The 115,343-nt window shown below is 66.0% G+C and carries 84 protein-coding genes and 2 pseudogenes (2 of these 86 cut by a window edge); 58 read left to right on the forward strand and 28 right to left on the reverse strand.

What is annotated here, in order from left to right; all coding sequences use genetic code 11:
• Positions 1-13 carry the 5' portion of a hypothetical protein gene (locus ASE82_RS04335; RefSeq protein ID WP_056059280.1) on the reverse strand. The gene continues 200 nt to the left of window position 1, outside the view, so 13 of the gene's 213 nt are visible here — the first part of the coding sequence; the start codon lies at positions 11-13; its stop codon lies off the left edge, out of view.
• A 67-nt stretch (positions 14-80) separates the two neighbouring features.
• Between ASE82_RS04335 and ASE82_RS04340 the strand changes: the two genes are divergently transcribed.
• Positions 81-992, forward strand: coding sequence for an oxygenase MpaB family protein (locus tag ASE82_RS04340; protein ID WP_335337797.1), 912 nt, complete (start codon positions 81-83; stop codon positions 990-992).
• A gap of 66 nt (positions 993-1,058) precedes the next feature.
• Positions 1,059-1,448, forward strand: a complete 390-nt coding sequence (locus ASE82_RS04345) for a barstar family protein (RefSeq protein ID WP_056059284.1) — start codon at positions 1,059-1,061, stop codon at positions 1,446-1,448.
• 37 nt (positions 1,449-1,485) lie between these two features.
• On the opposite strand, the gene ASE82_RS19230 is transcribed toward ASE82_RS04345, so the two are convergent.
• Positions 1,486-1,662 (reverse strand): hypothetical protein, encoded by a 177-nt coding sequence (locus tag ASE82_RS19230; RefSeq protein ID WP_156348742.1) that lies wholly within the window; start codon positions 1,660-1,662, stop codon positions 1,486-1,488.
• 105 nt (positions 1,663-1,767) lie between these two features.
• Between ASE82_RS19230 and ASE82_RS04350 the strand changes: the two genes are divergently transcribed.
• Entirely contained in the window at positions 1,768-3,594 is a 1,827-nt protein-coding gene (locus ASE82_RS04350; protein WP_056059289.1) for a DUF885 domain-containing protein, read from the forward strand.
• A 52-nt stretch (positions 3,595-3,646) separates the two neighbouring features.
• Here the strand turns inward: ASE82_RS04350 and ASE82_RS04355 are convergent, their stop codons facing one another.
• From ASE82_RS04355 to ASE82_RS04370, 4 genes are all read right to left on the reverse strand, one after another.
• Positions 3,647-6,052 (reverse strand): ABC transporter permease, encoded by a 2,406-nt coding sequence (locus ASE82_RS04355; protein ID WP_056059292.1) that lies wholly within the window; start codon positions 6,050-6,052, stop codon positions 3,647-3,649.
• A gap of 10 nt (positions 6,053-6,062) precedes the next feature.
• Positions 6,063-8,480, reverse strand: coding sequence for an ABC transporter permease (locus ASE82_RS04360; RefSeq protein WP_056059295.1), 2,418 nt, complete (start codon positions 8,478-8,480; stop codon positions 6,063-6,065).
• Positions 8,481-8,606: 126 nt separating this feature from the next.
• Positions 8,607-9,287 carry an ABC transporter ATP-binding protein gene (locus ASE82_RS04365; RefSeq protein ID WP_056059299.1) on the reverse strand — a complete coding sequence of 227 codons (681 nt, stop codon included), beginning with the start codon at positions 9,285-9,287 and terminating at the stop codon, positions 8,607-8,609.
• 8 nt (positions 9,288-9,295) lie between these two features.
• Complete coding sequence (locus tag ASE82_RS04370; RefSeq protein WP_235524565.1) at positions 9,296-10,579, reverse strand: efflux RND transporter periplasmic adaptor subunit; 1,284 nt, start codon at positions 10,577-10,579, stop codon at positions 9,296-9,298.
• Positions 10,580-10,705: 126 nt separating this feature from the next.
• Between ASE82_RS04370 and ASE82_RS04375 the strand changes: the two genes are divergently transcribed.
• Together ASE82_RS04375 and ASE82_RS04380 are read left to right on the forward strand one after the other, a co-directional pair.
• Positions 10,706-11,938, forward strand: a complete 1,233-nt coding sequence (locus ASE82_RS04375) for a sigma-54-dependent transcriptional regulator (protein WP_056059677.1) — start codon at positions 10,706-10,708, stop codon at positions 11,936-11,938.
• Positions 11,928-13,124, forward strand: coding sequence for a sensor histidine kinase (locus tag ASE82_RS04380; RefSeq protein ID WP_056059306.1), 1,197 nt, complete (start codon positions 11,928-11,930; stop codon positions 13,122-13,124). Before ASE82_RS04375 ends, ASE82_RS04380 begins: the two co-directional genes overlap by 11 nt.
• Positions 13,125-13,212: 88 nt before the next feature.
• On the opposite strand, the gene ASE82_RS04385 is transcribed toward ASE82_RS04380, so the two are convergent.
• Positions 13,213-13,953, reverse strand: a complete 741-nt coding sequence (locus ASE82_RS04385; protein ID WP_082441118.1) for a siderophore-interacting protein — start codon at positions 13,951-13,953, stop codon at positions 13,213-13,215.
• Positions 13,950-14,642, reverse strand: a complete 693-nt coding sequence (locus ASE82_RS04390) for an O-methyltransferase (protein ID WP_056059313.1) — start codon at positions 14,640-14,642, stop codon at positions 13,950-13,952. Before ASE82_RS04390 ends, ASE82_RS04385 begins: the two co-directional genes overlap by 4 nt.
• A 146-nt stretch (positions 14,643-14,788) precedes the next feature.
• On the opposite strand from ASE82_RS04390, the gene ASE82_RS19785 reads away from it, so the two are divergent.
• Both ASE82_RS19785 and ASE82_RS04395 read left to right on the forward strand, forming a co-directional pair.
• Entirely contained in the window at positions 14,789-15,040 is a 252-nt protein-coding gene (locus tag ASE82_RS19785; protein ID WP_200910649.1) for a hypothetical protein, read from the forward strand.
• The gene (locus ASE82_RS04395; RefSeq protein WP_200910650.1) at positions 14,977-15,591 is read left to right on the forward strand and encodes an AraC family transcriptional regulator; all 615 of its coding nucleotides are present in this window, start codon (positions 14,977-14,979) and stop codon (positions 15,589-15,591) included. Before ASE82_RS19785 ends, ASE82_RS04395 begins: the two co-directional genes overlap by 64 nt.
• 36 nt (positions 15,592-15,627) lie before the next feature.
• On the opposite strand, the gene ASE82_RS04400 is transcribed toward ASE82_RS04395, so the two are convergent.
• Positions 15,628-17,127, reverse strand: a complete 1,500-nt coding sequence (locus ASE82_RS04400) for an MFS transporter (RefSeq protein ID WP_056059679.1) — start codon at positions 17,125-17,127, stop codon at positions 15,628-15,630.
• 136 nt (positions 17,128-17,263) lie between these two features.
• On the opposite strand from ASE82_RS04400, the gene ASE82_RS04405 reads away from it, so the two are divergent.
• Positions 17,264-17,944: a DUF6445 family protein gene (locus ASE82_RS04405; RefSeq protein ID WP_056059681.1), complete on the forward strand. Its 681-nt coding sequence runs from the start codon at positions 17,264-17,266 to the stop codon at positions 17,942-17,944.
• Between the two features lie 136 nt (positions 17,945-18,080).
• Here ASE82_RS04405 and ASE82_RS04410 read toward each other — a convergent pair whose 3' ends face one another.
• Positions 18,081-19,103 (reverse strand): LacI family DNA-binding transcriptional regulator, encoded by a 1,023-nt coding sequence (locus ASE82_RS04410; protein WP_200910651.1) that lies wholly within the window; start codon positions 19,101-19,103, stop codon positions 18,081-18,083.
• Positions 19,104-19,315: 212 nt separating this feature from the next.
• Here ASE82_RS04410 and ASE82_RS04415 point away from each other — a divergent pair, with 212 nt between their 5' ends.
• The 6 genes from ASE82_RS04415 (at position 19,316) to ASE82_RS04440 (ending at position 31,331) form a co-directional block, all read left to right on the forward strand.
• Positions 19,316-22,267, forward strand: a complete 2,952-nt coding sequence (locus ASE82_RS04415; RefSeq protein ID WP_235524567.1) for a TonB-dependent receptor — start codon at positions 19,316-19,318, stop codon at positions 22,265-22,267.
• Between the two features lie 83 nt (positions 22,268-22,350).
• Positions 22,351-23,865 carry a tryptophan halogenase family protein gene (locus ASE82_RS04420; protein ID WP_056059316.1) on the forward strand — a complete coding sequence of 505 codons (1,515 nt, stop codon included), beginning with the start codon at positions 22,351-22,353 and terminating at the stop codon, positions 23,863-23,865.
• Positions 23,862-25,664: an alpha-amylase family glycosyl hydrolase gene (locus tag ASE82_RS04425; protein ID WP_056059319.1), complete on the forward strand. Its 1,803-nt coding sequence runs from the start codon at positions 23,862-23,864 to the stop codon at positions 25,662-25,664. Before ASE82_RS04420 ends, ASE82_RS04425 begins: the two co-directional genes overlap by 4 nt.
• Positions 25,665-25,675: 11 nt before the next feature.
• Positions 25,676-27,277, forward strand: a complete 1,602-nt coding sequence (locus tag ASE82_RS04430) for an alpha-amylase family glycosyl hydrolase (protein WP_056059322.1) — start codon at positions 25,676-25,678, stop codon at positions 27,275-27,277.
• Positions 27,274-28,806, forward strand: coding sequence for a tryptophan halogenase family protein (locus tag ASE82_RS04435; RefSeq protein WP_235524568.1), 1,533 nt, complete (start codon positions 27,274-27,276; stop codon positions 28,804-28,806). Before ASE82_RS04430 ends, ASE82_RS04435 begins: the two co-directional genes overlap by 4 nt.
• Positions 28,803-31,331: a glycoside hydrolase family 31 protein gene (locus ASE82_RS04440; RefSeq protein ID WP_082441121.1), complete on the forward strand. Its 2,529-nt coding sequence runs from the start codon at positions 28,803-28,805 to the stop codon at positions 31,329-31,331. The genes ASE82_RS04435 and ASE82_RS04440 overlap by 4 nt, the downstream gene beginning before the upstream one ends.
• A 453-nt stretch (positions 31,332-31,784) precedes the next feature.
• Here ASE82_RS04440 and ASE82_RS04445 read toward each other — a convergent pair whose 3' ends face one another.
• The 3 genes from ASE82_RS04445 to ASE82_RS04455 all read right to left on the reverse strand — a co-directional run bounded on the left by ASE82_RS04445 (position 31,785) and on the right by ASE82_RS04455 (position 35,978).
• Positions 31,785-33,521, reverse strand: coding sequence for a flotillin family protein (locus tag ASE82_RS04445; protein ID WP_056059324.1), 1,737 nt, complete (start codon positions 33,519-33,521; stop codon positions 31,785-31,787).
• A 24-nt stretch (positions 33,522-33,545) separates the two neighbouring features.
• Complete coding sequence (locus ASE82_RS04450) at positions 33,546-34,166, reverse strand: OB-fold-containig protein (RefSeq protein WP_056059325.1); 621 nt, start codon at positions 34,164-34,166, stop codon at positions 33,546-33,548.
• Positions 34,167-34,547: 381 nt separating this feature from the next.
• Positions 34,548-35,978: a glycosyltransferase family 2 protein gene (locus ASE82_RS04455; protein WP_056059326.1), complete on the reverse strand. Its 1,431-nt coding sequence runs from the start codon at positions 35,976-35,978 to the stop codon at positions 34,548-34,550.
• Positions 35,979-36,072: 94 nt separating this feature from the next.
• Here ASE82_RS04455 and ASE82_RS04460 point away from each other — a divergent pair, with 94 nt between their 5' ends.
• The 8 genes and pseudogenes from ASE82_RS04460 (at position 36,073) to ASE82_RS04490 (ending at position 43,656) form a co-directional block, all read left to right on the forward strand.
• On the forward strand, positions 36,073-36,642 hold the full coding sequence (locus ASE82_RS04460) for a cytochrome b (RefSeq protein ID WP_056059327.1): 570 nt from the start codon (positions 36,073-36,075) through the stop codon (positions 36,640-36,642).
• A 211-nt stretch (positions 36,643-36,853) separates the two neighbouring features.
• Positions 36,854-37,192 carry a hypothetical protein gene (locus ASE82_RS19945; RefSeq protein ID WP_235524569.1) on the forward strand — a complete coding sequence of 113 codons (339 nt, stop codon included), beginning with the start codon at positions 36,854-36,856 and terminating at the stop codon, positions 37,190-37,192.
• Positions 37,193-37,213: 21 nt separating this feature from the next.
• Positions 37,214-37,951, forward strand: a pseudogene (locus tag ASE82_RS19950) (ATP-binding protein); the annotation flags it as partial.
• Between the two features lie 153 nt (positions 37,952-38,104).
• Entirely contained in the window at positions 38,105-39,073 is a 969-nt protein-coding gene (locus ASE82_RS04470) for a cytochrome c oxidase subunit II (RefSeq protein WP_056059690.1), read from the forward strand.
• On the forward strand, positions 39,070-41,616 hold the full coding sequence (gene ctaD / locus ASE82_RS04475; protein WP_056059328.1) for a cytochrome c oxidase subunit I: 2,547 nt from the start codon (positions 39,070-39,072) through the stop codon (positions 41,614-41,616). Before ASE82_RS04470 ends, ctaD begins: the two co-directional genes overlap by 4 nt.
• Positions 41,613-42,014 (forward strand): hypothetical protein, encoded by a 402-nt coding sequence (locus tag ASE82_RS04480; RefSeq protein ID WP_056059329.1) that lies wholly within the window; start codon positions 41,613-41,615, stop codon positions 42,012-42,014. Before ctaD ends, ASE82_RS04480 begins: the two co-directional genes overlap by 4 nt.
• Entirely contained in the window at positions 42,011-42,631 is a 621-nt protein-coding gene (locus ASE82_RS04485; protein ID WP_056059332.1) for a cytochrome c oxidase assembly protein, read from the forward strand. The genes ASE82_RS04480 and ASE82_RS04485 overlap by 4 nt, the downstream gene beginning before the upstream one ends.
• Positions 42,628-43,656 (forward strand): c-type cytochrome, encoded by a 1,029-nt coding sequence (locus ASE82_RS04490; RefSeq protein ID WP_056059334.1) that lies wholly within the window; start codon positions 42,628-42,630, stop codon positions 43,654-43,656. The genes ASE82_RS04485 and ASE82_RS04490 overlap by 4 nt, the downstream gene beginning before the upstream one ends.
• A gap of 168 nt (positions 43,657-43,824) precedes the next feature.
• Here the strand turns inward: ASE82_RS04490 and ASE82_RS04495 are convergent, their stop codons facing one another.
• Genes ASE82_RS04495 through ASE82_RS04505 form a run of 3 tightly spaced genes read right to left on the reverse strand, consistent with a single transcriptional unit; the run spans position 43,825 to position 48,817 of the window.
• Positions 43,825-45,039 (reverse strand): histidine-type phosphatase, encoded by a 1,215-nt coding sequence (locus tag ASE82_RS04495; RefSeq protein WP_200910652.1) that lies wholly within the window; start codon positions 45,037-45,039, stop codon positions 43,825-43,827.
• A gap of 8 nt (positions 45,040-45,047) precedes the next feature.
• Complete coding sequence (locus ASE82_RS04500) at positions 45,048-46,139, reverse strand: Ca2+-dependent phosphoinositide-specific phospholipase C (protein WP_056059336.1); 1,092 nt, start codon at positions 46,137-46,139, stop codon at positions 45,048-45,050.
• A complete protein-coding gene (locus ASE82_RS04505) occupies positions 46,139-48,817 on the reverse strand; it encodes a TonB-dependent receptor (protein WP_056059338.1) in 2,679 nt (892 codons plus the stop codon). Before ASE82_RS04505 ends, ASE82_RS04500 begins: the two co-directional genes overlap by 1 nt.
• Positions 48,818-49,400: 583 nt before the next feature.
• Between ASE82_RS04505 and ASE82_RS04510 the strand changes: the two genes are divergently transcribed.
• From ASE82_RS04510 to ASE82_RS04540, 7 genes are all read left to right on the forward strand, one after another.
• Positions 49,401-49,694, forward strand: coding sequence for a hypothetical protein (locus tag ASE82_RS04510; RefSeq protein ID WP_056059341.1), 294 nt, complete (start codon positions 49,401-49,403; stop codon positions 49,692-49,694).
• Positions 49,694-50,410, forward strand: coding sequence for a cellulose synthase operon protein YhjQ/BcsQ (locus ASE82_RS04515; protein WP_056059344.1), 717 nt, complete (start codon positions 49,694-49,696; stop codon positions 50,408-50,410). The genes ASE82_RS04510 and ASE82_RS04515 overlap by 1 nt, the downstream gene beginning before the upstream one ends.
• Positions 50,407-54,759, forward strand: coding sequence for a UDP-forming cellulose synthase catalytic subunit (bcsA, locus tag ASE82_RS04520; protein ID WP_082441123.1), 4,353 nt, complete (start codon positions 50,407-50,409; stop codon positions 54,757-54,759). Before ASE82_RS04515 ends, bcsA begins: the two co-directional genes overlap by 4 nt.
• The gene (locus ASE82_RS04525) at positions 54,756-58,115 is read left to right on the forward strand and encodes a cellulose biosynthesis protein BcsC (protein WP_056059346.1); all 3,360 of its coding nucleotides are present in this window, start codon (positions 54,756-54,758) and stop codon (positions 58,113-58,115) included. Before bcsA ends, ASE82_RS04525 begins: the two co-directional genes overlap by 4 nt.
• A 5-nt stretch (positions 58,116-58,120) precedes the next feature.
• Complete coding sequence (bcsD, locus tag ASE82_RS04530; RefSeq protein ID WP_156348744.1) at positions 58,121-58,567, forward strand: cellulose biosynthesis protein BcsD; 447 nt, start codon at positions 58,121-58,123, stop codon at positions 58,565-58,567.
• Between the two features lie 13 nt (positions 58,568-58,580).
• Positions 58,581-59,618, forward strand: coding sequence for a glycosyl hydrolase family 8 (locus tag ASE82_RS04535; protein WP_235524570.1), 1,038 nt, complete (start codon positions 58,581-58,583; stop codon positions 59,616-59,618).
• A gap of 110 nt (positions 59,619-59,728) precedes the next feature.
• The gene (locus ASE82_RS04540) at positions 59,729-60,574 is read left to right on the forward strand and encodes a sensor histidine kinase (protein ID WP_056059352.1); all 846 of its coding nucleotides are present in this window, start codon (positions 59,729-59,731) and stop codon (positions 60,572-60,574) included.
• Positions 60,575-60,971: 397 nt separating this feature from the next.
• Here the strand turns inward: ASE82_RS04540 and ASE82_RS04545 are convergent, their stop codons facing one another.
• Entirely contained in the window at positions 60,972-62,090 is a 1,119-nt protein-coding gene (locus ASE82_RS04545; RefSeq protein ID WP_056059354.1) for an ROK family transcriptional regulator, read from the reverse strand.
• 115 nt (positions 62,091-62,205) lie between these two features.
• On the opposite strand from ASE82_RS04545, the gene ASE82_RS04550 reads away from it, so the two are divergent.
• From ASE82_RS04550 to ASE82_RS04570, 5 genes are all read left to right on the forward strand, one after another.
• Positions 62,206-64,734, forward strand: coding sequence for a TonB-dependent receptor (locus tag ASE82_RS04550; RefSeq protein WP_056059356.1), 2,529 nt, complete (start codon positions 62,206-62,208; stop codon positions 64,732-64,734).
• A complete protein-coding gene (locus tag ASE82_RS04555; protein WP_235524571.1) occupies positions 64,731-65,882 on the forward strand; it encodes a YdcF family protein in 1,152 nt (383 codons plus the stop codon). Before ASE82_RS04550 ends, ASE82_RS04555 begins: the two co-directional genes overlap by 4 nt.
• Positions 65,879-68,152: a glycoside hydrolase domain-containing protein gene (locus ASE82_RS04560; protein ID WP_082441125.1), complete on the forward strand. Its 2,274-nt coding sequence runs from the start codon at positions 65,879-65,881 to the stop codon at positions 68,150-68,152. The genes ASE82_RS04555 and ASE82_RS04560 overlap by 4 nt, the downstream gene beginning before the upstream one ends.
• Before the next feature lie 46 nt (positions 68,153-68,198).
• The gene (locus ASE82_RS04565) at positions 68,199-69,476 is read left to right on the forward strand and encodes an MFS transporter (RefSeq protein ID WP_162236682.1); all 1,278 of its coding nucleotides are present in this window, start codon (positions 68,199-68,201) and stop codon (positions 69,474-69,476) included.
• A gap of 129 nt (positions 69,477-69,605) precedes the next feature.
• The gene (locus ASE82_RS04570; protein ID WP_235524572.1) at positions 69,606-70,109 is read left to right on the forward strand and encodes a peptide-methionine (S)-S-oxide reductase; all 504 of its coding nucleotides are present in this window, start codon (positions 69,606-69,608) and stop codon (positions 70,107-70,109) included.
• Between the two features lie 41 nt (positions 70,110-70,150).
• Here the strand turns inward: ASE82_RS04570 and ASE82_RS04575 are convergent, their stop codons facing one another.
• Entirely contained in the window at positions 70,151-70,717 is a 567-nt protein-coding gene (locus tag ASE82_RS04575) for a TetR/AcrR family transcriptional regulator (protein WP_056059363.1), read from the reverse strand.
• A gap of 102 nt (positions 70,718-70,819) precedes the next feature.
• Between ASE82_RS04575 and ASE82_RS04580 the strand changes: the two genes are divergently transcribed.
• The gene (locus ASE82_RS04580; protein ID WP_056059364.1) at positions 70,820-71,539 is read left to right on the forward strand and encodes a glutathione S-transferase family protein; all 720 of its coding nucleotides are present in this window, start codon (positions 70,820-70,822) and stop codon (positions 71,537-71,539) included.
• 61 nt (positions 71,540-71,600) lie between these two features.
• Here ASE82_RS04580 and ASE82_RS04585 read toward each other — a convergent pair.
• Positions 71,601-71,930, reverse strand: a pseudogene (locus tag ASE82_RS04585) (ankyrin repeat domain-containing protein); the annotation flags it as partial.
• A gap of 486 nt (positions 71,931-72,416) precedes the next feature.
• Here ASE82_RS04585 and ASE82_RS04590 point away from each other — a divergent pair.
• The 9 genes from ASE82_RS04590 to ASE82_RS04630 are packed head-to-tail and all read left to right on the forward strand — an operon-like array spanning position 72,417 to position 85,276.
• Positions 72,417-75,812, forward strand: a complete 3,396-nt coding sequence (locus ASE82_RS04590) for a M10 family metallopeptidase C-terminal domain-containing protein (protein WP_056059366.1) — start codon at positions 72,417-72,419, stop codon at positions 75,810-75,812.
• A gap of 24 nt (positions 75,813-75,836) precedes the next feature.
• The gene (pelG, locus tag ASE82_RS04595) at positions 75,837-77,234 is read left to right on the forward strand and encodes an exopolysaccharide Pel transporter PelG (RefSeq protein ID WP_056059368.1); all 1,398 of its coding nucleotides are present in this window, start codon (positions 75,837-75,839) and stop codon (positions 77,232-77,234) included.
• Between the two features lie 14 nt (positions 77,235-77,248).
• Complete coding sequence (locus ASE82_RS04600) at positions 77,249-78,124, forward strand: endo alpha-1,4 polygalactosaminidase (RefSeq protein WP_056059371.1); 876 nt, start codon at positions 77,249-77,251, stop codon at positions 78,122-78,124.
• Positions 78,124-79,842, forward strand: coding sequence for a hypothetical protein (locus tag ASE82_RS04605; protein ID WP_056059372.1), 1,719 nt, complete (start codon positions 78,124-78,126; stop codon positions 79,840-79,842). The genes ASE82_RS04600 and ASE82_RS04605 overlap by 1 nt, the downstream gene beginning before the upstream one ends.
• Positions 79,839-81,314, forward strand: a complete 1,476-nt coding sequence (locus ASE82_RS04610) for a hypothetical protein (protein ID WP_056059374.1) — start codon at positions 79,839-79,841, stop codon at positions 81,312-81,314. Before ASE82_RS04605 ends, ASE82_RS04610 begins: the two co-directional genes overlap by 4 nt.
• Positions 81,311-82,279 (forward strand): hypothetical protein, encoded by a 969-nt coding sequence (locus tag ASE82_RS04615; protein ID WP_056059376.1) that lies wholly within the window; start codon positions 81,311-81,313, stop codon positions 82,277-82,279. The genes ASE82_RS04610 and ASE82_RS04615 overlap by 4 nt, the downstream gene beginning before the upstream one ends.
• The gene (locus ASE82_RS04620) at positions 82,276-83,190 is read left to right on the forward strand and encodes a hypothetical protein (protein WP_056059378.1); all 915 of its coding nucleotides are present in this window, start codon (positions 82,276-82,278) and stop codon (positions 83,188-83,190) included. The genes ASE82_RS04615 and ASE82_RS04620 overlap by 4 nt, the downstream gene beginning before the upstream one ends.
• Complete coding sequence (gene pelF / locus ASE82_RS04625) at positions 83,187-84,698, forward strand: GT4 family glycosyltransferase PelF (RefSeq protein WP_056059380.1); 1,512 nt, start codon at positions 83,187-83,189, stop codon at positions 84,696-84,698. The genes ASE82_RS04620 and pelF overlap by 4 nt, the downstream gene beginning before the upstream one ends.
• A 50-nt stretch (positions 84,699-84,748) precedes the next feature.
• Complete coding sequence (locus tag ASE82_RS04630; RefSeq protein ID WP_056059382.1) at positions 84,749-85,276, forward strand: AAA family ATPase; 528 nt, start codon at positions 84,749-84,751, stop codon at positions 85,274-85,276.
• Positions 85,277-85,321: 45 nt separating this feature from the next.
• Here ASE82_RS04630 and ASE82_RS04635 read toward each other — a convergent pair whose 3' ends face one another.
• Genes ASE82_RS04635 through ASE82_RS04645 form a run of 3 tightly spaced genes read right to left on the reverse strand, consistent with a single transcriptional unit; the run spans position 85,322 to position 90,040 of the window.
• Positions 85,322-86,923: a TolC family protein gene (locus ASE82_RS04635; protein ID WP_056059384.1), complete on the reverse strand. Its 1,602-nt coding sequence runs from the start codon at positions 86,921-86,923 to the stop codon at positions 85,322-85,324.
• Positions 86,913-88,286 carry an HlyD family type I secretion periplasmic adaptor subunit gene (locus ASE82_RS04640; protein ID WP_056059387.1) on the reverse strand — a complete coding sequence of 458 codons (1,374 nt, stop codon included), beginning with the start codon at positions 88,284-88,286 and terminating at the stop codon, positions 86,913-86,915. The genes ASE82_RS04635 and ASE82_RS04640 overlap by 11 nt, the downstream gene beginning before the upstream one ends.
• Complete coding sequence (locus tag ASE82_RS04645) at positions 88,283-90,040, reverse strand: type I secretion system permease/ATPase (RefSeq protein ID WP_056059389.1); 1,758 nt, start codon at positions 90,038-90,040, stop codon at positions 88,283-88,285. The genes ASE82_RS04640 and ASE82_RS04645 overlap by 4 nt, the downstream gene beginning before the upstream one ends.
• Before the next feature lie 942 nt (positions 90,041-90,982).
• On the opposite strand from ASE82_RS04645, the gene ASE82_RS20340 reads away from it, so the two are divergent.
• From ASE82_RS20340 to cobA, 10 genes are all read left to right on the forward strand, one after another.
• On the forward strand, positions 90,983-93,289 hold the full coding sequence (locus tag ASE82_RS20340; RefSeq protein ID WP_443025065.1) for a TonB-dependent receptor plug domain-containing protein: 2,307 nt from the start codon (positions 90,983-90,985) through the stop codon (positions 93,287-93,289).
• A gap of 280 nt (positions 93,290-93,569) precedes the next feature.
• Positions 93,570-94,220, forward strand: coding sequence for an HD domain-containing protein (locus tag ASE82_RS04655; protein ID WP_200910653.1), 651 nt, complete (start codon positions 93,570-93,572; stop codon positions 94,218-94,220).
• A 43-nt stretch (positions 94,221-94,263) separates the two neighbouring features.
• Positions 94,264-94,833, forward strand: a complete 570-nt coding sequence (locus tag ASE82_RS18725; protein WP_200910654.1) for an alcohol dehydrogenase catalytic domain-containing protein — start codon at positions 94,264-94,266, stop codon at positions 94,831-94,833.
• Positions 94,834-94,946: 113 nt separating this feature from the next.
• Complete coding sequence (locus ASE82_RS04665) at positions 94,947-95,525, forward strand: ANTAR domain-containing response regulator (protein ID WP_056059392.1); 579 nt, start codon at positions 94,947-94,949, stop codon at positions 95,523-95,525.
• Positions 95,525-96,739, forward strand: coding sequence for a CmpA/NrtA family ABC transporter substrate-binding protein (locus ASE82_RS04670; RefSeq protein ID WP_056059394.1), 1,215 nt, complete (start codon positions 95,525-95,527; stop codon positions 96,737-96,739). Before ASE82_RS04665 ends, ASE82_RS04670 begins: the two co-directional genes overlap by 1 nt.
• 376 nt (positions 96,740-97,115) lie before the next feature.
• Positions 97,116-98,498, forward strand: coding sequence for an MFS transporter (locus tag ASE82_RS04675; RefSeq protein ID WP_056059396.1), 1,383 nt, complete (start codon positions 97,116-97,118; stop codon positions 98,496-98,498).
• 38 nt (positions 98,499-98,536) lie between these two features.
• On the forward strand, positions 98,537-101,038 hold the full coding sequence (nirB, locus tag ASE82_RS04680; RefSeq protein ID WP_056059398.1) for a nitrite reductase large subunit NirB: 2,502 nt from the start codon (positions 98,537-98,539) through the stop codon (positions 101,036-101,038).
• On the forward strand, positions 101,035-101,373 hold the full coding sequence (gene nirD / locus ASE82_RS04685) for a nitrite reductase small subunit NirD (RefSeq protein WP_200910655.1): 339 nt from the start codon (positions 101,035-101,037) through the stop codon (positions 101,371-101,373). The genes nirB and nirD overlap by 4 nt, the downstream gene beginning before the upstream one ends.
• A gap of 115 nt (positions 101,374-101,488) precedes the next feature.
• Positions 101,489-104,083, forward strand: a complete 2,595-nt coding sequence (locus ASE82_RS04690; protein ID WP_056059400.1) for a nitrate reductase — start codon at positions 101,489-101,491, stop codon at positions 104,081-104,083.
• Positions 104,073-104,891: a uroporphyrinogen-III C-methyltransferase gene (gene cobA, locus ASE82_RS04695; protein ID WP_082441130.1), complete on the forward strand. Its 819-nt coding sequence runs from the start codon at positions 104,073-104,075 to the stop codon at positions 104,889-104,891. Before ASE82_RS04690 ends, cobA begins: the two co-directional genes overlap by 11 nt.
• A gap of 238 nt (positions 104,892-105,129) precedes the next feature.
• Here cobA and ASE82_RS04700 read toward each other — a convergent pair whose 3' ends face one another.
• The 6 genes from ASE82_RS04700 to ASE82_RS04725 form a co-directional block, all read right to left on the reverse strand.
• The gene (locus tag ASE82_RS04700) at positions 105,130-107,508 is read right to left on the reverse strand and encodes a TonB-dependent receptor (RefSeq protein ID WP_056059403.1); all 2,379 of its coding nucleotides are present in this window, start codon (positions 107,506-107,508) and stop codon (positions 105,130-105,132) included.
• Positions 107,411-108,379 carry a FecR family protein gene (locus ASE82_RS04705; protein WP_056059405.1) on the reverse strand — a complete coding sequence of 323 codons (969 nt, stop codon included), beginning with the start codon at positions 108,377-108,379 and terminating at the stop codon, positions 107,411-107,413. The genes ASE82_RS04700 and ASE82_RS04705 overlap by 98 nt, the downstream gene beginning before the upstream one ends.
• Positions 108,380-108,448: 69 nt before the next feature.
• A complete protein-coding gene (locus ASE82_RS04710) occupies positions 108,449-109,015 on the reverse strand; it encodes an RNA polymerase sigma factor (protein WP_056059407.1) in 567 nt (188 codons plus the stop codon).
• Between the two features lie 305 nt (positions 109,016-109,320).
• Positions 109,321-109,821, reverse strand: coding sequence for a hypothetical protein (locus ASE82_RS04715; RefSeq protein WP_200910656.1), 501 nt, complete (start codon positions 109,819-109,821; stop codon positions 109,321-109,323).
• Positions 109,822-109,861: 40 nt separating this feature from the next.
• Positions 109,862-110,554: a VIT1/CCC1 transporter family protein gene (locus tag ASE82_RS04720; RefSeq protein WP_056059408.1), complete on the reverse strand. Its 693-nt coding sequence runs from the start codon at positions 110,552-110,554 to the stop codon at positions 109,862-109,864.
• A complete protein-coding gene (locus ASE82_RS04725) occupies positions 110,551-111,120 on the reverse strand; it encodes a DUF3833 family protein (RefSeq protein WP_162236685.1) in 570 nt (189 codons plus the stop codon). Before ASE82_RS04725 ends, ASE82_RS04720 begins: the two co-directional genes overlap by 4 nt.
• A gap of 278 nt (positions 111,121-111,398) precedes the next feature.
• On the opposite strand from ASE82_RS04725, the gene ASE82_RS04730 reads away from it, so the two are divergent.
• The 4 genes in view from ASE82_RS04730 to ASE82_RS04745 are tightly spaced (each overlapping or abutting the next) and all read left to right on the forward strand, a layout consistent with a single transcriptional unit that may run on beyond the window.
• Positions 111,399-111,929, forward strand: a complete 531-nt coding sequence (locus ASE82_RS04730; protein WP_082441134.1) for a thermostable hemolysin — start codon at positions 111,399-111,401, stop codon at positions 111,927-111,929.
• On the forward strand, positions 111,926-114,031 hold the full coding sequence (locus ASE82_RS04735; RefSeq protein ID WP_056059413.1) for an AMP-binding protein: 2,106 nt from the start codon (positions 111,926-111,928) through the stop codon (positions 114,029-114,031). The genes ASE82_RS04730 and ASE82_RS04735 overlap by 4 nt, the downstream gene beginning before the upstream one ends.
• A complete protein-coding gene (locus tag ASE82_RS04740) occupies positions 114,018-114,797 on the forward strand; it encodes an SDR family NAD(P)-dependent oxidoreductase (RefSeq protein ID WP_056059415.1) in 780 nt (259 codons plus the stop codon). Before ASE82_RS04735 ends, ASE82_RS04740 begins: the two co-directional genes overlap by 14 nt.
• Positions 114,794-115,343, forward strand: the 5' portion of a protein-coding gene (locus tag ASE82_RS04745) for a tetratricopeptide repeat protein (protein WP_056059417.1). Its footprint extends 110 nt past the window's final position; 550 of the gene's 660 nt are visible here — the first part of the coding sequence; its start codon is at positions 114,794-114,796; its stop codon lies beyond the right edge, outside the window. Before ASE82_RS04740 ends, ASE82_RS04745 begins: the two co-directional genes overlap by 4 nt.

Below are 115,343 nucleotides of genomic sequence, written 5' to 3' on the forward strand. Positions count from 1 at the left end.
TGCTCTTTGTCATGGGCAACGCGATGGTCTCAGATGGCAGGGGCCGTCAATATAGGACGGCATCTATGACAGGTCTCAGCATGTCGATGACCGATCCGCCGTTGCTAAATACGGGCTCGGGCGTTCGTGACGGCATGAACGACAGCCTGCTATCGATCCGCGACCAGACCAAGACCGGCATCGTGCGGCAGGTGCGGACTCTGTTCAATGACCAGACTCGTGGCGAGGAGCCGGTAAAGAGGAGCGATACTGCACTGTTTCCGCCCGACTCCATGATCTGGCGTGTGCATGGTGACGTTGTCAGCATGATGGTGGGCGGCGTGTCCGCGTTGCTGCTCCAGATGCTGCATCCAGCCGTTCTAGCCGGGGTTTGGGACCATTCGAACTTCCGAACCGATATGCTCGGCAGGCTGAGGCGCACTGCCCGATTCATCGCTGCGACTACCTATGGCGAGCGCGCGGAGGCAGAGGCGGCAATAGCGCGAGTCCGCGCGGTCCATTCGCACATCGGTGGCACGCTTCCCGACGGTACGCCCTACCGTGCCGACGACCCCAGTTTATTGGCGTGGGTCCATGTATCCGAGGCGTGGTCCTTCCTGGCTGCCTGGCAACACTACGGCGATCGTCGACTGACGCTCGCGCAGGAGGATCTCTACTACGCCGAGTTCGCGAGCATCGGTTCGGCACTGGGTGCCGACGCCCTCCCGCGGAACCGTGCGGGCACGAATCAGGCGCTTCGCAATATGCAGCCGGCATTGATCGCAGACGGTCGCACGCGCGAGGTCGCGCGATTGGTGCTCAATCAGAAACCGGGCAACCCACTGGCAATACCGCTTCAACGAACCATCACCCAGGCGGCGGTAGACCTTCTCCCGAACTGGGCACGTCGGATGCATGGCCTGCGAGCGTCGCCGGTATTCATGAAACCCGTCGTTCGGTCGGGTACGCGACAGGTGGCGAAAACGTTGCGCTGGGCCTTCGACGGCAACTAAAGCGGGAGGCGCAGAACTGGCGAAGCTCGTTGCTACCCATCGACGGTATGGTCCGGGAGTAATTTGTTGAAGACGTTGACCATCATCGGCCGGAATATTAGCGATATCCCGACCTTCTACGCCGAGATAAACCGGGTGTTTATGGCCAAGGAAGAGTGGCAATTAGGCGAAAGCCTCGATGCGCTGAACGACCTGCTCTATGGTGGCTACGGCGCGATCGAGGGGCGGCAAAAGGTTCGTATCGTCTGGCAGGACGTTGCGGCCAGCAGGGCGGCGCTCGGTGTCGAGACGACCCGAGCGTTCCTCGCCAGAAAGTTGCAGCGACCGGCCGGCTTCGACGTTAATGTGATTGGTCGCCAGTTGGACGCGCTCGACCGTGGCACCGGGCAAACCTATTTCGAGATCGTCGTGGAGATCATCAGCGATCATCGGAACATCGAGCTTGTTTTGGCTTGATGCGCAGCGATCGACTTCGGTTGGCGAGCAGGCTGCCTTAATGCGCGGCGCCGGCGATCACCATCCCGTCCTGCCATACGCCGATGATGATAACGTCTTCCGCATCTGTCCGCGCGCTAAGCCTGCGTTGCCGTTGACGGAGCAACTCGATAGCCAGCAGCAAGGCAATTGCTGACCACGCGAAGAACCACGATCGATATTGGCCCAGCAGCACGTTCCGTGAAGCTACACTGGCTAGCCGACCCGGTGCAGTAGGGTTGCACGGCTGCCCTACTGTCGCCTAGCGTGGCGCGATAAGCTTCACAGTCAGGAAATCGGCATGGATCGTCGCGCCTTCATCACGTCCAGTGCCGCTGCCGCCGCGTTGAGCACGCTACCCACACGATCCGCGTTTGCGCAGACTTCGGCAGGAACAGCAGCGGCACCATCGCCGGGCGACGCCCGGCTGAACGCGGCCTTCGATCAGGTCCTGCGCGAAACCGTTCGCCAATCGCCGGAATTCGCCACCTCGCTTGGGCTCGACACCGGCAAGGATGCCGATCTGCGCCACATGCTGGGTGACAACAGCTACGCCGCCATCGCGAAGGATCTGGCACGAAACCGCAAGGCAAAGGCGCTCGTCACCGCGGTCGACCCCGCCTCGCTGTCGCCGCAGGCCCGCATCGATCGCGAAGTCGTCCTGTACAGCATTCAGTCGAACATGGTCGGCCCGGAGAAGTTCGGCCTCTCCTCGCCGCAGGGGCCCTATCCGATCACGCAGCAGGACGGCGTCTATTTCTCCATGCCGGACTTCCTGGCCTCGACCCACCCGGTCAAGACCGCGGATGATGCAGAAGCCTATCTGGATCGATTGGCGATGATGGGCCGGCAGCTGGATAACGAAACCGAGGTTCAGCGTCGCGAGGCCGCCAAGGGCCGGCTGGCGCCCGACTTCTCCCTTGATCTCGCGCTAGGCCAAATGGCAAACCTGCGGTCACCCAGCCCGGCCGACAACCAGCTCGTCCAGGCGCTGACCAGCCGCACTGGCCCCGCGAAGATCGCCGGGGATTGGCAGGCACGCGCTGCCCGGATCGTCGCGACCCAGGTCTATCCGGCGCTCGATCGCCAGATCGCTTTGCTGCGCTCGCTGCGGCCCTCGGCGCGCAGTGCCGCCGGCATCTGGGCGATCCCCAACGGCGATGCGATCTACGCCGCCGCGCTGGCGCAGGCGACCACCACCAGCTTGTCGCCCGACGAAGTCCATCGCATGGGCCTGCAACAGGTCGCAGAACTCACCGCACAGCTCGATCCGATCCTGCGAGGGCAAGGCCTCACGCAGGGCAGTATCGGTGCCCGCCTCGACCAGCTCAACCGCCTGCCCGCGCAATTGTTCGCGAACACGGATGCCGGCCGTGCCGAGCTGCTCGCCAGCCTCAACGCAGGCGTCCAGGCGATGCAGGCACGGCTGCCCAAGGCATTCACCAACCCGCCCAACGCGGCGCTCGAGATCCGCCGCGTCGCGCCCGAGATTCAGGACGGAGCACCTAACGGCTATTACTTCCGCGCACCGCTCGATGGCTCGCGCGCCGCGATCTACTGGATCAACCTCAAGAGCGTGCACGACTGGCCGAAATACACGCTGCCGAGCCTCACCTATCACGAAGGCGTTCCGGGGCATCATCTCCAGATATCGACCGCGCAGCGTGCACCCACCCATCCGCTGCGCAAGATCGCCTTCTTCAACGCCTATCTGGAAGGCTGGGCGCTCTATGCGGAACAACTCGCCGACGAACTCGGGGGCTATGCCTCGCCCGTGGAACGCGCCGGCTATCTGCAGTCGTTCCTGTTCCGCGCGGCACGATTGGTCGTGGATACCGGCATTCATACCAAGCGGTGGACTCACGATCAGGCGACGAAGTATCTCGTCGATACGGTCGGCTTCGCCCCCGGGCGCTCGCAGCGCGAGGTCGAGCGCTATTGCGTCTCGCCAGGTCAGGCATGCAGTTACAAGATCGGTCATGCGGCCTGGCTGCGAGCGCGCGAAAAGGCCAAGGCGATCGCCGGTGATCGCTTCGACCTGAAGCATTTCCACGACGTGCTGGAAGCCGGTGCGATGCCATTGTCGATGCTGGAGCGGATCGTCGGGGAACGCGCGCGCGCTGTCTGACGGCTGGTCGAGGGCAGGCCTCCTCGACCTGAAACACACATGCTTCAATCTCCTAGAACTGTCTAAGCGCACGCGCGGGTTCGGCCCGTGCGACGCGCCATGCCTGACTGGCAACCGTCGCCGCCGCGATGACGAGCGCCAGCACGCTGGCACCCACGAAATAGCCGGGCGACAACCCGATCCGGTCGTCGAACCCGCTCAACCAATGTGACATCGCGAACCACGCGATCGGCCACGCGATCACGTTCGCCAGGAGGACCGGCTTGAGGAACTGGACCAGCAGCAGCTGCATCACGTCGCTGGTCGAGGCCCCCAGCACCTTGCGGATACCGATCTCCTTGACCCGCCGCATCGTATCGAACGCTGCCAAGCCATAGAGCCCGAGGCACCCGATCGCGACTGCCAGCACCGCGCCGGCCGTAAACAACCGCGACCGCTGCACGTCCTGGCGATAATAGGAGTCGTACAGTTTCTGGTCGACCGTCGTGGCTGCTGGCGGAACCGCTGGCGCGATGCGGCGCCACCTCGTTTCCAGCCGTCCCAGGACGGTTGCGGGATCGGCCGAGGTGCGGATCACCACGATGGCGCGATAGCCACCGCCAGGCCGATAGCTATAGGCGAACGCCTCGACCGGCTCGCGCGGCGTCCCGAAGCGCATATCGGCGATCACACCGACGATCCTCACCGCCGCGCCATCGACCGAAACGATCTGGCCGATCGCGTCGTTGGCTTGCTCGAACCCCAAGCGCTCGGCGGCAGTACGGTTGAGCACGATGTTCGCTACCCTGCCCGAAACGGCCTTGCTCGCGGTGCCGCTGTTGCCAACGTCCAGCGCGAACCGATCCGCATCGAAGATCCGGCCAGCCAGCAGACGGGCTCGGTACGTGTCGAAGAACTGCTCGCCGACCGTGGCCTGGACGATCATCGGCGGCTCGCCGATCGCCCCGGCGCGTTTCATCTTGGCGATTGCAAACGTGCCGCCGCCGGGTACGACGCCGCTCGTCGTGATACCCGCAACCCCGCGGGTCTTGCGCATCGCGTCGACTAGCCGGGCACGTTGCCCCGAATCCAGCGCGGCGTCGCCGTAACCGCTCAGCATGATCAGGCCGTCTCGCCCAAAGCCGATATCCGCCTGCTGGACATGCCGCGTCTGGGCGAACAGAACCGCAGTCCCAATCATCAGCGCGACCGCGATGCCGAACTGCGTCACCACCAGTGCCTTGCGTAGTCCTGCGCCCGCGCGATCGCCGCCAGGGGTCCGGGCCGCAGCGAGCACGCCCGCAGGCAGGAACCGGGATATCACGAACGCCGGATAGAACCCTGCCAGCAACGTCACCAGAGCGGTCGTCGCCAGGAGCGGTGGCAGGATAGACCCCGCCCCCCAATACGCGATCGACAAGTCGGTGCCGCCGATCGCGTTGACGAACGGCAGCGCAATCTCGGCAAGCGCCAGCCCGATCAACGCCGCCAGCGTCACGGCGGCTAGTGCCTCGCCGAGCAATTGCCCGATCAGCATCCGTCGGGTCGCACCGGCGACCTTGCGCATCGCGATCTCCCGCGCCCTCAGCCCTGCACGCGCTGTCGCCAGATTGACGTAATTGACCACCGCCAGCAGCAACGCGACGATCCCCACTCCGCCCAGCACGGCAACGACCGTGCCGACCCCGTTGCCGGCAAGGTGGCGCCCGGCGAGCGGCACGATGCTTTCCTTCAGGAACTGACGCGCATCGGGATTGAACGCGGGATCGGGATGGCGCCGCATGAATGCACCGATCCGGTCCGCAGTCTCGGCGTTCGGGAGTGCCAGGAACGTCACGACACCATTGCTGGTAGATCGGGAATCGTCGGTGAGTTCGGCCGGGATCGCCGCAAACAGGACACTGGCGTATGTCTGGTTCTGCGGCAGGTCGGCGATCACCGCCCCGACCCGGTAGGTGCGCGCCTTTCCATCGATCGCAACCGTAAGCGTCCGTCCAAGGGCGCTTGCTTTGCCAAAATACGCCTCCGCAACGCTTTGGGTGACGACAATACCATCCGGGCGGGCGATCGCACTCGCGGTATCGCCCTCGACGACGGGAAACGGAAAAATCCGAAAGTAATCGCGGTCGACCAATGCCAGTTTGCGCGTGGTACTCGTGTTCCCGGTCAGCACCGTCGCGGTGTCATAGGGCGTCATCCGCGCCACGACGAGATCGGGGAACGTCGCGGCCAATTGCCCGGAGAGTGTAGGCGAGGACGGAATCTGCACCTCAGGGTTGCCGGGGAACTGGATCGTGCGCGCGATCGTCCAGACCCGTTCCCATCCCGGCAGCACGCGGTCGTAGTTCGTCTCGAACCGGACGAACAGCATCAGTATCAGGAACACCGCTATGCCGAGCGCAAGCCCGCCGATGTTGAGGATGGCGTATAGCCGATGGCGGGTGAGCGAACGGTACAGTGTCAGGGACGCGGAGGACATCGACCGGCCCCTATTCGTGGCGTAGCGCGCGCGCGGGCTCGGCGCGGGCAACGCGCCAGGCCTGCCCGAAGACGGTCGCGCTCGCGATCAGCACCGCGGCGAGCGAGGCGCCGACAAAGAATAGCGGCGACAGCGCGATCCGGTCGTCGAACCCGCCTAGCCAGCGCTGCATCGCGACATAGGCGAGCGGCCACGCGACGAGGTTGGCGAGGATCACGGGGCGCAGGAACTGCCCGATCAACAGCCGCAACACCTCGGCGGTCGAGGCGCCGAGCGTCTTGCGGATGCCGATCTCCTTCACCCGCCGCGCGGTGTCGAACGCCGCCAGGCCGTAAAGCCCGATGCAGCCGATCAGGACCGCCAGCACCGCGCCGATCGTGAACAGTCGAGAGCGTTGCGCATCCGCCTTGTAATAGCGCTGGTACAGATTGTCCTCGACCGAGCGCGCCTCGAACGGAACGCCGGGAACGACGCGCTTCCACGCCGCCTCGAGTGCCGCCATCATCGTCTTCGCATCGCGGCCGGCATAGCGTACCGCCGCGAACGGCGAGAGGATATCGACGGTGTTGTAGGTGTAGGCGACCGGCGTGACGGCATCGCGCGGGCTCCTGAAGCGCAGATCGTCGACTATGCCGATAATGGTCGAGTCCCGCTCGCCGTCGTTGATCGCCTGCCCCAGCGCCGCCGTTGGCGATGCGAAGCCCAGCGCGGTCACCGCGGTCCGGTTGATCACCACGTTGGGCCCGGCCCGCTTGCGTTCGGCAGTCGTCAACAGGCCGCGGTCGTCGGCATGCGCGGCGTCGAACAGGCGCCCCGCGACAAGCCGTGCGCCGTACACGCGAAAATAGTCGCGACCGGTGCCTACATCCATCAACGATATCTTGCTGCCGGACGCTCCTGCGCGACTATATCCCGAGAAATTGGTCGTGCTCTGGTCGCCCGGCGCGTTGTTGGCGACCGTCACGCCGGTGACGCCGGGTGCCGCCGCCAGGCTGCGCAGGATCGCCGCGCGCTGTGGTGAATCGATCCCGCCTGTCATCAGCGAGCGGACGATCATCAAGCCGTCGCGACGAAACCCGAGATCGGCGTCACGGATATGCTCGGTCTGTTTGAGCATGACCCCGGTGGCGATGGCGAATGCGATCGCGATCGCGAACTGCACGACGACGAGCGCGCTTCGCAGCCTCGTGCCGCTACGCCCACCACCGGGCGCGCGCGTCGAGGCGAGCACCGCGGCGGGGCGAAACCCCGATAGTACGAACGCGGGATACAGCCCCGCGACCAGTGCTATGCCCAGGACCAGCAGGACCAGCGGCAGGACGACGCCGTCCCAACCGACATAGCGGATCGCCAGCGACGTTCCACCAAGCGCGTTGACGAACGGCAGCGCGATCTCGGCCAGCGCGAGCCCGATCAGCGCCGCCACAGCAACCGTCGCCAGCGCCTCGCCCAGGAACTGGCGGATGAGCGACCGCCGCGTGCCGCCCAGCACCTTGCGCATCGCCACTTCGCGCGCACGCAACCCGGCACGCGCGGTGGCCAGATTGACGTAGTTCACGATCGCGATCAGCAGCGTCAGCAGCCCGACCGCCCCCAAGGTCGTGACGATCGCGCGATCGCCCGGACTATACAGATGCATCGCGGTCAGCGGCCGCAGCGACTGGAAATACTCGCCTTTCTTCAGATTTCCCCCGGCATAGGCGTGGCGATCGAGAAAGGCAGGCAATTGCGCCTCGAACGCCCGCGCTGCCACCGCATCGGGAAACCGCAGGAACGTGGTCAGCGACGCGCTGCCCCAATGCTCCCACCATTCGTTGCCGAAGCGAGTCCGTGAGATTTGCGCGAACATCTCGCTCTTGAACGTGACGTCGTCGGGCATGTCGCGCAGCACCGCCCCGACCTTGTAGGGATAGGTCGTCCCATCGATCGACAGTTGCAGCGTCCGGCCGATCGCCGACTGGCTCCCGAAATATTTTCGCGCGGTTTTCTGCGTGACCACCAGGCCGTTCGGATCGGCGAGCGTCGCCGCTGGATTCCCCTCGACCGCGGGAAAGCGCATGAGATCGAAGAAGTTCGGGTCGACCGTGCCCAAATCCTCGGCGGTCGCCTGCCCACCCTGCTGCACCGTCGCCGCCATGTTCATGTAGCGCGTGCCGACCAGCTGCGGGTAATCCGCCTGCAGGATCTTGAGTTCGCTGCCCATCGTGTTCGGATTGGTGTCCGCCGGATAGCCCGGCATCACATAGCGCTCCTCCATTACCCACAACCGGTCTTGCTGCGGCAGCACCCGGTCGTACCCGGTCTCGAACCGAACGAAGAGGAACAGGACGAGGAACGTCGCGATCCCCAGTGCGAGACCGCCGATGTTGAGCAGGGCGAACAGGCGGTGATGCGCGAGCGAACGATAGAGGCTGGTGAGTGCGGACATGGCGGCTCCTTCAGGCGTCGCTTGCGGTATCGGGGCCGGGCTTGGAGCCGGGCTTGGTCGCTGCGAGGTGGCGGACGAGGACCACCACGAGCAGCATCAGCACGATCATCTGCAGCGAGCGGCGCATCAGGCGGCGCGCCGCGCCGACGACAGGATCCGGCCGTCGAGCATGTGCACCGTCCGCTTGGCGATGTCGGCGTGCGAGGGGCTGTGCGTGACCATCACGATTGTCGCGCCCTCCGCGTTCAGCTGGCCAAGGATGTCCATCACCTGCGCGCCGTTCTCGGTATCCAGATTGCCGGTCGGCTCGTCGGCGAGGATCAACCGCGGCTCGCCGACGATCGCGCGGGCGATCGCGGCGCGCTGTTGCTGGCCGCCCGACAATTGGTGCGGGTGATGACGCTGGCGGTGGGCGATGCCGACGCGGTCCATCGCTGCCGCCACGCGCTCCTTCTTCTCGCGCGCGGGCATCGTCCGATAGGCGAGACCCAGCGCGACGTTCTCGGCGATCGTCAGTTCGTCGATCAGGTTGAAACTCTGGAACACGAAGCCCAGTCGATCGCGCCGCAGTTTGGCGAGTTCGGCTTCGGGCGCGCGCGCGATATCGGCCCCTTCGAACAGATACCGTCCGTCCGTCGGCCGGTCGATCGTGCCGATGATGTTGAGCAGCGTCGATTTGCCGCAGCCCGACGGCCCCATGATCGCGACGAATTCACCCGCCTCGACGGCGAGGTCGATACCGCCGAGCGCAGTCGTCTCGACCTCGTCCGAGGCATAGGTGCGGCTGAGGTCCTGTAACTGGATCATATCGAATCCTATCGGATGAGGAGGGTCTGGAAGGGGGTGTAGGTGCCGAGCGCGGTGGTCACGATCCGCTCGCCGGGCGCGAGGCCGGAGACGATCTCGACCTGATCGGGATTGCGTCGGCCGGTGACGATCGCCCGCCGGACGGCCTTCGCGTTCCCGTCGAGAACGAACGCGGTGGTGCCGCCCGCATCGAGCCAGCCGCCCGAGGGCGCGATCACCGCGGGCCGGTCCGCGCCGAGCACGAGGCGGACGTCGAGCGTCTGGCCGCGGTTCAGCCCCGTGGGTGCCGCACCGCGAAAACCGAGCTCGACGCGAAACCGGCCTTCGGTCACCTGCGGCAGGATTTTGATGACCGACATCGCATAGCTCCGACCGTCGATATCGGCGACTGCGGCGAGCCCCACGCGGACGCGCCCGAGATAGAATTGATCGACATCGGCGGTCAGTTTCCACTGTCCCTCGGAGTCGATCTGGCCGACCGGATCGCCGGCCTTGAGCGTCTGGCCCGGCTGTAGCGTAAAGGCGGTCAGCCGTCCCGCGACCGGCGCGCGCAAAACCAGTGCGGAGAGGCTCGCGCGGACCATCGCGAGGCTCTCGCGCAACTGCCGCGCGGTCGCGGCGATGCCGGAGGACTGATCCGCCAGCGTAGCGCCGGCTTCGGCGGTCCCGCGATCGAGCGCAGCAACCCGCGCCTGCTGATAGCCGACATCCTCGCGCACCGGATCGATCGCGGCGCGCGTGATTATGCCCTTGTCGAACAGAACCTGCTTCTGTGCGAGCAACGTCCGCGCCTTGGACAGCGCATTGCGTGCCTCGGCCAGATCGCGTGCGCCGTCCTGCCGCGTGTTCTGGACCGACAGCCGCTGGCCGCTGATCGCGCTCAACTGCCCGACGATCTCCGCCGAGCGGCTGGCCACGTCGAGTTCGAGCGACGGATTGGACAAACGTGCGAGCGGCGTGCCGGCGGCGACCATCGCGCCGTCGCTGGTGGCGAGGTCGGCGACCTGCCCGCCGGAGATCGCGGTCACGAATACAGTGCGCAACGGCGCCACCTCGGCGCGGAGCGGCACGAAATCGCGGAACGGCGCGCGCACGACATCGCCGGTACGGATCGCGGCGGCGTCGACGGTCAGCGCATTGGCGCCGGGCATCAGCAGCCACAGCAGCACCGCCGCAGCCACCACCGTGAGCGCAAGCGCACCGCGAACGATCCGCTTGCGCCGCTTGGCGTGCGGCCGCTCGATACGCCGGTCCATCGCGGCACCAGTTCCAGGCAGGGTCGTCTCCGTCATGCGGACAGTGTACTTGACGAAGCGACCAGATCCTAAGCTACTGCCAACGCTGCATAATTCCGCGCTCCGCAGCTGAAGCGCACACTCGACTGTACCAACTGTCCGTTTCCGGACACTATGACGGCCATGTCAACCGAATCGCACATCCTGGTGATCGACGACGATCCCGACATCGCCAAGGCAGCGCGACTGCTGCTCGAACGGCACGGCATGCGCGTCTCGATCGCAGCGAACCCCGAGGCGGCCTGGGTGCTGCTCGCGGGCGAACCGATCGACGTCATCCTGCTCGACCTCAACTTCGCGCGCGGACGGACCACCGGCGAGGAGGGGTTCGCGATGCTCGACCGGCTGATCGCAGCAGATGCGCGCGCCGTCGTCATCGTCGTCACCGGGCATAGCGGGATCGCGGTCGCCGTCCGGGCGATGCGCAGCGGCGCGACCGACTTCGTGATCAAGCCCTGGAACAACGAGCGCCTGCTGACCACGGTGGAGCGCGGGCTGGCGTTGCGCCGCGCGAAGCTGGAGACAGCGGCGACACCGCCCGTCCATGACGGCATCCTGCTCGGCGAAAGCGCCGGGATCACGCGCGCGCGCGACCTGGTCGCCCGCGTCGCGCCGACCGCGGCCCCGATCCTGATCCACGGCGCTGCGGGTACCGGCAAGACGCTGATCGCCCGACTTGTTCATCAGGCTTCACCAAACGCCAGCCTGCCGCTCATCATGCTGGACGCCGAGGCCGCGGACGCCGCCGTCATCGCCCATCAAACGGCGGCGGCCGCTGGCGGGTTGCTGGTGATCGACCATATCGACCGCCTGCCTCGTGCGCTCAACGGCGTTCTCCTGTCAGCGCTCGACGGCATCCGCGTCATCGCGACCACGCGACTGGATCGCACCGGCGTTCGGGGGGCAATCGGCGAAGACCTGCTCGACCGGGTCGGAACGATCGAAATCACCCTCCCGCCGCTCGTCGATCGCGCGGGCGATGCGGTGCTGCTCGCACGTCATTTCCTTGCGCTGTTCGCCTACCGTCACGGCAAGCCCCTCGGACCACTCGATGCGGACGCGGTGCAGGCGATCGCGGCGGATCGCTGGCCCGACAACGTCCGCGGCCTGCGCCAGACGATGGAACGCGCGGTTCTGCTCGGCAATGGCGAGACTTACGCGGTCGGCGACCTACTGCTTTCGCCCGGCACGGCCGAGCCGCTATCGCTCGCCCCCGATCTGTCACTCGCGCGCAACGAGGAAACGCTGATCACCGCAGCACTCGAGCGTCACGCCTTCAACGTCAGCCGCGCCGCTGCTCAGCTCGGACTGACCCGCGCGGCGCTCTATCGCCGGATGGCGCGCTATGGCCTCTGACCGGACGCGCGCGGTGGTACGCGCGCTGGTGATAGCTGCGGCCGGCGCCGGTGGTGCGGTTGCGGCCACACGCGGTCTGTACGCCACCGCACTGCTCGCGGCGATGATCGCGATTTGGATCGCCGCACTCGACTTGGTCGACGCTGGTCAGCGCTCGCCGATGCCGGCGCCACCAATCCCGGCCCCGTCTGCCGGAGAAGAGGAACGACGCCGTCTGAACGCCTATCTCGATCTGTCGCCTGCACCCTTGGTCGCGCTCGAGGACGGCCGGTTGCGCGCCGTCAACCGTGCCGCGCGGCGATTGCTCGGCGCAGGCGATCTGGTCGCCGATCCGCCCGAGGGACTCGTTTCCGCGCTCGCCGACACCCGCCCCGGCCGCACCGCCACGATCGAGATCGGATACGACACCGACATCCGGAGCTTCGCGCTGGCCACCGGCGACCTTGCGCTGGCAGGGCGGATGACGCGGATCGGCGCGCTGATCGACATCGACGCCGAACTGAAGGCCGCCGAGGCCGCGGCGTTGCGGGAACTCGTCCAGGTCCTTAGCCACGAGATCGTCAACGCCCTCACCCCGATCGCCTCGCTCGCCGAGACCGCGGTGGCGATGCTCGACGATCCGAACCCGATGCTGCCCAAGGTACGCGACGCGGTCGAGACCGTCGCGCGCCGCGCCGCCAGCCTGCACCGTTTTGGCGAAAGCTACCGGGCGCTCGCGAGGCTGCCGGCCCCCTCGACCGAGCGGGTCCCTCTCGCTGGGTTCGTCGGCGATCTGGCGGCATTGTTTACGACGAGATGGTCGACGATTGCCTTTACGACCGACCTCCTCAACGCACCGGCCCATCTGCTGGCCGACCCGGATCAACTGACCGCAGCGCTTTGGGCCGTATTGCAAAACGCAGCCGAGGCGTTGCACGATTCGCCCAATGCACGGGTCACGCTCACTGTCACCGCCTTAGTCAGCCAAACGCAGTTCACGTTGACGGACACCGGCCCGGGTATTCCCGTCGCAAACCAGGGCGACGTCTTCCGCCCCTTCTTCACCACCAAGACCGAGGGCACGGGCGTGGGTCTGGCGCTCGCCCGGCAAATCTTCCGGGGGCACGACGGCGATCTCAGCCTCGCCCATTCTCTCCCCGGCAACACGCGGTTCGAGGGCACCGTTCCTTCCGTTCCGACTAGCTGAACAATCAATCGCCCTGAACCTTGCTCGAACGGTGAAGCTTGGATTTTGCGATCATACCTTGCAGGCTTCGGAAGGCAGCTCTGCAAGCTCAGTCCAGGCCTGTTTTACCAGGCGCCCAATACGCCTTGGCAACGAGCCGCGTCGTCGGAACCGATCTTCGTCGCAAGCCCTGCCGAAGCACTTGGATCGTTGCGGCCTTTCCCGTGAGCACGAAGGTGGATCCGACCGCGACTGCGTCGGAGAGCGATGCTTCGAGCTCAGCGACGTGCCCACCATCTAGGCGCGGTGTGATCAGCGTAACGCGCTCAAGATCCAGACTGGCCATCACCTGCCGAGCACCAACGTCGTCTGCGACTTCGAAACATGCTGTTACATGCCGCGTCGGGTCTTGAAAGGTAGCCGCATAAGCAAGTCCGATCGAGGTTTCGTCCCCAAGGATGACAAGCGCCCCCGACAGACCGCCAATGTCCAGCGACGCGCGCGGACCGAAGACGTCGCATACTTCGCCCGGCGCCGCGGTGCGGACCCAATTGCTCCCAGGTCCGTCGCCATGGGCATAGCCCAGAATGCACATACGCCCGGCTGACGCATTCCATTCGATCGGCGTGTACGTCCGGGTTACGAATGCCGAGCCCATCGCGATCTGCACCTTCTGTCCCGGCCGCCACGTCACGGTCCTGAGCGCATCGCCCTCCAGAGTGATCAGATGAAAGCGATCCGCCAATCGTTCGTTGGCGACGACGGTCGCGGGCTTCATCCACAGCCGCGTCACCGCTCTGCTCAACCGGCCTGGTTCTTTCGTCCGCTCGGTAGCCTGCGTTTCCATCATGACAATTTCACGGAAAATTCGTTGCCGCGACCTTCGTCTGGCAAGGCCAGCGACATGTAGCCGTTGGCGGGATTGCGGACATACGCCAGATATTCCGGCTCGAACGCGTTTTCCCCCAGGACCACGGCGCTAGGCTTCAGCCACGGCTCGATCGTCTTCAGCACCGAAAGATACAGCGAGAACGCGCCGTCCACCAACATGAGATCGACCGTACCGCCCACATCCTTCAGCGTCTCCAGGGCATCGCCAGCGCGGATATCGACAAGGTCGGCGAGGCCGGCCGCTTGCAGATTGGCACGAGCCCGCGCCACCTTGCTGACCTCCATCTCGCTGCCGATCAGATGGCCGCCGCCATTGTCGCGCAGCGCGGCAGCAAGATAGAGCGTCGAAATTCCCATAGACGTCCCGAACTCGACGATCCGGGTCGCTCTGCAGGACCGCGCGATCGCGTAGAGGAACCGACCATACTCCGGCGACACGGCAAGGAAATTGTCCGCGCGGTCGCGATAGGTCGCGCGATAGTCCGCACGCTCATCCGCCAGAAGGTCCATCGCCAGCGCCTCGATCGATGCGCCCGGTGCCGCGATTTTCGCCTGCATCGCCTCGACGTGTTCGCGGTCGGCCGCGTCGGCTTCGCCGTGCAGTCTTTCCAGAAGGTCGGTGAGGCGGGGGCTGCTCAGCGTGTTCATGACGATCCTTGCCGATGCCCAAAGCCGGAATGGCTCGACGGGGCGATGGCGATCGGATAGCCGGGCGCGACTTTGGCGTCATTACGAAGGACCGACATAATGTTGTGTGATATCGCCAGTACGGATCTTTTCCAGGATCGTCGCCTATGCCAATCCTGAACGCGTTGCAGGATTTCGAATGGGTCGATCCGGATGTCGTGCCGCGCCCGATCGTCGCGTTCGGTGTTGAGATGTCTGATGTTGGCGGGTTCGAGCTAGAAGATCATAGTCACGCCAAGGGACAGATGCTGCTGGTCCAGCGCGGCGCGCTCAGTTGCGAAGTGGAAGGGGGGTTGTGGGTCGTGCCGCCGCCAGCGCCATCTGGATCCCCGGCGGTGCGCTGCACGCGATCAAGGTGACCGGCGCACTCGAAGGGTATAACGCGTTCGTCGATCCCGCAGTGGACGCGCGATTGCCGAAGACCTGCTGTGCAGTGTCGGTGACCCCCTTGCTGCGCGAGCTGCTGACCCGCGCCGCGCATCTCCCCTATTTCTATGAGGAAGGCAGTGCGAACACGCGGCTGGTGGCGGTGCTGCTCGACGAACTCGCCGCGGCTCGGGTCGAGAATCTCCATCTGCCGATGCCGATCGATCCACGGCTGCGCAGCATTGCGGACGCGATGATAGCCTCCCCGGCGAACCGTGGAACGTTGGAGATCTGGGCGCGACATGCTGGTCTGAGCGAACGTACGCTGTTGCGGCTGATCAAGCGGGAGACGGGAATGAGCTTTGGCCGGTGGCGCCAACAGCTCGGGGTCGTACTCGCCGTGAAGTGGTTGGCCGGCGGCGCCTCGATCCAGCAAGTGACCAGCGACCTGGGCTATGAAAGCGTGCCCAGCTTCGTGACGATGTTCCGCAAGGCGCTTGGTACCTCGCCTGGACGCTACATGGCAGAACGTCACTCGGGCTGACGCCTGAGCGACAGCGCTAGTTTGCTGCTTCTCGCCTCAGGCAAACTTGTCGGGAACCTCAGGGACGCGCAGCATCGCAAGGGCTGCGAGAATCATCACGATGGCGGCGAATGCCATCGTCCAGATCGGTTCGGTCGGGAAGAACGCCTTCAGCACCGACCCCATCAGCGTCGCGACCAGCAACTGCGGGAGCACAATGAAGATGTTGAACAACCCCATGTAGATGCCGAGCTTGGCTTGCGGCAGGTTGGAGGCGAGGATCGCGTAGGGCATGGCGAGGATCGACGCCCAGGCGATGCCGACGCCGACTTCGCTGACGATCAGCAACGTTGGATCGCGCACCATGAGGAAGCTCGCAAACCCCGCGGCGCCGCACAGCAGGCAGGCTATATGCGTTTTGACCCGGCCGATCCGTCTGGCCAACCGCGGCAGTATCAGTAACGCGACCAGCGCGGCGACGGCGTTGTAGACTGCGAACAGCACGCCGACCCAATCGCTGCCCGCATTGTAGGCGGCGCTCGTCGCGTCGCTCGATCCGTACATATATTGCGCCACGACGGGCGTGGTGAAGATCCACATGATGAACAGCGCGGACCAGCTGAAGAACTGGACGAGTGCGAGGCGCTTCATGACGCTGGGCATCGCGGCGAAGTCACGGACGATCTGGCTCAGCGCATTGTCGACATTGCCGCCGCGCGCGAGGACGATGGCCGCGAGGCTGGCGCCGCCATAGGCGACGAGCAGGCCGCCGAGCAGGTACACTTCCTTCTGCAACGCCAGTTCGGGCACCGCGACGACGACCGCGATCCCGGCGACGATCCAGGCGATGCTGGTCGCGAAGCCGCGGCTGGCAAGCGCGCGTACCGGAGCGGTGTGTGCTTCATCGCGGTCGGAATCGGCGAAAGATGCCATCTGTTCGGGGCTGTATTCGCGCGTGTTGCCGACCGTCCAGAGCACCGCGAGCAGCAGTGCCGCGCCGCCGAACCAGAAGCTGTAGCACACGGTGTCGGGAACGCCCGCGAGCGCATCGCCCGACACGCCGAGATGCGCGAGCGCGAACGGAAAGATCGAGCCGACCACTGCGCCCGCACCGATGAAGGCGGTCTGGAGCGCGTAGCCTGCGGTATGTTGATCCTTGCGCAGCATGTCGCCGACGAACGCGCGAAACGGCTCCATCGAGACGTTGATCGAGGCGTCGAGTACCCAGAGCGTCAGCGCGGCAAGCCATAGCAATTTCGCTTCGGGCATCACGAACAGCGCGAGCGCGGCGAGTACCGCGCCAGCGAAGAAATAGGGACGGCGGCGGCCGAACCGCGTCCAGGTGCGATCGCTATAATGACCGATGATTGGCTGAACGAGCATTCCGGTCAACGGCGCCGCGATCCAAAGATAGGAGAGGTCGTCGAGCGATCCGCCGAGCGTCTGGAAGATCCGGCTCATATTGGCGTTCTGCAACGCGAAGCCGATCTGGATCCCGAAAAAGCCGAAGCTGATGTTCCACAGGCCGGCAAAGCCCTGGACTGGTTTCTCGGTCAAAACGCGGCTCTCCTGATCGGTCGCCACTTGTGTGCGTGGCGATCTGACGGACCGGCTTGACCCCAAGCGACCGGCAAAACAACTATGCATACGAATACCTTGCCCCGCCGTGCCGCCCGGCCGCATGAAGGCCTGCATGACCCAACCGCCGAAAACCACGCTTCACTTTCAGGGCGAGGAGCAGCGCCCGCTGATCGCGATCGACGATTTCTGGCCCGATCCGGATGCGCTGCGCGAGGATGCGGCAAGCCTGCGGATGGCGCCGATCGGCCCGCATTATCCCGGCGTTCGCGCCGAGGTGCCGCCGCGCCTCGCCGAGACGATGCGACGCCGGATCGCGCCATTGTTGGCGGAGCATTTCGGGCTCGATCCGGCGCCGGCAGTATCAGAGGCCTATTATTCGCTCGTCACCACGGCGCCTGGCGATCTCGCGCCGATCCAGCGGTTACCGCATTTCGACGGCGTCGAGCGGGGGCGAATCGCGGTGCTCCTGTTCCTGGGGCGCGGCGAACAGGGTGGCACTGCGTTCTACCGCCAGCGATCCACGGCGTTCGAGACTGTCGATGCGTCGCGCCTTGGTCGGTTCAGGGCGGAACTGGAAGCGGGCGTGCAGGCGCACGGCATGCCCGAGGCGTCCTACATCGCCGGCGACACGGCATTGTACGAACGCATCGCGGTCCAGCCGGCACGTTTCAACCGGGCGCTCGTCTATGCTGGGAATACGCTGCACTGTGCGTATCTGCCGCCTGCGGTGGTACTGAGTTCGGACCCGCTAGCCGGGCGGCTGACGCTCAATCTGTTCCTGTTCGACGACTGAGCGGCCGTTCTTACACGCCAGGGGGGGGCGCCGCAGGAGGCGGAGGGGCAGGTTGGACAACAGCGGTTGCTTATGCCGCCCCCTCCGTCAGGCTGACGCCTGCCACCTCCCCCTGGCGGGGGAGGATCGTGTTGGGCTATGCCCCGCTGCTCGCGCGGATCACCAGGCGGGTCGGCAAGGGCAGGTCGTCGGAGACTTCGCCGCGCAGTTTCGCCAGCAATGTTCGAACCAGCGCCTCCCCTGCCCGGCGCGCGTCCTGCGTCACGGTCGTCAGTGGCGGGTTGGTGAGTTGCGCCGAGGCGATATCGTCGAAGCCGACGATCGCGACGTCGTCCGGGATCGATCGCCCCGCAGCCGCCAGCGCGCGCATCGCACCGATTGCGATGCTGTCGCTCGCTGCAAAGATCGCGTCATAGTCGGCGCCGCGTCGCGCGAGTTCGCCGATCGCGTCCCGTCCGGCGTCTTCGGTGGTGATCGCATCGATCTGCAATGCGTCGTCTGCCGTCAGCCCCGCAGCCGCCAACGCGTCGAGATATCCCCGATACCGGTCCTCCAGTTCGGGATACCGCCCGTCCGCCGCGCCCAGGAACGCGATCCGCCGCCGGCCGCGCGCGATCAAGTGCGCGGTCGCCGCCTCGCCGCCGCCGCGATTGTCCGACCCGACCGTGATCCCGGCAGGCCCCGTACCGACTGCTCCCCAGCGCACCACCTTGGTTCCTTGTTCGGTGAGGTGATCGAGGCGCGCGCGATAGGCCTCGTAATCGCCGTAACCGAGCAGGATGATACCGTCCGCCTTGCGGCTGTCCTGGTAATCGACGTGCCAGTCGCCCGACAATTGCTGGAACGAGATCAGCAAATCGTAGCCGGCGCGGGCACAAGCGTGCGTGATCGAGCCCAGCATCGACAGGAAGAACGGGTTGATCGTCGACTCGTCCTCGGCGGGTTCCTCGAAGAACAGCAGCGCCAGCGTGTTCGCCGACTGACTGCGCAGCGACGAGGCATGCTTGTCGACCGCGTAATGCAGGCTGCGCGCGATCGCTTCGATCCGCTGGCGGGTCTGCGCGTTGACCGACTTCGATCCGCGCAACGCCCGCGACACGGTCGGCTGCGACACGCCGGCCAATTGCGCGATGTCGAACGATGTCGGACGCCGACCCATCGTCAGCGCCCTTGCCGACGCCACTGTGGGCGGCCGTGGTCCTGAAGAGACACGGTTTGCATGAAACAGTGAATACGTATGCCCGTCCCTTTTGCAACGCCCCCACCCGAAATATAGCCGTGTTGCGACACCCGACGCGTCAGCACGACGTCGGGGATACCAAAACAAGCAATTGAGGATGCGCGGGATTATTCTCGCCTGAAGGGGATTTCATGAGCCAGTCTATTCCGTGCCGCCTGCGCGTCGCGTCCGGCATTTCCGCGCATGGCCGCCTGGCGCTGCACGTCAGCGCGACCGCGCTTGCCGCTGCCCTGATGCTGCCGGGCCAGGCTGCGTTCGCGCAAGCGACGCCCGGTACCGCGAATGCCAATCCGACCGCACCCGCGCAGATCGACGCGGTGCCGACCGTCGCCGCGCCGACGCCGCAACCCGCCGATGCCGTGCCACCCACAGCCCAGGCCGATGCCGCTGGCGGTGACGAGATCGTCGTCACCGGTATCCGCGCCGGCCTGGAATCCTCCGCCAAGATCAAGCGCCAGTCGGTCCTGATCGTCGACTCGATCTCGGCCGAAGACGTCGGCAAGCTGCCCGACGTGTCGATCGCCGACTCGCTCGCTCGCCTGCCCGGTGTCACCGCACAGCGCCTCGAAGGTCGCGACCAACGCCTGTCGATCCGCGGCCTCGGTCCCGATTTCTCGACCACGCTGCTCAACGGCCGCGAACAGGTGACGACCGGCGACAACCGCGGCGTCGAGTTCGACCAGTATCCGTCAGAATTCTTCAAGACCGTCAACGTCTACAAGTCGGCTGATGCCTCGCTGATTGCCGCGGGCGTCGCCGGTACGGTCGACCTGCGTATGCTGCGACCGCTCGACCAGGCGCACCGCATCATCGCGGTCAGCGCGCGCGCGCAGATGAACGGCATCGACAAGCTCAACCCGGATGGCGATCGCTACGGCTATCGCGCGTCGGCGACCTATGTCGACAAGTTCGCCAACGACACGCTCGGCATCGCGATCGGCGTGTCGGCGACTCAGACGCCGTCGCAGGATGAGCGCTACAACGCGTGGGGCTATAGCGGCGCCGGCACCGCGGCCAGCCCGTTCCTGCTCAACGGCGCCAAGCCCTATGTCCAGTCGAACGAGTTGAAGCGCTATGGCGGCGTCGCGACGATCGAGTGGCAGCCGTCGGACAGCTTCCATTCGACGTTCGACGCGCTGTATTCGCATTTCCAGGAAACGCAGATCCTGCGCGGCATCGAATTCCCGCTCGCAGGGCAGCTCGCGAGCGCCGGTACGGCTGGCGGCACGACCGCGACCGGGGTGACCGTCGCCGACGGCTTCGCGACCAGCGCGACGTTCGGCAACGTCTTCGCGGTGCAGCGCAACGACTATAACCAGCGCAAGGCGGACAATTTCTCGCTCGGCTGGAACAACGATCTCAAGCTGACCGAGTCGGTTCACCTGAACGTCGACGCGAGCTGGAGCCGTGCGAAGCGCACCGACTTCCTGCTGGAGACCAACACTGGCACCGGCTTCGCCAAGAGCGGCGTCGCCGACACCGTCACCGTCAAGCAGAACGGCAACGGCACCTACACCTTCTCGCCGACGCTCGATTACACCAACACCAACATCTTCAAGCTGACCGATCCGCAAGGGTGGGGCAACAACGGCACGCAGCAGGTCGTCCAGTCGGGCTTCCTCAACCGGCCGAGCTTCAAGGACGATCTGAAGTCGCTCCGCGCGAGCCTGAACGGCGAGTTCTCGGACAGCGTCGTCAAGGGCTGGGAAGCGGGCGGCAACTACAGCCAGCGCAAGAAGACCAGCGCGTACACGTCCTATTTCCTCTGCCCGACCGGCGGCGGCACGAACTGCACCGTGGCGAGCGGTTCGCCGCTGAGCGGCAACGTGCCGAGCGAAGCGCTTCTCGGGTCGAACGTGGCACTGGATTACCTCGGCATCCCGCAGATGCTGACGCTCGATCCGCTGTATCTCTACAATAATTCGCTCAATGCGGCGTTCGATGGTCGTCCCTCCGCGCTGGTGCGCGACAATGTCGTGCTCGAGAAGGTGTGGACCGGCTATGCCAAGGTCACGATCGACGGCCTGGTCGGCGACAAGCCGCTCAAGGGCTCGATCGGCGCGCAGGTGGTGCATTCGGACCAGAGCTCGACCGGCCAGATCGCCAGCGTCGTCGGCGGCGCGGTGACGATCGCACCGGTGAAGCAGTCGCTGAAATACACCAACTTCCTGCCCTCGGCGACGATGTCGGTCGAACTGATCCCGCTGGGCTTCGTCAAGGTCGGCGCCTCGCAGACGATGGTCCGTCCGCGTCTCGACCAGGAGCGCGTCACGCAGGACGTCGCGATCAACCTGACCAATATCGGCCAGACGCCAGCCGGGCTGTTCCCGGTGTTCACGTCGACCGGTGGCAACGTCAATCTGAAGCCGTACCAGTCGACCAACATCGATCTGTCGTTCGAGAAGTATTTCAACGGGGGCGGCTATGTCGCGCTGTCGGGGTATTTCAAGCACCTGACCGACTTCGTCGATCCGAACAACTCGCTGCCGTACGACTTCTCGGCGTTGCTGCCGGCGCTGACCGCGGCGCAGCAGGCACAGGTGATCGCGGCGGGCCAGACGATCGGCAACGTGTCGTCGCCCGCCAATACCGGTCGCGGCGAAGTGCTGGGCGTCGAGGGTACGGTGTCGCTGCCGTTCAAGGCGATCACGTCCGCGCTCGACGGCTTCGGCATTTTCGCGAGCGGCAACTACACGCAGTCGACGATCAAGTATGGCAGCAACCCGACCGAGGCGATCACCCTGCCCGGCCTGTCCAAGTGGACCGGCAGCGGCACGATCTACTTCGAGAAATGGGGCTTCCAGGCGCGCGCGAACTATCGCTACCGCTCCAGTTTCCTCGCCGAAGTCGCCGGCCTGTCCGCCAACCCGACCTATCGCACGGCGCGATCGGAGGGCATTCTGGATGCGCAGATCGGGTATGAGTTCCAGAGCGGTCCGCTCGCGAACTTCGCGATCCTGGCGCAGGCGAAGAACCTGACCGACCGGCCATTCGTAACCTACCAGAACGACGATCCGCGCCAGGTGATCGACTATCAGCGCTATGGCCGCGATTACTATGTCGGCATCACCTATAAGTTCTGATGTCGATGGCGGGGCGGTTGACGCCGCCCCGCATTTGCCCCGCAGTGGCGGCACCTGACGGTTTCGAAGCGGGGACGCGGACAATGGCCAATCACCCTTTGCGTATCGTGATCGCCGGTGGCGGTACAGCCGGCTGGATGGCAGCGGCGACCTTCGCTCGGTTCCTGGAGACGGGATACGAGATCGACCTGATCGAGTCCGACGATATCGGCACGGTCGGGGTGGGCGAGGCGACGATCCCGCAGATTCATTTGTTCAACGACGCACTCGGTCTCGACGAGGACGCGTTCCTCCGCGCGACCGGCGGCACGTTCAAGCTCGGCATCGAGTTCGTCGACTGGTTCAAACCGGGCCATCGCTACATGCATGCGTTCGGCGATGTCGGTCGCGACGTCGGCCTGTTACCGTTTCACCAATATTGGCTGCGCGCGCGGTCGCTCGGGCTGGCCGGCGATCTCGGCGCCTATTCGCTCAACACGCATGCGGCGCTTGCCGAGCGGATGCAGCGTGGCCCTGCCCGTACCGCGCGCACGCTGCCGTCGATGCCGTACGCCTATCATTTTGATGCGGCGCTCTATGCGCGCTACCTGCGGCGCTATTCCGAGACGCGCGGCGTCAACCGGATCGAGGGCAAGATCGTCCGCGTGACGCGCGACGGCGAAAGCGGGGATGTCGCCGGGCTCGTACTGGAGAACGGCACGACCGTCGCCGCCGACCTCTATATTGATTGTACCGGGTTTCGCGGGCTGCTGATCGAGGAGGCGCTCGGCACCGGGTACGAGGACTGGACGCACTGGCTGCCATGCGACCGCGCGATCTCGGTGCCGTCGGCGCGCAGCGAAAAGTTCACGCCGTACACGCGCTCGACCGCACATGCCGCCGGCTGGCAGTGGCGGATCCCGTTGCAGCATCGTACCGGCAATGGCGTTGTCTTCAGCAGCGCGCACATGAGCGAGGACGAGGCGACCGCGACGCTGCTCGCCGGGCTCGACACGCCGGCGATGGCCCATCCGCGGACGATCGCGTTCCGCACCGGCCGTCGCAAGCGGATGTGGAACCGCAACGTCGTCGCGCTCGGACTCGCCGCCGGGTTCATGGAACCGCTCGAGTCGACCAGCATCCACCTGATCCAGTCGGCGATCTCGCGGTTGCTCAAGCTGCTGCCGGGCCGCGTCATCGCCGACGCCGACCGCACCGAGTTCAACCGGCAGAGCGACTTCGAATACGAACGCATCCGCGACTTCATCATCCTCCACTACAAGGCGACGGCGCGCGACGACACGCCGTTCTGGCGCCAGTGCCGCGACATGGCCATCCCCGACACCCTCGCCGCGAAGATCGACCTGTGGCGCGGCAACGGACACATCGTCCGCGAGCATGAGGAGCTGTTCACCGAAGTCGGCTGGCTTCAGGTGCTGGCAGGACAAGGCATCATGCCGGCGGGCCACCACCCGCTGGCCGACGCGATATCGACGAGCGACCTGGGGGAATTCATGGACACGATCGACAAGCTGAACGCGCGCGAAGCGGGCCAGATGCAGGACCACGCGGCGTTCGTCGCGCAGCATTGTGCGTCACCGGCAGGGCTCGGCGCATGAGCATCACCGCCGCCATCCTGCTCGCGCTATCGGGCGCGGCGGCCGTGCCGCCCGCCGACTACCGCGCGCGCGCGCCACAGGACGAGGTCATCTATTTCGTCCTGCCCGACCGGTTCGAGAATGCCGACCCGAGCAACGATCGCGGCGGGATTGCCGGCGATCGATTGAAGACCGGCTATGATCCGACCGCGAAGGGCTTCTATCACGGCGGCGACCTGAAGGGCCTGACCAAGCGGCTCGACTATATCCAGCATCTCGGCGCGACCGCGATCTGGCTCGGGCCGATCTTCAAGAACAAGGCGGTGCAGGGTTCGCCTGGCCACGAGTCCGCGGGCTATCACGGATACTGGATCACCGACTTCACGCAGGTCGACCCGCATCTCGGCACCAACGCCGACATGACCGCCTTCGTCGACGCCGCCCACAAGCGCGGGATGAAGGTGTATATGGACATTATCATCAACCACACCGCCGACGTGATCCAGTACCGCGAATGCGCGGTCGGCCTGCCCTGCCCGTACCGCGACCGCGCGACGTATCCGTACCAGCGCAAGGGCGGTGTCGGCGGCAAGGCGATCAATCCGGGGTTCGTCGGTGACGGCGTGCAGACCGCGGCGAACTTCGCCAAGCTGACCGACACGACCTATGCGTACACGCCTTACGTGCCGGCGGCCGAGCGCAATGTGAAGGTGCCGGCGTGGCTCAACGACCCGATCTATTACCATAATCGCGGCGACACCACGTTCATGAACGAGAGCTCGACGATGGGCGATTTCTCGGGGCTCGACGACGTGATGACGGAGAACCCGCGCGTCGTGTCGGGCATGATCGACATCTTCGGTTCGTGGATCGACCGGTTCAAAGTCGACGGCTTCCGCATCGATACCGCGCGCCACGTGAACCCGGAATTCTGGGCGCAGTTCGTGCCGGCGATGCTGACGCGGGCGCAGGCGAACGGCATCCCGAACTTCCACATCTTCGGCGAAGTCTCCGATCACGAGGTCCGCCCCGCGGTGCTCGCGCAGCACACGATCGTCGACAAGCTGCCCGCGGTGCTCGACTTCGCGTTCCGCCAGGCGGTGGTCGAGACGGTCGCGGGCACACGCGGCACCGATGCGTTCGAGGCGCTGTTCGACGGCGACGTGCTGTATGCGAAGGGCGCCGACACCGCGGCGATCCTGCCGACCTTTACCGGCAATCACGACGACGGCCGCTTCGCCACCTACGTGCGGAAGGCATTCCCGCAGGCGTCCGACGATGAGGTGCTGAAGCGCGTCCTGCTGTCGAACGCGATGCTGCTGACCTTGCGCGGCGTGCCGACGATCTATTCGGGCGACGAACAGGGCTTCGTCGGCGACGGCAACGACCAGGACGCGCGCGAGGACATGTTTGCGTCGAAGGTCGCGATCTACAACGACAACCGCCTGCTCGGCACGACCAAGACGACCGCCACCGAAAGCTTCGGCGAGACCAATCCGCTGTTCCGCGAGATCGCCGTGCTGGCGAAGGTTCGCGTTGGGCATCCAGCTCTCACGCGGGGTCGAACGGTCATCCGCAGCCGAAGCGAGACACCGGGCCTGCTCGCGGTTTCACGCTTCGATCCGACGACGGGTGCGGAAACCCTGCTCGCGTTCAACACCTCGGACAAGCCGATCACCCAGGCGGTGCAGGTAGAGACCGGCTCCACCCGCTTCACTACGCTCGCCGGCACATGCGCGCCTCGCGCTGCTGCCCCCGGCAGTGTCACACTAACCCTGCCCGCGTTCGGCTATGCCGTCTGCGCCGCGGAGACCCGTTGATGCCTGTACGAATGCCTGACGCTGCCGCCGACCGCCCATGGTGGAAAGGTGCGACGATCTACCAGATCTACCCACGCAGTTTCGCGGACTCGAACGACGACGGGATCGGCGACCTGCCGGGTATCACCGCGCACCTGGATTATGTCGCCAGCCTGGGCGTCGATGCGGTTTGGCTGTCGCCGTTCTTCACCTCGCCGATGGCAGATTTCGGCTATGACGTGTCGGATTACCGCGACGTCGATCCGATCTTCGGCACGCTCGCCGATTTCGACGCGCTGATCGCGCGCGCGCATGCGCTCGGCCTCAAGATCATCATCGATCAGGTCTATTCGCACACCTCGGAGGAACATGACTGGTTCCGCCAGAGCCGCGCCTCGCGCAGCGGCGACAAGGCCGACTGGTATGTCTGGGCGGATGCCAAGTCCGATGGCACACCGCCGTCGAACTGGCAGTCGGTGTTCGGTGGCCCCGCCTGGACCTGGGATGCCAGGCGCGGGCAATATTACATGCACAATTTCCTGAAGGACCAGCCGCAGCTCAACGGGCATAACCCCGCGGTGCAGGACGAGCTGATCGCGACCGCGCGGTTCTGGCTCGATCGCGGCGTCGACGGCTTCCGTTTAGATGCGATCAACTTCGCGATGCACGACCCGGCGCTCACCGACAATCCGCCTGCACCCGCGACCAATCGCGCGCGCACCCGGTCGTTCGATTTCCAGCAGAAGCTGCACAACCAGAGCCATCCGGACATCGTCGGGTTCATCGAGCGGATCCGCGCGCTGCTCGACGAATATGGCGCCGGGTTCACCGTCGCCGAAGTCGGCGGCGACGACAGCGACCGCGAGATGAAGCTGTTCACCGGCGGAAATGGCCGGCTCAACAGCGCGTACGGCTTCGACTTCCTGTACGCGGACCGGCTCACGCCCGAGCTGATCGTCGATGCGGTCGGCAACTGGCCCGATACGCCTGGCCTCGGCTGGCCGAGCTGGGCGTTCGAGAACCACGACGCGCCGCGCGCGGTGTCGCGCTGGACCACGTCCGACCAGCGCGAGGCGTTTGCGCGGATGAAGATCCTGCTGCTCGTCGCGTTGCGCGGTAACATCTTCCTGTACCAAGGCGAGGAGCTAGGCCTGACGCAGGTCGACATCGCGTTCGACGACCTGCTCGACCCGGAAGCGATCGCGAACTGGCCGCTGACGCTGTCCCGAGACGGCGCGCGTACGCCGATGCCGTGGATCGGCGCGGCGCCCGATCTCGGGTTCGGCAGCACCGAGCCTTGGCTGCCGTTCGGTGAGGATCACCGCGCGATCGCGGTCGACGCGCAGGAGGCGGACGCGACGTCGCTGCTGCATTGGACGCGGGCGCTGATCGCTGCGCGTAAGGCGCATCCGGCGTTACGGCTGGGGAGCCTGCGGATCGTGCACAGCGACGATGCGGTGATCGCGTTCGAGCGGGAGTCCGGCGACGAGACGCTGCTCTGCGTGTTCAATCTCGGCGACGACGCACGTGATTGGCCTACCGGCATCGCCACCGATGGCGACATGCTGTTCGCGACCGATGGCGCCGACACGACGACGCTGCCGCCGCTGTCCGGGCTGGTGCTGCAGCGGTGATCGACGGGCTCGACCACCACATCGTCATCCTCGGCGGGGGCACCGCCGGGTGGATGACTGCGTGCCTGATCGCGCATCGCTGGCGGGATCGCAGCGTCCGCGTGACGTTGGTCGAAAGCCCGGAGATCGGCATCGTTGGCGTCGGTGAAGGATCGACACCGCAGTTGAAACACTTCTTCGACACGCTCGGCATTGCCGAAGCCCACTGGATGCCGGCGTGCGACGCGACCTACAAGCTCGGGATCGGCTTCGAAGGCTGGTCCGACCGCGCCGGGTACGAACGCTATTTCCACCCCTTCCCCACCGCGCTCGACGGCCACACCGCACCGCAATTCTTCTACAACACGCGGGCACGCCGCACCGGTCGCGATGTCGACGCGCACCCCGACCAGTTCCTGCTCCCCGCCCGGCTCGCCGCTACGAACTGCGCTCCGCAGCCCGCCGCAAACTTCCCGTTCGAGGTCAGCTACGGCTATCACTTCGACGCGTACAAGGTCGGTGCGTTCCTCGCCACGCATGCGACCGAGATGCTAGGCGTCGTCCATCTCCAGCGCCGGATCGCCAGCGTCGAGCGTGCCTCGACCGGCGAAATCACCGCACTGATCGATACCGATGGCGAGCGTATCGCCGGCGACTTCTTCATCGACGCTAGCGGGTTCCGGAGCACGATCTTCAGTGCGCTGGACGTGCCGTTCGTCAGCTATGCCGACGCACTGTTCAATGACCGCGCGGTAGTGATGCCGACCGCGCGTACCCCCGGCACGCCGATCCCCAGCCAGACGCGCGCGACCGCGTTGTCGGCTGGCTGGGCGTGGCACATCCCGCTGACCAGCCGAAACGGCAACGGCTACGTCTACTCCAGTCGCCACCTGACCGAAGCACAGGCCGAAGCGGAGTTGCACACAAACATCAGCGCCGAGGCCGGCGAAGCGCGCCACCTCAAGATGCGCGTCGGCCGCGTTCGCGACAGCTGGTCGCACAACGCACTCGCGGTCGGGCTGTCACAAGGCTTCCTCGAGCCGCTCGAAGCGACCGCACTGCATCTCGTCATTGCCACCGTTGAAGCGTTCCTCGACGGGATTGACGGAGGCGGCGCGACCGACGCCGTCCGCACCGCGTTCAACACGCGCATCGCAGCGCGCTACGACGGCGTCCGCGACTACATCGTCGCGCACTACCGGCTGAACCAGCGCCACGACGATCCGACCGGCTATTGGGCGGAAGCGCGCGGCGTGGACGCCCTGTCCGGTGATCTCAAGATGCTGATGTCGACTTGGTTCACCGGCGCGGACATGGTCGCGGCGATCGATCGCGCCGGGCTCGGTCGCTATTATTCGGCGATCAGCTGGCACTGCCTGTTCGCTGGCTACGGCACTTTTCCCGACGCCGCGCGGCTGATCCCGCCCGGCGCCGATATCGATCCCATCGACCTGCCGAAGATCGACAATTTCCTGACCCGTTGCGCATCGAACTTCGGGTCGCACGCCTCTCGCCTCCGCGCCGCCGCGGACCACAAGGATCAAATATGAAACGCATCGCCCTCCTGCTCGCCGCCACCGCTGGCCTGTGCCGCGTGCCCGTCCAGGCGCAGACGACCACGCTCGCCGCCCCCACGCTCACCCCGCGCAATGATGGCGTCGAGGTTCGTGCGGGCGCGACGACCATGCGGATCACCGCGATAACCGACGGCCTCGTCCGCGTGCGCGTCGCCAAGAACGGCGCGTTCGCCGAGGATGCGAGCTGGGCGGTGACGGCGGCGACCCGCAAGCAAACCGCCAAGGTGAACGCAGCCCCCGACGGCTTCACTACCGCCAGCGTCCGCGTCCGCATCGGGGCCGGCGGCGCGATCACCTTCGAGACGCTCGACGGCAAGATCATCTCTGCCGATGCCGCCCCCGTCACGACCGACGGCAAGGCGTTCACGATCTCGAAGACGCTGCCGATCAGCGAGCATTTCTACGGCTTGGGCGACAAGACGCAGGGACTCGACCGGCGCGGCCACGGCTTTGTCGACTGGAACACCGACGCGTTCGGGTTCAGCAGCGCGGACGATCCGATCTACAAGTCGATACCCTTCTTTATCGGCACCGGCGGTGCTGGCGGCAGCTACGGCATCCTGCTCGACAACACGTTCCGCACCTGGTTCGATTTCGGCCACCGCGATGCCGAGACGCTCTCGTTCGGCGGCCCCGACGGCCCGATCGACTATTACTTCATCGCCGGGCCATCGATGGCGGAGGTCACGCGCCGCTATGCCGACCTGACCGGCCACGCCCCGCTCGCACCGAAATGGGCGCTCGGCTACCAACAGTCGCGCTACAGCTATGGTAGCGCCGACGAGGTCCGCCAGATCGCCACCCGCCTGCGCAGCGATCGCGTGCCGACCGACGTGATCTGGCTCGACATCGGCTATCAGGATCGCAACCGCCCCTTCACCACCGACGCCAAGACCTTCCCCGACCTGCCCAAGCTCGCCAGCGAGATGAAGGCTGACGGGATCAAGCTGGTCGCGATCACCGATCTTCACATCGCCGCGGTCGAGCAGGGCTATGCGCCCTACCAGAGCGGGATGAAGGCCGACGCGTTCATCAAGAACGCCGATGGCAGCCCCTATGTCGCGCCGGTCTGGCCCGGCCCGTCGGTGTTCCCCGACTTCACCAAGACCGCCGCGCGGACCTGGTGGGGGCAGCAGTACAAGGGCTTCCTAGATGCCGGGATCGCAGGGTTCTGGAACGACATGAACGAGCCGGCGATCTTCGAGACGCCGACCAAGACGATGCCGCTCGACACCCGCCACCGCATCGACAGCGACGATTTCGCCGCGCGGATCACCGATCACCGCGAGGCGCACAATGTTTACGGCATGCTCAACACGCGCGCGACGTTCGACGGCCTGCAAAAGCTCCGCCCCGACGAGCGCCCGTTCGTGATGACCCGTGCGAGCTATGCCGGCGGGCAGCGTTATGCGGTCACCTGGACCGGCGACAACAGCGCGACCTGGGATCACCTGAAGCTGTCGGTGCAGCAGATCATCAACCTCGGCCTGTCGGGCTTCGGCTACAGCGCCGCCGACGTCAGCGGCTTTGCAGGCGGCCCGAGTCCCGATCTCCTCACCCGCTGGACCGAGATCGGCGCGTTCACGCCGGTGTTCCGCAACCATTCGGCGACCGGCACGCCGCGCGTCGAGCCCTGGGTAGACGGCCCCGACCATCTCGCGATCCGCCGCCGCTTCATCGAGGAGCGCTATCGCCTGATGCCGTATTTCTACGCACTGGCGGACCAGAATGCGCGGTTCGGCGATCCGATCATGCGCCCGGTGTTCTACGATTACCCGGCCGCCACGACTGCGTCGTGCGACCAGTCGATGGCGTTCACGCTCGGCAAGTCGCTGCTGATCGCACCGCCGCCCAAGCCGGAATCGCCGCAGACCTACGACGTCTGCCTCCCCGCTGGCGGCTGGTACGATTACTGGACCGGCCAGCGCGTCGGCACGCCAGAACCCGCCGCCGCCGGCCCGATCCAGTCCGCAACGCAGGCAGTCCCGACCGCGCGCACGCTCGGCGACCGCGTGACCGAGACGCCTCGGCTCGACCGCCTGCCCGTGTTCGTCCGCGCCGGCACGATCCTGCCCCGCCAGCCCCTGGTCCAGAGCACGAGCGAAACCCCGAACGGCCCGCTGCGGCTCGACGTCTATCCCGGCGCGGATTGCCAGGGCACGCTCTACGAGGATGACGGCCGCACGCTGGCGTACACCCGCCGCGGCTATTTTCGCCAGACGGTGCGCTGCACGATCACGCCGACCGGCCTGTCGATCGACTTCGCCAAACCCGAGGGTGGGTTCAAGCCATGGTGGAAGAGCATTGCGATCACCGTCCACGGTTGGGATGGTGCTGGCACCGCCAGGATAAAGGGTAAGCAGACCAATGTCGCTCAAGACGCAGCAACTGGAACGTCGACCTTGGTCGTTCCATCGATGAATATTGCCGGGGTGGTGCACTTGGAAGGACGGCAGGTGGCGATCGGACAAGCGCCGAAAACCATTTCGCTGCGGTGATACGATTAGCAGTTCGCTAAGGACGGCCGGCGTGTCCAGGAGGTGGGAATCGGAGTTTTCGACGTCCCACCCATCGATAACGCCAGCAGCCGGTAGCGTCCTTTGAGCACGTCACGACGATCTCATTGTTCACCGGCGGCCAGGCAATCGCTTGGGATCGCTTGACGGCGCGTATAGTATGCTCGCTCGACCACCAGACTATGTCGTGGTGGCGAGCCGGACCGGGAAGATCAAACGGTAGCCCCCTAGTCGGGAAGCCCCGTAGGTCGAGTGATCGACGCTCGGTGGACCGTAGTTGACCGCGAGCGATAGCTTAAGAACGCGGTTAGCGAGGGCGGCGCGGTCCAATTGAATATGCCGCCTCGCGCAAAAATTCTCGTGCTTGCAGATCCATTGCCGAACCTAGCGGCGCATCGATCGATTTCGTAGGATCTTGCGACCGCACCTACCCGATCAGGCCGGCGGGTTGCCCAATCCGCCGTTGAGTGCAGCGGGATGTTTGTGGGCATCGGTGGCGGAGACTCGGGCTGGCGCCGCATCCGCGCTGCTCCCGGCGAGCATGCCGTTCAACGAACTGCCGGTCATGCCGAGTTCCGCCATCAGGCCATCGATGAGCGGGCCGCCGACGCGGTAGCGCATCGCCGCCGCGACCGCGGCATCGGCGAGGTTGCCTTGGCCGCCGCCGGACGCGCCGTCGCTGCCGCCGTCGCCGTGTAGCCCTCGCGCGTCGAGAATGCTGATCTTGTCGATGTTTTCCATCGGCTTGCTCGCGGCAGCGATGATCGCGGGCAGCGCTTCGAGCATCGCGCGCCGGATCAGCAACGCCGTCTGCGCATCGCTCAACAGGTTGGTCGCCTCGTTGAGCGATGCCTGACCTGCGGCGTCGACCTTGAACGCCGCCTCGCGCCCTTCGGCACGCGCCTTTTCGGCGTCGGCTTCGGCAGTCGCTTCGGTGCGCAGGGCGCTCGCGCGAGCCTCTGCCGCTTCCTTCTCGGCGGTCGCGGCGACGGTTATGCCGACGGCCTCTTCCTGCGCGCGCTGGGTGGCGGCGATCACGGCGACGTTCTTGTTGCGGTTGGCGATTTCGGTCGCCTTGGCGGTGGCGACGCTTTCCTCGGCGCGGACGGCGAGCGCGCGGGCCTCGTTGGCGGCGGCGGTCGCGGTCGATTCCTCTTCGGACTTCTGCGCGGTCTGCACAGCCGTCGTGATGCGAGCGATCTCGATGGTGCGGTCGCGCTCGATCGTTGCGGTCTGGATCGCGCCGTCGCGGGCGATCGTCGCGGTCTGGATCACCTTGTCGGCTTCGGTCTGCGCGACGGTCTGCGCCTGGCTGGCGGTGATGCGGGCGATCTCGGCGAGACGGGTCTGCTCGGCTTCGGCGGTGGCGATCGCGGTCGCCTGCTCGGCGCGACGGGCGGACAGCGTCTGCTCCTGCGTCAGCCGGGCCTGTTCCGCGGCCTGCGCGATTTCGAGCGACTGGTTGTTGGCGTCGAGGTTACGCTGCTCGATCTCGACGCGGTTGGTGGCGACGATGTCGTTGCGGATCTTCTTGCGCTCCTCGATCGTCCGCGTGAGCACGGTCAGCCCCTCGGCATCGAATGCGTTGTTCTCGTTGAAATGCTCGAACGCGGTCTGATCGAAATGCGTGATACTGACCGATTCGAGCTGAAAGCCGTTCATGTCCAGATCGGTCATCAGCGCCTCCTGCACCTTCTGGATGAAGTCGGCGCGGTTGGCGTGGAGGTGCTCCATCGTCATCGTCGCGGCGACCGATCGCAGCGCGGAGACGAGCTTGCCGTCGAGCAGCGACTTCACCGCATCGGGGCTATTGACCGAATCGCCGAGCGTCTGTGCAGCGGCGGCGATCGACTCCGCGTCGGGTTTCACCTTGATATGGAACAGCCCGACGACGTCGACACGCAGTTTGTCGAGCGTGATAAGCGCATCCTTGTTAAGGCGCGACACCTCCAGCTTCACGGTCGTCAGGCGGACCTGCATCAATTCGTGGAGCACTGGGATGACCATGATGCCGCCGTTGAGCACCACCTTCTCGCCGCCGAAGCCGGTGCGGATCAGCGCCACGTCCTTGGTCGCGCGGCGGTAGAGCCGGGTTAGGATGATGCCGATCACCACCAGTGCGAACAGCACGATACCGGCGTAGATCAGGACGTTCAGAAGCTGTGCGGGCATGAAACCCTCCCCGGTTATGCGTGGTTAGATCGACCGCAGAAGCGTGTTGGCTTCGGGCAGTGCGTAGAAGAGTTTGCCGTCCCGGCGGACGATCAGCGCGGTCTCGCCGGCGGCGATCGTGTCGGTGTCGTCGTGCGGCTCGACCATGATGAAATGCGCCTGGCCGTGCTGGTCGACGATCTTCGCGCGGGCGGGCGATCCGCGGCGGGCGGTACCTTCGAGGATCGTACCGCGGCGCCGGAGGAAGTCGTCGGTCGAGATCACGCTGGTCTCGAAGCCGGGCATGATCCGGGCGAGGCCGTTGGCGGCGAGCGTGTTGAGCAGGCTGCCGGCGATCAATGCGCCGCCCGAGGCGAGGCCCCAGTGCAGCGGGGCGCCGGCCAGCGCGGTCGCGCCCTGCTGGATGGCAATCCCGGCCAGCGTGAAGCAGCCAAGCAGTGAGGTCAGCCAGATCAGGATCGGCAGTTCATGGCCGAGCCCGAGCCAGTCGAGCACGCTGCCGCCATCCGCTTCGGCATGGACGTCCGCGTGGAGATCGAGATGCCCGAGCCCAAGGCCGATCGCCTCGATCAGCCCGATCCCGATCATCACGACGAACGCGATCGCGAACGGCGCGTAAGCCGGCGTCAGGAAGATCGCGAACATAGGCCGTAGCGCAGGTGAGGACTCGGGTTCTGCATCGACGAACGCGTAGCGGACAGACGACAACGCTTCGTTACGAAACGCCGGCCGATCCGGTCTTTGCACTCCATGCGTCGATGCCCCCCGGACCGAGGCTAGCTCTACGCCGAGGCGTTCGCAACGCGGGCTAAGCGAAAACCGGCCCAGGTTCAGACGATCGCAAGCCTGCTCGGCAACCTGACCTGGGTTATCGTGGGCTTGCTGGTCGCCGGGCTGCTCGGTTAGAAACTGTTCGGCCGTTCGACCGAAGTCTCGGATGATGCGGCATGATCAGCTCCGGCAGAGCAGTGCTTCCCACTTGACCTCGTCCGTGGGCGTAGTCGTCGGACACCGCCGGCTTCTCCGTCAAGCGCGCTGCTCAAGCGCGGTCCGGGTCTGTGCGCTCCAGGTCTGACCGCCGCGCAGAAAGGCGTACCAGCCATAGATCGCGCCCGCGTGACGCAACAGCTGGAAGCTGAACGGTTCGGCGATCGCGGCGACGATCGCGGGGCCGAGGTTCAAACCTTCGCGCTGCCCGGTCCAGCGTTTGTAGATGCGGAGCGACCAGAGGTGGAAGCTCAGGTCGATCGCGATCTTGGCGATCATCACGAGCAGGATCGGGAAGGCGAGCGTGTAGCGACCGGTGACGACGAGCCCGATCAACACGGCAAAGGCTGCCAGCCCGTAGATCGGCTGCACCGTATCGAGCGCCTTCACCGGGAGCATCCGCGTACCCAGCCGCCCGTAACGCGCGTTGCCGACCATGTCCCGGTTCCAGTGCTGTGTCTGCAGAAAGCCGCCGAACCAGCGCTGTCGCTGCTTCAGGAAGGCGGTGATGCTGGCGGGCGCATCGGTTCGGGCCAGCGCGCCACCGACGACCCGCACCGTCCAGTGCAGCCCGGCGTCATGGGCATGGCGGTGCAGCCGGTGGATCAGTTCGTAATCCTCCACCATGCAATCGGGATCGAAACCGCCGACCGTCAGCACCGCATCGCGCCGGAACGCCGCGAAGGCGCCCGATATCAGCAACAGTCCGTCGATCCGCATCCACGCGTCGCGCGACAGGAAGTTACGGACATATTCGTAGGACTGGAACCACTCGAATATCCGACCGCTCACACTTGGACCGCAGATCGGTGCCAGCACCCCGGTGGCCGCCACCAGCTCGGGCTCCGCTGCAAAGGCGGCACGCAGCGCCGCGATCGAGCCGGGCTCGATCAAGGTGTCGGCATCCACGGTCAGCACCACGTCCGTCGCGATCCGCTCGAGCGCGGCATTGAGCGCGCGCGCCTTGCCGCCGTGCGGCAGGCGGAGCCACTGAAGCCGGGTGCGCCCAATCTCGATCTCGACGAGTTCTCCGAGTGGTGGCGTCGCCAACGCATAGCCCGCCGCCATGGCGGACGGCGTATCGTCGCTCGATCCGTCGTCGGCGATCAGGATCGCCTCGGGTGGTTGGTCCTGGGCAAGGAGCCGGTCGATCGCCAGCCGGATCACGCCTGCCTCGTTATGCGCGGCGACGATCACACCGAAGCTCGGCTGCACGCCGCTCGGGGCCGGCGTCGCGGTCTGCGCGAGATGGCGGATCTGCCACGCTGTAAATACGAGCAGTGCCGTGTCGTACAGGATGTACGCGATCCCGACCGACCAAATGGCGAGTCCCTGGCGCAGAAACGCCTGCGCGATCAGCACGACGAACACCAGCGGGGCGGCCAAGCCGATCAGCCGGCTCGCCAGCGGGATCGGCCGTGGCGACAGACGCGGCGACTGTGCGGTAAAGATTGCCGAGAGGGATTGCATCGACCAGCGCCTAACGCTCGCTTGCTGAACGCGCTATTGCGGAATGTGTCGAGAACCGGGAATCGGCGCGAGGTGGTGGAGCGGATTGCAGCGGATGAATAGTAGATACACAGGCGTCGCCATCGCCTTCCACTGGCTCGTCGCACTGGGGATCGTCATCAACTTGACCCTGCCCTGGCTTTGGCCACACCTTGCCGACGACCGCGTGCGCCCCGCGATCGACCTGCACAAGTCGGTCGGGATCACGATCCTCGGCCTAGCGATCATGCGCCTGCTCTGGCGGCTTACGCATCGGCCTCCCGAGATGCCCAGCGGTTATCAAAAATGGGAAATCGGCGCGGCCCATGTGACCCACTGGCTGCTGTACGCGCTGATATCTGCGATGCCGCTGACCGGCTGGATCATGGACTCGGCGTACAAGGACGCCGCGACCCACCCGATGTTCCTGTTCGGACTGTTCGAATGGCCGCGGATCGGCACGATATTGAGCCTACCGCCTGCCACGCGAGACGCCGTCCACGATGGTTTCGGCGCATCGCACGTCTACCTGTCCTACCTGCTCTATACTCTGGTCGCGTTTCACATCGGCGGCGCGCTCAAACATGAATGGATCGATCGCCACCGCGAACTGCGCCGCATGATGCCAGTTTGGCGACGACACTGAGGGAAGCCTGCGAAGCATACGCCTCGCAGCAAGACCTGCCATACCCATTGGCGGACATTCACGCCCTGACTTTCCACTCGCGAAGGACGTGATGGAAGGAAAGCGGACGTTCGCTGCCGATGTCGACGGCCTCGCGCACTATCGGAAGAAGTTCAGCCATTTGCCCTGCCGTGCCGCTCCGGGCTAGGGCGCGACGCGCAGGAGATCATTCATGAAAACAGCGCCGGTTGCCATTCTCTATCAAGCGCTTCCGCCACCGTTGATCGACGGATTGCGGGAGGACGCAAAGCCGGGCGGATATTCGGATGGCGGCGCCGATATCGCTTTCGCATTGCGGACGGCAGGCGTGGATGTGGTCACGCCCAGCTCCTCGCCCGACCCTGCCAAGGCGCTCGACTGGGTATTCCCGGACACGGTCGAGGGCATCCGTAGCGCAGGCGCTGCGGGCGCATCGGTCCTGTGGGCGAACACGGTCCTGTTCGAAGGACATCCGCTGGAGACGGCGATGGCCGACTTCGACATCGTCGGGCAGATCCCCGCCGCAATGTAGGCGTTCGACGACAAGTTCGAGACCAACCAACTCCTTGCCGAAGCTGGCCTGCCGGTAGCGCGATCGTTTCTGCTGTCCGGCACGGGCAAGGAGAACGTCTGTGCGCTGGCCGATGTCGAGCAGGCGTGTGCTTCCCGCGGCATGTCCTTTCCGATGATCGTCAAGCCGGTACGCGGACGTGGCAGCCAGGGCGTAACCCTGGTGGAAAACCTCGGCGATTTGCGCGATGCCGCGACTGCGCTGATCGAGGCTGCCACCTTCGGCGACATGCTGATGGTGGAGGAGTTTCTTGGCGGTGACGAGATGACCGTCACCATCATGCCGCCCGCGTCCCCGCGTCCGGACGGTTCGCGGGCACCGGCGCACTGGGCGTTGCCGCCCGTGTACCGCTTCGATCAGCGTGGCGGCATAGCGCCGTATAATGGCGACGTTCCGGTTACAGCCAACAGCGTCGCGATCGGCCCCGATCGGCTGCGCGATCCCGCAATCGCGGCGATGATCGATAGCTGTGTAGCGGCGGCCGCGCTGGTCGACGCTCGCACCGCGATCCGGATCGATTGCCGGGCCAATCGCGATGGTATTTTCAAATTGTTCGACCTCAACATGAAACCCAACATGACGGGGCCGGGCAGGCCGGGGCGCGAAGATCAGGACTGCCTGTCGGCGATCGCCGCCCGCGCCGAGGGGTGGAGCTATATGGATCTTTTGCAGGCGATGCTTGCTGCCAAATGGAGGTTCGATTCCTCTCCCGAGGCTTAGCGATTCTATTGGCGTGGCTTGCTAATACCTTGGCGAAACGCTCGCACGATCTGCTCTGATTGACATGCCCACATGACATTTCTGTCATTTTGGGTTTACGCAGCCCTGCCAGCCGGTTTAGGGGATGCCCTTCAAAAGGGTGGCAAGGTGATGATGCGGAAGGCTATTTTTCTTTCCGTGGGCGCGTGCCTGCCACTGTTGGCGGGATGCAACCGCCACCAGTCGACGCTCGCGCCGTTCGGTGAGGAGGCGGACAAGGTCCTCTCGATCACCATCGTCCTGGTCATCGGCGCGATCATTCTCGCGGGCGGGCTCGCGTTGCTGATGCGCCACGCGATGCGCGCGCCGGAAGGTCGGCTGACGCACCAGGGCGGCATGAAGCTGGTGCTGTGGCTCGGCGGCATCGGCCCTTCAATCCTGCTGCTGGGCCTGCTGCTCTACGCCCTCCCAGCGATGCGGCCGCGCGAGGTGGCCAACAGCGATCTGCGGATCGGCGTCGAGGGCGAGCAATTCTGGTGGCGCGTCCGCTATGCGCCGCCGGGCGGTTCGGTAGTCGAGACCGCGAACGAACTGCGCCTCCCCGTCGGCCGCACCGTTGAACTGTCGCTGCGCAGCCCCGACGTGATCCACAGCTTCTGGGTGCCGGGACTCGCCGGCAAGATGGACATGATACCCGGCCGCACCAACCGGCTCGTAGTCCGCGCGACCAAGGCGGGGACGTACCGCGGTGTCTGCGCGGAGTTCTGCGGGCTTGGTCATGCACTGATGGCGTTCGACGTGATCGCGATGGAGCCAGCGGCGTTCGAGCGCTGGCTCGCTGGGCAGCGCAAGCCCGCCGTCGTTACCGCGTCGCCTGGCGCGCGCCTGTTCGCGAGTTACGGCTGTAGCGGTTGTCACAGCGTCCGCGGCGTCGGCCCGGTGGCGAAGATCGGCCCCGACCTGACGCACTTCGGGTCGCGCCCGACGCTCGCCGCGGGTGTGCTGCCGATGACCCACGCCAACATCGCCGGCTTCGTCCGCGATCCCGGCAAGACCAAGCCCGGCGTGCGGATGCCAGCCTTCCCGCAGATGTCGGCCGCCGAAGCCGACCAGATCGCAAGCTATCTTCAGGGGCTCAAATGACCACCGAGAGCACCCAATATATCGCACCCGACCAGAATGATCCCGCGGTCCGCAAGGGTCAGGAAGATCGTCTGCGTGAAGTCTGGAAACCACCCACCGGCTGGTTCTTCCGCTGGACCGACGTCAACAACAACCGGATCGGCGTGTGGTACACGCTGACCGCGTTCGGCTTCATGCTGTTTGCAGGCGTGCTCGCGCTGATCATGCGGACACAGCTGGCGGTACCGAACAACGATCTCGTCACGGCGAATACGTTTAACCAGCTGTTCACGCTGCACGGCTCGATGATGATGTTCCTGTTCGCGGTGCCGATGTTCGAGGCGGTGTCGATCATCCTCCTGCCGCAGCTGCTCGGCGCGCGCGACCTGCCGTTTCCGCGGCTGTCGGGGTTCGGATACTGGTCGTTCCTGATCGGCGGCGTGTTCGTGTCGGGCTCGATCTTCTTCGACGCGGCACCCGATGGCGGCTGGTTCATGTATCCGCCGCTGACGACGCGCACCGATTTGAGCGGGCTCGGTGCGGATATCTGGATGCTGGGGCTAAGCTTCATCGAGGTATCGTCGGTCGCCGCTGCGGTCGAGCTGATCGTCGGCGTGCTGAAATGCCGCCCGCCGGGCATGCGGCTCAACCTGATGCCGCTCTACGCCTGGTACATCCTGGTCGTCGCGGTGATGATCCTGTTCGCCTTCCCGCCGCTGATCGCGGGCGATGTGCTGTTCGAGATGGAGCGGCTGCTCAACTGGCCGTTCTTCAACGCGGAAAAGGGCGGCGATCCGCTGCTATGGCAGCACCTGTTCTGGATCTTCGGCCACCCCGAGGTCTACATCGTCTTCCTGCCGTCGATCGCGCTGTTCGCGATGCTGATCCCGACCTTCGCGCAACGCCATCTGCTCGGCTATCCGTGGATCGTGCTCGCCGCGGTAGGGACGGCGTTCCTGAGCTTCGGGCTGTGGGTCCACCACATGTTCACGACCGGCCTGCCGAAGATCAGCCTCGCCTTCTTCGCGGCAGCGTCGGAAGCGGTGGCGATCCCGACCGGCGTGCAGATCTTCGTATTCATCGCGACGCTCTGGGCCGGCAACGTCAAGAAATCGACGCCGCTGCTCTACGCCAGCGGAAGCCTCGCGGTGTTCGTGATCGGCGGGCTGACCGGCGTGATGGTCGCGGTCGCGCCGTTCGACTGGCAGGCGCACGACACGTATTTCATCGTCGCACATCTTCACTACGTGCTGATCGGTGGCACACTGCTGCCGCTGTTCGCCGGGCTGTATTATTACTGGCCGCTGGTGACGGGGAAGAAGCTGTCTGACCGAATCGGGCGGATCGCGTTCTGGATCATGTTCGTGGGCATGAACCTGACCTTCTTCCCGATGCATCTGTCGGGGCTGCTCGGCATGCCGCGTCGCGTGTTCACCTATCCGGAGGAACTCGGCATCGGCGGGCTCAACCTCGCCTCGACCGCGGGCTCGTACATGTTCGCGCTCGGCGTGCTGATCGTGTGCATCGACCTCGCGCTATCGCCGCGTCGCCCGAAGGCGCCGCGCAACCCGTGGAACGCCGGGACGCTCGAATGGCTCGCGCTGCCCGACGATGAGGATTGGGGTATCCGCTCGGTGCCGCTGATCGAAAGCCGCTATCCGATCTGGGACCAGAAGAACTTCGTCCAGAAAGTTGACGAGGGCCGGTTCTTCCTGCCCGACGCGGAGGAGATGCGGCGCGAGTCGATCATCACCACCGTGCTCGACGCACGCCCGGTGCAGGTGATCCGTCTCGGTACGCCGAGCGTAAAGCCGATGATGACCGCGGTCGCACTCGCCGGCGTGTTCATCCTGACGACCTACCACCTCTATATCTGGTCGGCGGTCAGCGGCGTCGCGACGCTCGCGTGCGTGCTGTGGTGGCTGTGGACCGGCACCGCCGAGATCCCCGAAAAGCCGACCAAGCATATCGGCCACGGCATCGAAGTGCCGCTCTATACCTCCGGGCCGTCGGCGCCGGGCTGGTGGGCGATGTTCATCACGATGATGGCGGACGCGACCGCGTTCTCGGGGCTGGTGTTCGGCTATTTCTTCTTCTGGACGATCCACAATGATTTTCCGCCGAGCGGGGTCGGGCTGAACGGGCCGGGCGTGTTCTGGCCGATGGTCGCGTTGGCGTTGACGCTCACCGGCTGGGCCGCAACCATCGGTGCGCGCGAAGTGCATCGCCGCGGCAACGTCGCCGCGGGTCGCGCGCTGCTGGTCGTCGGGATCGTCGCGACGCTGTCGAGCCTGTTCGCGGGGCTCGCGGGCCCCTGGTATTCGGGGCTCGATCCCGAACTCCACGTCTATCCTGCAATCGTCTGGACGCTGGCGATCTGGACTGCGGTCCACGCAGCGATCGGGGTCATCATGCAGGCCTACACGCTCGCGCGCAGCCTCGCAGGCAAGATGACGCCGGTCTATGACGCGGACCTGCGCAACATCACCGTGTACCACCATTTCCTCGCGCTGACGGGCATCGTGACGTTCTGCACGATCGGCCTGTTCCCGGGTGTCGCATGACAGAGCCAAAGTCTGACCGGAAGCATTGGGCGCGCGACCTGAAGGTGACGCTGTGGACGCTGATCGTCCCGCCGACGATCTGGGCCGTGCATTTCCTGTTCTGCTACCTGTGGGTCGCGGTGACCTGCGCGAAATCGTCAAGACCGGGAACGGCGTTGACCGGCTTCCCGCTCGCGACGCTGATCGCGACGATCGTGGCGCTGCTGGGGATCGTCGCGGCGGGTTACATCGCGAAGGTCCAGTCGGAGACCCCGGGCGATCCGGCGCCGCACGAACAGGGCACCGCAATCGATCGCCTCCGCTTCCTCGCTCTGTCGACCCGGTTGCTGGCGGGGCTGAGCTTCGTCGCGGTGATCTTCACCGCGTTGCCCGTCATCATGTTCGGCGACTGCCGATGAGACGCGCGAGCCTCGCACTGGGCGCCGTGCTAGTCCCGCTCGGCTGGGCCTTCGCCGCAGCGCCGCTCGGCATGGTCGGGCATATGGCGGGTCACATGATCGCGGTCGCCGTGGCCGCGCCGTTCCTGGCGTACGGGATCGCCGGGAGCCGCTTCGATCCCGCCGAGCGCTGGCCGACGGTCGTGACCCCACTCGCGATGTCGCTCGTCGAACTCGTCGTCGTATGGCTCTGGCACCTCCCCGCGCTGAGGCTCCGCGTCGACATGCAACCACTCGCGCTACTGATCGAACAGGCCAGCTTCCTCATTGCCGGCGTCCTCCTGTGGAGCGCAGTCCTCGGGACCCGCATCGGCGGCGCCACCGACCGTCGCGCGTCGGGCGTTGCCGCATTGCTGCTGACATCGATGCACATGACCCTGCTCGGAGCGCTGATCGGCCTCGCCCCGCGACCGCTCTACGCGATGATGGCGATGCACCCGGCAACACACGGCCTCGACGCACTCGAAGACCAGCAACTCGGCGGCGTCGTCATGCTGATGGTCGGCGCGGCGAGCTATTTCATCGGCGGGCTCGCGATGCTCGGCGGACTGTTGAAGACACGGAGCGCGACCGCATGACGATCCGGATAACCTGGGCGCGCGCTGCCGCCGCGATTCTCGCGCTGGCACTCGCCGGGCTGCTGTTCGCTTGGTCGGGCGTGTTCAACATCGCCGCCTCGTCGGGCCATTGGAAGATCACCGACTGGTTCCTCCACTGGACGATGCGCAACTCGGTCCGCACCTACGCCGCCGTCACCGCGCCCGACGATCCCAAGGCGAACGAGGGTCTCGTCAGCGCCGCCGGGCTGTTCAAGGCGAGCTGCGCCTCGTGCCACGGCGCGCCCGGCGTCCGCCCGCTCCCCGTGATGCAGGCGGCGACGCCCCCTGCCCCCGACCTGTCGATCAACGCGCGCGAGTGGACCGACAAGCAGATCTTCTGGATCCTCAAGCACGGCGTCAAATACACCGGCATGCCAGGCTGGGCCGCCAAGGACCGCGACGACGAAGTCCGCCGCATGGTCGCCTTCGTCCGCCTGCTGCCGGAGATGTCGCCTGCCACCTATCACTCGCTGACCGAAGTGCCGGGTATCGCCGATGCCAGGATCGCGACGTGCGCCGGCTGTCACGGTGCCGACGGACGTGGCCGCGGCCAGCCCGACATGCCAGTACTCGGCGGGCAGAGTCCCGCGTATCTCCGCGCGGCGCTGGAAGCCTATGCGACTGGAAAGCGGCAGAGCGCGGTGATGGCGAACGCCGCGGCGACACTGACGCCTGAGGACATGACGCGCCTCGCGGATCACTTCGCGGCGATGCCGGGGATCGGCGGCGTCACGCCATCGGGATCGACCGCGGCGGCCCGGATCGACCGCGAGGGGTTGCCGAAGGTGCAGCTCCCCGCGTGCTCGAGCTGCCACGCCCCCGGCAAGCCCTACCCCGTGCTCGCCGGCCAGCGCGCCAACTACATAGCCCAACGCCTCCGCAACTGGCGCGGTGACGAGACGGTAGTCGACGCGCGGAAGTCCCAATCGACGATGCCGGTGATCGCGCGTCGTATCCCGGAGGATATGATTGATCCGCTTGCGCAGTATCTCGCGGGTCGCTGAATTACCGCGTAGGTGATGCCGTCGGCACTTGCACGCAAGGCTGTCGCGTCATGCCTACGCGTGCCTGGGACCATAGCTTAGTGCTTGCCCCCTGAAGGCAGTCTCGAATTTTCTCAGCCGCGGACTGGCTTTCCCAAATGCCAGACCGCAGTTGGTCGCGTCGCGGTGTCACCTAGCTGTCTGCAGCGGAGCCAGGTGTGAAACGAGCCGCCGGGAAAATGTGGCGGCGGGACACACTAGGCTCGCGCAACCTGGGATCTTCAACGCTACGAGCGAAGCGGATTGCCCGAGCCCCCGGAGGGTCTCGGGCGACTGGGTGCGGTACGACACCCGCACGAACCGGGCACCGGTGCTTGCGTCACGCAGGCGTTCGATCAATAGCGCCCCGCCCGGCGGAACGTCGTTGGTGGCATAGCCCGGCGCTTTCAGATCGACCCGAAGCGCGGCGGCGAGCGCCGTGACGTTGGTGTCATGCCCCATGAATACCGTCAGCCGCGGTCCCGTTGAGGACAAGGATGCCAGCACCTCGCGGCCGAGCACGGCGGCTTGATGCGCGGCCATATAGGACGGATGCGTGTACACGGCGAACAAGGCGGCATGCAGCGCGCCGAGCTGCTCGATAGTCGCAGGATCCGCGCGGCCCCAACCAACGCTCTCGCGTGGCAGGCCCTCGACCTCCTGCAGCAGCAGTACCTGCGCGATACCGGAGGCGGCGCGGATCGGCCCCGCCAGCACGAGATCGTGGCCATCGGCGCTTGCGCTGACCGCCGGCGTGCCAGCAGGGACGCATCCCCGCTCCACCGACGTACACCCAAGCACCTGAGCGAGTCGCGCTAGCGCAGCGCCGTGACGTCGGGCGAGTGCCGCCATGCCGCCCGTCTCACGGTTGATGGATGCAATCCCTACGCGCGCGTCGAAGGCCGTCGCCCGTGCACGCAAGGGTTCGAAGATCGCGTCCGCGGTACCGAGGGGTTTGTGTTCGATGGCGAGATCGCAGCCGGGCGCAAGACCCTCCGCATAGGCCTGCCCGCTCGCGATCGTCCGATCGGAAGTGTTCGACCTGATCCGGACGACACCCGCCAGACACCCATTTGGCGTCATCAACCCGCGCGCCGCGAGCAACCGTCGGTCGTACGCCGCCACCTGTTCGAGGGCCCGCACGCCATGCGGGGTGATCCGACTTTCAGCCACAGGCCAGGCCGGCCACGGTGCACCGGTGCGGGTGTCCAACGGCACCTCGCCGTCGAGCGGCGCGCGGATGCCGTGGCGCATGACCAGCACTGCCCGCTCGACCACCAAGACGCGCTTCGGCGCGGCGCTAGCGATCGAGCCGATCAGCAGCGCGGCGACGGCACACAGGGTCCTGAAACCACGCGACGTCAAGTTGCACCTCATGGTTGCAGGCTGCAACCGCCGGACACACGCACCGGACTGCAGCGCGCCATCGCCTTGCCCGGCAACGTTACCGCGAAGCCGACATGCAGCGGGTCGGGGGCGCCAGGGTAATAGTCGGTGCTGACCGCCTGCGCGCCACTCGCCAGGGCGGCGTTCGCCTTGGCATAGTCGCGGCTGCGGGCTTCCACCGTGCCGGCGTCGGTGCGGGTGCGAACGATCACGCCCTCGGCGACCCAGCGCCGGATCCGCTCGCCATCGACCAGCGGGTCCTGGACGATCTGGATGGCGGACTCGGGCTGGTCGTCCGCATACCAGCCGAACATTGCCCGACCGGCGAGCGAAGGATGGCCGGCGCGGTAGACATCCGACACCGCCTTGCGCACGTCGAGCAGAACGTAGATCCGTCCCCTCGCCGCCGTCAGCGTCGGCCAGCCACGGGTGTGTACTGCTTCGCGCAGGCTCGGTGCCGTACCGCGGACCTCGTCCGGCGTGATCAGACGCTTACCCGGCAGCACGGATCGAATCTCCACGTCGAGCGCATCGAGCAGCGTCTCGTCATCGAGCGGTATCGGGCTGCTGATCTCCGGCCGCTGCGACGGCGTGTCGGCGGCGTTAATGGTGATCATGATCGGCAGATGCCGCGGGTGCGCGCGCGACCAGCGGTTCACTTCGCCGAGGCACCGGACCAGCGTCACGCAGGTGCTGATGTAATCTACGTCGGGAATGTGGAAGACCTTGTACCCGGGCTTGAGCATCGCCGCACGATCGAAGCTCGTCGTTTCGCCTGCCGCCTTTGCCCACGCCTCGCCCTTGGGCGACGCATAGCGCCCGCCCTCGGGGTCGGCGAAGATATCGATCTCGATCTGGCGCACCCCGCGGTCGAGTTGCTGCGCGAGCGGCAGGTGGTAATAGTCCAGCCCCTCCGCCATCCGCGGCTCGGCGGCACGGATCTTCGCCATCGCCGCCGTCGGAATCCGTGCCTTGAAGCTGTTGTGCGAGCCGATCACCTGAATGTCGTTCATCGCCCGCTGTGCCGTCGCGCCGGTCGAAACCAGCGCGGCGGCGGCTAGTAGCATCGACCTGAGCATCAGAACTGCGCCCGCACGCCGAACAGGATGGTGCGGCCGTAATTGTTGATCTCGCCGAACTGGATTTCCTTGTCGTTGTAGCTGTAGCTGTTGGCGTTGGCGATGTTGATCGCCTCGACGCTGAAGGTCAGCGCGTTAGTGGCGCGCACCGATATGTTGCCGTCCAGCGTACCGAATGCCGCCACGAAGGTCGGCACCTGCGTGGTGCTGCCGACGCCCGACAGATATTTGTCGCGCCACGTATACGAGATGCGCGCCGCCAGCGGCCCCTTGTCGTAGAAGCCGACCACGTTGAAGCTGTTCTTCGACAAGCCGATCAGCTGGTCCTTGATCGGGCGCGCACCCGCCGTGTAGTTCGCCTGCACCGAGGTGTGGGTGTAGGACGCCTGGACGCCAAGCCCGTCGAACGGCGCCGGCAGGAACGTGAAGACCTGGTTGTACGCCGCTTCGGCACCATAGACCTTGGCGCTGCCGCCGTTGACCTGCGTGCTGAGCAGCACCGTTCCGCGGCCTGGAATCTCGACGTTGATGTTCTGCGCGGTGATGTAGTCGTCCATCGCCTTGTAGAACAGCGCGCCGGTCAGCGATCCGGAGCGGTTGAAATACCATTCGAGCGAGCCGTCGAACTGGGTGGCGAGGAACGGCTGCAAGGCCGGGTTGCCACCGCTTGCCGTGGCCTGATCGGTAGAGACGGTGATCTGCGGTGCGCTCTGCGTGACGTTCGGCCGCGTGAGCACGCGGCTGGCCGCAAGGCGCCCGACCAGATCGCGAGTTAACTCCGCGCGTAGGTTAAAGCTCGGCAACCAGTTGCTGAACGTCTGCGGGAAGCGTGCCGGCGTGACGACGTTACCCGCGGTCAGATTGCCGCTCGCCACCTGATCGGTGTGGACGTAGCGCACGCCGACATTGCCGGTGACCGCAACGCTGCCGACCGGAAACGCATAATCCGCACGGACATAACCGCCCGCGGTCTTTTCCGTAACGACGTAGGAGGCGCGCAGGTCACCCGCCGACAGCGGGCTGTTGGCGATCGCGTCGGTGAACAGCTTGTCGTAGAACACGCTGGTGATCGGCACGAGCCATGTGCGCGGGATGTTGCCGCCGACGCCCGACAGGAAATCATCGAACGGAAGCTGCTCGAAACCGTTCGGCGCAAAGCTGGTAAGCGACGTGTTCGCCGCCGGGTTCACCGTGAAGTCGCGACGGCTATAGTCTCGCTTGCGCCAGTGATATTCGCCGCCCGCCGCCAGCTTGGTGATGAGGCCGTCCATCTCGTGATCGACATCGAGCCGTGCGTAGGTGTCCCAATCCTTGCTGTTCTTGGGCGCGATGTTGAACGGGTAGAGCGTGTAGTTGGCAGGATCCAGGACGTTGACCGGCGTGGAAATCGTCGGTGCGACCTTATAGCCGCCCGACGAGTCATAGGTCAGCGGCGCGAAGAACTGGATGCGGCTGCGCACCGTGCCCTCGGCGTAGCTGGGGTGATAGCTATGCGCGAACGACCAGTTGGCGTTGGCGACGACGTGCCAGCCGTCGGGCGTCCAGGCCTGCTTCAGCCCCACCGTGATCAGGTCGTGGCGGTTGAGGCTGTATTCGCGCGTGCCCATGAAGCGCACGTCGTTGATCGTCGCCGCGACGACGCTATTGCCGTCGAGCTTGACCGAACCGGGCACCAGAACCGGCTTGTGACCGGCGACGCTGGCATCGTCCGGATAGATATCGAGGCCGTATTCGTCATAGGCGATGTCGAGCCGCGTCGCGAGCACGTCGAGCGTAGTCTCCAGTTCCGGGCTGGGCTTCCACTGTGCCGAGATCATGCCCGACAGGCGCTTGCGATCCTCGGTCTCCACGGTCGGCCGAGTTCGGCCCGGCGTGTAGAACCCCTTCCCCAGCGCCGACGCGAACTTATCGAGATACCAGCCGGTGTTGTAGGACCGGTCGTTACGGACTTCCTTGCCCCAATATTGCGCGCCGGCGAGAATGCCGAACGTGCCGTCGTCGGTCTTGGCGCTGATCAACGCGGTGGCGTTGGGCTTCACCTTGTCGGTCAGCGTCGTGTAGGTGCCGCGCAGGTTCAGCGTGGTCTTGTTGCCGACGTCGAGCGGACGGAACGTCTTCACGTCGATATTGCCGCCCAGCGCGCCCTCGGTCATGTCCGACGTCGGCGTCTTGACCACGTCGATCTGCGACACGAACTCGGCCGGCAGCATCTCGAACCGGAACTGGCGACCGTTGGCCCCGCCATTCTCGATCAGATCGTTGATCGCCACCGGGCGCCCGTTGAGCAGCGTGCTCTGGAACTGCGGCCCGAGACCACGGACGCTGACGTACAGCCCCTCGCCGCGGGGACGCGTGATGGTGACGCCTGGAATGAGCTGGAGCGCTTCCGCCACGTTCTGCGCCGGAAACTTGCCGATGTCGGTCGCGTTGATCGCATCCACGCCGTAGCCTGCCTGCCGCTTGGTCTCGGTCGCCGCGGCGAGGCTTCGCGCATAGGAGCCGGTAACGACGATATCCCCTGTCGCGTCGGCGTCTGGAATGCCGGCGGTATCAGTGGCGCGGGTTTGCCCCGTGCTGGATGCGCTAGCGCTGGTCTGCGCGTTAGCCGATTGCGTTGCGCCCAGAGCCGCAAGCGTAAGCGGCAGCGTCGCCCTGAGCAGGCGCGAATGTTTCAACATGTCGAGTATTCTCCCCCGGACCGACCGGTCCGAACGAGCGGGGCTCTAGGACGCGGATGTTGCGGGCTGGCGGCATTATAGTTTCACTACCGTTACGGTTCTGCTCCCGACGTGTTGCATGACGATTTTTAGACGCGCCTGCGGACACCGGAGCCGCCCAGCCGACGCTATGGTCACAAGGGTTTGATGAGCACGCATATTTTCGTGCGAAGGTTTGGCGATGCCACTGAACGAGACCAGGGACATGGCTGACGTAGCAGCCTCAGTTCCGGTCGCCACATCGCGAGGCCCCTGCGTTTGATATAAATCTTTTTCCGGTTGATCAGGCGATTCCATAGCCAAACGACTTGAAATATTATCGTCACGGATCCGTCAGGACGGATTCCAGTTTATTCAGCCGCGGCTCGCTATAATTTTGCCTTCACTAAAATGAATCAGGCCGCTATTTCCGTTTATCTCTTTGAGAATTAGCAATATTATCAAACAGGAAAACCAGCTTTATAGTAAATTGGAAATAAGTGACCGCCAATATTAACCTATTGATGTAAGATTTAGGCGAGGGTTCGGAAACAAGGAGTTCCCGATGCGACCCGATGCCAAGGCACTATTAGCAAGACTGGGACAGCGCGATTTCCAGTATCGCCAGTTTGCCGACCCAATTGCCGACGTCGAGCCGTGGCCGTTGTTTGCGGCATTGCTGGAGGATGAGCGTGTCGTCGGCCGCGCGGAACGTGCGACGGAGGATAGGGCACCCGCCAAGAACTTTCTGAGCGATTACGATGACTTGTCGGTACGCGGCGAGCCCGGTCAGCGCCAGGGCGGCAGCCTGCGCGCGTTCCTGTCCGGCCTTTCCGACGACCATACGGAGCGCCGTTGATGCCATTGATCCTGTGCCACTCACCGGTCGGCGGCGTCGGAACCACGTTCCTGACCGCGCGCCTCGCGCTTGGTCTAGCCGCGCGGGGGCACGACGTCTCCGCGATCGATTTCACGCACGCCGACGCGTTGAAGCTGTTCTTCGGGATGCTCCCTTCGCAGGAAATTCCGGCGATGACCGATGCCACGACCGAAGGCATCATCGTCGACGGGGTGGAATTGCTGTCGGGCTATGCCGCAGTCCAGAGCGGGGCGTTCGGGCGCCTGATCGCGCGGTCGGGCGCGTCGCCGTTCGATAGCGAGCGGATCGTGCTGGCCGACGTGGCCTCTGCGGACCTCGCGCTGAAGACCAGCCTGTTGCCGCACGCCGCGTTGCACCTGTGCACGTTCGTGCCGCAGCCGACATCGCTCGCGGCCTTGGCGAAGGTCCAGCCGGGCACGCCGACGATCGACCTCGAACAGACCGTGTTCGTGCTCAACCAGGTCGACGACACGCGCAAATTGTCGCGCCATTCGCAGATCTTCCTGCGCGCGCTGTTCGGCGACAATCTGATCGCGACGGTCCGGCGCGACGAGGCGGTGAACGAGGCGCTGGCGTCGTTCCAGCCGATCGCGCGCTACGCGAAGCAGAGCGTCGTGCTCCCCGATCTCGCCGCGATGACCATCGCGATCGAGGCGCGATGCGGCCTCGTCGCCGCCACGGAGCTGGCGGAATGACGCGCGGATCGGTCCGCACGGCGTTTCGCGCCGATATGCTCGGCATCGTCGTCGCTGCGCTGTTGACGCTGGTCGTCGTGACGGTGCCGCTCGACCTCAAGTCGCAGTGGATCTTCGCGGGCGTATCGATCCTGGGCGCGATCGTGCTCGGCCGGTCGAAGTCGCGTCGTGGGACGCTGGTACTCGCCTTGCTGTCGCTGGTCGTATCGACACGCTATCTGTTCTGGCGGACCACCGCGACGCTGGAATTCGAAAGCGCGCTCGGCACCATATTGGGCATGGGTCTGTACCTCGCCGAGCTTTACGCGTGGGTCATCCTCGCGCTCGGCGTGCTCCAGACCGCGTGGCCGCTCGATCGCCAGTCGGTCGAACCGGAGGGCGAGCCGCACGAATGGCCGACGGTCGACGTCTATATCCCGACCTATAACGAAAGCCTGGAGATCGTCCGGACGACCGTGCTCGCGGCGCTCGACATGGATTATCCGCGTGATCGCTATCACGTCTACCTGCTCGACGACGGTCGCCGGCCTGAATTCCGCGCGTTCGCGCGGTCTGTCGGCTGCGGCTACATCACACGCGCCGATAACAACCATGCCAAGGCGGGCAACCTCAACGCGGCAATGTCGAACACCGAAGGCTCGCTGATCGCGATCTTCGACTGCGATCACGTGCCGACGCGCGCCTTCCTACAGATGACGGTCGGCTGGTTCCAGCGCGACAAGAAGCTGGCACTCGTCCAGACGCCGCATCACTTCTATTCGCCCGATCCAGTCCAGCGCAATTTGGGCTCGGTTCGCGACCTGCCGGGCGAGGGCGACCTGTTCTACGGCGCGGTCCAGCGCGGCAACGACCTGTGGGATGCCGCTTTCTTCTGCGGGTCGTGCGCGATCATCCGCCGCGAGGCGCTTGCCGATACCAACGGCTTCGCGTTCGAGACCGTCACCGAAGACGCGCATACCGCGCTCCGCCTGCAACGGATGGGTTGGTCGACCGCGTATCTTGGAATCCGTCTTTCGGCTGGGCTCGCGACCGAGCGGCTCGTGCTGCACATCGGCCAGCGCATCCGCTGGGCGCGTGGCATGACTCAGATCCTGCGCATCGACAATCCGTTGTTCGGCCGCGGCCTCAGCCTTCAGCAGCGGTTTTGCTACCTCAACGCGATGCTGCACTTCCAGTTTCCGCTGCCGCGCATCGCCTTCCTGACCAGCCCGCTGGCGTATCTGATCCTGGGCGAGAACATCATCCACGCGTCTGCGGGCATGATCTTCGCCTACGCCGCCGCGCATCTCTATTGCGCGCAGGTTTCGGGCGGGCGGTTGCAGGGCGGCGATCGCCGGCCGTTCTGGGGCGAAGTGTACGAGACGATCCTCGCCTTCCACCTCGTCCGGCCGACCGTGGTCACGCTGTTCCGGCCGCACGGCGGCAAGTTCAACGTCACCGACAAGGGCTCGCTGCTCGACAAGACGCATTTCGACACCGCCACCGCGCGCCCACACCTGATCTGTATCGGGCTGGTATTGTTCGGGATCGCCTTCGGGTGCGTCAAATACTTCTTCTTCGCGCATCTGTTCAACATCCAGGGCGATACGCTGGTGCTGAACACAGTGTGGGCGGTCTTCAGCCTCGTCATCCTGCTCGCGGCCGTATCGGTCGCGCGCGAGACGCGGCAGGTCCGCGAATATATCCGCATCCCCGTCCAGTTGCCGGCGACGCTCTATTTCGCCGACGGCCACGTCGTCGATGCGGAGACGATCGACCTTTCGATGGGCGGGCTCGCGATCACCGCGCCACCCGGCGTGACGCTCGCCGACCGCGAAGTGACGCACGTCGCGCTGCCGATGGGTGACGAAATTCTCACGCTCCCCGTCCAGACGCAACGCGTCGACAAGAACATGGCCACCATGCGGTTTCTGGAACTCGACATGCTTCAATTACGTCAACTCGTCCGCGCCGTCATGGGCCGCAACGATGCCTGGGAACCGGAGGCGCCCCGCGCTCCGATCTCGACGCTTCGATCGCTCCGCGACATCCTGGTCGTCGATCTCGTCACGCTGAAACGCCTGCTCGGCTTCAACCGTGCCGAACGCCGTCGCGAACGCACCCGGCTCAAGGCCGCAACCGCAGCGCTGGCCGCCGCCGCGTTGGTGATGAGCATCGGCCTGCCGCAGCCGGTCGCGGCGCAGGCTCCCGCCGTACCGGTATCCGCACCCGAAGCACCGGGCGGTATCCGCCAGGAGCGCCTGACGCTACGCGACCTGCGTATCCGCAGCGCGATCCGTCTTGCCGGCACCCGCGGCGAGATCGCGATCCCGTTCGGGCTTCGCAGCAACGAGGTCGTCACTGCGGCCAATTTGACGCTGGCGCTCGCTTGGTCGCCCGCATTGCTGCCCGATCTCAGCCAGTTCGTCGTGATCCTGAACGGCGAGGTCGTCCGTACGGTTCGGCTCACCCCCGACGGTGCCGGCGGCCAGCAGCTCACGATGGCGGTCAATCCCGCGCTGTTCCTGCCGGGCGACAACCAGCTCAACCTGCGCTTGATCGGTCATTACACCCGCGATTGCGAGGATCCGTTCCACAGCTCGCTCTGGGCGAACGTCAGCAACACGCGCTCGGCGCTCGACCTGACGATCCAGCGCCTGCCGCTCGGGCCTGACCTTGCAAGGCTGCCATCGCCATTCTTCGATCGCGCCGACAACTTGCCGCTCAACCTGCCGTTCGTGTTCGGTGCGGCGCCGTCGAATGGCGAACTCGAGGCCGCGGCCAGCGTCGCATCCTGGTTCGGACGGCTCGCCAGCTATCGCGGGTTCGCGTTCAAGCCGAGCTATGGCCGCATCCCGCGCGGCAACGCGATCGTGTTCCTGCGTCCCGGCATGCGCGTCGGCAGCTACGTTCCGACGATCGCCGGGCCATCGGCGCTGGTGATGCGCAATCCGTTCGACGGTTTCGGCCAGCTGCTGCTGGTGATGGGCCGCGACGAGCGCGAGCTGAAGCTCGCCGCCGCCGCGCTCGCGACTGGGCGAGGCACGATCGGTGGCGCCGCGGCCTCGTTCGACGGCGTCCGTATTCCGACCTACGCGCGCTATGCTGCACCCCGCTGGCTCCGCTCGGATCGCGCCGTCAAACTTGGCGAAATCATGGACCCCCGCACCCTGCAGGGCGTCGGCCTGCCGCCGGGCCCGCTCACCGCGGCCTTCCGCACCGCGCCCGACCTGTTCTTCTGGCCGCGGGGCGGCGCATCGCTTGACCTGCGCTATCGCTATCCGTCGGCGACATGGCTCGACCGCCGCGCGTCGCGGCTCGATATCTCGATCAACAACCAGTATCTGCGGACGCTCCCGCTCGCCGGCGCGGCGTGGTGGAAGGCGCTGATCGGCGGCCAGGACGGCGCATCGTCGAGCCAGGCTCGCGCCAAGGTCGAACTGCCGAACTACAATCTGTTCGGCCAGAACGAGCTGATCTTCGATTACAACCTGATCCTCGGCACCAAGAAGAAGTGCGAGGGCACCCTGCCCGAGAACGTCCATGTCGCGATCGACCCGGACAGCGCGATCGACCTGACGCACGCCTATCATGCGCAGCGCATGCCGAGCCTCGCGACGTTCGCGAACGCAGGCTATCCGTTCACGATCAGTCCCGACTTGGCCGAGACCGTCGTCGTCGTCCCCGCCTCGCCCGACCTGGGTATCGTCGAGGCGTTCCTGGCGATGATGGGCCGCTTCGGCGACTCGACCGGTGCCGCCACCACGGGCGTTACCGTCACGCAGGCCTCGGACGGCGACCGGTTGGAAGGCCATGACGTGCTGGTCATCGGCATTCCACGGACCGCCGGCGCGACCGCGCTGTTCGCCGGCGCGCCGGTGCGGATCGAAAATGGCAGACTGCGCGTGGTCGAACGCAATCCGATCGAACGCGTCTTCGGGCTGATCTCACCTTATGGCGAGAGCGACGTCGGCGAGACCAACGCGTTCCTGACCACGGCCGAACGGTTCAACGGGTACGTCAGCTTCCGCTCGCCCTATGATGCGGCGCGGACGGTGGTGGCGGTGATGAGCACCAATACCGCCGACCTGCCCGAGCTGGTGCAGGGTCTTGCCGAACAGCGGATCAACGCACAGGTGCAGGGTGATCTGTCAGTGACCAATGGTGAAGGCATGCGCAGCTTCGCCGTTGGCCAGACCTATTGGTCGGGATCGCTGCCGGTGTGGATGCGGATCGGCTGGTGGTTCAGCGAGCGGCCGTTGCTGATGGCGCTCAGCGGGCTCCTGATCGCGCTGCTGCTGGCAGGGCCTCTGTACCTGCTGCTGGTGCGCCAGCAACGGCGCCGGCTCGGGTCGGAGGACGCGGCATGATCCGCTTCACCACGCTCGCGCTGCTGACCGCGGGGATCGCATCGCCGCTCCTCGTCCAGCCCGCGGTGGCACAGGTTGCCGGGGTCGGCGCGCTCGTCCAGCAAGGGCGGTATTGGCAGTCGCGTGGCCGAGCCGACCTTGCGCGGACCGCGTATCGCCGCGCACTCGCGATCGATCCGTCGAACGCCGAAGCCCGTCGCGCCTTGTCAGCGTCGAGCGCCCCGTCTGCGGCACCCGCCGCACGACCGAGCAGGGCGCCCGCGCAGGCTCCGGCGAGCATGACCGGTCCCGCACCCACGCCTGCGACCGCATCGCGGACGGCTGCAGCTCCAGCACCTGTACGCAGAGCAGCGCCGACGCCATCCGACCGCGGCGGCGATTCGCGCGCGGCAGGCTTCCGCTCGCTCGAACAGGGCGATCTCGTGCAGGCGCAACGCCAGTTCGAGGCGGCGCTGGCCAACAACCGCAACGATGCGGACGCGGCAGGTGGCCTGGGCGTCGTCCGGCTACGGCAATCGCGCTTCGCCGAATCCGCCGAACTCCTGTCGCGCGCTTCGGAGCGCGGCAATCGGGCGCGCTGGTCGGAAGCCTTGGCATCCGCGCAATTCTACGCCGGGCTGGACGACGCGCGCGCGCGGCTCGCGGCCGGCGATGTCGTCGGCGCACAGACCCAGGCCGAAGCGCTCGCGCGTACCGGCGTCAAGGATCGCGGCCCCGCACTGGCGTTGCTCGCCGACATTTACGAACGTCAGGGCCGCTATGCGGACTCGGCCGATCTGGCACGCCAGGCGGGATCCGCCGGCGGCAGCGCGGCGCAACTCGAAAGCCGCGTGGTGCGCAACGACGCGTTGCAGGCGGCCACGCACGGCGACCCGGCGAAGGCGGATGCTCTCTTCCAGCGCGGGCTGATGCTCGACCCCGCGGACCCGTGGATCCGCTACGAATATGCGCGGTACATGATCGGGCAGGGCCGTGCGCCCGAGGCCGAGGCGCTGATCCAGTCGATTCAGACGATCGGTACCGCCGACGCGCTCTACGCGGCGGCGATGCTCCATAACGAGCGCGGTCGACAGGCACAGGCTACGTCGTTGCTGTCGCGACTGACCGAGGCGCAGAAGACGCCCGCGATCCGCCGGCTCGAGGCACAGATCGCCGTCGATGCCGCCGTCGCCCGGGCCAAGACGATCGCGGCACAGGGCCGTGGCGGCGAAGCGATCGCGACCCTGCGCCAGATTGGCATGACCCCGACGCTCAGCGCAGCGTCGCTCGCGTCGATCGCCGGAGGTCTGAACGATCTCGGCGATCAGGCCGGGGCCGTTCCGCTGGCCGAGCGCGCGCTCGCCGCAAGCCCGGCGACGGCGGCGGATTACGAGCCGATCGTCCGCGTACTGGCACGGACCGGACAGGATGCTGCGGTCGCCAGCGCCATCGACCGCGCGCGAACGGCATCGGCCGGGTCAGCATCCGCCGCGCCGGCGATTGCCCGGCTCGAAGGGATTGCCGCGTCGTCGCAAGCGGACCGGATGCGGCTGGCAGGCCAGAACGCGCAGGCATTCGACCTGCTGCAACAGGCATGGGCCGCGTCGCCAGGCAATGCCGACGTGCTGGGGGCGCTCGGCCGGCTGTACCAGTCGGGCAACATGCCGTCGCAGGCCGCACAGACGTATCAGATGGTGCTCGCCGCAAATCCACGGGACAAGGGCGCGCTGATCGGCTTGATCGGCAGCGCAGGGGCTGGCGGCAACCACGACGTCGCCGCCGCGACCGTGGACCGCGCGCTCGCTGCCTATCCCGATGACTACGAGATATACGCCGCTGCCGGCCAGATGGAGCAGGCCCGCGGCGACCGAGGAGCGGCGAAACGCTATCTGCGCCGCGCCGAAACGGCCTATGCCGCGCGCTCCGGCACCGGTGCCACGCTCAGCGGTGCCAATCCGTTCGCCGCGGGCATGGGCTCGGGCAATCCCTTCCGCCAGACGGAACAGGCCCCCATCGTCGCCGCCAACCCGTTCGCACTCAGCGCAGGGCCGATCCCGACTTCCACGCCCGGACGGTCTTCGACGCCGATGGCCTTCACCGTAGCACCTGGATACGGCGCAGGCTCACCCGGCGGTCCGGCATCAACTGGCTTTGCACCGGGCGGCTATGCATCCTCGAACGGCGCCGTACCCCAAGCAGGCGTTGCAGGCGGCGACGCCACGCTTATCCGCCTACGCGACGATATCGCCCGCCTGAGCGACGACACCGGCCCCCGTGCGGAAATGAAGCTCGGCTTCCGCGAGCGCTCGGGCGAGACCGGCCTGAGCGAATTGCGCGAACTGTCGGGTACCGCGACGCTCTCCACCGGTGTCGCCGGCGGTCGCGTCTCCGTCTCGGCAACACCGGTCGTGATCGACTCCGGACGCCCGACCGGCTCCGCGCTCGCTCGGTTCGGCCGCAACGCCACGCCGGAGGCGCAGGGCATCGTCAACGCGCTGCCCTCCGTGCTGACGCAAGCTGATACGCAACACGCGTCCGGCGTCGCGGTCGCGGCATCGTACGACAGCCCCGGCGTCCGGATCGAAGTCGGATCGACGCCGATCGGGTTCGACAATACCGAAGTGACGTGGGGCTTCACCGGGAAACCCAAGATCTCGCGTACGGTGTCGGCGCAGGGCTGGGTCAAGCGCGAGCCGGTCACGGACAGCGTCGTGTCCTATGCCGGCACGCGCGATCCCGTCACGGGCGAACGCTGGGGCCAGGTCATGCGGACCGGTGGTGGTGCATCGCTGTCCTGGGACAATGAAGGCACCGGCGTCTATGCCGATGTCTCCGGCTATCGCTATACCGGCGAGAACGTCCGACAGAACCGTGGGTACCAGGCGAATGCCGGTGGCTATCTGCCGCTCTACCGTGACGGGCATTCGACGCTGACCGGCGGCCTCAACCTCAACTGGCAGGCGTTCGACAACAACCAGAACTACTTCACCTACGGACATGGCGGCTATTTCAGCCCGCAGAGCTTCCTCAGCATGAGCTTGCCGATCCGCTACGCGTATAACTCGACACGGTGGGAGGGGCGCCTGGGCGTCGCACCGGGCTATCAGAGCTTCGAACAGGATCGTGCGCCGATCTATCCGACCGACCCGAACGCGCAGGCCGAACTCAATGCGCTGAAGGCGCGGAACACGGACGTCCGCTCCTATTACGACAGCCTGAGCAACACCGGTTTTGCCTTTTCGGCGGACGGATCGTTGTTCTATCGCCTAAACCCGAATACCCGGATCGGCGCTTCGGCCAGCGCGAACACGTTCGGGACCTATGACGACTACCGATCGACTTTCGAATTGCGCCAGTCCCTGGGGGGAACCAAATGAACGCGATGAGTGAATGGTCCACCGACAACGCGACCGAAACCACTGCCGCCTCCCTGTTGCTGGGCAGCATCATCGCCGAAGTCGGTGGCGGCGCTACCACGGCGCAGCGACGCGCGTTCTTTCGCGCGGTCGGCGCACGGATCGCAGGCGCGCATCCGGTCGGCGACGCGCAGGACATTGCTGCGCTCGCCGCCTCGATCAACCGGTTGTGGCGCGAGCACGACTGCGGCGAAGTGCGGTTCGAACTGGCCGAGGACGGCCTGCTGATTACGCATACCGGCTTTGCTCGTCGGCTGGCGCCGATCCTCGGCGGTGCAACCGAACAGACGCTGCGACCGTTGCTGGAGGGGGCGTATGACGCGTGGTTGCATACGCTGGGCAGCGGTGCCGATTTAACGACACGCACCCTGTGGTGGAGCGATACGGAGGCACGACTGAAGCATGGACGTTGATCGTCGACACGTGATGGCTGGAATGGCCGGTCTGGCTATCGCCGGATGCAGCAAGGCACGCGCACCGGACGACAGGGCACTCGCCACCGAAAACAGCGCTGAAATCGAGCCCCCGACCCTGCCTGCAACCGGCGCGGCAAACGGCGTGAACTGGGCAAGCTTCAAACAGCGGTTCATGGCCGACGATGGGCGGATCGTCGATAACGGCAATGGCGGCGTCAGCCACAGCGAAGGCCAGAGCTATGGCCTGCTGCTGTCCCAGGCGGCGGGCGATCGCGCCGCGTTCGACAAGATTCTCGCCTGGACCGAAGCCAAACTCGCCCGGCGGGACGTCGCGCTCTATGTCTGGCGCTACGATCCGCGCGCCGCCAATCCGACCGCCGATCGCAACAACGCAACCGACGGCGACCTGCTCATTGCCTACGCACTGGCCAAGGCGGCGAACAAGTGGCGCGAGCCACGCTATGCGGCGCGGTCGCGGGCAATCGTCGATGCGATCGGCACGCGGCTGGTCAAGACGGTCGGCGGGCGAATGCTGTTGTTGCCCGGCCTGGACGGGTTCTCGACCGCGGCACGAACGACGATCAACCCGTGCTATTACGTCTGGCCCGCGCTCGACCTGTTCGCAAAGACCGGTAACGCGGCGGTCTGGCGACGGGTCATCACCGACGGCGAGGCTCTGATCGCCGCCGCACGGTTCGGCGCACATCGCTTGCCGACCGACTGGATCGACGTCTCGAATACCGGCGCGGTCGCACCCGCCGCAGACAAGCCGCCACGGTTCGGCTTCGATGCCATCCGCGTGCCGCTGTTTGCCAGCGTGTCGGGCCGCAGCGCGCTGATCGAGCCGATCCGAACCTGGTGGCGGTCGATGCCGGCAGAGCAGATCCCGGCATGGATCGACGTGGTGTCGGGACAGGTCGCCGAATACCCCCTGTCCGTCGGTGGTCGCGCGGTCGTGAGCCGCACGCTCGGCACGCACGCCCCCAATACGCTCGCCACCGACTATTACGCGGCCGCGTTGCAGTGCCTTGCCGCAGCCTTCCCCTGAATCTCCAGCGGTCAGTCCACGGCGGCCAGCGAGACCGGCGAGGTAGCCGTCGAAGCGGTGTTGCCACCCTATGCCGTATCGGCTCAAACTAAACCGCCTCGCGACGGCTAATGTCTGGCGATCGCCGGGCTGGTGCCCTTGATCGGGGCGCTACTGACGCGACGGATGCAGGCGGTTCGGCGACCGCCGCCGCGATCGGCCCGCGCGCGCTCGACACGCGCCTGCCGCGCGGCACGCTGCCGTCCGAGGTCGAGCCGCTCGCCGCCGCGACCAACGAGGCGCTCGACCGGCTCGAGGACGGGTTCCGGACGCAGGCTGCATTCGCCGCCGACATCGCGCACGAACTGCGCACGCCGCTCGCCGTGATCCGCCTTCGCGCCGACGCGGTCGACGACGCGGCCGTGAAAGACGCGCTGTTCGCGTCGGTGGACCGCGCCGCCCGCGTCGTCGCACAACTTCTCGCGCTCGCCGATCTCAAACGGCCGGTCGAGTATGCCGGCGAACCACTCGACTTTGCCGCCTTGGCGGAAGCGGTCGTTGTCAGTCGTGCACCCGGCATCCTTGCAGTTGGCCGAACGATCGCGCTGGAAGACCTGTCAGCGGATACCGGGAGCATCGGCTATCCGGGCGCCATACTCCTCGCGCTCGAGAACCTCGTCGACAACGCCGTGCGCCATACCGCGCCCGGCACCGCGATCGTCGTGCGCGTCAACCCGGGTGCACGTATCGGTGTGATCGACGACGGCGTTGGCGTGGCACCCGAGCATCTCGCCCGGCTCAAGCACCGTTTCTGGCGCGGTGACGGATCACGATCGGAAGGCTCGGGAATTGGCCTGTCGATCGTCGACCGCGTGGCACGTGCGCATCTTGGCCTGCTCGACATCGCGCCCGGACCCGGCGACAAGGGACTGTACTTTGAGATGACGTTCGGATCGACACAATGGCGAGACAGGTAGCAAACCGAATGGCGGTTTAACTATCGCCATCGGGCACAGCAACACCTCAGACTACGGGCTCGTTGATCAAGGCCAGAGCGTTGCGGTACCAGCGAGGACGCTAGCGGATCAGACTGTTGATCAGTCACGCAATGCCGATCATCACGCGCAAGCCGATCAATACTTGACGGTATCATGCTTCAGAGTTTTATCCAGATCGTCACTATCCGCCTTGGATGCCGCTGCATGGCGAACGATGGGTTGCGAGATCGCACACGGACCCGGCAAACGGTTGGCATCAGCGGTACAGTTGCCGCTGCCGACGTCTGAACGACGGCGGCTTACACCATCTCAGCGTTCGACAGCGGACCGGCTCGTTCGCCAGTCGGCGGCTGTCGCGCTCCTGTCCAACGCGTATCTACATCACCGCGGTCGCGTGGATGGGAAGCAGCGCAGCGCCGATCGTCGCCGCGCTGCCTTCCAGCGTCGAGACCGATACGCGCGGCATTTCGCTACAATGGTCGCCGATGTGCATCGCGCCGAAATCGATATGATCGACCAGCGATTGCAGGATGGGAGCCGGAAGCGGACTGGAGATCACGAACTCGCCAGGGTCGATCCACGCGACGCCCCAGTTTATGATCGGTTCGATCTGCTTCGCCGCGCGCCGCACCCATCGATCGACGACCGTTTCATATCCCGCGGTGACTTCGTCGAAGTCCACCAACGAGTGTATCGCGCACCCCTCGTCGCGTAAGGTGGAAAGCAAATCCAGCGTCGAAGGACGGGGTTCGTTCGTCGGATAGAGGCAGCCGATTTCACCCGCGCTCGCCATCGCCCCGCGCAGGATACGGCCTTCGACGATGATCCCCGCGCCGATCCCGTGACCGAGCAGGATCACCACCGCGGTCGAACACCGGCGCATCAGCCCGCCGACATAATATTCCGCGAGCGCAGCGGTGTTGGCGTCGTTCTCGATCCATATCCGATGCCCGATATGCTCCTCGAATAGCGTCTTCAGATCGATCCCGCGCCATGCGGCAAGGCTGTCGACCGTCCAGCGCCGATTGCCCTCGGGCGATAGCGACGATCCGGGGACGCCGATCCCGACCCCCAGCAATCGCCGCCCGAGCAACCGGTTCTCGATCGCCATGTCGTGCATCGACGCCGTTACGCGCGCGGCGAAGATGCGCGGATCGGGATCGTCGAATGGCTGGGAGCTGTGCGCGATCACGCCGCCGGCATAATCGACGAGCGCCACCTCCATCAATCCGCGGTGAAGCATCGCGCCGACCGAATAGCCCGCGTCGGGCGAGATGCGGAGCGGCACCGCGGGCCGACCGGGCGTCATCGGCTCCGAACTCGAACACTCCTCGATCAGTCCATGCGCCAGCAGGTTGCTCGACAGTCGTGTCAGCTTCGACGCACTCATCGCAAGATCGGCGGCGAGCTGCTTGCGCGACCGCGCGCCGGCCGACCGGAGGACCTGCATGATCCGCCGCTCGTCATCATCGAGCCTCAGCTTCGCGTAGGACATGACCGTACTCCGTTACCGCGTCCGATAACTCGATTAGTTTATTTCGTGAAATTAATTAAAATCGTCATATTCCGCGTCCAGCGGCGTGGCATCGAACAGGGCTGGGGACGAACAGATGACCAAATTTGGCTTGCGCACGGGGTGCGCCCTTATCGCGCTGAGCATTGCGGCGCAATCGCCGGCCTGGGCCCAAACCGCCCCCGCCACGCCACCTGCCGATGCGGCCCCGGAAGCAACCGCTCCCGACGCCGCAGCACCTGACGCCGGCGGCGGTGACATCATCGTCACCGGGTCCGCACGCCAGCAGCGCCGCTTCGACGTTTCCTATGCGGTCAACTCGCTGAGCAACGCCGACATCCAGAAGCTTGCGCCGATCAACTTCGCCGACCTGCTCGGCAAGCTGCCCGGGTTCGCGGTCGAGAATACCGGTGGCGAGGTCCAGAACATCATCCGCCTACGCGGCCTGCCGAGCGACGGCGGCCTGGTCACCTTCCAGCAGGACGGCCTGCCCCTGTTCCACGAGAATGACGGCAATTTCTTCCGCGGCGACAGCATCAACCGGTTCGACCTGATGACGCAGCGCGTCGAGGTCGTGCGCGGCGGCCCTGCCCCGGTCTATGCGAGCTATGCCGCCGCGATCGTCAACAACATCACCGTGTCGGGCACCGACACGACGCGCGGCAAGGCGCAGGTTACGCTCGGCGACACCGGCCTCTACCGGCTCGACGGCTATCAGGCTGGCCCGATCGACGACTCGACGTATTACGCGATCGGCGGGTTCCTGCGCCGCCACGACGGCTACCGCGACAACGGCTTCCCGAACGATCGCGGCGGGCAGATCCGCGCCAACATCAAGCACGACCTCAGCAACGGATCGCTGCGCGTGTCGGGTAATTACCTGAACGACCACAACGTGTTCTACCTGCCGATCCCGACCGCCGACCCGCGCGATCCGAGCAAGTCGCTCAACCAGTATATCGATTTCTTCAGCGGCACGATGAACTCGCCTGCGCTGCGCAACGCCAACATCCGCTTCCGCGAGGCCGACGGCACGACGCGCAACGTCGACGTCGATCTCGGCAATGGGCGCCACACCCAGTTCGGCAATGTCGGCGTACAGTATGACGCGGACTACGACGGCTGGAAGGTCGCGGCGAAGGGCGGCGTCAGCGTCGGCAAACTCCATTTCAACGCGCTGTACTCGACCAGCAACCCTTCGGACGCCAACGCCTATGCCGCCAGCAGCCTTGCCGCCGCGCGGACCGCGTTCGGCGCAGGCGTGACCCGGCTCGGCTACGCAATCGTCGGCACCAATGGTGCCGAGGTCTACGACCCGAGCACCGCCTCAGGCCTGGTTGTCCCCGCGCAATTCCGCGACGTCGTCTCGAAATATTATTCGACGCAGGGCGACCTCAGCGTCACCCGCTCGATCACGATCGGGTTCGGCACGCATGACCTGCGCGTCGGCGTGTATGGCAGCCTGTACGGCGAGACCAACGAGGTTGCGTACCAGGACTATCTGCTCGAGGTGAAGGGCAAGCCGCGCACGCTCGACCTGATCGCCTACAACGCCGCAGGCCAGGCGGTCGGCTCGGTCACCGACAACGGCGTGCTGCGCTATACGACCACCCTCAACCGCGGCAACACCGACGCCTCGATGTACGCGCTCTATGCCAACGACACGTGGGAACTGGTCAAGGGGCTGACCCTCGACGGCGGCATCCGCCACGAGCGCTACAGTTTCAAGGGCTATGCGTTCGCAACGACGGCCGCCAATCTCGGCGACCCGAAAACGCTCGCCGACAACGCGGTCCGCGCGTTCACCGGCCAGATCATCAACTCGAAGCTCAGCCCCAGCATCACCAACTGGACGGGGGGCATCAACTACGACGTCACCAAGCACTTAGGTGCCTATGCGCGCGCCTCGCACCTCGAAACGCCGCCATCTACGCAGGTGACGTACCAGATCAACCCGACGATCATCACGTCGAAGGCGAACCAGTATGAGGTCGGCCTGAAGGCGGCGTTCGGCCGGTCGTATCTGTACCTCATCGGCTTCTATACGCGCTACAATCCGCTCAACGCGTCGTTCGTCGCGCTCGACCCGGTCACCGGCCGCAACGACCAGTCGGTGCCGTTCGTCGGCAAGGCGGAGATCAAGGGCATCGAGATCGACGGCAACCTCGCGCTGCCATACGGCTTCGCGGTCACCGGCGCGCTGACGATCAGCGATCCGCAGTATATGAGCCTCGTCAACGCCAACGGCGCGAGTGCCGGCGACGTCGAGGGCAACCAGATCGTCCGCGAGCCCAAAATCTACGGCAACATCCGGCCCTCGGTCGACTTCGACGTCGCGGGCAATTCCGTGCAGCTGTACGGCCGCTACGAATATACCGGCAAACGCTATGTCGACTTCTTCAACAACACCGCGCTGCCTTCGTATCAGACGGTCGGCGCGGGGCTCACGCTGACGCACGACACGTGGCAGATGCAGGTCGTGGGCGACAATCTGTTCAACGCGAAGGGCCTGACCGAGGGCAATACGCGTACCGACCTGTTGAGCGGCCAGGGCACTGCCGATGCTATCTATGGCCGTCCGATCTTCGGTCGCAACGTCCGCCTCGTGGTCAGCAAGTCCTGGTGACGGGACTGCGCATGATGATGGCGGCGCTGGCGATGACCGCGGCTGCACCGGTGTGGGCGGAGACGCCTGCACCGATGGCGGTCAGCGACACGGTCGTCGATACGCTGTCGGAGCGACTGTTCCCGATGCTCGGCGCGCTGGGGCGGTTGCCGGCTGGGACGCTCGATGCGCGGGCGCGACGGATTGCCGCATGCGGCGATGTGCCTGCCTGCGTGGTCGAGGCGACGATCTGGACCGATCAGGACCGGGCGATAGTAGCAAAGTTGGCGACAACTGGCGCTTTGCGATCGGTGAAGTCGAATGCGGACCTACCGGTAGCGGTGGCGCTCGATCAGGAACTGGACGGGGTGAACGTCGTGCTGCGCGTCTATGGCCTTGGCTTGGCCGGACGCTATCCCAAGATCGACGGACCGATCTTCGCGACCGGCACGCCGTTCTTTGCCGACAGCGTCAAGGTCGCGATTGATACTGCGCGTGCCGCGTCCGATGCGCCGCCCGCGACCATCGCGGCGAGCGTGCGGCTCGCGGTGGCGTTGCTCGATGCCAACGACGCGGTGGCGGCGACGCGGTTCGAACCGCTCGACCAGCGCGAGAATGCGGGCGCGCGTGCGCTGGCGGCGCGGACCGACTGGAAGGCGTTCCGCTATTCGCTGCTGATCGTCCCCGGCGTCGGCCCCGAGGACGCCGGCACTGCGCTCAGCCCGCGCAGCAAGCTCCACGCGCTGCTCGCGGCACAACGCTATCGCCAGGGTCTCGCACCGTTAATCCTCGTCTCGGGCAGCGCGGTGCACCCGCGCGGTACGCGGTTCGTCGAGGCGGTCGAGATCCGCCGTGCACTGGTCGAGCGCTACGGCATCCCGTCCGACCGCGTTATCCTGGAGCCGTATGCGCGACATACCACGACCAACCTGCGCAACGCGACGCGGCGGATGGTGGCGCTCGGCATTCCGCTCGATCTGCCGACGCTGATCGTGACCGACGCCGAGCAGAGCAAATATATCGAGAGCCCGACCTTCTCGGATCGCAACCGCACCGAACTGGGGTATTCGCCGGGCGCAGTTGGGCGGCGGCTGTCGATCTACGACCTCGAATTCCGCCCGTCGCGGCTATCGCTGCGCCACGATCCGCGCGATCCTCTCGATCCATGAAGCGGTATTTCTTGCACGTATCCAAGACGCACACGGGCACCACCACCCCGGCGGAGGCCGGGGCCCAATTGGGGGACGGCTGTAACAGCGGATCGCGCTCCGTTACGCTGACCTTCCCAATTGGGCCCCGGCCTTCGCCGGGGTGGTCTACGAAAGGGTGGCTGAGCTACCCGCTCCTCCTCGGCCTTCTCCTCACCCCCACCGCCCTCACCGCACAAGAAACCCCCGCAGACCTCGTCGATCCGTTCGTCGGCACGCTCGCCGACTTCGGACAGCTCTCCCCCGCCGCAGTCGCGCCGTTCGGGATGATGCAGCTCGGCCCCGACACCAGCCCGGCCAACCACGCGGGCTATGATCACGTGGCAACCACATTGCTCGGCTTTTCGCATACGCGCGGCGTCGGAGTCGGCTGCGGCGGTGCAGGTGGCGACCTGATGATCTCGCTGCGCTATGCCGGCGCCAGCGGTCCCGCGCTGATCGACAAGAGCAGCGAAACAGCGCGGCCCGGCATCTACCGTGTCCGCTACGATGGCGGGATCCTCGCCGAGATGGCGGCGACGCGGGGTGCGGGCGTGTTGCGCTTCACCTTGCCTCGCGCCGGCGCGGTCGACCTGCGGATCGACCCGCGACACAGCTATTCGAAACGGCTGGCAGCCAGTTGGGCGAGCCTGACCAGCGACGATCTCCGCGCCGACCTCGTCGCCGGCACGGTCTGCGATCAGGGCGCCTATCACCTCCATGCCGCCAGCCGGATTCTCGTCAACGGGCGGCCCATCCACCGGACGCTGACCGCAGGCGCGAACGATCTGGCCACGCTGCACCTCACCGGCAAAGCGGGCGATGCGATCGAAATCCGCACCGGCCTATCGACCGTCGACGGACGCGGTGCGGCGTCGGTCCGCGATACCGAACTCGGCACCGCGTCGCTCGCCGCCGTCGCGAGCAAGACGCGCGCCGCCTGGAACCGCATCCTCGGCCGTGTCGCGCTCAGCGGTTCGCAAGACGAGCGCGCGCTGTTCTACACGTCCCTCTACCGCGTGATGGAAACCCCGGTCGCGATCGATGATCCCGACGGGCGCCACCGCGACAAGGACGGCACGGTGCAGACCTCGCCGAAGGGCCGGATGCGCTACGCGAACTGGTCGCTATGGGACAATTACCGCACGCAGATGCCCTTGCTCGCGCTGCTCCAGCCCGAGCGCAGCGCCGATATCGCGCAGTCGCTGGTCGCGCTATACGCAGGCGGCAAGGCGCAGTGGTCGACTGCACACGAGCCGTTCCTGACGGTCCGTACCGAGCATGCCGGGATCGCGCTGCTCGACATGCACCGCAAGGGCATCGCGTTCGACGCAGACGCCGCGCTGGCGGGAATGGCCGCGGACAGCGACACGCTCAAGCGCGGCACGCCGGACGAGCAGATCGAGGCGGCGTATGACGATTGGGCGACCGCCGAACTCGCACGCGATCTCGGCCGCACCGATCTCGCGCGGACCTTCGCCGCCAAGGCGCAGAGCTACCGCCCGATGTGGCGATCGGTATTCCAGACGCCGGGCGCGGATGGCGACGTGGTCAAGGCGCGCGGGCTGTATCAGGGCACCTTGTGGCAATATCGCTGGGCGCCGATCTTCGACCTGCCGTGGATGACCGCGACGGTCGGGCGCGAGCGGCTACTCGGCGAGCTGCGTCATTTCTTCGACGCCGGGTTGTTCAACATGACCAACGAGCCCGACATCCAGGTACCGTGGATGTTCGCCGCGCTGGGTCAGCCGCAAGCCACGGCCAGCCTCGTCCGGACGATCCTGACCAAGCCGATCGCGCATCCCTATACCAACAGCGGCAAGCTGCCGGTGCCGTTCGTCGGCCGCAGCTTCGCGCTGTCGCCGCAGGGGTTTGCCGACGGAATGGACGACGATGCCGGCGGGATGACCGCGTGGTACGTGTTCGCGACACTCGGCCTGTACCCGCTCGTGCCGGGCGAGCCGTGGTATGTCGTGACGACTCCGGCGTTCGCGCGGTCCGATATCGATCTCGGCAGCGGACGCAGATTGACGATCCGCCGCGACGGACCGGAGGACGGCGTGATCGCACGCGCCAGCCTGAACGGGCGCGCCCTGCCCGACTTCCGCGTCGACCACGCCGCTTTGCTACGCGGTGGCATCTTGGCGATCACGACCGTCGCCCCGTCCACGGGAACCGCCAGACGAAATGTCCCGCAACTGCAAGACACAGCCGCTAAGACGCTGACGGATGGAGCACGCCGCCGCCGATGACTTAGCGTCCGCATTCGGACATCGGCCGCAGGCCGGTCGGATGCGCATGGTCGGTTACGCCAGCGGCAATTTCGGCAAGAACGTCCTCGCGTCGACGATGGACGTGTTCCTGTTGTTCGTCCTGACCGAGCGTTGGGGCGTATCGGCTGGGGTCGCCGGACTGGTCGTGATGATCGGGCTCGTCTGGGACGGCCTCTGCGATCCCCTGCTCGGGCGCCTGCTCGATCGGTCCACCGACAGGCTCGGCACGTATCGTCGCCTTCTGTTCGTCGGAGCGCCCTTTGTCGGGATTTTCTTTGCGATCTTCTTCGTCGATCCGGGCTGGCGCGGCGGCGCGATCCTCGCCTGGGCAATCGCGATCGTGTTGCTGTTCCGTACTGCGTACTCGGTCTGCGACGTAGCGCACAACGCGCTGATGATGCGGATGACCAAGACCCCGGGCGCGGCGACGACCTTGTCCGGCCTGCGGTACATGTTCAGCTGCCTTGGTGCCCTGGCGGTCGCGCATTTCGCACAGGCGTTCGTCGATCCGACGAATGACGGAGGCTATGAGCTGCTCGCCGTGTCCAGTTTTGCCGCCTTGGCATATGTCGGCACGCTGTGGCTGTCCTCGGCATCGGTACCGGTGGCGAGCATACCGCAATCCGAGCCAAAGCACGGCGGATCGCTTGCGTGGATCATCGGCAATCGGCCGCTCCTGATGTTGCTCGCGCTCGGGTTCGCACAGGCCCTGACCTTGCCGTTCTTCGCGCGATCGTTCGCCTATATCGGGAAGGGCGTGATCCATGACGCGGCGTGGACGGGCCGCGCGCTGACGACGCTTGCGGTGTCGCAACTCGTGGCGCTGCCGGCGTGGATGGCGATTGCCCGTCGTGTCCGGCAGCGAGAGGTTCTGGCCGCAGCGCTGACCATCATCGCCATCGGTCTTCTCGTATTCGCAACGGGCAAATTCGGGACGATAGCGGGCATCGCGTTGTTCGGGATCGGCAACGCAGGATTGCAGATGATGATCTGGGTACTGCTCGCCGGATCGATCGACCACGGCGAGCACCGGACGGGTATCCGGCTTGAGGGGCTACCGGTAGCGCTGTTGCTTCTCACCTTGAAGCTTGGCGGCGGCATCAGCGGAGCACTGCTCGGGCGCGGCCTGTCGATCATCGGGTGGGACGCATCGGCGCCCTTCGGCCCGGTCGAGCAGCGCAATTTGCTGACGATGGCCTGGATGGTGCCACTGGTCGGCGCACTCATCTGCCTCGCTGCACTGGCCTCACTAAAATTCCGACCGTCGACAGGACGCGCGATGGTGGCGGCCCGAAACGGGTGAAGCAACGTCGGACGCGGCATCCCCCATTGGCATGTGCCCGCATCCGACTTCAGGAATCTTGGCCACCGGGTTCAAGACCTGCGGCCAGCGTCCATATGCATCATGCGGTCAGGGCACGGGAGAGCGGGATTGGATAGAATCGGGTTTGGCGGCGGCTGCCATTGGTGCACCGAGGGTGTCTTTCAGGCGCTGCGCGGCGTCGACCACGTCGATCAGGGCTTCATTCGGTCGGAGGCGCCTTCGGACGTGTGGGCCGAAGCCGTGATCGTCAGCTTCGACCCCGCAATCATCAGCCTGTCGACGCTGGCGGAGGTTCACCTGAGAACGCATTCGGCGAACGGCATCTACTCGCCCGGCGGGCGGTATCGGAGCGCGATCTATGTCTTCGCCGCGGATCAACACGATGACGTTGCCCGCGTGATCGCTCGGTTTGTCGAGGAAACTGGCGAGACGGCGCGTACAGCGGTTCTTCCCTTCGTCGACTTCAAACCCTCGGACGCGCGGTACCAGAACTACTACCGGACTGACCCGGACAGGCCGTTTTGTCGTCGCTACATCGATCCAAAGCTGGACTACATCCGTCGCCATTTTGCCGAAATTGCCTTACCGGAAGGCCCGGCTCGGGAGCTTTGACCGACGCATTCGGTCGAACACCGCATGTCCGGCCCCTGCTACTAAGCCGGCAAAAGCCCGGCCGCGCGGTAGCTGTCGATCATCGTATCGAAGAGGGCAATATCCGCACGACCGCGTGCGAACAGTTGGGCGCCCGCAACCGCCGCATAGATCGCCCTAGCTCGGCTTTCGCTTTCGTCGGGACCCAGGATTTCGGCGTCGACGAGGAGCGTGCTGAGCCACGCTACGTTGACGTCTGCAAAGTTCTGCACCTCGATTTTGACCGGGTCGGGGAGATCGTCGTATTCGGCGGCCATGAAGCTCGACAGGCAGATGCGATTGTCGTTCGCGAGCGACTTGCGAAAGATCTCGGGGTAGCGACATAGGGCGATGCGCGGATCGTGCGCCTCGTCCGATATAGCCGCCAGTTGCGTGACGGTATCTTCCCAATAGCGTCGCGCGACCGCCGCGCCCAGCTCGGCCTTCGTCGCGAAATGATGATAGATGCTGGGTGCCTTGATCCCGACCTCGGCAGCGATGTCGCGAAAGTTGAGGCCGTTATAGCCGCGGGCCATCGCGCTTCGCTTCGCGGCGGCGAGCACGGCTTCCCTGGAATTCGAACTCGCCATAGACATTTCCATCCCGCCAACCGACCAACTGGTAGATAGACGTTGACGTGCACCACGCAAGCACGCAGTTAGCCACTACCGATCACTTGGTAGGGATACGTCATGACGGTTCAAACGTCGCCATCGACCACAAAGCTTCGCCTGTTCACCTCTCCGTCCGCCTTCCCGAACCCGCAGCGCCTGCGCATCTTCCTGCACGAAAAAGGCATTGCCGACCGCTTCGACGAAACGGTCTACGACATGTCGCCGGTCGGCGAGCAGCGGCAGTGGAAGCACCTGAAGATGAATCCCTGGGGCGAGACGCCGACGCTCGAACTGGCGGATGGCAGCTTCATCTCAGAGACGGCCGCAGTCGTTCGCTATCTCGACCAAACATATCCGGGCCGGCGGATCATGGGCGAGACACCGGAGCAGCAGGGTCTCGACACGATGTGGGACAACCGCATCTGGGTGCACATCCTCTACCGCATCACGACCGCGTTCCACGTCCTCCATCAGGGTCTTGGCCCCAAGCTCGAGCTGACCGCGAACGCCGCGTGGGGCGAGCATTGCCGCAAGGAGGCGCTGGCGCATACCGCGCTGGTCGACCGGCATCTGTCGGACGGTCGCGCGTGGATGCTGGGCGGTGACGAGCCGACCTTCTCGGACATCACGATGGCGACCGCGATCGCGTTCTCGAAGTTCGCGGTGAACGCGATGCCGCTCGACGAGCGCTTTGAGCAGATCGACGCGTTCTGGCGGCGCTGGCAGGGACGACCAACGTTCCTCGCTGCCTATGCGGACCAGAGCAGCGGCGTGCCGGAACTCGACAATCGGCCGTAACTGATCCTCTTCGTCGTTCCGCACGTGCCGACGACCGGTCCGTGCGGAACGACATCGACACTCAGTGCTTTACGCGTGCCGCCATCGGAGCGTTGCCCTGATCGGCGGCGACCGAGTTGGCCGAGCGACCCGCGGCATCTTGGATCGAACGATTGGCACCCGCAGCGAGCAGCATGTCGACCTGCCGCGTGCGGTTGAAGAGCGATGCCATCATCAGCGCGGTCTGGCCGGCGTTGTTGCGCGCGTTCACGTCGCATCCGGCCTTCAACAGGCGTGCGGCGATTGAGTCCTCGCCCTTGAAGGCGACGCCCATCTGCGCGGTGTTGCTCTGATCGCGATCGGGACGACACGCGTTCGCACCCTTCGCGATCAGCAAGTCGACGGTCGCTGCCTGACCGTTATAGGAAGATTAGTCAATGATACCATCGTCATGGCGACCATTTGGTACCAAACTTTCAAAGATGCTAGCAGCCCCCAGCTCCGGACGTGCAGTCACAGTTTCGGGCCTACCAAAACCCGAACACCCCTTCATCTCGGTTTCACACGCCGACAAATAGTCTTTGAAAGATAATAGGTGAGACTTAACTGCCGCTGCCAGCGCCTTCGGTATTCGACTGCTTTCTACGAACAAGGCCTATGGAAGGGGGCAAGGATCTACTTGAATCGCCCAACAGTCCGTTGTCATCCCGCCCTCATGCCTATCTGGTGCGAGCACGGCGGTGAGACGAGCATCCCCGTACCACGGTGAGACAGTTCCGCCCAAGCTGAGTATCTAAGCTGTTCGAAAGACGGAATGTATTCGCTAAGCGGCGCTCGAGCTTCGTGACGGGCAGCCTTGCCGCCCTCGTGAAGCCCGTGGCTGAAACGGGGACGAACGATGACGAACGCAACACCGGTGATGCTAGATGGCATGCTAAATGACTGGACCACCGCTGATCGCATCGATCGTGGTCTGGGCACCGGCTATGCGATCTATGCCCGTAGCGACGGTGCCGATTTTGCCTTCGCGATGACCGCCCCAACCATGATCGGCGCGAATACCACCGCTTGGCTTAACACCGATCGTAACGCCAAGACCGGATACCAGGTGTTCGGCTTTGCCGGCGGTGCCGAGTATAACGTCAACTTCGCCGCCGACGGTACGGTGTCGCTGTACAGCGGTGCGGCCGGGCAGACCCTCGTAGCTAGCGGTTTGCAGGCGGCGTGGTCCGCCGATCGCACCACCGTCGAGTTCAAGGTGCCCAAGGCGGCGATCGGCAATCCGCAGGCGATCGACACGATCTACGACGTCAACGACACCGCGTTTCTGCCGGGCAATTATTCGAACCCCGCGTTCACCGTCTTCAACGACACCGGCATCGTCGCCGACGCGTCGCGCCGGATCGCGATCGTCTGGTCAGATTCGACCGCCAACGCCTATTTCAGCAAGACCGCCTATTCGCAGTTGTTCATGGCCGCGCAGTCCCAGGCGATGCAGGCTGGCGTGCCGTTCGATATCCTGAACGAGGGCGACCTCACCAGCCTGGCGACGCTCGCCAAGTACGACACGATCGTCTTCCCGTCGTTCCGCAACGTCGAGGCGGGCAAGGCGGACCTGATCGCGCAGACGCTGGAGCAGGCGACCAAGCAGTTCGGCATCGGCCTGGTCGCAGCGGGCGAGTTCATGACCAACGGCGCCGACAATACCGCGCTCGCTGGCGACTCATATTCGCGGATGAAGCTGTTGTTCGACGCGACGCGCGTGACCGGTGGATTCCCCGCCGACGTGACGGTGAAGGCGAGCGATGCGTCGCACCTCGTGCTCGACGGCTACACGGACGGCCAAGTCATCCGCCAATATACCGGTGTCGGCTGGAACGCGTTCACCAGCGTCAGCGGGACCGGGACGACGATCGCGACCGAGACGGTCAACGGCCAGACCTATTCGGCAGCGATCGCGACGCAGACGGGGGGCCGCAACGTGCTGTTCTCCAGTGAAGCGGTGATGGCCGACGACAATCTGCTGCAGAAGGCGATCGACTATTCGGTGCATGGCGACGGCCTGTCGGTCGGGTTGCAGATGACCCGTCAGGCCGGGCTGTTCGCGTCGCGCGTCGACATGGACCAGAGCAAGCAGATCGAGGAAGTCAATCCGGCCGGCACCGCGCCTGGAATCTACGACAAGCTGCTGCCGATCCTGACCGAGTGGAAGACGAACTATAATTTCGTCGGCAGCTATTACGTCAACATCGGCAACGATCCGGCCAATGGCGAGGCGACCGACTGGGCTGTGTCGCTGCCGGTATACAAGGCGCTGCTCGATGCGGGCAACGAGATCGGCACGCACAGCTATACGCATCCGATGGACACCAACCTGCTCACCGACGCGCAGATCGCGTTCGAGTTCGGCCAGTCGCGGACCGAGCTTGAAAAGCAGCTGAGCGCGTATCTCGGCAAGACCGTGACGGTCGGTGGTGCCGCGGTACCGGGTGCGCCCGAGCAGATCGCGACGAGCCAGGAAATCCTGAAATACGTGACGTATCTCAGCGGCGGCTATTCGGGCGTCGGTGCCGGCTATCCCAACGCAATCGGCTATATGACGCCGCAGAACGCCACCGATGACAAGGTCTATCTGGCGCCCAACACATCCTTCGACTTCTCGCTGATCGAGTTCCAGAAGAAGACCGTCGCCGAGGCCAGCGCGACATGGGCGAAGGAATTCGGCGCGCTGACCGCCAATGCCGATACCCCCGTCATCGTTTGGCCTTGGCATGACTACGGCCCGACGATGTGGGCCAGCGACGGCGCGACCAGCCTCTACACCAAGCAGATGTTCACGACGTTCATCGCGCAGGCAGCTGCGGCTGGCGTCGAGTTCGTGACGCTCGCCGATCTCGCAGGGCGCATCAGCGTGTTCCAGAATGCAACGATCACTTCGACCGTCGTCGGCAACACGATCACCGCGACGGTCGGCGCGACCACGGGCACCTTCTCGCTCGACGTCGATGGCCAGAGCAGCGGTCAGGTGATCAAGAACGTCGCCAACTGGTACGCCTACGACGCGGACACGGTGTTCCTGCCGAAGGCGGGCGGCACCTATGTGATCACGATGGGCGCGGTCGCGGACGACGTGACGCACATCACCGCGCTGCCGATGCGTGCGACGCTGACGACGCTGAGCGGCGACGGCCGCGACCTTGCGTTCACGGTCGAGGGCGAAGGCAAGGTCACCGTCGACCTGAAGGCGCCGGGGACCGATTGGACGACGGTGAGCGGCGGCACGATCGCGAGCCAGATCGGCGAGATCCTGACGATCGATCTTGGCGCGATCGGCGTGCACGACGTCAAGATCGGCCATCAGGCGAACGTCGATCCGGTGCTGACCTCGTTCGGCGGCGGCACGACGGGATCGCTGTCGATTGCCGAGAACGGCACGGCGCTGACCACCATCACCGCGACCGACGCGAACATGGTCTGGGGCGATTCGATCAAATATTCGATCGGTACGGGCGGCGACGGCGCCAATTTCTCGATCGACGCGACGACCGGCGTGCTGAAGTTCGTCACGGCACCCGATTACGAAGCACCGACCGACGCCAACCGCGACAATATCTACGGCGTAACCGTGGTAGCGACCGATGCGCGGGGCGCGATCGACACGCAGACGCTGACGATCGGCGTGACCGATGTTGTCGGGATCACCAAGACCGGTACGATGTTCGCCGACATGATCAACGGCACGAGCGAGCAGGACGTGCTCGATGGCGGATGGGGCAACGACGTGCTGAACGGGCTTGGCGGCAACGATCGTCTGACCGGTGGTCTCGGCAACGATACGCTCAACGGCGGCGCGGGCAACGATACGTTGATCGGTGGCGACGGTCGCGACATCCTCAACGGTGGCGACGGCAACGACATCCTGATCGGTGGCGACGACATGGACACGATGACCGGCGGCGCAGGCGCGGACGTCTTCCGCTTCGAAGTGAAGGGCGACAGCCTGACGTCGTCGTCGCGCGACGTCATCACCGACTTCACCGTCGGGCACGACAAGATCGACCTGTCGATGATTGACGCCAACACGTCGCTGTTCGCGCGTGGCGATCAGGCGTTCAGCTTCATCGGTACGACCGGCAAGTTCACCGCACCGGGGCAGCTCCGCTACAGCTACCAGATGATCGGCGGGAAGGAATTCACCGTCGTCGAGGGCAATACCGACAGCGGTTCGGCCGCCGACTTCTCGATCGCGCTGACCGGGCATCACGTGCTGACTGCGAACGATTTCTTCATGTAGTCCGCGGCATAGGCCGGCAGTGTTATGGCGGGCATAGGCTTCCAACTAGCGAAAACCGCGCTTGAGGGCGGCGTCGGCGGGATCGTCGGCGCCGCCGCATTCGGTGCGGTGATCAGCGCCGGGCCGTGGCTGATCACCGCGGTCGCGATGGCGATGCTGAACCACTGGTCGGGCGCGCACCTTGGCGCCGATGGCGCGCGGACGGTGCAGACGATCTTGGTCTATGCATTCAGCCTGTCCGCGCTGGCGGCGGCGCCAGTCGGCATCCTCGCGACGCGAATGGTCGCAGATCGTATCTTCGCACGCGATGGGGGCGGTGTTTCCGGCATCATGCTAGTCGCGCTCGCCATCGGTGGCGCGATCGCGCTGGGAATCGGCGCGGTTGTGTTCGGGACCCTCGCTCGGCTCCAGCTTGGTGAGGCCGCCCTTGCAACGCTGATCCTCGCGTGGCTGACGCAGGTCTGGATCGCTGCTCCCCTGCTTACGGCCCTGCGCCGCTACCGTGCCATCCCCCTCGCCTATCTGCTCGGCATCGGTTTTGCGACGATGTTGCTGGCGCTGTTGCCGAAGCCTGACGTCGTCACCGTGCTTGCGGTCATCGCCGGCGGTATCGGGCTGACGCTGGCCGCGATCGTCGTCGTGATCCGTCGGCACTTCTCCGCGCCGCCCGTCCTGCCGACGCGCGATGCGATGGCGCCGCGGCTTGCGTGGATCGTTGCAGCGGCAGGCATCGCCGGGGTCGCGGCGATCTGGATCGACAAATGGCTGTTGTGGGCGGGGCCCGACAGCATCCGCGCGATCGGGCTGTTGCGACTCAATCCGATTAACGACCAGGGCAGCTTTCTCGGGCTGCTGACGATGGTGCCGGGCCTGACGCTGTTGCTGATCGTCACCGAGACGCGGTTCGATCGCGCGTTCGGCGACATGATCGTGCGGTGTACCGGCACGTCGACGCTGCAACGGATCGAGGAGGCGCGCAGCGAACTCGCGCGGACGATGTTCGACGGGCTGCGGATCATGCTGCTGGTGCAGGCGCTCGTCGCCGCGCTCGCCTGGGTGTTCGCGGTGCCGCTGTTCGAATTGATCGGCGCGGACGCGCGGGCGATTTTCGCGTTTCGCCAGACCTCGCTCGGCACGGTCTTTCACCTCGTGGTGATCGCGACGACGGTCGTGCTCGCTTATTACGACCTGTTCGGGCGGATTCTGCTGACGTGGACGGCGTTCGCGATCGGCAGCGGCGTCGCAACGTTGTTGCAATGGGATGCGGGGTTTGCCGCATTCGGCTGGGGCTATATGGCCGGCGCCGTGATCGGTGCGTCGGTCGGCTTGGCGCTGGTCGCCGAGGCTACGGTAAACCTCACTTACCTGCTGTTCGTCGGCAACAATCCCTCGGTCGTGGGGCATGGAGGGCGTCTGTTGTGACGGGAAGTACGGATATGCCGCGCCGGAAGATCATGCGGCGGATGCTGGCGCTGGGTGCAACGACCCTGACGCTCGGGCTTCGATCGCGGTCGGATGCCGCGCCCAAGCCGTCCGCGAAAGCCGCGCTGCGCTGGGGCGTCGATTACGGTGCAACGACCGATCCAGTATTGGCGAGGACGTGCGCGCTGCTGGTACTGGAGCCGCATCACGCGCGCCCGATCGCACCGCTCCGGGGCCCCGGCAGCATCCTGCTGGGTTATGTCAGCTTCGGCGAGGTGGAGCGCAGTCGGCCCTATTTCGCCGCGCTCGAAAAGGCCGGCGCGCTGAGGGCCGCCAATCCCAACTGGCCCGATGCGCGGCTTGCCGACCTGCGCCATCCGGCGTGGCGCGCGGCGGTGCTCGACCGGCTCGTCCCCGCGATCCTGGCGCTCGGCTATGACGGCATCTTCATCGATACGATGGACAACGCCGAAGCGATGGAGCGGCAGGATCCGGTAGCCAACAAGGGCATGGTGGCCGCAGGCGTGACGCTGATCGCCGCCGTACGCGCGCGCTTTCCCAGAATCCGCATCATGCTCAACCGCGGCTATGCGCTGTTGCCCGACGTCGCGCCGAAGATCGATTACCTGCTCGGCGAGGCGATGGCGTCGCGGTGGAATTTTGCCGCCAAGCACTATGAATTGCTCAGCGATTCGGACTGGGCCTGGCAAGCCGGTCGCCTGCGTGCGGCGAAGGCCCGGAACCCGGTGCTGCGCCTGATGACGCTCGATTACTGGGACCCGGCCGACACGAAGCAGGTCGCCGCACTGTACGCGCGCGAGCGGGCGGCGGGGTTCAGCCCCTATGTCGCGACGCTGGCGCTCGACCGGCTGGTGCCGGAGCCGAGTTGATGAGGATCGACCGCCGACGCGGACGTCTCGCGATCGTCCTGCCCGCATTGGCGGGGCTTAGCCTGCTCGCGGGCGGGCTGATGCTGTTGCCGAACGACCGCGAGATCCTTCACGCCGAGCGTCGCGCACAGCCTGTGCCGACGACGAGCAGTTTGCTCGTCGCGCCGGTAGCGCCCCCGGTGGTGCCGCCTGCGCATCCGGCGATCGCGGCGCAGATCGCCACGGCCGATGCAGCGGCGCTGGCCGCGCTGACCGCGCAGCTGATTACCGCGGGTCAATCGGTGTCGACGATGCAGGTCGCCTATGATCTGGTCGCGGCAAAGCGACCGGCCGTGGCGCTGGATTATCTTGCGGCACGGCCCGACGGCGGGGCGGCAGCGACGTGGCGGTTGCGTGTCGATCTTCTTCGCCAAACCGGACGAACCGCGGATGCGTCGACGCTCGTCACGCAGGCGGCGCAGAAGCGCGGATCGGTGCCGGCCGCGGACATCGTTGCGGCGGCCTATGCCATCGATCGGCCCGACCTCGTGATCGCAGCAGCGGCGAACCACGTCATCCCGCCGCCCGATGCCGCGCTGTCGCTCGATCTGGCCCGGCGCGCCGACAAGGCCGGGCGCAACGACCTGATCGCGCTGCTCGACACGGCGACGACGGCGAACTGGCGTGCAGCGGATCCGTGGCTGGCGATCCGTGTCGCGGCGCGCGCGAAGGATACCGCGGCGGGCTTGAAGGCTGCCGACTATCTGCCGGTCGAGCAGCGTCCGGCGGCGCGCGAGGCGATCCTGACCACAGCGGGCGACCGTGAAGGCTTGCGTACCGAATTGCTGGCGCGTGCCGCGGCGCCGGATGCGCAACCCGAGCGGGAGGCGGAACGACTGCTCGCGTCGGGCTACCGTGCCGATGCGGCGGCAGTGCTGCGGCGGGCAGCGACCGGGCAGCCACCGAGCGCGCCTGCCGCTCAGCGCGTGCTGTACCTGATGGGTCCGCGGCCGGAGTCCGACGATCTCGCCTGGCTGAAGCAGCAGAGCCTGCAGGGCAATGCGGCCCAGCAACGCGCGTGGCTGGCGCGCTATGCCGAGCGCGACCGGCCGGGCGAGGCGCTGGCGTTCGTGTCGCGGCATCCGCTCGCGAGCCAGACCGACGTGATGCTGATGCGGCTGTCGCTGGCCCGAACGGCTAGCAATGATGCCGCCGGTCGTGCGGTGCTGGCATTGTTGCTGGACGGCCGCGCACTGGATCCGGCGCAGGTCGCGGCGCTGTCCGCTGCGGCCCCCGCAAGGATCGAACCGGCCCAAGCGGCGGCGATCGCGAAACGCCGCGTCGCGTCCGGGGTCGCGGCGCCACGCGATCAAATCGATCTCGCCTGGACGGCGTGGAACGCGGGCGATGCGAAGGGCGCGGCCAAATGGCTCCACGCGCATCTGGAGACGGACCCGACCGACCTGCCGGCGCTGCGGTTGATGGCTGATGTGCAGGCACGGATCGGTGGAGATCGGGCTGCACGTCCCTGGCTGGACCGTGCGCTCGCGCAGACGCCCGCGGAGAGCAAGGCTCGCGTGGAAATACTCGAGAAGCTCGGTCGTCGGGCCGACGCCTTGTCGCTGGTCGAAACATTGCGTGCCGAAACCCCGCACGACCGATCGCTCGCCGCGCTGCACGCGCGCCTGCTGATCGCGCAGGGACAGGCCGGGCGGGCGCGAACGGTGCTGGCGCAATGATCGCACTGCTGCTCTGCCTGACGGACGCGCCGGCGCTGACCGTTCCCCGCACCGTCTTCGCGGACAGTCGTGTCGTGGTGCCCGAGGCCGTGCTCGCCTGGCCCGACGACGCGGTCGTCCGCATCGAAGAGCGCGACGGAGAGCTGGTCGCGCGGTTCGATCACCCGGTGACGCCGGACCGGATCGCGGCGTTCCGCGAGGCCGCCGGCGATGCGATCGGCGATCTGCGCTGGAACGACGACAGCCTCGTCCTGCGTCCGGCCGCCGGCTGGACGATGACGTGGCGCCAGGCGGGCCCGGTGGTCGCGCTCGCCTTCTCGCCGCCGGCTCCGAACGATGGGGTCGCCGAAAACGTGGACGACAGCGCTTCCGAGGCCGCGCTGACCGCAATCGAAGCGGATGCCGCGGCCGGGTATTCGGGGCAGGCACGGCGCGCCGCAACCGCGTTGGCGAAACGCTATCCGACCGACCGGCGCGCCGCCCGCATGCGCGCCGACACGCGGCTTGCCGATGGCGACGTGCGCGGGGCGGCGCGCGATTACCGTGCGCTCGCAGCGGACGACCTGACCGCCCGCCGTGCGATCGCCGCCGCGCCGGGAACCGCGAGCGTCGGCGTCACCGCACGCGACGGCAGCGATCTGTCGCAGGCGGAGTTCGCAGCACGGATCGACGCGGCGGTCGGCGATACCTTCGCGGTCGGTGGTGGCCTCCGCCATATCGCCAGTCGTGTCGGCGACGACTCACAGACCGTGCGAACCGGCCATACCGTGGTCGATGCCTCGCTCGCCGCAGCGTTCGACGGCGCAGTCCGCGTACAGCTGCTCGCGTCTGCCGCGCTCGACGATGGCGTCACCGGGGGCGGCGCCAAGGCCGTCGCGGGGTCCGCCGATGCCCAATTTCGCGTGACATTGACCCGGCACATGCCCGATTACTCGACGCCGGCGCAGGTGCTGGCAGGCGGGTATCTCTCACGCGCCCTGCTCGGGGTGACCTATCGGCTGACTCCGGGTCTCGTCGTGCAAGGCGATATCGGCGCGAACCGCTACGGGCTTGCCGGGAGCAGCGGCGCGAGCGACACCATCGTCGCGAGCGGCGGGGTCGATTATCTCATTCGTCGCCAGTTCCCCGCGCTCGGCCTGACCTATCGGTTCGAGGCCGAATACGTCCAGCATTTGCAACTCGGCGCGGACAGCTTGGCCATCATCCCGCTCGCCACGCGGGAGAACCATACCGTCCAGGGCCTGCTCAGCGGCGCGCTCGGCACGGTGCAGATGACCGCACTGGCAGGCTGGACCGTCGACAGGTTCGGTGGAGACGGGCCGACCGCCAGCCTTGGCATCGCAGCACCTATCGCGGTGGCCTGGCGGGTCGAGGGCAGCGGCGGCATCACATCGATCGCACGCCCCGGCTTCTCGGGTCGCCAACTCTACGCACGGGCGCTGCTGACACGCAGCCTTGGGGATACGCAGTGACGCACGACGACCCTGTTCGCAAATGGCAGACCCGGTGGCGACGCCCCGCACGCGTCGCGGCGGAGATCGCGCTTGCCTTCGCCGCGCTGGTCGCACTCGACTGGTGGCTGACGGGCGGCACCGGTTTCGCGCACGTCCATCCGAACCCCTATTGGGTGCCGGTCCTCGTGATGGCGCTGGCGTATGGGACCGGCCCCGGCGTTCTCGCAGCCGTGATCGCATCGGGGCTTTGGCTCGCCAACGTTCACGACACCCCGGGCGAACGCGATTACCTCGATCACCTGTTCCATCTGTCGCTTCAGCCGCTGATGTGGTTCGTCGTGGCGGGGATCATCGGCGAAGTGACGATCATGCGGACCGGGCGTCACGATCGGCTGGAAAAGCGCGGCCGTGTCGCGACGCGCAACCTGGCGCGTCTGACCGACGCGTTCGCGACGCTGTCGCAGACCAATCGCCTGTTGCAGGTTCAGATCGCGACGGAAGCGCATACCGTCGGCCATGCGATCGAGACGGCGACGCGGCTCAGTTCGGAGGACCGGGCAGAGCGGCGCGGCGCGATTGGCGAACTGGTCGCCCTTGCCGCGCGGACCGCCGACTTCACCTGCTACAGGGTCACCGGCGGGGAGGCGCGTGCCTGGCTCCGGGGGCCGGTTACCGCAGGGCGGCGCGACGTCCTGCCCGCGTCCCTGCTGGAGCGGATCGAGCGGCACAAGCGGATCTTGCATGTCGCCAAGCGCAGCGATCGGCACGCGCTTGACGGTGTCGGCGTCGCCGCGATCGCCTTGCCCGACCGGAAGACCGGCGAGATCGTCGGTTGCCTGATTCTCCACACCCTGCCCTTCGAGGCGCTGAACGCGAATCGTACCGCGGAACTCGCCGAGATCGCCGCCTGGTTGACGCCCCTGCTCGCCGAACTACCGCAGGCGACACGGCAACCGGTGAGATCCGCCGGGCTGGTCGCGTGATCCTCCGCCTGATCGCGCTGGCGGTCTTTGAGATGATGATCCAGGCGGTGTGCTGGATGTCCGGAGTCGCGGTCGGCTGGGGCCTCGCTGCGCATGCCGTGGCGAGCGTGTTCGGGTTCGGCGTGTGGCTTCGCAGCGGAACAGCGGCCGACTTTGCCCCGGCGATGCTCGGCGTGCTCGGGCCGCTCGGGCTGCTCGTCGCGCTGCCGCTCGGGTGTTTATCCAGGCCCAAGACGCAGCGCACCGATGACGAGATGTTCGGCCCGGTTACGCGCGGCTCCGCACAGCGCGGCGCGCGTCTCGCCGTCGCGCGGATGCTCGACGGACGCGTTCATCATGCGACGCCCGATACGCTCAGTTCGCTGGTCACGATCATGCGTCATGGTGCGGTTGCCGAGCGGCGGCGCGCGCTGGAGACGGTGGTACGATCGTTCGAGCCGGCACTGTCGCCGTTAATCGCGCTGGCGCTGACCGATAGCGACCAGACCATCCGCGCGCTGGCGGCGGCGGCTTCCGCCCGGGTCGCGGAGAACCTCGTCCTGGCACGAGCGAAGCTATCGGCGCGCGTTGCCAATGGCGCCGATCCGGAAGTCGCCATTAGCCTGGCGACGCTGCTCGCGGATCATGCCCGTTCGGACGTGCTGCTGTCGGATTCGCAACGCCTCCACCTTCGCGAGGATGCGGTCGCAACGATGGTCGCCGCGGTCCCTTCAAAGGCGGACGATCCAAGGTCTGGGACGCGCGACGCGTTGATGATGGAAGCATTTTGGGCCGCGGGCGATTACGCGGCGATCGACCGGATGGCGACTGCGATCGAGGCCGCGTCGGAGCGGAACGATGCGCCAACGGACGCTACGCAGCGCGGCGCGACGACGCGGGCGACCTGGTGGCTGACGGGAGCGGCGGCATGATCCCGCTCTCGGCCCTTGCCGAAAGGTCGCGACAAGCGTCTGTCGAGATACCGGACGCCGACATCTGCCTGATCGTCGAGGGCGCGTACCCGTATGTGATCGGCGGCGTGTCCGGCTGGCTACAGGACCTGATCACGCACCTGCCCGACGTCCGGTTCGTGATCGCCGCGATCAAGCCGGGTGCCGGGCTGCTCCCGTTCCAGTTGACGCCGCCGCCCAACGTCGTCGCGGTTGTCGAGATCGGCCTCGCGCCCGCGCCGGCCGTTCCGCGGGCCATCCCAGACCGGATCGCGGTGCCGATCGCCGATGCGCTGGTCGCGTTCGTCGCGACGGGTGGCGCGGATCGGCTCGCGACGCTGATCGACGTGATCGGCGGCAGCACCCGGCCGCTCGCGCCCGGCGATATCCTGTCGCACCCCGCCGTCTTCGCCAGGCTCCGGCGCCATTATCAGGCGATGCTCCCCAAGGCGTCCTTCCACCATTATTTCTGGGCGATGCGCGTTCTGCTGGGCGGGTTGCTCGCGGTACTGACCACGCCCCTGCCCCGCGCGAAGGCGTATCACACGATCTCGACCGGGTTCGCGGGCCTGCTTGCCGCGCGAGCCGCGCGCCAGACCGGGCGACCGGCGTTCATCACCGAGCATGGCATCTACCTGCTCGAACGCCAGATCGAGGTGATGATGGCGGACTGGATCGGCGATCAGGTCGATACCGGGCTCGAACTGGAGCGCAGCGTCCGCGATCTTCGCGACCTGTGGGTGCGCGCGTTCACCAGCTATGCGACCGCCTGCTACGACAGTTGCGACCCGATCGTCGCGCTGTACGGCGCGAACACGGCGGTCCAGCGCCGGCTGGGCGCCGCCGCCGAGCGTGTCCGCGTGATCCCCAACGGGATCGATTCGCGGCGGTTCGCGAGCCTCCCGGACCAGCGCGATCCGGCGCATCCGCTGGTCGCGTTGCTCGGCCGCGTGGTGCCGATCAAGGACGTGAAGACGTTCATCCGCGCCGCCGCGATCGCGCACGCCGAACGCCCCGACATCCGCTTCGTGGTGCTCGGCCCGGAGGACGAAGATCCGGAATATGCCGCCGAATGCACGCGGCTGGTCGAGGATCTGGCACTCACGCCGGTCTTCCGCTTTGCCGGACGCGTGCGGATCGAGGACTGGATGGCGAAGATCGACCTGCTCGTGCTCACCAGTCTTTCCGAAGCGCAGCCGCTGGTGATCCTGGAAGGCGGCGCATGCGGGATCCCGGTGGTGGCACCCGATGTCGGCAGTTGTCGCGAGATGATCGAGGGGCGCGGCGGCGCAGACTCGGGGCATGGCGGCATCGTCACGCCATTGGTCAACCCGGCAGCGACCGCAGCGGGAATCCTGGCGATCGCCGGCGATCCGGCGATGCGGCTGGCGATGGGCGAGACGATGCGCGAGCGCGTACGGCGCGATTATGACCACGACACGATCATCGATGCTTATGCCGAACTCTACGGGTCACTGATCGCGCGGTAGCGAAGTCAAACCGTTGCGGCAGGGGCCGCGACCGGCGTAGAAAACGGGTCATGACGCTCGACGATCTCGGCCCTCGCCTTTGCATCCTTGGGCCATCGAACGGCGGGAAGTCGACGCTGGCAGCCGCGATCGCAAGGGGACGCGGCCTGCCCGCCATCCATCTCGACCAGCTTCACCACCGGCCAAATACCGACTGGCAGCCGCGGCCGGACGACGAGTTCCTGGCTTTGCACAACCTGGCTATCGCCGGCTCACGCTGGGTGATGGACGGCAATTATTCGCGGTGCCTGTCGCAGCGTCTCGGACGGGCGACAGGCGTAATACTTCTCGAAGCGCCGACGATGACCAGCCTCCTGCGCTATCTCCGGCGATCCTGGTTCGACCGAACGAGGCACGGAGCACTCGACGGCGGCAGCGACCGGGTCACATGGGCGATGATCCGACACATCGCTGTCACGACACCCGCCAACCGCAGGCGGTACGCGGCGCTGTTCGACCAGATCGTCCTGCCAAAACTCATGCTGTCGACCACGCGCGACTTGGAGCAATTCTACCGTGCCGAGGGGCTTGAGCGATAGTTGCAATCGCGTGGGCCGCGCGACGGAAAGAGAGCAATTGAAGCGTTAAGTCCCACCCGTCACGACCGTATCGCTGAGGTCGTCGATCGCCGGGGTTGCCAGAATGGGAACGCTCGTGATCGGCAAGGCGGTGCCGACCGGTCCGGGCAACGTCTGTACGAGCGCGGGCCTGATCCTCGCGTCGGTCGCGGGCGCAAGCTGCGGTGCGGGTCGGGCAGCGGCACTCGGAACCTGCGCGCGATCGACCGGCGCCAAGACCGGATCGAATGGCCCGAACGTCTTCGCCCGGACGCGCCGCGTGTTCTGCGCAGGATCATAGGTCGGCACGGCCTGATCGATCGCCGCCGCCTGCAATCGCCCCAGCGTCGCGAGCAGACGCGCTTCCGCGGCATAGGCCCCGTAGGTCGCGTTAACGAAGACGAGTTGCGCGGTCAGCAGCCGCTGTTCCGAGTCCAGCACTTCGAAATTGGAACGAAACCCCTCGGCAAAGCCACGCTGGACGCCGGTCAGCGCCGACTCCGCAGCCTCTGTCGCGAGCTTCCCCGCCGCCATCTGCTCGCCGCCGGCCACCGCCTGATTCCACGCGTTCTGCGCATTCGCGAGTGCGGCACGACGCGAGGTCTCGACCTCGAACCCAAGCTGCTGGCGTTCCGCGACCGCGGCGCGAACGCGCGATCCGATCACGCCGCCGGTCAGCAACGGCATCGTCAGCGTGACCCCGCCGGTCGCCTGCGCACCGGCATCGCGCAGACGGTAGGAATACGGACTCGCATAGCCATAGCTGCCCGACAGCGCGACGATCGGTGCACGCTCGGCACGTTGCGCGGCAATCCGTGCGTCGCCAGCCTTAGTCGCCAGGATCGCCTGCCACAGGCTCGGGCTCTCCTTCTCGACCACCGCGAAGGCCGCGTCGAGCGAGCGCGGCAGGCCTGGCAGCGTCGGCGGGACGAGCAGCGTGCCCGGATTGCGCCCGACCGCGGCCGCGAACCGCCCCCGGCTCGCCTGGAGGTTGACGGTCGCCTGCGCCAGCTGCGCGCGGATGATCTCGCGCTGCGCCTGCGCTTGCGCGATGTCGGTACGCGTCAGGTCACCACCGCGTTCGCGCGCGATCGCCTGCGTGACCTGGCGCCCGTAGGACTCGAGCGAGCGCTGCTGGATCGCCACCAGTGCCTGGTCGCGCCGCACCGACACGAACGCATCGACGACTTCGAGCAGGATCGCGTTCTCCGCCTCGCGCAGCCGTTCGCGCCCCGCCAGCACGGTCGCTTCGGCCGCGGATACTTGGGCCGCGGTCCGCCCGCCGTTGAGCAGGATCTGCGAGGCAGTCAGCGATGCGCCAAGCGTCCGCCCTCGCGCGGTATCGAAATCGCCGAGCAGGCCGCGCTGGTCCTGCGACTGGTATTGCAACGTCATGTTGACGCCTGCAGTGAGCCGGTACGCCGCTCCCGCCTGGACGATCTGCTCGTCGAGCGCACGGAGTTGCGCGCGTTGCCCCTCCAGCGAGGGGTTGCTGCGATACGCGTCCGCGATCGCCTGCCCCAGCGTTTCCGGCGCGGCGGACCGTGCCTCCGGTGCCGTCTGGGCGAGCGCGGATCCGGCCGGCAACAGAAGCACGACGGCGGCGAGGCGAAGAATATCAGCGTTCATGGAGCGACCGTGAAAAAGCCTCAGTCAACGGATCGAGGAGATAGTTGAGTGCGGTGCGCGACCGCAGCTTGACGAGGACGGTGACGGGTACGCCCGCGCGGATGCCGGTATCACGCCCGCGGACGGCCTCGATCTTGGCGATCTGGTCGCGCGGGACGGTGATCTCGGCGCTGAAATAACTGTGGCCGGTCTGCTCGTCGCGGAGCGAATCCGCGGAGACGGTGCGGACCGTGCCGAGTAGGATCGGCAGGTCGCGTTCGTGCAGCGACAGGAACTTCACCTCCGCCTCGCGCCCGGCGAACACGCCGTCGATGTCGCCGGGCGAGAAGTTCGCGCGGACCACGAGCGGCGCGGCGTCGGGGACGATGTCGAGGATCGCCTGCCCCGGCTGGATCACGCCGCCGACCGAGAAGACGCGCAGCCCGACGACGCGGCCCGCCACCGGCGCGCGGATGATCGTCCGCGCCAGCTGCTCGCGCGCGGCGGCGAACTTCGGCATCACCTCGTTCAACTGGAACTGCGTGTCGCGCAGCAGCGTGGCGCTGTCCTCGACATATTTGCGGCGGGTCTGGACACCTTCCGCGCGCGTCTGGCCGATCTGTTCGCGTGCCGCCGCCGAGCGCGAGACATAGTCGGCGTCGGTCCCCTCGAGCTGCTGGATCGAGCGCTCGATCGCCCGCACCGTGTTGCGCGAGACATAGCCCTGGTCGGCGAGCGTACGCGTGCTCTCGAGCTGCTGGCGGAGCGACGCGCGCTGACGGGCGGTCGCCTGCGCCTGTGCGTTGAAGCCGGTCTTCTGCTGCGCGACAGCCGCCGCCTGCTGGCGGAGCACCGCGCCGTTAGCCGCCAGCGCAGCCGACCGCGCCGTGCGCTGCGCGATCTGGAGCGACTTCGCCCGCTCGACCAGCCGCAGGTCGTCGCCCTGCGCGGACGCGAACTCGGCGGGCCAGACGATCGCGCCACCGCGAACGTCCGCTTCGAGCCGCGCGCGTTGCGCCTGGAGGTCGATGACACTGGCCGCCAGCGCGCGTTCGCTCGCGGTGACTTCCGCACCTTCGAGCCGGAACAGGACGTCCCCCGCGCGGACGTGTTGCCCATCCCGCGCAGCCATCGCCGCGACGATCCCGCCCTCTCGGTGCTGGACGGTCTGGCGATTGCCCGCGACGACCACCTGCCCGTCGCCCGCCGCTGCCGCATCGAGCCGCGCGAACGCTGCCCAGCCGAGCCCAACGACGAAGAAAAGGATCGCGACCAGTCCGCCGATCAGGATCGCGTGACGCGGAGAATCGTCGAGGCGCAGGCGATCGCCGAGGCTCGCACCACCAGCGGCGGGGACCGGACTGGCCAGTTCGGCGGGGATCATCGTGCACCTCCGGTCGCCGTCGTGGACGCGACGTTGGCGGGACGCACCACCTTTGCCCGCTCGTCAAACAACTGGATCGTGCCGCCGCGCAAAACCATGATCTTGTCGACCGCTTGCAGAAGCCCGGTCCGGTGCGTCGACACGATCACCGTCGCACCGCGCGCGCGCAGTGCTGCCAACGTCGTCACCAGCCGTGCTTCGCCGTCGCTGTCGAGATGCGCGTTGGGTTCGTCGAGGAACAGGATCGTCGGCGAGCCGAACAGCGCGCGCGCCAGCGCGACCGACTGGTTCTGCCCCGCCGACAGCCCCGATCCGTCCGCCATGCTCAGCATCGTCGCATAGCCATTGGGCAGGCCCAGGATCACCTCGTGCGCGCCCGCCGCCTGCGCCGCCTCGACCACCGCCGCGTCGAGCTGTTCGCTTTCGCCCGCCAGCACCGACTGGAACCGCGAGATGTTGGTGTGGACCGAGGTCGGGAACAGCGATGGTGATTGCGGCATGTATCCGACGTGCCGGCCGAGCTGTTCGCGGTTCCAGTCCGCCAGGCTCGCGCCGTCGATCCGAACCTCGCCATTGTCAGGCGACAACGCCCCCGACAGCACGCGCAGCAAGGTCGATTTGCCCGCACCGCTGGGGCCGACCAGCGCGACGATCTCGCCGGGCTCGACCGCGAAACTGATGTCGGACAGCAGCGCCCGGTCGCTACCTTCCGCGCGTACGGTGATGCCGCGGACGTCGATCCGGCCGACCGGTGCGGGCAACGTCGTGGCTTCGATCGCTGGTCCCGGCATGGCACAGAACGCATCGAGATCGCGGTATGCGTTGCGCGCGGCGGCGAGCGGTTTCATCGCACCAAGGATCTGTTCGACGGGTTGCAATGCACGGCCCAGCAACAGCGACGCCGCGAAGATCGCACCGCCCGAGATATCCTGACGAATCGCCAGCAACGCCCCGAGCGCCAGCGCCAGCGATTGCAGCAGGAGGCGGAGGAACTTGGTGATCGCGAGAAACTGCCCCGATGTCCCTGCGAGCGCAGACTGGCGGCGGACGAGTTCGGCGCGTTCGAGCAGGTGCCGGGTGATCAGCGCGTTGCGCATCCCCATCACCCGCGCGACCTCCGACCCGTGGATCGACACGTCCTGTTCGCGCGTCGCCAACACTGCCCGCGCATGCGCATCGCGCGCAGCCCCCGCCGTCACCCGGTCGCTGAGGATCGCGATCCCGCCGAGCAGCAGCGCGCTGACCAGCGCCAGCACGCCGATCCACGGATGGAGCAGGAACGCGATGCCGATATAGATCGGTGCCCAGGGCGCATCGAACAGCGCGATGATCGTCGGCCCGGTCAGCGTGCCGCGTACCGTGTCGAAGTCGCGCATCGCCTGGCTACGCTGGCCGATCGTCGCGCCGTCGGTGCCGAGAATCCGCAGCAAGATGCCCGGCGCCGCCCGACGCTCCAGCCGCATGCTCGCGCGCAGCAGCAGTCGCATCCGGACCGCATCGAGGATTGCGAACACGATCAGCGCGAGGACGAGGATCAGCGTGAGCAGTAACAGCGTCGCACCACCGCGCGTCGGCACCACGCGATCATACACCTGCAGCATGAAGATCGACGGCACGAGGTACAGGACGTTCACCAGCCCGGAGAAAATCGCCGCGAACGCCATATGGCGTCGACAGCCTCGGACTGCGCCAGCCAGGGCATTCTGGCGGCGACTGGCGTTTGCCGTCGCAGGCGCTGAAGATAACGTCGGCATAACCGCTATCTAGCCGCGAAAGGTTAAACGAACGGTTTCTCCGGCACTTGCGACCGTCAGAACGCTCCACATGCTGGTTGGCCTGCCGATTGGTCTATGGCTGGCAAAGCGCGGTCGCGAGCGATATTGCGCCGTCGCTGACGTAATCCGCTTTGGCGATTACGTAAGTGATGGTGGAGCGGCTTCAATTAGAAAGGCTACATACCTACCGATCTATCTACTCCCCAGTTTACAAAGGTCTTCTCTGATAAGTTATCACTAGCCACGGCAGAAATTACTCTGCCGATCGACGCTCCAGCTATTGCAGCAACAAAGTTTTTCAAGCGATTCTCACGTTTCTCGATGACGCCAGCGAACAGAATGGGTGACGTCTACACCCTCCAAAAGCGGGCGGCTTGGTCTATTCTCCGGGAATGACGCGTGCGCTTATCTACATGAATACGGCTGTTAGTCCGGCCGCTTCTGCCGAAACACGTCCCTCCCCAACCGATTTCGCGCCAACGGCAGCTGGGAGACCTAGCTTGAGGACTTCGCGACCTGCACGCACCCTCGGCAGTCGGCCGTGTGGGGCAACGACGGCGGCTTCCCGCGCACGCGCTTACTGATCCTCGACGGCGCCGCCGACGGCGACCGGTTCAAGCGCTGGTCCGGCGGCAACGACGTCCTTCTCGGGTACCGAAACGACCAGGGCTTCTTCACGCCGCCAATCATAGCTCAGCTGCTAGCCGTCGCGCCTTGTGGCGGGGGGACCTACTTTCGGTCGTTCACGAACCGTTTGAAACTTTCAACATTGAGACATTCGTCGTTCGTCAGATTTAGGTTCCAGAACAACTGCCCCGCAAAGTGTCACCCAAACGACACCGTTTCGTCACCGAAATGACTCCCCTAGCGTCTAGCCGCGTCGAGGGGGCGGCCGTTCGGCTGCTGCGACAGGGAACCACCATGACATATTTTTCGCGCCGCGGACTGCGCAGCGGTCGCGGCTACGCCGTTCTGATGGCGTCCGCCGCACTGACTGCGTTCGCGCCCGGTGCGCATGCCCAGTCTGCCGATCCCCAGTTCCAGAATGCCGACACCACCGCAGATGCCGACACCACCGCCGACATTGTCGTGGTCGGCGCCGGTGAAACCCGCTCGGTATCGACCCTGTTGCCGGCGAACCTCGACGCGCTGCCGCCCGGCACCAGCATTCAGAAGGCGCTGAACATGCTGCCCGGCGTCAGCGCGCAGTCGATCGATGCGCTGGGCCTCAACGAACAGTCGATGTCGCTACAGGTTCGCGGTTTCAGCACCACGCATCTCGGCTACACGCTCGACGGGATGCCGCTCGGCGACGGCGCCTATAACAACTACAACGGCCTCACTATCAGCCGCGCACTGATCTCGGAGAATCTGGGTCGTGCCGATCTCGCTACGGGGATCGCCGGACTCGGCATCGCCTCGACCAGTAATCTCGGCGGTGCGGTGATGTACACCAGCAGCAACCCGAGCAAGGATCTTGGTCTCAAGATCAGCCAGACCGTCGGCAGCGAGAACGCCCTGCGCACCTTCGTCCGTCTCGACACCGGCGAGTATGAAGGCCTGTCGGCCTATGTCTCAGGCCAATATGCCCGACAGGACCTGTTCGTCGATCAAGGCGCCTATACCCGGTCCACCAGCAAGCAGATCAACGCCAAGATCATGTACAAGACCGACGGCTTCCGCCTTACCGCCTTTGCGGACATCTCGCGCACCAACCAGGCCGACGATGCCTATCTGTCCAAGGAAACGCTGGGACGCCGCGGCTGGGATCTCGGCGGTTACGCACCCGACTGGCAGACCTATCTCAGTCGCAACGCCTGCGCCGTGACGACGACGCCGATCAAGTGTGCGCCCTCGGTACTGCCGGAGAAGAGCGGCGACGTCACCTACACCAATGGCCAGATCCTGCGTAACGACGAACTCTTCTATCTTGCGACGGACATCGACATCGCCAAGGGTCTGAGCGCGCGCGTCCAGGGCTATCGCCACACAGACAAGGGCGCCGGCAACAACTTCATCTCGGGGCTCTCGACGCAAGGTACGGCAACCACCGCGGACGACCTGCCGGTGCAGATCCGCGACACCCGCTATACCATCGACCGCGACGGCATCCTCGGCAGCCTGAGCTGGCGGATCGGCTTCAACCATTTCGAAGCGGGCGTCTGGACGGAGGGCAACACTAGCAGCGCGGCGCGCTATATCCGCAACGACGTGAAGGGCCCGTTCGACCTAGGGCAGTTCTTTGGCGGCCAGCCGGCAACGGCGCAGTGGGTCCAGGAGACCGACTGGACGACGCGGCAATTCTACCTGCAGGACACGGTGTCGCTGCTTGGCGCGAGTTCCACGGCTAGCGCAGCCCAGAAGAAGACCGGGCCTTACGCGGATCCGACCAACCCCGTTTTGGAAAAGGGCAACATGCGCCTTGATCCGAAGCGGGCGGCGCTCGTCGTGATTGATCCCCAAGTAGACTTCATGAGCCCCAAAGGCCTCGCATGGCCTTGGGTCGGCGAAAGCGTGACGGAGCACAATGTCGTTCAGATTCTCCACCAGCTCTTCATGGCGTCCAAACAGGCGGGAATGACGGTCGCGATCTCACCACACCATTATTATCCTTGGGACCATGATCGGAAGGTTCAGGGTCCGCTCGAACTGTTCCAGCGCAAGAACGGAATATTCGATCGCAAGGGCCCTATACGCTCGATGGTTTCGAAAATTCCGGCGCTAATTTTCTGCCGAAGTCAAGAAATACATCAACGATGGCAAGACCATCATCTGCTCACCGCACAAGCTATATGGTCCCCGGATCAACGATCTCTCGTTCCAGTTGCGCAAGCAACGCGTCGACCAGATCGTTCTTACCGGGATGCTGGCCAACATGTGTATGGAGTCACACCTGCGAGAGTTTCTAGAGCAGGGTTTCGAGGTCGCGGTCGTACGCGATGCGATCGCAGCACCCAAGATACCCGACGGCGACGGCTATCTCTCGGCGCTGATCAACTTCCGCCACATAGCAAACGGCCTTTGAAATACCGACGAGACGATCAAGATGATCAGCGGTCGAGTTTAGTCCGTGAGGCAATCTCCAGGTCGTGGACCATTGCAATGATGCGCTCGCGGCGAGCTTCGGCCTGGACGATCAAAGCCTCTACCGTCTGTAACTTGCCTTTCAGCAGTGCAATTGCGTCGACGCAGTCGACCAAATGCTCGCCCACCGAAGGCTTATCTTAGTTGGATGCGAAACCGGGCTGAACGCCGTCTACGGTTATGAGATGGCCACAAGAGAGCAGAAGGGGTGGGTGATGTGCATCTCCGGCCGCCGTATAAAAGCGAGTGCCATTGGCAGGAAACACGGTGTTCGATGTCTTGCTGCCAAGCAAGGCATACGCGCATATCAATGATGTTGGCGCGGCGCTTTAACCACGCAGATAGAATCTTTTGTTCGCAAACTCTTGAACACAGTTGGCGACTGGCCGGATTTACGCTTGCAGCTTTAATTGATCCCGAGAGGATGAAGATGACAATCTCAACCGCTGAAATCGCCGTGCCCGACAGCGCCATGGCGCGTGCCGTCACCCAACTTGTCCGGGATACCGAAACCGATTTGCTGTTTAATCATAGCAGCAGGGTCTTCCTGTGGGCGGCACTTACGGGCAAGCGCCGCAGCCTGCCATACGACGCCGAATTGCTGTACGTGGGGGCGATGTTTCACGACATGGGGCTGACCAAAAGTCACGCGAGCTCTGATCTGCGCTTCGAGGTCGATAGTGCGAATGCCGCGCGGGCATTCTTAGAAAGCTATGACGTTCCTGAGCGCGACGTGGAGGATGTCTGGACTGCGATCGCGCTGCACACCACCCCCGGCGTGCCACAACATATGCGGCCAACGATAGCACTTGTCACCGCCGGTGTTGAAATGGACGTGCTAGGAATAGGCTATCACGACTTCACGCCTGAACAGCGCGCACATGTTTGTGACCATCATCCACGGGGCGATAATTTTAAGGAAAACATTATTGGAGCGTTTGCGGAGGGCATGTCGGCAAGACCGCTAACCACCTTCGGAACGGTCAACGCCGATGTACTCGCGCTAAAGAACCCGGCGGATTTTAAACGGCAGAACTTCTGTAGCATCATTCTTGGGTCCGACTGGGAAATCTGATCCCCGCAACGCACCCCATGGTGCGCATGGAAAGTACCGTTCGATGAAAACATATCCCATGCAGACTATCGGATTCGTGAATGGCCTCGAATTGTGCGAAGAGCCCGTTCCCGTTCCGGGTGTAGGCGAGGTGCTTGTTCGCATCCGTGCCAATTCGCTAAATTTTCGTGATCTTGCTGTTCTGCAAGGCTGGCTGCCGTTCGGTGTGCAGGCAGGCCGAGTGTCGTTGTCCGACGCTGCTGGCGTGATTGAGACGATCGGCAAGCGTGTTACGCGCTTTGCGGTCGATGATCACGTGGTCAATTCGATCATGCCAAACTGGTTCGGCGGTTCGTTCCAAGCCATTCCCCAGCAATACGGCATTCAATTGGACGGCTGGCTCCGCGAGTATCGCGTCGTCAGCGAGGAGGAACTGGTCATCCATCCTTCCTGTCGTTTACTGAGGCTGCGACGCTACCATGCGCGGCCGTCACGGCATGGTCGGCATTGGCTGGGTCGGCCCAGGAGAAGTCGTACTGACACAGGGGACGGGCGGCGTATCGCTTTTTGCCATTCAGTTTGCGAAGGCTGTGGGTGCAAAAATTATCGCAACGACAGACGAGCCTATGCGTGAGACCCATAACTGGTCATTCGGGCTCCGTTCGCCGCTCCCCAACTTCAGACACTCATTAATCTCTGTGCGGGTGTGCCCTCGCCATGAGGATCGGTGCAGCATAAGACTGAGTGATGCGGATCGCGATCATAGACACGAGCACCACGCGTGCTGCGATCATTTCGGAAGGCCTGCGTGAGGCCGGACTCGACGATATCGTCGTTATCGACGGCATGCTCGGGATGGTCGCGGCGTTGGAGAAGGCAGCGCCCGAAGTAGTGCTGATCAACCTCGAAAATCCCAGTCGCGACGTGCTCGAGGAGTTCTTCGCGGTGTCGCGCGCCCTCGCCCGCCCGATCGCGATGTTTGTCGACCAGAGCGATGCGGAGTCCACGAACGCCGCGGTCGATGCGGGCGTGTCCGCCTACATTGTCGACGGGCTCGCCAAACAGCGGATCAAGCCGGTCATCGATCTCGCGATCCGCCGGTTCCAGGCGTTCGCGAGGTTGCAGGCCGAACTGCACGAAGCCCGCAGCGCTCTCGCCGATCGCACCACGATCGACCGCGCCAAGGCGATCCTGATGAAACGCCGCGGCATCGACGAGCCGACCGCGTACGGCCTGCTCCGCGCACAGGCGATGCGATCCAACCGCCGGATCGTGGAGATCGCCGACGCGATCATCACCAGCGATGCGCTCATGGGAGATTTGTGATGGCGCTCGACCGGGTCCGCATCGGTTTCCTCCCTCTCGTCGATGCGGCGCTGCCGATCCTCGCGCGCGAACGCGGGTTCGCCGAGGCCGAGGGACTGGAGATCGAGCTCGTCCGCGACATGACCTGGGCGACGGTACGCGACCGGCTTCTGTACGGCCATACCGACGCCGCGCACATGGTCGCACCGCTGGCGATCGCGACGGCGCTGGGGCGTGGGCGGCCAGCGGTGCCTATGGCGGTGCCGTTCGTGCTGGGGCTCAACGGCAATGCGATCACGCTGTCGTTGCCGCTCGCGGTGCAGGTGATGGACGGCGACGCGCTTGGCGATCCGGTGGTGCTCGGTGCGCGACTGAAGGCGGTCGCAATCGCGCGCGCCGCGGCGGGACGGCGGCTGCGGTTCGGCGTGGTGCATCGCTATTCGAGTCATAATTACATGCTGCGCTACTGGCTCGCGGCGGTCGGCATCCGCCCGGATACCGACGTCGAGATCGTCACGACCAGCCCGACCTTCGCCGCCGATGCGCTGGCGGCGGGCGAAGTCGACGGCATCTGCGTCGGCGAGCCCTGGAACGGCGTCGCGGTCGATCGCGGGGTCGGGCGGATCGCGCTGGTAACGGCACAGGTCTGGCAGCGTGGGGTCGAAAAGGTGCTGGCGATGCGTGCCGCCACGCTGGCCGAGTGTGGCGACGTCGTCCACCGGCTGATCCGCGCATTGCACGCTGCGGCTGCGCAGTTCATCGATCCGGATACGCTTGAGGAGAATGCGGCGATACTGTCTCGTCGAGAGTATCTCGATGCCCCGGTCGATGCAGTGGCGCGGGCGATCGGCGACCGAGTGCGGCTGGTGAAGGACGCGCTGCCAATCCACGTGCCCGACTTTATGTTCCAGTACCGCGAAGCGGCGAACTTCCCTTGGCGCAGTCAGGCGGCATGGCTGTATTCGCAGATGGTGCGGTGGGACGGCACGCCGTTCTCGGCTGAGGATGCGGACGTCGCGCAAGGTGTGTTTCGTCCTGACGCGTATCGCGCGGCGCTGATTGGCTCAGGCGCGCCGTTGCCGAATGCGAGTTCGAAGCTGGAGGGGGCGATCGGCGCGGACAGCATTGGCGCGGGATCGACACAGGGGCGGTTGATCCTTGGGCGCGATGCGTTCTTCGATCGGCGAGCGTTCGATCCCGACGATATCGAGGGGTATCTGGCCAGCTTGCCTTGAACTCTCCTCTCCCCCCCTGGAAGGGGGCGGTTGGGGGTGGATCGGCTGGCTTGAGCCCCTTCGGTTCGGACATGCGGAAGCCGACCCACCCCCTGCCCCTCCCTGGAGGGGTGATCCCGGAGTCAATTGCCCCGCCAAGCCCCAATCTGCTGCATCTGCGAAATGACGCTTGCGCGATGGGGCCTCTTCGGTCATCTTCGCATTGTCCGGCAAGGGAGTCGGACACGAAATTATCGCGAGACCGGTTCCAACGAGGGGACCTGACCGCGTAGGGCGATCCACCGATCGGCCACAGGCAACGAAGCCGCTCCGATGCGTCCACAAGGTCGCCGTCGGGGCGGCTTTTTCTTTGTCCATCGCAGATGGGAAACCGACCATGTTGTTCGCATCACCAGGTATCGACACCGCCGCGCCCAAAGCCACCAGGATCGACTTGTTCAGCGCCGCCACGCCGCAAATGCGCGCGTTCCATGTCACGTGGCTGGCGTTCTTCGTGTGCTTCTTCGCGTGGTTCGCCGCCGCGCCGTTGATGCCGCTGATCAAGGCCGAGTTCGCCTTGAGCAAGGATCAGATCGCCAACATCAACATTGCCGCGGTCGCGGTGACGATCCTGGTGCGGCTGGTGGTCGGACCGCTCTGCGATCGGTTCGGCCCCCGGCGCACCTATACGTGGCTGCTGCTGATCGGTGCGATTCCGGTGTTCGGGCTGGCGTTCGCGCAGACCTACGAGACGTTCCTGTTCTTCCGCCTTGCGATCGGTGCGATCGGCGCGTCGTTCGTCATCACGCAATATCATACCAGCGTGATGTTTGCGCCCAACGTCGTCGGCACCGCCAACGCGACCGTCGGCGGCTGGGGCAATGCCGGCGGCGGCGCAGCGCAGAGCCTGATGCCGCTGGTCGTCGCGGCGCTCGTCGGCCTCGGCGTCGAGCATGCGTTCGGCTGGCGCGCGGCGATGTTCGTGCCGGGGGTCGCTATGCTCGCGATGGCGTTCGTCTATGCGCGCTACACGCAGGACACGCCGCAGGGCGACATCGTCGACCTCCGCGCCGCGGGCATCGAACTCGATGGCGGCAAGGCGACGGGCATGGCGATCTTCCGCCGCGCCGCCGCCAATTACCGCACCTGGATGCTCGCCGCGACGTACGGCGCCTGCTTTGGCGTCGAGATTTTCATCCATAACATCGCCGCCAGCTATTACGTCGACCGGTTCGGCCTTTCGTTGACCAACGCAGGCCTCGCCGCCGGGATCTTCGGCGGTCTAGCCCTGTTCGCCCGCGCGCTCGGCGGGATCGCGAGCGACCGGATCGCGCTCAGCAAAGGGCTCGACGGCCGCGCGCTGCTGCTGTTCGCGCTGATGCTCGGCGAAGGCGTCGGGCTGGTGCTGTTCGGTCATGCCGGCAGCGTGACGCTCGCGATACTGGCGATGACGATGTTCGGGCTGTTCACGCACATGGCGTGCGGCGCGACCTATGCGCTGGTGCCGTTCATCGACCGCAAGGCGCTGGGCGGTGTCGCCGGGCTGATCGGCGCGGGCGGCAATATCGGCGCGGTCGCGGCGGGGTTCCTCAACAAAGCGTCGGCCACCCCGCAGCAATGTCTCATCGTGCTCGGCTACGTCGTCGCAGGCACCGCGGTCTGCGCGCTCGCCGTCCGCTTCTCCGCCACGCACAAATCGAACGAGCGCGCGCTGCTCGACGCGGCGCTCGACGCACGCCGCACCAGCGACCGCTCGGTCAACGGCGCGCTCCCCGCATGACCCTCCCTTCCCCGGCTCCAACCCGACTGGATGATCTGATGGAACACCAAACCCCCTTCCCCGACACCCCCTTTTCCAAGCGGCGCGAGCATCTCGTCGTGATCGGCAACGGCATGGCCGGCTGTCGCGCGGTCGAGGAGCTGATCGCGCGCGATCCGACCCGTTACCGCGTGACGATCTTCGGCGCCGAGCCGCACGTGAACTACAACCGCATCATGCTGTCGCCGGTGCTGGCGGGCGAGAAGACGTTCGAGCAGATCGTCATCAACGACCACGCCTGGTACGCGACCAACACGATCGAGCTGGTGACGAGCGATCCGGTGCAGGCGATCGACCGCGTGGCGAAGACCGTCACCGCGCGATCGGGGCTGACGGTATCGTACGACCGGCTGCTGATCGCGACCGGCTCCGATCCGTTCATCATCCCCGTCCCCGGCAAGGACCTGCCCGGCGTAATCTCGTTCCGCGACATGGCGGACGTGGATCACATGCTGGATGCAGCCGGAAAGGGTGGCGCCGCGGTCGTCATCGGCGGCGGGCTGCTCGGGCTGGAGGCCGCACACGGGCTCACGTTGCGCGGGATGAAGGTTACGGTGATCCACCTGATGCCGACGCTGATGGAGCGGCAACTCGACGAAGCGGCAGGGTGGTTGCTCAAGTCGGCGCTGGAATCGCGCGGTCAGGTCATCCTCACCGAGGCGAACACCGCCGAGATCGTCGGCGATACCCACGTCGAGGGCGTGCTGCTGAAAGACGGTACGCTGATCCCCGCGAGCCTCGTCGTCATGGCGGTCGGCATCCGACCCTCGGTGGCGCTCGCGCGTGACGCCGGTCTGGAGATCGGCCGCGGGATCAAGGTCGACGACCACATGGTCACCAGCGACCCGTCGATCCTGGCGGTCGGCGAATGCGTCGAGCATGACGGCAACGTCTACGGTCTCGTCGCGCCGCTGTGGGACATGTGCCGCGCGCTCGCCGACGGGCTGACCGACAGTCACAGCGGCTATCGCGGATCGGTGACCTCGACCAAATTGAAGGTCGCCGGGCTCGACGTGTTCTCGGCGGGCGATTTCTCCGGCGGTGCAGGCGCGGAGGACATCGTCCTGCGCGATGCGTCGCGCGGCATCTACAAGCGCGTCGTGGTCAAGGACGACCGGATCGTCGGCGCGGTGCTGTACGGCGATACCACCGACGGCGGCTGGTATTTCGACCTGCTCAAGCAGGCGGAAGACATCGCGCCGATCCGCGACATGCTGATCTTCGGCCAGTCGTTCGCCTCGGGAGGAGGCACCGCGGACCCTAAAGCGGCCGTTGCGGCGCTCTCCGACGATGCGGAGATTTGCGGCTGCAACGGCGTCACCAAGGGCAAGGTCGTAGCATGCATCGGCGCCGGCAACGCGACGCTCGACGCGGTCCGCGCGACCTGCAAGGCGTCGGCATCGTGCGGATCGTGTACCGGGCTGGTCGAGACGCTGCTCGTGGTCACGCTGGGCGACGAATATTCGGGCGAACGTTCGGTGAAGACGATGTGCAAATGCACCAGCTTCGGCCACGACGACGTCCGCCGCGAGATCGTTGCGCAGGGCATGCGATCGATCCCCGAAGTGATGCAGAAGATGAGCTGGTCGACGCCCGACGGATGTTCGTCGTGCCGGCCTGCGCTCAATTACTACCTGCTCTGCGCGCTGCCGGGCGACTACAAGGACGACCAGCAGAGCCGCTACGTCAACGAGCGGGTGCACGCCAACATCCAGAAGGACGGCACCTATTCTGTAGTGCCGCGGATGTGGGGCGGGCTCACCAACCCGCGCGAGCTGCGCGCGATCGCCGATGTCGTCGAGAAATACGATGCGCCGATGGTCAAGGTGACGGGCGGCCAGCGGCTCGACATCTTCGGAATCAAGAAGGAGGACCTGCCCGCGGTCTGGGCCGATCTGAACGCCGCCGGGATGGTCAGCGGGCATGCGTACGGCAAGTCGTTGCGCACCGTGAAGACCTGCGTCGGGTCGGACTGGTGCCGGTTCGGAACGCAGGATTCGACCGGGCTCGGCGTCAAGGTCGAGCGGATGACCTGGGGCAGTTGGATGCCGCACAAGTTCAAGATCGCGGTCAGCGGCTGCCCGCGGAATTGCGCCGAGGCGACGATCAAGGATTTCGGCGTGGTCTGCGTCGACTCTGGATATGAGCTGTCGGTCGGCGGCAATGGCGGGATCAAGGTCCGCGCGACCGACTTCCTGTGCAAGGTCGCGACCGAGGAAGAGGCGATGCATTACTGCGCCGCGTTCATCCAGTTGTACCGCGAGGAAGCGCGCTATCTGGAACGAACCGCGCCGTGGATCGAGCGGATCGGGGTCGCGTATATTCGCGAGCGGATCGCCGACGATCCGGAGGGCCGCGACGCGCTGGCGGCACGGTTCCTGTTCTCGCAGCAGTTCACGCAGGATGATCCATGGGCGGCACGCGCGGCGGGCGAGCACCGCGAACAACATACGCCGATGGCGCGGTTCACGCCCATCGATCAGACGAGGGAAATGGCATGATCGGCGAATGGCTCGATATCGGCTGGGTCGACGAGATCCCGGTCCGCGGCAGCCGCACGGTGCAGGTCACCGGCGGCGACGACATCGCGGTCTTCCGTACCGGCGACGGCAAGGTGTTCGCGCTTGCGGATCGCTGTCCGCACAAGGGTGGGCGGTTGTCGCAGGGGATCGTCCACGGCGGCGCGGTGGCGTGCCCGCTGCATAACTGGCGGATCGCGCTGGATACGGGCGAGGCGCTGGGCGAGGACAAGGGGTGTACGCCGGTGATCCCAGTGAAGGTGTCGGGGGGCCGGGTTTTGCTCTGCCGCACCTCAACCATCAAAGCCGCCGCATGAGCGCGCCACTGCTCCCTCTCCCCTCCGGGGAGAGGGCCGGGGTGAGGGTTTGGGGCGTGTGCTGGCCTTCCCAACTACCCCTCACCCAACCCTCTCCCCAACGGGGAGAGGGCTAATGGCCTCCGTTCGCACGACGTGCGCGTATTGCGGTGTCGGCTGCGGTATCCTCGCGACCCCGACCGGGGAGCGGTCCGTCACGATCAAGGGCGACCCTGACCACCCCGCCAATTCCGGCAAGCTCTGCTCGAAGGGTACGCATCTCGGCGAAACGATCGGACTCGAAGGCCGCCTGCTGACCCCCATGATCGGCCAGCGTCGCGCATCCTGGGACAAGGCGCTCGACCTCGTCGCGAAACGCTTCCGCGACACGATCGCACAGCACGGCCCGAACAGCGTCGCGTTCTATGTCTCCGGACAACTGCTCACCGAGGACTATTACGTCGCCAACAAGCTGATGAAGGGCTTCATCGGCTCGGCCAACATCGACACCAATTCGCGGCTTTGCATGGCGAGCGCAGTCGCGGGCCACATGCGCGCGTTCGGCGAGGACATCGTGCCCGCGAGCTACGACGATCTCGACGCCGCCGACCTGATCGTGCTGGTCGGGTCGAACACCGCCTGGTGCCATCCGATCGTCTATCAACGCATCCGCGCGCGCTGCGACGCCGGCGCCAAGCTCGTCGTGATCGACCCGCGCCGGACCGAGACCGCGGACGAGGCGGACCTTCATCTTGCAATCCGCCCCGGCACCGACGTCGCGCTGATGAACGGCCTGCTCGCGTGGTGTCGCGACGCGGGCGTGGTCGACTACGACTATCTCGCCGGGCATGTCGCGACGCCCGATGCGTTCTGGGACCAGTTCGACGAGGGCAGCGACCTGTGGTCGGTCGCGCGCATCTGCGATGTTCCGCCGCAGGATCTCAGGCGCTTCTTCGAACTGTTCGCCGCAACGCCGAAGACCGTGACGATGTTCAGCCAGGGTGTGAACCAGTCGCTGTCGGGCACCGATCAGGTCAACGCGATCACCAACCTGCACCTCGCCACCGGCCGCATCGGCAAGCAGGGTGCAGCCCCCTTCTCGATCACAGGCCAACCCAATGCGATGGGCGGGCGCGAGGTCGGCGGGCTCGCGTCGAGCCTCGCCGCGCACATGGATTTCGCGGCCGAGAACGTCGCCCGCGTCGGCCGGTTCTGGGCCGCGCCCAACATGGCGACCAAGCCGGGCCTGAAGGCGGTCGACCTGTTCCGCGAACTCGGCAACGGCCGGATCAAGGCGCTGTGGGTGATGGCGACCAACCCCGCGGTGTCGATGCCCGACGCCGGCCGCGTGCGCGAGGCGCTGGCGGCATGCCCATTCGTCGTCGTCTCCGACGTGATCGAGACGACCGACACATCGGTCCACGCGCACGTCCGCCTGCCCGCCGCGGCATGGGGGGAGAAGGACGGCACCGTCACCAATTCGGACCGCACGATCAGCCGCCAGCGCGCGTTCATGGCCGCGCCCGGCGACGCAAAACCGGATTGGTGGATCATCTCCGAAGTCGGGCGGCGGATGGGCTGGAAGACGGCATTCTCCTACGACCGCCCCGCCGAGATCTGGCGCGAGCATTGCCGGCTGTCGTCCTATGAGAATAACGGCACGCGGCTGTTCGCGCTTCCCGGTCATACCGCCAAGGGCAATGCGGAATACGATGCGATGATGCCGTTCCGTTGGGGCGGCGCACCCTTCGCGGACGGCCGGTTCTCGACTCCCGATGGCCGTGCCCGCCTCGTGCCAGTGGCGCAAAAGCCGGTTGCCGCACCACTCGCCCGATGGCCGATGACACTCAATACCGGGCGCTACCGCGACCAGTGGCATACGATGACCCGTACCGGCCTGTCGCCCAAACTCGCGCGCCACCGCGAGGAGCCGCTGGTCGAGATTCACCCCCACGACGCGGTACGGCTGGGGATCGTGGATGGCGGCCTTGCGCGCGTACTCACGCCGCAGGGCGACAGCCTCTTCCGCGCGAGCGTCGTCGCGACGCAGCGGATCGGCGAGCTGTTCGTACCGATCCACTGGACAGACCGCACCGCGACCGGCGGCCGTGCCGGGCTGCTGCCTCGCCCGCTAGCCGACCCTGTCTCGGGTCAGCCGGGCTTCAAAACCACGCCCGTTCGGATCGAGCCCGTCGCGACTGAATGGCGCGGCTTCGTCGTGGTCCGCGGCGAACTGACGACGCGCCCCGATTGCCTGTGGGCGACGCGCGTCGCGGTACCGGGTGGAACGGCGTGGGACATGGCGGGCAACGGCGACGCCGCCGCACTCGACGCGCTACTGCCCAAGGGCCAGCGGATCGAGGCGGTCGATGCGGCTCGGGGCTCCCGCCGGATCGCAATATTGGAGGGCGGCAAGCTCGCCGCAGTGCTGTTCGTGACCCGGGACGGTGCACTTCCGCCCCGCGACTGGCTCGTCGCGCAACTGAGCGAGGCCATCGCCGCGCCCACCCTGCTCGCCGGCCGCGCGCCGGGCATGCAGGTCGACCGTGGCCCGATCGTCTGCGCGTGCTTCGACGTCGGGCTGAAGACCATCCTCGCCGCGATCGCCGACCAGCATCTCGCCGACGTTCCCGCGATCGGTGCGGCACTGAAAGCCGGCACCAATTGTGGATCCTGCCGCCCTGCCCTCGCCAAACTTCTCGTCACGCAAGGATCAGCAAATGTCGCATGATTTCACGCCCGGTTCGGTCTGGCTGGTCGGTGCCGGCCCCGGCGATCCCGACCTTCTCACGCGGAAAGCCGAGCGGCTGATCGCGGCGGCCGACGTCGTGTTCTACGACGCGCTGGTCGGCCCGGGCGTCCTTGCGCTCATCCCCGCCCGCACCGAAGTCGTGAGTGTCGGCAAGCGATCGGGGCGACATTCGAAGGATCAGGTCTCGATCAACGTCTTGCTCGCCAGGGCAGCGCGCGCGGGCAAGCGCGTCGTCCGGCTCAAGGGCGGAGATCCGTCGATCTTCGGCCGCTCGACCGAAGAGCTCGACCACCTCGCCGCCAACGGCATCACGGTGCGGATCTGCCCCGGCATCACCGCCGCCAGCGCCGCTGCGGCGTCGGGTGGCGCCTCGCTGACGCTGCGCGGCCTCGCACGAAAGCTGACGTTCGTCACGGCACACGCCCGCGCCGGCGAAGCGCTCGATCTTGACTGGACCGCGCTCGCCGCGTCCGATGCCACGCTCGCAATCTACATGGGCCGCGCCGCCGCCGCCGAAGTCTCGCGCAACCTGATCGCCGCCGGTCGCGCGCCCGACACGCCGGTGATGGTCGCGGTCAACGTTTCGCTTCCGACCGAACGCATCATTCGAGGTCGATTGTCTGCGCTCGCCTTCCTGGTCGAAACGATAAGCGATTGCGATCCATCTCTGCTGCTGATCGGCGAAGCCGTCGCTGCGGCACCCAACGAAGGCACGGGGTATTCCGGATTGCTATCGACAGTGGCAGCTCGTGTGAATCAGATGTTGCCCGAGGGCAGTTTGCACTGAGAACTGACGATCTCTCTTGGCGACTGGGACTTCCGGAATTGGGGGATCTACCACGAGCCGGCGTAGTACTCTGCTGCCTGCTCGGCAGGTGGTTGGGGTATGCGCTCCCGGTGGGTTGGGTAGCACTGACCCATAACCGGTCATTCCCGGCCTGCCTGCGACTGCTCTACTCCGGCCGTTCGTTCATATAGGCGGAGAAGCGGTTACAGATGCCCCCCCTGTAAGCAGCAACGTCATTTCAAAGCCCAATCGCTAACCGCAGCGTAATCGTCCGCGGACGCACGGGCACGGTCTGCATCGTGCTGCCGAGAGTAAAAGGGTTGCCGAAGCCGAAGCTGTTGCCACGGCTGTCGAGCAGATTGGTGACGTCGACCGACCAGCGCCGTCCGCTGATATCGATCGAGCTACCGGCATCGATCGTCGCATAGCGGCCTGCCGGACGGTCCAGCAACGGATCGAAGCTCAGTCGGGTCCGACCAATATAACGAGCGGCCGCATAGACTTGAGCAGGCAGCCCGCGCACGTCAAAGTTTCGCGAGGCAGCGAGCCTCGCAGATATATCAGGTACTACGGGCAGCCGGCGATCATCGTCATCGACCGTTGCAACCGACGAGGTTGAGGTCAGGCGCGCGCGCTGAAGCGTCATGCTAAAGTCGATTGCGACCGGCGCTAGGTCCAGCCGGCCCCCTAGTTCGAGCCCGTAATTGTTCGCGTTACCCGCATCGACCGTCCCGAGCAGGCCGTCCGCGCCGACGGTATCGCTGCGCAAATGCTCCCAGACCGAGCCGAAGACTGCTCCGTGTAGCGCAACAAGATCTCCGCCCACGCGGATCCGCCACCCCAATTCGAGGCTCTGTAACTCGTCGCCGGGGATGCGGCGATCGGCGATCGGCGCGGTGCGACTGACACCGGCTGGGCGAACAGCACTCGCATAGCGCAGCCACACGAGACCAAGATCGTCACGGTGCCAGCTGAGTGTCGCGCTAGGGGTGACGCCGACCCGCGCGGCGCGTTCGCGGTCGGGGTCGACCTGTTCGAGATGGCTAATGGTCGAAAACGCCCGCAGTCCGAGCTTCAAATCGAGCGTCTGCGTCACTTGCTGCGTGCCCTCGGCGAACAGGGCGGCGTCGATGACATCCTCTTCGTCGCGCCGCGCGGTCACCGCAGGGGATCCGCCGGTGGAGAAGTACCGGCCGTCTAGCCGACTGGTCGAATGCAGGATCGTCGCACCGACGATCCACGGATGGCGCGCGGTCGGGTCGCTGACGCGGATCTCCTGCGACAGGAGTTGTGCCGAGCGATCCTCGATATAGGCCAGCGGCGCCGTCGGGCCGAGCAAGGACGCCAACACGCTGGCATCATAGGTGCTGCCGAATTCTTGGTCGACGAATGCAGTCGTCGCCTGCGCGTCGAGCTTGCCGATCAGCCCCTGGAGGGTGAGCGTTGCCGCAGTGAAGTCATTGTCCTGCGGCTCTGCAATGCGGGTCGCACGCGACAGGCCATCGGTCGCATATTGGCTGTCGCGCGCATCGATCCGCTGCGCGACACCGTCGAGCGTCGCATGCCAGTCGCCGAACGACCATCGCAAAGCGGCGCGGCCGCCGATCCGGCGTGTCCGATTGACGTCTCGGCGGTTGCGTCCGGTGTCGTCGATCCAGCCGGGCATCGTCTCGCTCCAGCCCGACGCGCGCAACGCCAGCGTGCCGGGCAGGATCGGCACATTGACGATGCTCTCGACCGCACCGCCGAGCGAACCGTTGGCGACGCCCGTTCCCTCGATCGCTGCGCTACCGGTGAAGCGATCGAGATCGGGCGCGACCGTGACGATGCGGACGACGCCGCCCAGCGCACCGGTGCCGTAGAGCGTGCCTTGCGGGCCACGCAGCACTTCGACGCGGTCAACGTCGACTAACCGCAGATCGGGATCGGGCGCGGCATAGCCGATCCGCGCGTCGTCGAGATACAGGCTGACCAGTGACTGACTGGTCCCGTTGAACGCGCTGTCGGCGACGCCACGCAGGAAGATGCGGTCGCGACCGGGCCCCAGATTAGTCGAGAACGCGCTGTCAGCGCTTGCCATCAAGTCGACCAGTCCCCGGCGCCCGGCGAGACGGCCGAGCACCTGCCCGCCCGCGATGCTGATCGAGGCGGGTAGATCGGAGAGGCGTTCGTCTCGCTTGCTGGCGGTGACGATGATGTCGCCGCTGGCGAGGTCGGGCGGCGTTACGCGGCGGCGGGGCGAACGCGAGATTTTTTGCGGAACCGCCTCGACCCGCCATGTGCTTGCGTCGACCCTGACGGCACGCAGCCCGCTGCCGGCCAGCATCCGCCGCAACGCATCGCCGACATCGCGCGCCCGATCGATCCGCCGGACGCGCAGATCGGGAAGCGATCCCGCCATGCCGATCGAAATGCCGCTCTGCCGCGCGAGCGCATCCAGCGCCGATCGCAACGTACCGGCCGGGATCGTCAGCCCCGGGCGTGCCTGCTCAGCGTGGGCCTGCTCAGCATGGGGCGCCTCAGCGTGAAGCGGCGGCGTCCAGATGCACCACGCCGCCGACGCGACGAGCGCGTATCGGCAGGACTGCGCGAAGCTGATCGACGAGCCGCGATCCATCACCAATCGTCAATACCCCGGAAAAACGCAGGTTCGCCGCGGACGGATCGACCATCAGCGGGGCGTCGGCATACCGCGATATGTCGGCGGCAACCAGCGCCAGCGGAGCGCCATCGTAATCGAGCCGTCCATCGGCCCAGTCCGAGACGCGGGCAGGATCGACGGTGCGGCGCTCGGCGATCTGCTTCGACGGCGTGATGTCCAGGTTTTGCCCGGCGTGCAGCATTGTCGTGTCCGCCGCCGACCCACCGATCGGCGTGACGTCCACCGCACCCTCCGCGACCGTGACCGCGACGCGCCCGCGCGCGTTAACGACGTCGAACCGCGTGCCGATATCGCGTATTTCATAGCCGCCGGCGCGCACCATCAGCAGGCGCGAGGGGTCATGGCGCACCGCGAAACTCGCCGCACCGTCCGCAATCTCGATCACCGGGCTCGTCCCGCCGCTGACCGACACGCGAGACCCGCGGTCGACCTGCATGCGGCTGCCATCGGCGAGCGTGACCGCGCGCGTTTCGCCGCGACCGGTCGTGTAGAGCTGTGCCGCCGTATCGGCCGAGGGGACGGCCATCAGCACCGCAAGCCCTGCCGCCAGCGCACCACCAGTGCCGAGCGCAGCCCAGCGCCAGCGCGGCGATCGTGCCGGCGTCGGCGTCTCGGCGACCATGTCGTCGTTCGCGGGCATCGCGGCTGCGATCGCGGCTGCGGCCTCGCCGATCTCGGCGTCCAGCACAGCGATGCTGTCATAGGCGCGGCGATGCGACGGGTCGGCATCGAGCCAGGCACCGAACGCCTCCCAGTCCATCTCCGGCGAATCGAGCCGGGCGTGCCAGGAGGCCGCGTCGTCGATCGCCGTGCGTATGTCCGTCATGCCGCCCTCCTTTCCCCACCCGAATGATAGACGCCGCCGCATGTATCGGACCGCAGTTGCTTGTCTCGATCAATCATCGAGCGCCTTTCTGAGGTGCCGGAGCGCGACCGCGACGTGTTTTTCGACCGCGCTGCGGGATATGCCCAGTTCGGCGGCGATCTCGGCATGCGATGCGCCGTCGATGCGGTGCCGTCGGAACACGCGCATTGCGCCTTCGGGTGGCCCCGACAGAGCAGCGACGAGCCGGTCGAGCCGCTCGCGCCCCATCGCCGCGTCGAAGGCGGACGGCGCATCGTCGATCGCCTCCGCGCCCATGACCGACGTCGTGACTTCGACATAGCCCGCGTCGCGCCGCTGCCGTCGCACGCCGGCCCGTACCCGGTCGAGCACGATGTTCATGCCGACGCGGTGCAGATAGGCGAGCGGGTTCGCGATCGGGCCCGTTATGGGCTCGGCCACGTGCAGCCATATTTCCTGCACCACGTCTTCGGCCTCCGCGACGCTTCCCGTTCGCCCGGTGAAGAACCGGACGAGTTGCGGGCGGTTGGCCGCGAGCACCGCGGACAGGCCGGCGGGCGGGATCGGGTCGGCGTCGGCTACGACAGGGCTCCGCGGTTCAGGCGCCGAACCTGGCATTCACCTTGGCGAGCAATCGCTGCACGTCACCCTGGCGCCCGGAATCGGCAATTTCGTGGCATACTGCCCTCGTCCCAACAGGAAGTCGCGTCCGAAATATTGGAAACGATGTCACGCCGCCCGCCGATCGGACGGACCGGCGGGTCATTGCGCTGCCGGACGACGCGCGGCTGCCCGGTGAGCCGGCGGATATCGTGGTGTCCACCGCGCGCGCAAAGGACTGGCTGATGCAGCGCGCCGATCGCAGTAATTGACCCGAACCGCACCTGATCCTTGCAAGTCGCTGACGGCCGATCGCCAGCGTTTCAGGCCAGCAGGAGCAGAAGCGGCAACACTGCTCCCGCCACGAGAACGATCACCGACGTCCGGCGCATCGTCCGATTGGTGAGCGCGATGACGATGCCGAGGATCGCCGACGCCAGCAGCCCGATCGACATCAGTACGACGAAGATCTTCAGGGGCAGCGGCGAGATGCGTGCGAACGGTCGATCCTCCCCGCGCCTTGCAGGGCCGGACAGCGATCCCGACGACATCTCGGTGGAAGGTCCCGACGCCGCCCCGGCGCGCGGTGCCGACGGCGTTAGACTGAGAGGCCCGCCGCGGTTCTCGCGCGGCAGCGACTGGTCCTTGTGCACGCTAGCCATCCAGACGATCCAGCCGGGCGGCGTGCCGCCATAGCCCTTCGCCTCCTGCAGGCGGAATGTCTGGAGCGCACCGCTCAGCGCGAACAATAAGGTCGCGGGCGCGAAGAACATGCCCAAATAGAAATGATACTGGCGGATACGGCGCATCGTCTGGGCTTTCATCGCGGACTCCGGTGGCTGGCCTTGGCATAGGGCATGACGCTCATACCGCAGTGCCGACGAGATGCCCGATCCCGGCGGTCGCCGCCATCGCTGCCGCACCCCAGAGCAGCACGCGGACCGCAGGGCGGAACGGGCGGGCGCCCCCTGCCCTCGCGCCCACCACGCCGAGGATCGCGAGACAGACCAGCGTCGCGCCGATCACCACGACCAGCCGGTGCGGCGCCGGGGCGAGGGCCGCGACCGCGAGCGGCACGACCGCGCCGGTGACGAAGCTGATCGCCGAGGCGAACGCCGCCTGGACCGGGCGCGCCATGACGATTTCGGAGATGCCGAGCTCGTCACGCGCGTGGGCGCCGATCGCGTCATGCGCCATCAACTGCTCCGCGACCTGATGCGCGAGCGTCGGATCAAGCCCACGCGCTACATAGATCTGCGCCAGTTCGTCATGCTCGTGCGCCCAGTCGCTGGCGAGTTCGGCATGTTCGCGCGCAAGGTCGGCGGCTTCGCTATCCGCCTGCGAACTGACCGAGACATATTCGCCCGCCGCCATCGACATCGCGCCCGCAACCATCGCTGCCGACCCCGCGACAAGCACCGCGCCGGTGGTCGCACCCGACGCGGCGACGCCCGCAATCAGGCTTGCGGTCGAGACGATCCCGTCGTTCGCGCCGAGCACCGCCGCGCGCAACCAGCCGGTCCGCGAGACGAGATGGCGTTCGCTATGGACGTTCATGGCAACTTCCTAATGGTTTCCTCTAGTGTCGCGACGGTAACGCCCAACTTGCGGACGATGAGATGGTTCTGCGCCACCTGCCCATCGGACGACAGCCTCAGCCACTGATCGACGCACATGCCGCCCTTCATCGAAAATCCGAGGTGCAGCCGATTGCCCTCGACCTCCCCAGTCACCGGGCCGGAGGCGTCGGTCAGCGTACCCTTATAACGGCCGTTGCCGAGCGGCCGGATCCGCCACTGCCGATCGCGTGCGGGCTTACCCTGCTGTTCGATGTGCTGGTCGAGCAGCAGGATCCCGTCGGCGCCGACACGACCGATGCTGATCACGTGCGTCGTGACCGGCGCGTGCAGCACGATCTTGAGCGTGCCGACGCCATCGAGGCGGCCTGCGAAAAAACGCTCTGCGACGAAGCGCGGCGCGGCACCGGAGGTGTTGGCTACGGGTGGAGCGCCCGCACAGGCCGAGACGAGCACGGCGAACGCTATCGCGACGGCTGGCCTCGAGGTCAAGAACGGCATCATCGCAGGGGCTTTCGGCAGGAGCGCGGTGTGGTCGAACGTCACGATTGCAACGTCCGATACTATGCTCAGTGCCAATATCTAAGCTATCGACGACCCTTGCGCCACCACCCGTTCCCTAAACTCAAGTTCATGGGACCGATCTACGCGCGGAAAGCTGATAATGATTATCATTTATTCCTCCGGCTTCTTTGAAAGGACGACTAAATCGTCGATTGTCCCCATTTGCCGACGTCAAATCGTCGTTAACTGATATTTTTTGTCAGCTTGGACTGAGGTCGTGACGTGCGGGCGGCGTCCCATCTGCATCTGGGAGGATGCATATGCACGACGCCGCGCTGATCGCGCTGATCCATGACCGTTACGCCGCCGTACACGGGGCCATCCCTGCGAGCGATTATCCGACCTACCTGACTGTCGGTGCGCCTGATTTGCCGCAAGCGACCCTCGGCTATCGACTGGCCGAAGCCGGCACCCTGTTTCTTGAGGGGTATCTCGACCGCCCAATCGAGGTGCTGTTGACCGAACGGTTCGGGCGACCGGTACCCCGCGCCCGGGTCGTCGAGCTCGGCGACCATGCCTCGCAGCGTCCCGGCGCGACGATAACTCTGTGGCACGAGGCGGCAGCGGCACTTGCCGGTCAGGCGGATGTCGCGGTCGCCGTACTGACCCGGCCGTTGCGGTCGATGTTCGCGCGCCTGGGTCTCGAGTTGATCGAACTCGCCCCCGCACGGATCGACGCGCTCGGCGCGGCCGGCGAGACCTGGGGGCGTTATTACCAGACCGATCCGGTCGTGTGTGCGGGCGACATAGCCACGTGTCGCGCGCGGCTCGACCGGAGTGTCCGCGCATGACGCGGCTGCTCGACGCGATCCTCGGCCATGCCGAACGCCGTCCCGATGCGATCGCAATCGATGGCACGAAACCGGTGACCTGGGCGACACTGGCGCGCACGCTCCCGCTGCTGGCGGAGGATCTGGCCGCGCGGTTTGCCGATGGCCGCCCGGTTGCGCTGCAGGTCGATCAGGGCGTGAGCGAATGTCTCCTCGACCTCGCCTTGCTCGAAGCGGGCATACGGACCATCCCCCTCCCTGCCTTTTTCACCGCCGCACAGACCGATCACGCACTTGACGCGGCGGGTGCGGAGATACTGCTGTCGGGGCCGGTGGCTGTATCGCTGGACGCCCATCCGAGCCTGCAGGTTCGCGAAGTTCGACGCAGCACACCCGCCCGCACGCTGCCCGACGGCACGGCACGCATTACCTTTACGTCCGGATCGACCGGCGACCCGAAGGGTATCTGCCTTTCGCGCGACCATCTCCTGAGCGTCGCGCAGGGGGTGGTGGATACGCTGGGTGTCCATCACGCCGGGCGGCATCTGCCGTTGCTGCCCCCGGGGATCCTGCTCGAAAACGTCGCCGGGTTCCATGCGACGATGCTGGCGGGTGGCACTTACGTCGCGCTGCCCCAGTCCGCGGTCGGCATGGCCGATCCGTTCCGCCCGGACGTCATGGCGATCCTCAACACGATCGAGCGGCAGGCGATTACGTCGCTGATTTTCGTGCCGGACTATCTTGCCGGCCTCGTCGCGGCGATGCGCGCGACCGGCATGCGGCTGCCACGCCTGACTTTAGTCGCGGTCGGGGGTGCGCGGATCGATCCGCTGTTGCTCGACGCCGCGGCGGACCTGGGGCTGCCGGTCCGCCAGGGTTACGGCCTTACCGAATGCGCTTCGGTCGTTTCACTCGACGACGGCGATCCGTCATCGCGCGGCAGCGTCGGCCGGAGCATCGGTGCCAATATCCTGCGCCTGGCCGACGACGGCGAAATCCTGATCGATGGGCCGCTTTTCCTTGGCACAGTCGGCGCACCGCGCGCTCCCGGCCCGCTCGCGACCGGCGATCTGGGACGGATCGACGACGCCGGCCGGCTCTGGATCGAGGGGCGCAAGTCCGCACTCATCGTTACCAGCCACGGCCGCAACATCGCTCCCGAATGGGTCGAGGGAATATTGACGCGCCAACCCGCGATATTCCAGGCGATGGTACGCGGCGACGGGCGCGCGACGATCGACGCGCTGCTCGTCCCGTCATCACCGACCGCGGACGTCGAGGCCGCAGTCGCCACCGCCAACGAAGCGCTCCCTGCCTACGCGCACATCGCGGACTGGCAGGTCGTCCCGCCATTCACCCCCGCGACGGGACTTCTCACCGGCAACGGCCGCCTCCGCCGCGCCGCGATCGACACCGCCTATCCACCTCAGGAGATTCCCATGGATCACGCGCAGTCAGATCTGCCCTTCTTCAACCGCCTCGTTGCCGACACCCGAGAGGCACAAGCGCGGTTTGCAATGACCCCGCAACTCGTCGCCGGGATGACCGGACGGATCACGCGCGCGGATTACATCGCGTATCTGACGCAAGCGTTCCATCACGTCCGCCACACCGTGCCGCTCATGCAGGAAGCACGGACCCGGCTTTCGCATCGACCGGTCCTGGTCGCCGCACTCGACGAGTATATCGAGGAAGAGACCGGCCACGAATTCTGGATCCTGGAAGACATCGAAGCGGCTGGGGGCGACAGCGTGGCAGCGAGTAAAGCGCCCTCTCCTGCTACGCGTGCAATGGTCGAATACGCCTATCAAACGATTCGAGAGGGTAACCCTGCCGCCTTCTTCGGCATGGTCTATGTCCTCGAGGGCACCAGCATCGCGATGGCGAGCCACGGCGCAGGCGCGGTTCAGGCGTCGCTCGGGCTGCCCGACGACGCGTTTCATTACCTGACCTCGCACGGCGCGCTCGACCAGGACCACATGGTGTTCTTCGAAACGCTGATGAACCGGATCGACGATCCCGATGACCAGCGCGCGATCATCGACATGGCCAACGCGATGTTCGCGCTGTTCGGCGGGCTGTTCGCCGGGATCGAGCTGGAGGCGACGCGTGTCCCAGCTTGAAGGCCGCCATATCCTGCTGACCGGTGCTGCCGGCGGGCTCGGCGGCCTGCTCGCGGCCCGAATGCGCACACGCGGCGCGTACGTAACAGGAATCGATCGGATCCCGTCGACTGCTTGCGACGACCATCTCGTCGCAGATCTCGCCGATCCCGAGGCGCTGGCCAACCTCACCCGCACGCTCGCAGAACGGCGCATCGACATTCTCGCCAACGTCGCTGGGCTCCAGTATTTCGGTCCGTTCGAGCGGCAGGGCGCGATGGAGATCGCGCTCGGCTACGCGGTCAACCTGGTCGCACCCGCGATCCTCGCAGGCGCCGTCGTGCCGCAGATGATCGCGCGTGGCGATGGCCAGATCGTCAACATCGGCTCGGTTATGGGCTCGGTCCCCTACCCCTATTTCACCGTCTACTCTAGTGCAAAGGCCGGGCTGAAGGGTCTTAGCCAGGCGCTGCGTCGCGAACTAAGCGGGCGCGGGATCGCTGTCACGCACGTCGCCCCGCGAGCGGTCAGGACCGGCTTTAACACCGCAACGATCGAGCGTTTCATGGCGCTGACCAAGATGACCGCGGACGATCCCGCCACCGTCGCCGACCGCATCTTCCGCGCAATCGAGCGGCGCGAGCGCGACGTGTCGATCGGGCTGCCCGAGCGCGTCTTTACGCAGCTCAACGCGATGGTGCCGGGCGTCGTCGATCGCGGCATCGCAAGCCAAGTGCTGACCGCGCGCGGCCTATTCCAGGACAATTCTTCAGGAGCCCTATCATGATCGTTCGTTACGCTCTTGCCTTCGCCGCGCTCGCCTTTGCAGGTACGGCCAACGCCAGCAACAACCCGGCGATGGACGCCGCGGTGCGCCGCATCAACGATCAGTGGGCGCATATCCGCTATCAGGTCGCCGACCGGAACGAACAATATCGTCAGCTCGACGCGCTTGCCGGCCAAGCCGCACAGGTATCAGCACGCTATCCCGGCCGCGCCGAGCCGCTGTTGTGGCAGGGGATCGTCGTCAGCGAGGAAGCAGCGCGCGCCAGCGTCCTGAAACAGCTCGGTCTTGCCCGGTCGGCCCGCGAGATCCTCGAAAGGGCGCAAGGGATCGATCCGAACATCGCCGATGGCGGCGTCAAGATGAGCCTGGGCGTCCTTTATTACCGTGTCCCCGGGTTCCCGATCGGCTTCGGCAGCACGACAAAGGCCCGCGCGCTGCTCGAGGCGGCGCTGAAGCAGGATCCGAACGGCCTCGACAACAACTTCTTCTATGCCGACTTCCTCAACGACGAGGGGCATCCGGCACAGGCGAAGCAATATGTCCTGC

Source organism: Sphingomonas sp. Leaf230, assembly GCF_001421745.1.
Classification (GTDB): domain Bacteria; phylum Pseudomonadota; class Alphaproteobacteria; order Sphingomonadales; family Sphingomonadaceae; genus Sphingomonas.

Excerpts from the sequence above, each read along its gene's own strand:
- ASE82_RS04340 (WP_335337797.1), top strand. The coding sequence starts at position 81 with ATGTCGATGACCGATCCGCCGTTGCTAAATACGGGCTCGGGCGTTCGT.
- ASE82_RS04350 (WP_056059289.1), top strand. The coding sequence starts at position 1,768 with ATGGATCGTCGCGCCTTCATCACGTCCAGTGCCGCTGCCGCCGCGTTG.
- ASE82_RS04355 (WP_056059292.1), bottom strand. The coding sequence starts at position 6,052 with ATGTCCTCCGCGTCCCTGACACTGTACCGTTCGCTCACCCGCCATCGG.
- ASE82_RS04360 (WP_056059295.1), bottom strand. The coding sequence starts at position 8,480 with ATGTCCGCACTCACCAGCCTCTATCGTTCGCTCGCGCATCACCGCCTG.
- ASE82_RS04365 (WP_056059299.1), bottom strand. The coding sequence starts at position 9,287 with ATGATCCAGTTACAGGACCTCAGCCGCACCTATGCCTCGGACGAGGTC.
- ASE82_RS04370 (WP_235524565.1), bottom strand. The coding sequence starts at position 10,579 with ATGACGGAGACGACCCTGCCTGGAACTGGTGCCGCGATGGACCGGCGT.
- ASE82_RS04375 (WP_056059677.1), top strand. The coding sequence starts at position 10,706 with ATGTCAACCGAATCGCACATCCTGGTGATCGACGACGATCCCGACATC.
- ASE82_RS04380 (WP_056059306.1), top strand. The coding sequence starts at position 11,928 with ATGGCCTCTGACCGGACGCGCGCGGTGGTACGCGCGCTGGTGATAGCT.
- ASE82_RS04385 (WP_082441118.1), bottom strand. The coding sequence starts at position 13,953 with ATGATGGAAACGCAGGCTACCGAGCGGACGAAAGAACCAGGCCGGTTG.
- ASE82_RS04390 (WP_056059313.1), bottom strand. The coding sequence starts at position 14,642 with ATGAACACGCTGAGCAGCCCCCGCCTCACCGACCTTCTGGAAAGACTG.
- ASE82_RS19785 (WP_200910649.1), top strand. The coding sequence starts at position 14,789 with ATGCCAATCCTGAACGCGTTGCAGGATTTCGAATGGGTCGATCCGGAT.
- ASE82_RS04405 (WP_056059681.1), top strand. The coding sequence starts at position 17,264 with ATGACCCAACCGCCGAAAACCACGCTTCACTTTCAGGGCGAGGAGCAG.
- ASE82_RS04410 (WP_200910651.1), bottom strand. The coding sequence starts at position 19,103 with ATGGGTCGGCGTCCGACATCGTTCGACATCGCGCAATTGGCCGGCGTG.
- ASE82_RS04415 (WP_235524567.1), top strand. The coding sequence starts at position 19,316 with ATGAGCCAGTCTATTCCGTGCCGCCTGCGCGTCGCGTCCGGCATTTCC.
- ASE82_RS04420 (WP_056059316.1), top strand. The coding sequence starts at position 22,351 with ATGGCCAATCACCCTTTGCGTATCGTGATCGCCGGTGGCGGTACAGCC.
- ASE82_RS04425 (WP_056059319.1), top strand. The coding sequence starts at position 23,862 with ATGAGCATCACCGCCGCCATCCTGCTCGCGCTATCGGGCGCGGCGGCC.
- ASE82_RS04430 (WP_056059322.1), top strand. The coding sequence starts at position 25,676 with ATGCCTGACGCTGCCGCCGACCGCCCATGGTGGAAAGGTGCGACGATC.
- ASE82_RS04440 (WP_082441121.1), top strand. The coding sequence starts at position 28,803 with ATGAAACGCATCGCCCTCCTGCTCGCCGCCACCGCTGGCCTGTGCCGC.
- ASE82_RS04445 (WP_056059324.1), bottom strand. The coding sequence starts at position 33,521 with ATGCCCGCACAGCTTCTGAACGTCCTGATCTACGCCGGTATCGTGCTG.
- ASE82_RS04450 (WP_056059325.1), bottom strand. The coding sequence starts at position 34,166 with ATGTTCGCGATCTTCCTGACGCCGGCTTACGCGCCGTTCGCGATCGCG.
- ASE82_RS04455 (WP_056059326.1), bottom strand. The coding sequence starts at position 35,978 with ATGCAATCCCTCTCGGCAATCTTTACCGCACAGTCGCCGCGTCTGTCG.
- ASE82_RS04460 (WP_056059327.1), top strand. The coding sequence starts at position 36,073 with ATGAATAGTAGATACACAGGCGTCGCCATCGCCTTCCACTGGCTCGTC.
- ASE82_RS19945 (WP_235524569.1), top strand. The coding sequence starts at position 36,854 with ATGAAAACAGCGCCGGTTGCCATTCTCTATCAAGCGCTTCCGCCACCG.
- ASE82_RS04470 (WP_056059690.1), top strand. The coding sequence starts at position 38,105 with ATGCGGAAGGCTATTTTTCTTTCCGTGGGCGCGTGCCTGCCACTGTTG.
- ctaD (WP_056059328.1), top strand. The coding sequence starts at position 39,070 with ATGACCACCGAGAGCACCCAATATATCGCACCCGACCAGAATGATCCC.
- ASE82_RS04480 (WP_056059329.1), top strand. The coding sequence starts at position 41,613 with ATGACAGAGCCAAAGTCTGACCGGAAGCATTGGGCGCGCGACCTGAAG.
- ASE82_RS04485 (WP_056059332.1), top strand. The coding sequence starts at position 42,011 with ATGAGACGCGCGAGCCTCGCACTGGGCGCCGTGCTAGTCCCGCTCGGC.
- ASE82_RS04490 (WP_056059334.1), top strand. The coding sequence starts at position 42,628 with ATGACGATCCGGATAACCTGGGCGCGCGCTGCCGCCGCGATTCTCGCG.
- ASE82_RS04500 (WP_056059336.1), bottom strand. The coding sequence starts at position 46,139 with ATGCTCAGGTCGATGCTACTAGCCGCCGCCGCGCTGGTTTCGACCGGC.
- ASE82_RS04505 (WP_056059338.1), bottom strand. The coding sequence starts at position 48,817 with ATGTTGAAACATTCGCGCCTGCTCAGGGCGACGCTGCCGCTTACGCTT.
- ASE82_RS04510 (WP_056059341.1), top strand. The coding sequence starts at position 49,401 with ATGCGACCCGATGCCAAGGCACTATTAGCAAGACTGGGACAGCGCGAT.
- ASE82_RS04515 (WP_056059344.1), top strand. The coding sequence starts at position 49,694 with ATGCCATTGATCCTGTGCCACTCACCGGTCGGCGGCGTCGGAACCACG.
- bcsA (WP_082441123.1), top strand. The coding sequence starts at position 50,407 with ATGACGCGCGGATCGGTCCGCACGGCGTTTCGCGCCGATATGCTCGGC.
- ASE82_RS04525 (WP_056059346.1), top strand. The coding sequence starts at position 54,756 with ATGATCCGCTTCACCACGCTCGCGCTGCTGACCGCGGGGATCGCATCG.
- bcsD (WP_156348744.1), top strand. The coding sequence starts at position 58,121 with ATGAGTGAATGGTCCACCGACAACGCGACCGAAACCACTGCCGCCTCC.
- ASE82_RS04535 (WP_235524570.1), top strand. The coding sequence starts at position 58,581 with ATGGCTGGAATGGCCGGTCTGGCTATCGCCGGATGCAGCAAGGCACGC.
- ASE82_RS04540 (WP_056059352.1), top strand. The coding sequence starts at position 59,729 with ATGTCTGGCGATCGCCGGGCTGGTGCCCTTGATCGGGGCGCTACTGAC.
- ASE82_RS04545 (WP_056059354.1), bottom strand. The coding sequence starts at position 62,090 with ATGTCCTACGCGAAGCTGAGGCTCGATGATGACGAGCGGCGGATCATG.
- ASE82_RS04550 (WP_056059356.1), top strand. The coding sequence starts at position 62,206 with ATGACCAAATTTGGCTTGCGCACGGGGTGCGCCCTTATCGCGCTGAGC.
- ASE82_RS04560 (WP_082441125.1), top strand. The coding sequence starts at position 65,879 with ATGAAGCGGTATTTCTTGCACGTATCCAAGACGCACACGGGCACCACC.
- ASE82_RS04565 (WP_162236682.1), top strand. The coding sequence starts at position 68,199 with ATGGTCGGTTACGCCAGCGGCAATTTCGGCAAGAACGTCCTCGCGTCG.
- ASE82_RS04575 (WP_056059363.1), bottom strand. The coding sequence starts at position 70,717 with ATGGCGAGTTCGAATTCCAGGGAAGCCGTGCTCGCCGCCGCGAAGCGA.
- ASE82_RS04580 (WP_056059364.1), top strand. The coding sequence starts at position 70,820 with ATGACGGTTCAAACGTCGCCATCGACCACAAAGCTTCGCCTGTTCACC.
- ASE82_RS04590 (WP_056059366.1), top strand. The coding sequence starts at position 72,417 with ATGACGAACGCAACACCGGTGATGCTAGATGGCATGCTAAATGACTGG.
- pelG (WP_056059368.1), top strand. The coding sequence starts at position 75,837 with ATGGCGGGCATAGGCTTCCAACTAGCGAAAACCGCGCTTGAGGGCGGC.
- ASE82_RS04600 (WP_056059371.1), top strand. The coding sequence starts at position 77,249 with ATGCCGCGCCGGAAGATCATGCGGCGGATGCTGGCGCTGGGTGCAACG.
- ASE82_RS04605 (WP_056059372.1), top strand. The coding sequence starts at position 78,124 with ATGAGGATCGACCGCCGACGCGGACGTCTCGCGATCGTCCTGCCCGCA.
- ASE82_RS04610 (WP_056059374.1), top strand. The coding sequence starts at position 79,839 with ATGATCGCACTGCTGCTCTGCCTGACGGACGCGCCGGCGCTGACCGTT.
- pelF (WP_056059380.1), top strand. The coding sequence starts at position 83,187 with ATGATCCCGCTCTCGGCCCTTGCCGAAAGGTCGCGACAAGCGTCTGTC.
- ASE82_RS04630 (WP_056059382.1), top strand. The coding sequence starts at position 84,749 with ATGACGCTCGACGATCTCGGCCCTCGCCTTTGCATCCTTGGGCCATCG.
- ASE82_RS04635 (WP_056059384.1), bottom strand. The coding sequence starts at position 86,923 with ATGAACGCTGATATTCTTCGCCTCGCCGCCGTCGTGCTTCTGTTGCCG.
- ASE82_RS04640 (WP_056059387.1), bottom strand. The coding sequence starts at position 88,286 with ATGATCCCCGCCGAACTGGCCAGTCCGGTCCCCGCCGCTGGTGGTGCG.
- ASE82_RS04645 (WP_056059389.1), bottom strand. The coding sequence starts at position 90,040 with ATGCCGACGTTATCTTCAGCGCCTGCGACGGCAAACGCCAGTCGCCGC.
- ASE82_RS20340 (WP_443025065.1), top strand. The coding sequence starts at position 90,983 with ATGACATATTTTTCGCGCCGCGGACTGCGCAGCGGTCGCGGCTACGCC.
- ASE82_RS04655 (WP_200910653.1), top strand. The coding sequence starts at position 93,570 with ATGAAGATGACAATCTCAACCGCTGAAATCGCCGTGCCCGACAGCGCC.
- ASE82_RS18725 (WP_200910654.1), top strand. The coding sequence starts at position 94,264 with ATGAAAACATATCCCATGCAGACTATCGGATTCGTGAATGGCCTCGAA.
- ASE82_RS04665 (WP_056059392.1), top strand. The coding sequence starts at position 94,947 with ATGCGGATCGCGATCATAGACACGAGCACCACGCGTGCTGCGATCATT.
- ASE82_RS04670 (WP_056059394.1), top strand. The coding sequence starts at position 95,525 with ATGGCGCTCGACCGGGTCCGCATCGGTTTCCTCCCTCTCGTCGATGCG.
- ASE82_RS04675 (WP_056059396.1), top strand. The coding sequence starts at position 97,116 with ATGTTGTTCGCATCACCAGGTATCGACACCGCCGCGCCCAAAGCCACC.
- nirB (WP_056059398.1), top strand. The coding sequence starts at position 98,537 with ATGGAACACCAAACCCCCTTCCCCGACACCCCCTTTTCCAAGCGGCGC.
- nirD (WP_200910655.1), top strand. The coding sequence starts at position 101,035 with ATGATCGGCGAATGGCTCGATATCGGCTGGGTCGACGAGATCCCGGTC.
- ASE82_RS04690 (WP_056059400.1), top strand. The coding sequence starts at position 101,489 with ATGGCCTCCGTTCGCACGACGTGCGCGTATTGCGGTGTCGGCTGCGGT.
- cobA (WP_082441130.1), top strand. The coding sequence starts at position 104,073 with ATGTCGCATGATTTCACGCCCGGTTCGGTCTGGCTGGTCGGTGCCGGC.
- ASE82_RS04700 (WP_056059403.1), bottom strand. The coding sequence starts at position 107,508 with ATGGATCGCGGCTCGTCGATCAGCTTCGCGCAGTCCTGCCGATACGCG.
- ASE82_RS04705 (WP_056059405.1), bottom strand. The coding sequence starts at position 108,379 with ATGACGGACATACGCACGGCGATCGACGACGCGGCCTCCTGGCACGCC.
- ASE82_RS04710 (WP_056059407.1), bottom strand. The coding sequence starts at position 109,015 with ATGCCAGGTTCGGCGCCTGAACCGCGGAGCCCTGTCGTAGCCGACGCC.
- ASE82_RS04715 (WP_200910656.1), bottom strand. The coding sequence starts at position 109,821 with ATGAAAGCCCAGACGATGCGCCGTATCCGCCAGTATCATTTCTATTTG.
- ASE82_RS04720 (WP_056059408.1), bottom strand. The coding sequence starts at position 110,554 with ATGAACGTCCATAGCGAACGCCATCTCGTCTCGCGGACCGGCTGGTTG.
- ASE82_RS04730 (WP_082441134.1), top strand. The coding sequence starts at position 111,399 with ATGCACGACGCCGCGCTGATCGCGCTGATCCATGACCGTTACGCCGCC.
- ASE82_RS04735 (WP_056059413.1), top strand. The coding sequence starts at position 111,926 with ATGACGCGGCTGCTCGACGCGATCCTCGGCCATGCCGAACGCCGTCCC.